The organism is Paragemmobacter amnigenus (assembly GCF_009908265.2).
GTDB classification, from domain to species: Bacteria; Pseudomonadota; Alphaproteobacteria; order Rhodobacterales; family Rhodobacteraceae; genus Paragemmobacter; species Paragemmobacter amnigenus.
Window position 1 is genome coordinate 57,446 of record NZ_JAAATX020000008.1, and the last position, 113,868, is coordinate 171,313.

Here is a 113,868-nt window from a genome sequence, read left to right on the forward strand (position 1 = left end):
ATCCCGACGGGTCGGAAGAGGCGACGGAATGGCCAAGGCTGATTTCCCCGGCCCAGCCCGTACGTGACATCGCCGGACTGTCGCATGTCGTGGACGGGGTGACGGTCGATATCCGGATGCGCGGCGAGGTCTTCGAGATGGAGGACCAGCGCAACTGGTCCGATGCGAGTTACAAGACCTATTGCCGACCGCTGGCATGGCCCCTGCCCTTTGCCCTTGGCCCTGCCGCGCCGGTGCGGCAGGAATTGGACATCACGCTGACCGGCGCGCCCGTGGCAGCGGTGACGGGGGATGCAGCGCATGACGGTTCCCTTCCGCATGTGGCTGTGGCGGTGGAGCCGGGCCTGACGGTCGCGCGGGTTCTGGCGGGGCTCGAGGCATTGCCGCGCCTGTTGCGGGTGCGGGCGGATGCGGCGGTGGAGGTTCTTGCGGGATTTGCGACAGGGGGGCCTGTGACGCTGGAGGTGATCCTGCCGGACGACGACGATCCTGCGGCGTCTCTGGCAGCGCTGGCCCTGCGTTGCGCGGCGGCGGGGCTGCGTCCCCTACGCGTGGTGGCCCTGCGCGAGAGTTATATGAAAAGCCACCAGCCGGACGGGGTCTGGCCAAAGGGGCCGCGCCCGATGGACCTGATCGCGGGGGTCCGTTCGGCCTTTCCGCAGGCGGCGGCAGGGGGTGGCATGTTCACCAATTTCACCGAGTTCAACCGCTGCCGCCCCGATCCGGCGCAGATCGACTTTGTCACCTGGGGTGGGACGGCCATCGTCCACGCCGCCGATGACCTGAGCGTGATGGAAACACTTGAGGCGCTGCCGCAGATCTTCGCTTCGGGTCGGGCGATCGCGAGGGGGCGGCCATTGCATCTGGGCATGTTTTCCATCGGAATGCGGTCGAACCCCTATGCTACGGACTGCCTGCCCAATCCGGCGATGGAGAGGCTGGCCATGGTGCGCGACGATCCGCGGCAGGCGACGGGCTTTGCCGCGGCCTTTGCGGCGGGGGTACTGGCGGGGGCGGCGGCCGGAGGGGTGGCGTCGCTGGCGCTGTCGATGACGGACGGGCCGCTGGGTGCGGAGGGGCGGCCCCTGGCCCAAGTGGTGGCCTGGGCCGCGGCGCGGGCCGGCATGGCCTGTCGGGTCCGGGGGGGCGATGTGGTCCGCATCGACACGGCCAAGGGGGCGCTGCTGGCCAATATAGGGGGCGAGGCGGTGGCCCTGCCGGATGGCGCGCGCGGGCGGCTGTTGGGCGAAAGCGGGCCGCGCGATCTGGGCGGGGTGAGCTTGGTGCCCTGCGGGGTGGCTTTTCTGGAAGGGGGCGGGGCATGACCCATCGCGGGGTGCTGATCGGTTGCGGGTTCTTTGCGCGCAACCACATGGCGGCATGGGCCGAGCTGGAGGGGGTGGAGATCGTGGCGGTCTGCGACACGGACGCCGCCAAGGCCGCCGCCTATGCGCGCGACTTCGGGATCGCGCGCTGGGGAACGGATGCGGCGGCACTGCTGGCCGAGATTCGGCCCGATTTCGTGGACATCGCCACCACCGTGGGGTCGCACCGCGCGCTGGTGGAACTGGCCGCAGGGCATGCGCGGCTGGTGATCTGCCAGAAACCCTTTGCCGAGACGGTGGAGGATGCGGCAGCCATGGTGGCGGCCTGTGCGGAGACGGGCGCGATGCTGGCCGTGCACGAGAACTTCCGCTGGCAGCGGCCCATCCGCGAGGTGAAGGCGCTGGTCCGGGCGGGGGCGATCGGGGTGCCGCGCTGGCTGCGGCTGTCGTTCCGGCATGGCTATGACATCTATGCCAACCAGCCCTATCTGGCCGGGGTGCGCGATCTTGCACTGACGGATATCGGGCTGCATCTGTTCGACATGGTGCGCGACCTGATGGGGGATATCGACCGGCTGTCCTGCGAGGTGCAGCGGCGCAATCCGCGGGTGGCGGGGTTCGACGCGTTTCAGGCGCTGCTGCGGCACCATTCGGGCGCGGTGAGCACGGTGGAATGTTCCTTCCATTCGGTGCTGTCGCCCGATCCCTTTCCGCAAAGCCTGTTGCAGATCGAGGGAGATGGCGGGTCGATCGAGGTGACGGCGGGGTTCCGGCTGCGCCTACACCGCGCGGAGGGGGTGGAGGAGCGGGATGTGGAACCGCCCTGCCCCGTCTGGGGCGAAAGGCCGTGGCATCTGATCCAGGATTCGGTGCTGGCCTTCCAGCGGCAGGCCGTGGCGGCGCTGGACGGGTGCGGGACGGTGGAGCCGAGCGGGGCGCATAACCTTGGCACGCTGGCCGCCGTTCTGGCCGCGATCAGGGCGGCGGAGCGGGGGACGGTGGAACGGGTCTGACCAGTTCCCAGCCCTGCGGCCCGCGCGCCCAGTCATGCGCGAGATCGGGTTCGAAACGGCCTGACGGCGTTGCGCGGTAATGGGTGAGGCGCGCGCCCGTGCCGGTCAGGTCGATGCAGGTGAAGGCGTTGCCGTCGCCCCGGGTGCGGTCGGACAGGCAGGTGCCTGCCTGCACCGACAGGATCGCGGGGGCCGCCGCCAGCGGGGCGATATGGGTGAAATGCAGGTGGCCCGACAGGACCATCTCCACCCCGAGATCGCGGAAGGCCGCAAGGGCGGCGGGCGCACCATGCAGCGAGGGCGGCTCGCCCCGCGCGGGTTCGGGCGGGTGGTGGAGCGCCACGATGCGGTGGCGGGCGCGGCATGTCGCAAAGCTGCGGGACAGGGTGTCAAGCTGGGCCGTCGTGATCGTGCCATCCTTCCAGCGGCGCGGATCGGCGGTGTTCAGTGCGACGATGGCTGTATCGGCGGCGGTCAGCGTGGCCTGCAGCGGCTGGCCCAGATGACGCTGCCAGTGTCCCCATGGCTGCAGCAGCCGCCGGAGCGGGTTCCACAGGGGCGTGTCGTGATTGCCGGGGATGGCCAGCACGGGCGCGGGACAGGCGGCGAGGAAGGCACGGGCGGCGCGGAACTGGGCGGGGCGCGCGCGCTGGGTCAGATCGCCCGAGACGACGGTGATATCGGGCGAGAGCCCGCGCAGGCAGTCGGCCAGCGCATCGGCCAGACCGTCCGGCACGGTGCCGAAATGCGGGTCGGACAGGTGGAGGATCCGCGTCACGTCCGCACCTTGTCCATCTCGTCGGGGATTATGATCGACAGGGCATCGGTCCGGATTTCCAGCTTTAGCGGCGCAAGCAGGCGACGCTTTTCGCCGTCGATCGCCACGCGGGGGCGGCGGCGCGGTGTGCGGATGGTCAGGCTATGCGCGGCGAAGAGGTCGACATCGTCACCCGGCACGAGGCGGCGGAAGGCAAGGTGCAGCGCCAGTTTCAGCAGATGCCACCGCGATCCGCTGCGGGCGACGAAGACGGCGAAGCGGTCGTCGCTGATGATGTCGCCCGCCGAGAGGCCGAACCGTTCCAGCTGATAGGCCGAGCGGGCAATGAAGACGAGCGGGGTGCGGATGTCGCGGATGCCTTCCTCGGTCTCGATCCGCAGGTGGCGCAGGCGTTGGGCGCGGATCAGGGTGGCGAGGACGGTCCAATAGGCAAGAAAGCGGAAGCGGCCGAAGCGGGCATAGGCGGCCTCGCGTTCGGCAAGGATGCGGGGGTAGAGGCCGAGGCTGAGATTGTTCAGGAAGAGCCGCCCGTTCACGGTGCCCACCGAGATGCGGTGCGGGTGGCCTGCAAGGATGGCGCGGGCGGCGGCGGCGGGGTCTTCGGGCAGGCCCAGCCCGCGCGAGACGAAGTTGAAGGTGCCCAGCGGCAGGATGCCGAGGCTGGCCCCGCTGCCCAGCATCGCCTGCGCCACGGCGGCGACGGTGCCGTCGCCCCCCGCCGCCACGATGGTGGTGAAGCCGTCGGCAAGGGCCGCGCGCACCGCATCCTCGAAGCTTTGCCCGTCGGACAGGCGGCGCAGGGGAACGGTCGGGCCGAAGGCCGCCATGGCAGCCGCAAGGGCCGTGGCGTCACGGCTTGCCAGCCCCGCAGAGGGGTTGGCAAGGACGCAGATGGTGGCGGCATCGACGGGCATCCCTTGCAGATAGGCGTTCCGCCGCCGGTTGTAAGGGTCAGCCCTGCGCCAGATCCTCGAAGAGCCGTGCCACGCCCTCGGCCCCGGGGTCGTTGAACCCCGCCAGCTTGTCCGCCGACAGATAGGACGCCCGCCCCGCCTTGGCGCGCGTCATGCCTGCCGTGGCATCGGCCCCCTTGCGTGCGGCGGCGGCGGCGGCGGCCACGCCCTGCGGCAGGGCGGCGAGTGCGGGGGCCAGCGCATCGATCATCGTGCGGTGTCCGGGTTCCGCCCCGCCTACCTGCATCACGCGGTCGAGCCCCGCCGCAAGCGCGCCGATCCAGTCCTTGCCACCGGCCGAGGCATCGCCCGCCGCGGCGAAGAAGATGGCCAAGAGCACGCCGGACGATCCGCCCATGGTCTGCGAGAGTTCCATCCCGATGGCGCGGTAAAGCTGCGTCGGGTCCGCCAGCGGCAGCCGGTCCAGCGCGGCAAGCAGCGCGCGGGCGGCACCGGCAAGGGTCGATCCGGTATCGCCGTCGCCCGACTTGGCATCCAGCGCGTTCAGGTCCTTCTCGCAGGCGATCAGCGCGGTGCAGCAACGCTCCAGCAGCGCGCGGCGGGCGGGATGGGCGGAAGGCACCGGCTGCACGGGGGCAAGCCCGTCAGGCAGGGGCCGCGTCGCCACGGGGGCAAGGGTGGCCAGCGCCGGCCATGCCTGCGGGGCGGCGGGGGCGGCAAGATGCGCAACCTCATCCGCCGTCACGGGCAGGAGCGACACCGAAAAGCCGTGCATGTCGAGCGAGGTCATCAGGGGCGCGGGGCCGATCATCCATTTCACGCGCGCGCCAAGGGCCGAACGGGCCAGTTCCTCGGCCAGCACCGACATCTCGAGCGGCGTGGTGGAGCCGAGGTTGTTCAGCAGCGCGACATGGTCCCCCTGCCCCAGATGCGGCGTCAGGCGGTCCACCACCATGGCCATGGCGGCGCGGGCACCGGAGAAATCGACCTGTTCCACCCCCGCCTCGCCATGGATGCCGAGGCCAAGCTCGGCCTTGCCGCCGCCGATGCGGTCCTCCTTGGGCGAGCCGGGGACGGTGCAGGTGTCCAGCGACATGCCGATAGAGATGGCCCCGCCGATCACGCGGCGGGCGGCGGCGGTGATGCTGTCGAGGTCGGCCCCCGACTCGGCCATGGCGCCCGCGATCTTGTGGACGAAGAGCGTTCCGGCCACGCCCCGCGCCTGCGGCAGGTCGGGAAGGGCCACGTCGTCATCGACGATCACCATCGACACCTTCAGCCCGAAGGCCCGCGCCCGTTCGGCGGCAAGGCCGAAATTCAGCCGGTCGCCCGTGTAGTTCTTGACGATCAGCAGGCAACCCGCCTTGCCCGTCACCGCCAGTATCCCCGCCAGCACGGCATCGACGGAAGGGCTGGCAAAGACATCGCCGCAGACGGCGGCGGTCAGCATCCCCTGCCCCACGAAGCCCGCATGGGACGGTTCATGCCCCGACCCGCCGCCCGAGACGAGCGCGACCTTCGACCGGTCCCAATCGGTGCGGACCACGACCTTGATATGCGGATAGCCGTCCAGCCGCGCCAGCCTGCCGTTCGAGGTGCGGATCAGGCCGTCCAGCGCCTCGGTCACCAGCGTTTCCTTGGAGTTCATGAACTGCTTCATCGCGGGCTCCTGTCAGATGCGGTTGCCGCTGGCGTCGAACCAGAGCGGATTTTCGGGGCAGATGGAAAGGGCATCGCCGGGGCAAAGGGGGGTGTGCGGGTCGGCAAGGGTGACGATGTCATGCCCGCCCATGGTCAGGTGCAGGCGGGTCTGGTCGCCCAGATGTTCGACGCGGCGGACGGTGGCGGGCTGGCCCTCTCCGATCCGCACATGTTCGGGGCGCAGGCCGATCTGCGCAGCACCCGCCTTGGCCGTGCCGAAGGCATCGGCGGGCAACAGGTTGATGCGCGGCTGACCCAGACGGCTGGCGACATAGGCCGAGACGGGGTTTTCGTAGATCTCTCGAGGACTGCCGAACTGGACAAGGCGACCGCTGTCCAGCACGCCCACATGGGTGGCCATGGTCATCGCCTCGATCTGGTCATGCGTGACGTAGAGGAAGGTCGCGCCAAGGTCGGAATGGATGCGCTTCAGCTCGATCCGCAGATCGGCGCGCAGCTTGGCGTCCAGCGAGGACAGCGGTTCGTCCATCAGGTAGATGCGCGGATTGCGGACCAGCGCGCGCCCGATCGAGACGCGCTGCATCTCGCCCCCCGAAAGCTGGGTCGCCTTGTTGTCGAGCTTGTGGGCGATCCGCAGCACCTCGGCCACCTCGGCCACTTTCCGCGCGATCTCGGCCTCGGGCCAGTTCAGGACGGGCGAACGCAGCGGGAAGGCAAGGTTGTCGCGAACGGTCAGGTGGGGGTAGAGCGAATATTGCTGGAACACCATCGCCACATCCCGCTGTGCGGGCGTGTCGGTCAGGACCGAGCGGCCCGCGATGGCGATGTCGCCTGCATCGGGCCGGTCCAGACCCGCGATCAGGCGCAGCGTCGTCGTCTTGCCCGCGCCCGTAGGGCCAAGGAGGACGACGAAGGCGCCGTCGGGGATGGTCATTCTGACCCCCTCCAGCGCGCGGGTCGCGCCGAAGGATTTGGTCAGGCCGGACAGCGTCACCTCAGCCATGGTTCACTCCCGCATTGGCCGCCGTGCGGAAGGCGCGGCCCGTGCCTGCATCAAAGACGGACAGGGTGCGTGCGTCGAAGTCCAGCCCCACCGTCTCGCCCACCCGCGCCACATGGCCCGAAGGGATGCGCGCCTTGACCGACCCGTGCGCGGTGGACAACGTGACGATCTGCGTCGTGCCCAGATATTCCGCAGCCTCGACCCGCCCGCGATAGGCGCCGGCATCGCTCAGCGCCACATGCTCGGGGCGTACGCCAAGGACAAGCTGCCGCCCCGCCGCCTCTTCGTGCAATTCCGGCGTCGCGATCCGCACCCCGCCCAGCGTCACCGCAGTTTCCCCCGGACGGAAGCCACCCTCGAAGCGCAGGAAATTCATCGCGGGCGATCCGATGAAATCGGCCACGAACATGGTGGCGGGATGGTCGTAGATCTCTTGCGGGGTGCCGAACTGTTCGACCACGCCGTGGTTCATCACGACGATCTTGTCGCCCATCTGCATCGCCTCCAACTGGTCATGGGTGACATAGACGGTGGTCGCCCCCATCCGGTCATGCAGCGCGCGCAGCTCTTCGGCCATATGTTCGCGGAATTCGGCATCCAGCGCGCCCAAGGGTTCATCCATCATGAAGGCTTTGGGATTGCGCACGATGGCGCGGCCCAGCGCCACCCGCTGCCTGTCCCCGCCCGAGAGGCCGCCCACGGGCTTGTCGAGAATGTTCTCGATCCCCAGGATCCGCGCCACCTCGGCCACCTTGGCCGCGACCTGCGCCTTCGGCACGCCTTGGCTGACCAGCGGATAGCTGATGTTCTTTCGCACGTTCATATGCGGGTAGAGCGCGAACATCTGGAAGACCATGGCGATGTCGCGCTGGCTGGCGGGGCGCTGGCTCACATCCTCGCCGTCGATGAGTATCTCGCCCGAAGTGGGCAGTTCCAGCCCCGCGATCATGCGCAGCGTCGTGGTCTTGCCGCAGCCCGACGGGCCCAGCAGCATGAAGAACTCCCCGTCCCCGATGGTGAAGGACGATCCCTTCACCGCGGTGAAGGACCCGAATTCCTTGCGCAGGTTGCGGATGACGATTTCGGCCATGGCTATTCCGGAAAATGCGAGACGATGATGAACATCACCGTCCCCGCAAGGGTGACGAGGAAGCTCCAGGTATAGAGCGCCAGCGCGAAGGGCTGCATCAGCATGAACACCCCCAGCGCGATGAGGAAGGTGGCAAGCATCTCCCACGGGCCGCGGCGCAGGCGCAGAAGGCCTTTCACGAAACCGGACATGACATCCTCCCGCAGGGCCGGTTCTTCTGCAAAGAACCGGATGGCGATCTTTCTGCGAAAGACCGGACAGTCGCGCGACGCCGTGATCCTTCGCAGAAGGATCGTCCCCGCAATTTTTCGCAGAAAAATTGCGCCCCCGTCATTTCCGCACCGCGCCGAAGGTGATCCCGCGCAACAGGTGCTTGCGGAGCAGGATGGTGAAGATCATCACCGGAAGGAGGAAGATCGTGGCCCCCGCCGCGACGGCGGGCCAGTCCTGCCCGCCCACGCCGATGATCGTGGGGATGAAGGGCGGCGCGGTCTGGGCCGTGCCGGAGGTGAGCAGCACCGCGAAGGCATATTCATTCCAGGCGAAGATCAGGCAGAAGATCGCGGTCGAGGCGATGCCGGTCGCCGCCTGCGGCAGCACCACCTTGCGGAAGGCCTGAAACCGCGTGTAGCCGTCGATCAGCGCGGCCTCTTCATACTCGCGCGGGATCTCGTCGATGAACCCTTTGAGCAGCCAGACGGCCAGAGAGATGTTCACCGCCGTGTAGAGCAGGATCATCCCCAGATGCGTGTCCGACAGGCCCAGTTCGCGATACATCAGGTATATGGGAATGGCGACGGCGATGGGCGGCATCATCCGCGTCGACAGGATGAAGAACAGCAGATCATCCTTGAGCGGCACCTTGAAGCGCGAGAAGGCATAGGCCGCCAGCGTGCCGAGGAAGATCGAAAGGAACGTCGACCCGAAGCCGATGATGACCGAATTCAGGAAGCGTTCGCCAAAGCGCGAGGGGCCTGCGATGACCATGCCCTGATCGCGGACGATTTCGTCATACCATGTCTCGGGCGGGGGAAGGTTCTGGAACTCTTCCGCCGCGACGCGGGTGCGGGTGGTGAAAAGGTTGACGTAGCCTTCGAGCGACGGCTCGAACAGCACCTTGGGCGGATAGCTGATGGAATCCGGCCCCGACTTGAAGCCGGTGGAGATGATCCAGACCAGCGGCAGCAGCGTCACGATGGTATAGAGCGTGACCAGCAGTCCCGCGACGAGTTTGGAGCGGCCCGAGGGTTCGGTGATGGAATAGGCGGTCATCTTTCCTTAACCTTGTTCAGGGCCTTCACGTAGATGGAAGCAAGGCCGAAGACCGTGACGAAAAGGATGATCGCATAGGCCGAGGAATAGCCCGTGCGCCATTTCTCGAAGGCCTCGCGTTTCAGGTCGATGGAGGCGAGCAGCGTCTCGTTCCCGGGACCGCCGCCCGTCAGCAGGACGACCATGTCGAACATCTTGAAATTCTCGATGCCGCGGAACAGCACGGCGAGCATGAGGAAGGGCAGCACCATCGGCACGGTGAGCGTCCAGAACTGCCGCCATTTGCTGGCGCGGTCGATCTCGGCCGCCTCGTAGATGTAGTCGGGGATCGACCGCAGGCCGGCAAGGCAGATCAGCATGACGAAGGGGGTCCACATCCACGTGTCCACGATGATGATGGACCATGGCGCATAGCCGCCCGGGCCGAGCATTGAGAAGGACGAGGCAGGCGTGCCGGTCAGCAGCTCGACCATATAGTTCACCAGCCCGATCTGCGGCTGGTAGAGGAAGGTCCAGAAATTCCCCACCACGGCAGGCGAGAGCATCATGGGCAGCACGATCAGCGTCGTCAGCAGGTCGTTGCCCTTGAACTTGCGGTTGATGAGCCAGGCGAGGGTGAAGCCGATCAGCACCTGGAAGAACAGGGTCCAGAACAGGAAATGCGCCGTCGTCTGCATGTTGGCCCAGATGCCGTCATCGGTCAGGATTCGGATGTAATTCCGCAGGCCCACGAACTCGACCTCTTCATTGGGCCGGTTGGCGCGGTAGTTGGTGAAGGACAGGCGCACCGTCCAGATCAGCGGGAAGATGTTGATCGCCAGCAGAAGGAAGATGGTTGGCGCCACGAAAAGCCATGCGATTGTCCGGTCCGACAGGCCCCTGATACGGCGGGCGAGCGGGTCTGGCGTGGCGCGGGCGGCGGCGTCGATCGGGTTCGGCATGGGCGGGCGCTTTCGGGTGCGTGATCCTTACGGTCGGGCGAGTCGGGCGGGTGCCCTTCCCTGCCCTGCCCCCAAGGCGGGGACGGGTGCGGCGCTGCGGGTAAGGGTGCCCCGCCCGACGGACGGGCGGGGCGGGTGGCGGTCAGAGCTTGCCTTCGTCCTCGAAGACTTCGGTCCAGTCCGCGATCAGGCCATCCAGCGCCTCTTGCGCGGTGCCCTGATCGGCCACGATGTAGTTGTGCAGCCGTTCCTGCATGGCCAGCAGAAGCTGGGCATAGGCCGGTTCCTGCCAGAAGTCCTGTACGCCGCCCATGGCCTGCAGGAAGTCACCCGCGAAGGGCGCGGTGTTGACGAAGTTCGGGTCGTCCAGCACCGCCTTGTGGCAGGAGTAGCCGCCCATCGACCACCATTTCTTCTGCACATCCGGATTGGCGAACCATTTGATATAGGCCAGCGCGCCATCCATGTTGTCGGTATTCGCCACGACCGAGATGCCCTGCCCGCCAAGGGTAGAGGCCGCGACGTTCTGCGGCGGATTCACGAAGAAATCGATCTTGTCGCCCCCGGTGTTCGGATCGGCGTAAAGGCCGGGGAAGAAGGCGAACCAGTTCATCGCCATCGCCACCTGACCGGATTTGAAGGCATCCAGCGACTGTTCCATATAGGCGTTGTCATAGCCGGGCGGGGTGCCGGTCTTGTAGAGTTCCTTGTAGAATTCCAGCGCCTCGACCGCTTCGGGGCTGTTGACCGCGCCTTGCATGTCATAGCTGCCGGGGCTGTTCTCGTACTTGAAGCCCCAGGCATAGAGCGCGCCGGTCGCGCCCATCGTGATGCCTTCCGACCCGCGTTCGGTGAAGATGGAGGCGCCGTAGACGGTCTTGCCGTCGATCTCGCGGCCCTGGAAGAATTGCGCGATCTCGAGCAGCTCCTTCTGCGAGGTCGGCTCGGCCAGATCGCGACCATACTTGGCCTTGAACTCTTCCTGGATCTCGGGGCGGGCGAACCAGTCCTTGCGGTAGAACCAGCCGTTGGCGTCGCCCATGGCGGGCAGCGCATAATAGTTGGGCGTGCCCTTTGGCCATGTGGAATAGGCATAGACGGTCGCCGGGGCGAAGTCGTCCATGCTGATCCCTTCCTTGTCGAAGAAATCGTTGAGCTTCACGTACCAGCCGTTTTCTGCCGCGCCGCCCATCCACTGGCTGTCGCCGATCAGGAGGTCGCAGAGCTGGCCGCCGGAGTTCAGTTCGTTCAGCATCCGGTCGGCGAAGTTGGGCCACGGCACGAATTCGAAATTCATCTTGATGCCGGACTGCGTCTCGAAGTCCTTGGACAGTTCGACGAGCGCGTTGGCGGGGTCCCATGCCGCCCAGCAGAGGGTCAGTTCACTGGATTGTGCGGACGCCATGCCCGCAACGGAAATCGCCGCCGCCGAGCAGGCGGCAAGAAGTCTGGCCTTCATCGTATTCCTCCCGGTTCATGTCTTTTGATGTGCAGCGTGCCCGTTCGGATAGAACCCCCACCCCCGGGCCTTCTCTGACATGACGATAGGCGCGGGGTGGCGAGTCTGTAAAGGAATTTTTGAGGTACGTTCCTCATTTTCAAACGCGCGCAAGGAACGGTCGGAAAATCCCTTTGAAATCAGGGGTCAGGCCGCGTCGGCGCGTCGGGTTTCGGCGGGGTCGGCGGGCAGGTTCTCGCGGATCACCACCTCGATCCGCAGCTGTTCCTGACCTTCGTCGATCGGCGCGCGGTCGGCCTTGGCGCGCAGGACGCGCAGGGCAGAGCGGGCCAGATGCCCCGGATTCTGCGCGATGACCGCATCGAGATGCCCCGCCAGAAGGGCGGCGCGGCTGTGCGGGGTCAGTTCGTGGCCGATGACGGTGAAGCGGCCCAGAAGGCCCCTGTCGCGCAGTAACCCGGCCAGCGCGCGGTGACCCGAGGCGAGAAGGTAGATGCCCGCAAGATCCGGCGTGGCCGCGATCCGCTCTCCGACCACGGCGCGCAGCATATCCGGGGCGCCGTGGGTTTCGACGGTGGGCAGCACCTCGAGCGCGGGGAAATCGGCCAGCATCACCTCGTCAAAGCCGCGGCGGCGTTCGATGCTGTCGCGCAGGAGCATGGAATCCGCGATGACGAGGACGCGCCCCGTCAGACCGCGGCAGAAGCGGCCCATGAGCACACCGGCCGTTCGCCCTGCGGCATGGCTGTCGATGCCGACGAAATGGTCTCGCCCCGCATTTGGCAGGTCGGAGCCCAGCGCCACAACCGGCACGCCGCGAAGGCGCAGGGCACGGACGGCATCGCGCACCACCGGCGTTTCGGGCGCCATCAATGCGACACCCGCCACGGCGTCAGGCTGCAGCCCGGCCAGATGGGCGGCGAGGACATGCATATCCTCGGGCGGGTAGCGGCGCAGGTCCATCTCGGTCCGGCTGGCGGCGGCAAGGGCTGCGGCCTCTTGCAGAGCGGCAGCGAGGGTGTGGACGAACTGGCTGTCGCTGTCGGGCAGAAGCACGACCATGCGATAGGACCGGCTGCGCGCAAGATTGGCGGCAGCAAGGTCGCGCACATAGCCCAGACGCGCGATGGCGTCATTCACCGCCAAGATGGTCTTGGCCCGCACACCGGGGCGCGCGTTCAGGACGCGGTCCACCGTGGCAAGACTGACGCCCGCCTCGCGCGCGATGTCGTTGACGGTCGGTCTGCTCATCCGTTCCTCCTGCGTCCGCAGTATCACGGTAAAGGATGAGGTGCGTCAATCACGCGCAAAAAGAGACCCGACCACCGGGACTGAGTCGGTGGCCGGGTCCAAGATGTCGGCACGCGGTCAGGCGTGAGCGCGATAAGCGCCGTGTCCGACGAGGCAGACGATGCTTTCTATTCCGGTGGCGGAAATCGGTTTGGGCAGAAACCCGTTCATGCCCGCGTCGAAACAGTCGCGGCGCGTGTCGGGATCGGTCAGTCGGGTCAGCGCCACGATGGGCACGGTCGCGCCACGCGGCGACTGGCGCAGGGCGCGGGTGGCGGTCAGACCGTCGACCCCCGGCATGGACAGGTCCATCAGGATGAGGCCGAAGGCATCGGGGCTGGCGGCGAAGAGTTCCAGCGCCTCTTGCCCGTCTTCGGCCTCAGCCACGCTGTAGCCGCGCGCCTCGATCAGGACACGCGCGACGAGCCGGTTGATCGCGTCGTCATCGACGACGAGGATCTGCGGCCGGTCGCCAGCGGTCGAGGGTTGGTATGCGGTCACGGACGGTTCCTGACGATCTGGATTTTACGTAAATCGGGGATGGCGATCACGAAGGCCCCCTCCAAGAAACTGTCGTCGCAACCGCCATGAAGGAAGGGTGGCGGCATGACGGTGAGTCGTGCAATTCCCCCGAAAGGTAGGCGCGGCTCCTTTGTCCTGTGCGTTTACGTGGATAAACTTTGGTTTATGCAAAGCTGCGAGCCCCTCGCAAAGCGGCGGCGCGGCAGTCGGAACAATTCATGGCATGGCCTGCAATCCGTTTCCGCAAAGGCAACGGGCGCGGGTCCGGGCGGTCAGCGGGCGACTGGGGCCCAGATCACATCGTCGATCCGCGGGGCGGCGGTGGCCAGCATCACCAGACGGTCGAAGCCCAGCGCGATGCCCGAGGCATCGGGCATATGGCCCAATGCGGCAAGAAAATCCTCGTCCAGCGGATAGCGTTCGCCATAGACGCGGTGCTTTTCGTCCATCTCCAGCCCGAAGCGGCGGCGCTGCTCGGCGGGGTTGGTCAATTCGCCAAAGCCGTTGGCGAGTTCGACGCCACAGGCATAGACCTCGAACCGCTCCGCCTCGCGCGGGTCGTCGGCACAGGCGCGGGCAAGTGCGGCCTCGGCGGCGGGGTAACGGTCCAGAACGGTGATGCGGCCCAGTCCGAGATGCGGCTCGACCCGCGTGACAAGAACCTTAGCCAGAAGGTCGGACCATGTGTCATCGCCCGAGACGGCCATCCCCTGCCCCGCCATCTGCGCGGCCAGCCCGTCGCGATCGGTCGCGCCGTCGGGGCGGATCGTGGCAAGAAGGTCAAGCCCCGCATGGCGGGCGAAGGCTTCGGCCACGGAAAGGCGTTCATAGGGAAGGAAGGGATCGCAGGTCCGGTCGCGATAGCGCAGCAGGGGCGTGCCCGCCGCCTGCGCGGCAAGGCGCAGGAAGGCGGCGGTATCCTCCATGAGCACGGAATAGTCCTCGGCCACGCGGTACCATTCCAGCATGGTGAATTCCGGGCTGTGCAGCGCCCCCCGCTCGCGGTTGCGCCAGACATGGGCAAAGGCCGCGATCCGCGTCTCGCCCGCCGCGAGCAGCTTTTTCATCGCGAATTCGGGCGAGGTGTGCAGATACATCCGCCGCGCCGTGCCGTCATGGGCAAGGGCATCGGTGGCGAAGGCGTGCAGATGCGCCTCGTTCCCCGGGCTGACCTGCAGGGCGACGGGGTCCACCTCGGTGAAGCCCTCGGCGGCGAACCAGCCGCGCAGGGCCTGCTGGATGCGGTTGCGCGCCAGCAGCAGCGGGCGGCGGTCGGCATGGCGCGAGGGGTGCCAGAAGGGGGTGTCGGTGGCGTCGGTCACGGCTGCGCTTTCGGTTTGAGATTTGGCGGAATATGCGCTAGGTGCAGCGCCAATCGCCCGCATACCGCCGCAAGGCTTACGCGGGACCATCCGAAACCGCAAGGAAACGACCCGTGAAAGTCATCGCTTCTTCCCTTCGCAAGGGCAATGTCGTCGAAATGGACGGAAAGCTCTATGCCGTGCTCAAGGCCGAGAATTTCCACCCCGGCAAGGGCACGCCCACGACATCGGTCGACATGCGCCGCATCTCGGACGGGGTGAAGGTGTCGGAACGCTGGCGCACGACCGAGATGGTGGAAAAGGCCACCGTGGACGAGCGGGAATACGACTATCTCTACTCGGACGGCGAAGGCTACCATTTCATGGAGCCCAACACCTATGAGCAGCTGACCGCGACCGAGGATGTGGTGGGCGAGGATGCCGTGTTCCTGACCGAAGGCATCAAGGTCTATCTGCGGACCTTCGAGGGCGTGCCGATCGCCTTGGAACTGCCGCAGAAGGTGGTGGTGGAGATCACCGAGACCGAGCCGGTGGTGAAGGGGCAGACGGCGTCGTCCTCCTACAAGCCTGCGATCTGTTCGAACGGGCTGCGCGTGATGGTGCCGCCGCATATCGGCGCGGGCACGCGGATCGTGATCAACACGGATGACCATTCCTATGTGGAACGCGCGAAAGACTGAACCTTCGGCCATGTGGCACGGGAACGGGGCGCCTTGCGGCGCCCTTTTTCATTGCAGCGCCGACAGTATGGCTGCGGCGATGCGGTCGGGGTCCTCCTCGATCCCCATCGTCAGCGCCTCCTCCGCCGTGGGCGGTTCCAGCGTGGCGAACTGGCTGTCCAGCAGCGCGGGCGGCATGTAGTGGCCCTTGCGCGCGGCCATGCGCGCGGCGATCAGGGTGCGGTCGCCCGACAGGTGGATAAAGGTGACAGGGCCGCCCGCGCCCGCGCGGAGACGGTCGCGATAGGCGCGGCGCAGGGCCGAGCAGGCGACCACCACGGGGGCATCCGCCTGCAACCGCGCCGCCACGCGGTCAAGCCACGGGGCGCGGTCCGCGTCGGTCAGCGGAACGCCAGCGCGCATCTTTTCCACATTGGCGGGCGGGTGCAGGTCGTCGGCATCCACGAAGGCCGCGCCCAGCCGCGCGGCCAGCGCCTGCCCGACCGAGGTCTTGCCGCAGCCCGACACGCCCATGATGACGATCCGCCTCATAGCGTCGCCGTGATCCCGCCATCGACATAAAGGACATGGCCGTTCACGAAGGACGCGGCGTCCGAGGCAAGGAAGATCGCCGCGCCCTGCAATTCCTCCACCCTTCCCCAGCGGCCTGCGGGGGTGCGTTTTTCAAGCCATGCCGAAAACCCGGGGTCCGCCACCAGCGCGGCGTTCAGCGGCGTGTCGAAATAGCCCGGCGCGATGGCGTTGCAGGTCAGCCCGTGCCGTGCCCAGTCGGTGGCCATGCCCTTGGTCAGGTTGGCCACTGCCCCCTTCGTCGCCGTATAGGGCGCGATGGAGGGGCGGGCGAGTGCGGCCTGAACGCTCGCGATATTGATGATCCGACCCCGCCCCCGCGCGATCATGTGGCGCGCCACCACCTGCGCCACGGTGAAGACGGCGGTGACATTGACCGACATCAGGCGGTCGAATGCCTCGGGCGGGAAATCCTGCAAGGGGGCGCGGTGCTGGATGCCCGCATTGTTGACAAGGATGTCGATGGGGCCCACCGCCGCCTCGAACCCGTCGATGGCCGCCGTCACCCCCGCACGGTCCGTCACGTCGAAGGGCAGCGTGCGGGCACCCGCAATGCCTGCGGCGGCAGCGGAAAGGCGGCCCGCATCCCGCGCGTTCAGCACCACCTCGGCACCTGCGGCGGCCAGACCCGTGGCCAGCGCCAGCCCGATCCCCTGCGAGGCCCCCGTGACCAGCGCGCGCCTGCCCGTCAGGTCGAAAGCCGCCAGCCCCGCCGCGCTCATCTCTCGCCCCGGCGGTAGGGCTGCATCAGCGCCTCGGGCACCCGCGCGCGGCGGGCGACGAGGATCAAGGCAAGGATGGACAGAAGATAGGGCGCCATCAGGAACAACTGGTAGGGCACGCCTTCCACCACCGTCTGCAACCGCAACTGGAAGGCATCGAACAGCGCGAACAGGATCGCCCCCAGCAGCGCCTTTCCCGGCCGCCACGAGGCAAAGACGACCAGCGCGATGCAGATCCAGCCCCGCCCCTGCACCATGGTCGGGAAAAAGCTGTTGAACGCCCCCGTCGTGAGGAAGGCTCCGCCCAGCGCCATCAGCCCCGACCCCGCCATCACCGCCCAGATGCGGATGCGGTTGGGGTTCAGCCCCTGCGCCTCGACCGCATGGGGGTTCTCGCCGGTCATCCGCAGGGCAAGGCCAACGGGCGTGTGGTTCAGCGCCCAAGCCAGCAGCACGACCAGCAGCATCGCCAGATAGGTGGGCGGCATCTGGGTAAAGACCGCCTCGCCCAGAAAGGGGATCGCGGACAGGCCCGGCACGGCCCAGGGCTGGAAAGGCTCGATCGTGGGGGGAAGGTCGCCCACCTGCACCCAAAGCCGGTAAAGGTAATAGGCAAGGGCAGAGGCGAAGAGCGTGATCCCCAGCCCCGAGACATGCTGCGACAGGCCCAGCGGCACGGTCAGCATGGCATGGAGCCAGCCCATCATCATCCCCGCCAGCACCGCCACGGCCAGCCCCGTCCACAGATCGGCCCCCCAATAGACCGTGAGCCACCCCACCATGGCGCCCAGGGTCATGATCCCCTCGATACCAAGGTTCAGCACCCCCGCCCTCTCGCAGACCAGCGCACCGAGGACGCCGAAGATCAGCGGCGTGGCAATCCGCAGGACCGCCGCCCAGAGGCTGGCATTGGTCAGAATTTCAAGGGCTTCCATCATCGCCGCACCCGATAGGTTGTGAACAGCAGCGCCGCCAGCATGGCCAGAAGCGCCACCGACATGATGACATCCGCGATGAAGGACGGCACACCCGTCGCGCGGCTCATGGCATCGGCGCCCACGAAGATGGTGGCCACAAAGACCGAGGCCGCAACGACGCCCAGGGGATGCAGCGCGGCCAGCATGGCGACCACGATCCCCGCATAGCCGAAGCCGGGCGACATGGTGGTGGTGACATATCCCACCGGACCCAGCACCTCGATCACCCCCGCCAGCCCCGCCAGCCCCCCCGACAGCGCCGCCACCTTCACGAGCGTCGCCGTCAGCGGCACCCCCGCAAAGGCAGCCGCGCGCGGGTTCAGCCCCGCCGCACGGGTTTCGGCGCCAAAGACGGTGCGCGACTGCACCAGCCAGACCACCAGCACCACCACGACCGCCAGCACGATCCCCACATGCAGGCGCGAGCGCGGCACCAGATCGGGCAGCCGCAGCCCCGCCGCCACCGGCACCGATTGCGGCCAGCCAAAGGCCATCGGGTCTTTCAGCACGCCCTCGACCATCAGCCCCACGAAAAGCAGCACCACGAAATTCAGAAGAAGCGTCGTCACCACCTCGTCCACGCCAAAGCGCAGCCGCAGGATCGCGGGCACCAGCAGCAGCAGCGCCCCCGCGGCCATCCCCGCCCCCGCCAGCACCGCCCAGGCCAGCGGCAGCGGCAGCGCCGTGACCGTTGCATGGCCCAGCGCGGCGGCGGCCAGCGCGCCCATGTAGAACTGCCCCTCGCCACCGATATTCCACAGCCGCGCGCGGAAGGCGACCGCGGCGGCCAGTCCGGTCAGGATCAGGGGCGAGGCGCGGGTGAAGGTCTCGGTGATCGCCAGCCGCGACCCGAAGGCGCCCTTGAGCATCTCGGCATAGGCCACCCACGGGCTGACCCCCGCCATGGCGATCAGCCCCGCACAAAGAAGCAGTGCCGCCGCCACGGCGGCAAAGGGCGCGACCAGAAGCGCGGTCAGCGACACATCCTCGCGCCGTTCAAACCGCATGGGACACCCCCTGCGGCGCGGCCCAGACACCCGCCATCATCAGCCCAAGCTTGCGGGCGTCGGCCTCTTCGGCGGGGATCGGCTCGGACAGCCGCCCCTTCACGATGGCCTGCAACCGGTCGGACAGCCCCACCGCCTCGTCCAGATCCTCGGAGATCAGCAGGATCGCCGCCCCCTCGGCGCGGGCCTGCAACAGTTCGGAATGGACGGCGGCGATCGCGCCCTCGTCCAGACCCCGTGTCGGCTGGTTGGCCAAAAGGAAGCGCGGCCCCGCCGCAAGGTTGCGGCCAAGGATCAGCTTCTGCATGTTCCCCCCCGACAGAAGCCGTGTCCGCGTCTCGGGCCCCGCGCCGCGGATGTCGAAGCGCCGGATCAGCGCCGCCGCCCGCTCCTTCGCCGCCGCGCGGCGGACGAAGCCCCAGCGCGACACCTCGTCCAGCCGTTCAAGCACCGCGTTTTCCCAGACCGCCAGATCGCCCACCACACCTTCGGCATGGCGGTCCTCGGGGATGCGGCCGATCCCCATGCGGACGGCCTGACGCGGGGTGAGGCGACCGATGTCGCGGCCCTGAAAGGTGATCGTGCCGCCAACGGGGCGGGCAAGGCCCGACAGGACGCGGCCCAGCATCGCCTGCCCGTTGCCCGAGACCCCGACGATGCCCAGTATCTCGCCCTCGCGCACATCGAAATCCACATGGTCCAGCGCCATGCCACCGCCATGGCTGACCGACAGGCCGCGCGCCACGACGACGGGGGGGCCCGCCTCATGCGCCTGCCGTTTCGGGCGGGCGACGGCGCGGCCGACCATCAGCTCGGCCAGCTCGGCGGGGTTCGTCTCGGCGGTCCTGCGTTCTGCCACGACCTTGCCGCCGCGCAGGACCACCACACGGTCGGATGCGCCCATCACCTCGTGCAGCTTGTGGCTGATGAAGATGATCGACAGCCCCCCCTGCGCCATGCCGCGCAGGATGCGGAAAAGCTGTTCCGCCTCGGGTCGCGCAAGGACGGCGGTGGGTTCGTCGAGGATCAGGATGCGCGCGTCGCGGTAAAGCGCCTTGAGGATCTCGACCCGCTGGCGTTCGCCCACCGACAGGTCGCCCACGCGGGCATCAGGGTCCACGGGCAGGCCGAAGGTGGCCGACAGGTCGCGGATGCGGGCGGCGGCGGCGTCGCGGTTCAGGCTGGTGGACCAGAGCGGCTGTGCACCGATGACGATGTTTTCCAGCACGGTCAGGTTTCCGGCCAACGTGAAATGCTGGTGCACCATGCCGACGCCCGCCGCGATGGCCGCGCGCGGGGTGCCTGCGGGAAGCGGCTTGCCCGCCACCCGCACCTCACCCGCATCCGCCGCGTAATGGCCGAAGAGGATGTTCATGAGCGTCGTCTTGCCCGCGCCGTTTTCGCCCAACAGCGCCAGCACCTCGCCCTTCTGCAGGGAGAGCGAGACGTCGTCATTGGCGGTCAGCGCGCCGAAGCGTTTGGTGATGCCGTCAAGTTCGAGGACGGGAAGCGGGTCGGTCATGGATGGCCTGCAATCGCAAAGGGATAGGGGACGGGGGGCAGCTTTGCCGCGATCCGCGCGCCAAGCGCCAGAAGGGCGCGGTCGGTCCCGTGGCGGGCGGCGATCTGCACGCCCGTGGGACGGCGACCTGCCATGAGCGGCAGGACCAGCGCGGGAAAGCCTGCGGCATTGGCCAGCGCCGCGTGGGGGGCGGTCGCCTCCATCCGCGCGAAATGGGCGGCGGGATCGGTGGCGGTCATATCGAAGCTGCCCGGGGCGGGGGCGCCCTGCGACAGGACGGGGGACATCACGGCGTCGGCGTCGGCCAACCACGCCTCCCACGACGCGGTCAGGATGGCCAGCTCGCGCGAGGCGGCGAAGAGGGTAGTGGCGGGCATCGCCTGCCCTTCGGCCATGACGGCGGCGGCAAGCGGGGACAGGGCGTCGGGCGGGATCGACATCGCGCCCATCCATTCGGCCAGCGAGGCCGACAGGATCAGCCGCGCAAGGGATGCGGCACGGGCGGCGAGCCTGTCGGGCGGGGCGCGTTCGGTGACGGTGGCACCCGTGGCGCGGGCGGCATCGGCGACTCGGCGGGCGGCATCGGCCTGCCCGGGGGCGGTTCCGTCGGGAATGACGAGGGCAAGGCGCGGGGGCGTGGCAATGTCGCGCCGCGCCGTCCACGGGTCGGTCACGGCGTCAAAGGCGGTCGCCACGTCGCGGACAGAGCGCGCAAGCACCAGTTCGGCGGCCAGTCCCATCAGCCAGTTGCCATGATCCGGCCCCTGCGGCACCACCCCGCGCGAGGGTTTCAGGCCCACCAGACCGCAACAGGCGGCGGGCACGCGGATCGACCCCGCCGCGTCGGTGGCATGGGCGATGGCAACGATCCCGCCTGCCACCGCCGCCGCCGCCCCGCCCGACGACCCGCCGGGCGAGAGGGTTTCGTCCCAGGGATTGGTCGCGGGGTCCGAGGTCAGGGCCAGCCCGAATTCCGGCACGGTGGTCAGCCCGAAGGGCACCAGCCCCGCCGCGCGGAAGCGGGCGAAGAGGTCGCTGTCGCGTCTCTTGTCACTCCCGCTCTCCAGTGCGGCGGACCCTGCCTGCGGCGTCAATCCGGCTGCACCGGACCCGAGATCCTTTCCCAGAAAAGGCACGCCGCCGAAGGGGCCCGTCGGCCGCAGTTCCGCGTCCCTACGGCCCATGGCGGGGTCAAGCCGCGCGATGGCACCGAAGGGGCGCGTGGCCGCCGCCGCCAGCGCAGCCTCCATCACCGCGGAGGCGGTGGTGGCACCTGCGGCGATGGCGGCGGCGAGGGACGTCGCGTCCTGCAAGATCAGGCAGGCTCGTTCGCGTCGATCGGCACCTCGAAGGTTCCCGCGGCGATGGCGGCCTTCTTCTCCTCCATCGCGGGGACGGCGTCGGCGGGGACTTCCCCGGCCACGTAGATCAGCTCGTTCCCGCCGTATTTCATGAAGGAATATTCGGTGTAGTCGCGCCCGACCGGCTTGCCTGCCACCACATCGGCCACGATCGCCTCGATCGTCGGGCGATAGTTCCAGATGGCATTGGCGAAGACCGTCCCCGGATAGCGCGGCGTGTAGTCGATCAGCGACCCGATGGCCTTGGCCCCCCGCTCTGCCGCGCCGTCCGCCGTGCCGATGCGTTCGCCGAATAGGATATCCGCGCCGCCGTCGATCTGGGCGACCGCGGCCTCTTTCGCCTTGGCCGGATCGAACCACGCGCCGATGAAGCCGTTGAGGAACTTCGCCTCGGGGTTCACTTCCTTGACCCCCATGCGGAAGGCGTTGATCAGCAGGTTCACCTCGGGGATCGGATAGCCGCCGACCGACCCGAAGGTTCCGGTCTTGGACATCTTGCCCGCCAGCATGCCGGCCAGATAGGCGGCCTCGTGGTTGCGCGTGCCGAAGACGCCGAAATTGTCACCCTCGGGCCCGCCCGACGAACCCATGAGGAAAGCCGTCTCGGGGTAATCGGCTGCCACCGCCCGCGCCTCGGCCTCGACGGCATAGCTTTCGCCCCAGACCAGCTTCGCGCCACCTTCTGCATATTCCCGCATCGCGCGGGGGTAGTCGGTCGCGGCGACACCTTCCGAGAATTCGTATTCGATCAGCCCGTCGGCGGCAGCAGCCTGCATCGCGGCATGGATGCGCGAGTTCCACGCGTTTTCCACCGGCGAGGCATGGACGCCCGCCACCTTGATCGCGGTCTGGGCATTCACGCGGCGGATATAGGCGGGCAGCGCCAGCGTGGCGGCGGCCCCCATCAGAAGCGTACGGCGTGTGGTCGAGAAGGTCATGGCAGCTTTCCCTGTTGGTTGGTCTTTTGGTTCAGTCTTCGGCAATCGGGGCGTAATCGGCGGGATCGACCGTGTCAGGCCGCCCCGCCAGCGACAACCGCGCCATGCGCGGCGCGGTTTCCGACAGGACGCGGCCCTCGCGGATCACGGCAAGACGCGTGGCCTTCATCCGCACCGCCTCGATCGGGTCGCGGGCCTGAAGGACCACCATCGAGGCAGGCCCGCCCTCGCGCAGCGTCGGGTCGGGCAGGCCCATGGCCAGATGCCCGTTCACGGTGACCGAGGTGAAGGCCCAGGCCATCGCCTCTCGCGAGGTCATGGGGGCGGCATGGATGCCCATATGCGCCACCTCCAGCATGTCGGCGGAACCCAAGGGATACCACGGGTCCATCGTGCAATCCTGCCCGAAGGCGACATTCACCCCCGCCGCCCGCAGTTCCGGCACCCGCGTCATGCCGCGCCGTTTGGGATAGGTGTCGGACCGGCCCTGAAGCGTGATGTTGATCAGCGGGTTGGGGACGATATGCACCTGCGCCTCGGCGATCAGCGGGATCAGCTTCGAGGCATAGTAATTGTCCATCGAATGCATCGACGTGCAATGCGACCCAACCACCCTGCCCTGCAGCCCCAGCCGCACGGTTTCCGCCGCCAGCGTCTCGATATGGCGGCTCATCGGATCGTCGCTCTCGTCGCAATGCAGATCGACGGGCAGGCCCCGCTCTGCCGCGATCTCGCAGAGCGCGCGCACGCTCTCGGCCCCTGCCTGCATCGTGCGTTCGAAATGCGGGATGCCGCCCACCACATCCACGCCCATATCCAGCGCGCGGATCAGGTTCCGGTGCGCGGTCGGGTCGCGGTAAAGCCCGTCCTGCGGGAAGGCCACGAGTTGCAGGTCGATATAACCCGCTACCCGCTTCCTCACCTCCAGAAGCGCCTCCACCGCCGTCAGACGGTCGTCGCAGACATCGACATGGGTCCGGATCGACAAAAGCCCCTGCGCCACCGCCAGATCGCAATAGCGCAGCGCCCGCTCCATCACCGCCTCGGGCGTGAGCAGGGGCTTCAATTCTCCCCACAGCGCGATTCCCTCCAGCAGCGTGCCGGACCGGTTCAGGCGCGGCAGGCCGAGCGACAGGGTGGCATCCATGTGGAAATGCGGGTCCGCAAAGGGCGGCGCGACCAGACGCCCGCCCGCCTCGATCACCCGCGCGGCGGGTTCGTCGATGCGCGGTGCGATGCGCGCGATCCGGCCGTCCCTGACCGCAATGTCGACGGGGGTCTTGCCCGCAGGCAGACGCCCCGCCCTGACCAGCAGATCGAGCATGTTTCTCCCCGTATGTCCCGCCGCTTGCGACCCTAGGGGGAAGCGCGGCTTTTGTGACCGGAACAAGGGTTATCAGCATTTACCCTTCGGTCAAAAAAGATTCTTCTGCGAAATTTCTGTGCAGGGCAAAGGGCTTCGTGCCGAAAGCGGCAGCAGGGCGCGGGCGGTGGGACCGAATCTGGCACCGCTGCCGTCATGCGCCCCCTGCCGAGGGGGCGGGGCGGGGAACCGCGGGGCCGGTGGCGCGGTTTTCGGGGGCGGTTCCAGCCGTGCCCACACAGGAAAGGCCCCATGATGCAGCATGATGAAGACGACCTCCGCCGCCGCGCCTATGCGATCTGGGAACGCGAGGGTCGCCCCGCAGGGCGCGAGGCGGATCACTGGGAACGGGCGCGCCGTGAGAGCGCGGCATCGGCACGACCGGAGCGCGGGGGCAGAGCGGAAACGGCGCCAACTCAGCAGGGATCGGGGGGCGATGCAGGATCAGACGCGCAGGGCGCACCGCGCGCAGGCCGCGGCAAGGGGCGGCGCGGCGAATCATCTGGCAGCGGGGAGAAGGGTTAACCGCCCCGCTCGTTGCGGCTTTACCGTTTCCGGCAACCGGTCAGAGGCCGGAACACCACCGGCTTTGGCGGGCATTGTCGCGCAAAGGAACAACAATCCCCCCTTGGTTGTGGGCCATGCGGGATTGTTGTGATTGCGCGCATATTTATGCTAACCTTCGGCAATGCGGTCCGGCCCGGACTGCGTCGGGGGAAACCCCGCACTCTGCGCGTCAAAGGTGGGGGCCTTTTGCGCTGCGGGGCGGGCCAAGACAGAAACGACCTAGCTGCCGGTGACTGTTATGGTGTTTACGAGTGTCGGCCCCGCCCGTTCCGGCGGCCTTATTGCGGATATGTCCGCCTGCCCCCTTGCCCGTGGCGCATGGACCGGAGGTCGCGCATGGGCTTTCTGACCCCGCCTGACCGTCTGGCCACCGCCCCCTCTGCCGAGGTGCAGGCGCTGGAAATCGTCATGCTGTCGCAGGGGCTGCGCCTGCAGATCGGTCCGCATCCCGACGATCTGTGCCGGATCGAGGACCTGTCGATCGGCGAGGCGGTCTGGGACATCGCCGCGCAGCGGCTGGTCGATATCGACGCGATGGCCTGCGCGACGCTGGACGGCGAACAGCTTGCCGATCTGGGCCTGCGGCCGATGCCGGTTCCGGCCCCGCACGGGCTGGGCTTCCTTGCGCTCGCCTCGACCCGTCTGGTGCAGCGCGACAGCCACCCCGCCCCTGCCACAGGCGGGGCGCAGGTGTTCTTCCGGCTCTGGCCCGTAAGCCGCCTTGTCGCCGAGATCGAGGGACGCCCTGTCCTGATCCGCAGCGCCTGACCGCTTGCCCCGCCTGCGGCTTTGCGGGCAGGATGGAGGGGCGCACAGACAGGGAACGGACAGGGCATGGATATCCGCTGGCTCGAGGATTTCGTGGCCCTTGCCGCCTTGCGGAATTTCACCCGCGCGGCCGAATTCCGGAACCTGTCGCAGGCGGCCTTTTCGCGCCGCATCCAGTCGCTGGAGCATTGGGTGGGTACGGGGCTGGTGGTCAAGGGATCGCAACCCGTGCGGCTGACCGAGGCGGGGGTGCAGTTTCTGGAGGAGGCGCGCACCTCGGTCGACCGGTTGCTCGAGGCGCGCGCGGCCATCCGCTCGGGCCAGTTCGAGGTGATGAGCCAGATCCGGCTGGCGATGCCCAATGTTCTGGCGCGGTCGGATTTCCGGCAGGTGCTGGGGCGGATCGGGCGGGGCAAGCAGTCCTTTTCGGTGCTCGTGGGCACGACGGCCGAGGTGACGGCGCGCTATCTGGCGGGCGATGCGGATATCCTGCTGGTCCATACCTGCCCTGCCCTTCCCCTTCCCGAAGGCCTGGCGGCGCAGGACAGGCTGGTACTGCGGGCCGACCGCTTTCTGCCCTATACGGCGCGGGCGGCGGGGGATTTCGGCTTTCCGGGAACGCCGAAGGCGCCCTTTCCGCTGATCGCCTATGCACGGCGGGCCTATTTCGCAGAGCTGTTCGAACATGTCCTGTCGCGCGCGGGCCAGCCCGCCGCCTATCGCATGGCCGTGCAATGCGACATGTCCGATGTGCTGAAAGAGGTGATCGTGGCGGGCCATGGCGTGGGCTGGCTGCCCGAAAGCGCGGTGGACCCTGCCAGTGCCGCACTCATCGCGCCGGTGGGCGGGCCTGCATGGGAAGTGCCGCTGGAAATCTGTGCCTTTCGTCCGCCGCGCGGGACGGGGCCGCAGGTCGATGCCCTGTGGCGTGCGCTGCAGGGCGGGGGGTGATCCCTGCGCGCCTTGCATCGGCCATGCAGCCTTTGCATTGGACCTGCGGCGCGCAGAGGCGCACCCATCGGGCAGACACTGCCGGAAGGGACAGTCCATGCATCACGACCTGCGCCGCGAGGAAGACAGCCTTGGCCAGATGAGCCTGCCCCGCACCTGCCTGTGGGGGATCCATACCGAACGTGCCATCGCGAATTTCCCGATCTCGGGCCTGCCGCTGTCGCATTTTCCCGAATTCATCCGGGCGCTGGGCTGGGTGAAGAAGGCCGCCGCGCGGGCCAATCTGCGGCTGGGCGTGCTGGATGCCGGAAAGGCGCGGGTGATCGAGGAGGTCTGCGACGACATCATCGCGGGCCGCTGGCACGAGGCATTCCGCGTCGACATGATACAGGGCGGGGCCGGTACCTCGACCAATATGAATGCCAACGAGGTGATCGCCAATCTGGCCCTGCTCAAGATGGGGCACAGCCCGGGCGATTATGGCCGGATGCATCCGAACGATGACGTGAACCGGTCGCAATCGACCAATGACGTCTATCCCACCGCCATGCGCCTTGCCATCGTGGCGCAATGCGAGGGGTTCGGCGCGGCGCAGCGGCGGCTGGCCGATACCTTTGCGGAACGGGCGGCGGCCTTTGCCCATGTCCGCAAGATCGGCCGGACGCAGTTGCAGGATGCGGTGCCCATGACGCTGGGACAGGAATTCGCAGGCTTCGCCACCACGATCCGCGAGGATGTGGAGATCATCGCGCGGCTCTCGGGGTTGCTGCTGGAGGTGAACCTGGGCGGCACGGCCATCGGCACGCGGGTGAACACGCCCGACGGCTATGCCGAGGCGGCGGTCGAAGAACTGGCGCGCGTGTCGGGTCTGCCCGTGAAGCTTGCGACGGACCTGATCGAGGCGTCGTCGGATTGCGGGGCCTATGTCACCTTTTCCGGCGTCCTGAAGCGCATCGCGGTGAAGCTGTCCAAGATCTGCAACGACCTGCGGCTGCTGTCCTCGGGGCCGCGCTCGGGGTTCAACGAGATCCGTCTGCCTGCGGTGCAGGCGGGGTCGTCGATCATGCCGGGCAAGGTCAATCCCGTGATCCCCGAGGTGGTCAATCAGGTGGCCTTCCAGGTGATCGGAAACGACCTGACGGTGACGATGGCGGCCGAGGCGGGGCAGTTGCAGCTCAATGCGTTCGAGCCGGTGATCGTGCTGAACCTGCTGCAATCCATGCGGATCCTGATGCAGGCGATGGACACGCTGGCCAAACGCTGCGTCAGGGGGATCGAGGCCAATGTGGCACAATGCGAGGGCGCGCTGGAGAACAGTCTGGTGATGGCGACGATGCTGGTGCCCCATATCGGCTATGCCCGCGCGGCCAGCGTGGCAAAGACGGCCCTGTCGGAAGGGTCCACCGTGGCCGAGACGGCCGTGCGTCTGGGCTATGCCACAGCCGACGAGGTTGCGGCAATGCTGGCGGGATAGCGGCGGCGGGCCTGCCCCGCCGCGCGCGGGGGTCAGGCCGTGATGAAGTCGCGCACGAAGGACGTGGCGGGGCGGGCGCGGATGTCGGCGGGGCGGCCCACCTGTTCGATCCGGCCCATGGACATGACCACGACCAGATCGGCCAGTTCCATCGCCTCTTCCTGATCATGGGTCACGAAGACCGTGGTCAGGCCGGTCTCGTCATGGATGTCGCGAAGCCCCTGACGCAATTCCTTGCGTACCATGGCATCCAGCGCGCCGAAGGGTTCGTCCAGCAGCAGCATCCGCGGCTCGATGGCCAGCGCACGGGCCAGCGCCACGCGCTGGCGCTGCCCGCCCGACAGTTGGGACGGATAGCGCGCGCCGATGTCGGGAAGCTGGATCAGGTCAAGAAGTTTCGTCACGCGGCGGGCGATCTCGGCCTTGGCGGGTCGGGTCGCGCGCGGGCGGGCGTTCAGGCCATAGGCGATGTTGTTGAACACGGTCATGTGCCGGAACAGCGCGTAGGACTGGAACACGACACCGGCGCGGCGGTCCTGCACGCTCAGCCCTGTGGCGTCCTGCCCGTCGAAGAGCACGCGCCCCGCCGTCGGAAATTCCAGCCCGCCAAGAATCCGCAGGAGCGTCGTCTTGCCCGAGCCGGAAGGGCCGAGCAGCGCCACCAGCGCGCCCGAAGGGATGGAGAGCGACACCGGATGCAGCGCCGCCGTGGACGCGAAGTGTTTGGAGATTCCGTCGATTTCGATATGCATGGCGACCCCTTCAGTGGCGGTGCGTTGCGGCAAGCTGGTCTGCGTGACGCAGTTCCAGCACGGTTTTGAAAAGCAGGGTGACAAGGGCAAGCACGCTCAGCACCGCTGCCAGCGAGAAGGCCGCGACCGAGAGGTATTCGTTGTAAAGCATCTCGATCGTGATCGGCATTGTGGCGGTCTGGCCGCGGATCTTGCCCGACACGACGGCGACCGCCCCGAATTCGCCCATCGCGCGGGCATTGCACAGAAGGACACCGTAAAGGAGCGCCCAGCGGATGTTGGGGAGGGTCACCGTCCAGAAGGTGCGCCAGCCCGAGGCACCCAGCGTCAGCGCCGCCTCTTCCTCGGCGCGGCCCTGTTCCACCATCACGGGGATGAGTTCGCGGGCAACGAAGGGGAAGGTGACGAACATCGTGGCCAGAACGATCCCCGGCAGGGCGAAGACGACGGGATAGCCCTGCGCCACCAGCCAGCCGCCCAGCGCCGAATTGGCGCCGAACATCAGCACGATGCATAGCCCCGCCACGACCGGAGAGACGGAGAAGGGCAGGTCGATCAGCGTGATCAGCACCGCCTTGCCGCGGAAGTCGAACTTGGTGATGAACCACGCGGCGGCGATGCCGAAGGCCGCGTTCAGCGGCACCGCGATGGCGGCGATGGCCAGCGTCAGGCGGATCGCGGCCTGCGCGTCGGGATTGCCAAGACTGGCCAGCGCCGCGGTCACACCGTCGCGCAACGCCTCGGCAAAGACGGCGACGAGCGGGGCAAACACCAGAAGTCCCATCGCCAGAACGGCAAAGCCCACCAGCAGCCATCGCGTCAGGGGGTGTTCGGTGGTGGCGGGGCGGAACCCCGCCGGATGCGTGATGTCAGACATGGCCGATCCTCCTGCGGCTCCAGACCTGGATCAAGTTGATCAGCAGGAGCATGGCGAAACTGACAAGCAGCATTGCGATACCGATGGCGGCGGCGGCGTCATAGTCGAATTCCTCCAGCCGGATGACGATCAGCAGGGGCGCGATTTCAGTGATCAGCGGGATGTTTCCCGCGATGAAGATGACCGATCCGTATTCGCCCACGGCCCGCGCCAGCGACAGGGCGAAGCCCGTCATGGCGGCGGGGGCCAGCATCGGCAGGATCACCCGCCGGATGGTATGGCCGCGCGAAGCCCCCAGCGTGGCCGAGGCTTCCTCCACCTCGCGCTCGATCTCCTCGACCACGGGCTGGACGGTGCGGGTGACGAAGGGCAGGCCCACAAAGACAAGGGCAAGGAAGATGCCCCATTGGGTATAGGCGATCTGCCAGCCGATGGTCGCGGCAAGCGATCCGAAGGCACCGTTGGGCGCATAGAGCGCGGTCAGCGCGATGCCCGCCACGGCCGTGGGCAGGGCAAAGGGCAGGTCCACGGCCGCATCCAGCAGCCGCCGCCCCGGAAAGCGGTAGCGCACCAGCACCCAGGCCAGCACCACGCCCAGCACGAGGTTGAACCCTGCCGCGAAGAGCGACAGCCGGAAGGACAGGAAAAGCGCGGCCCAGACACGCTCGCGGTTCACGACATCCCACATATTGGCGAAACCGAAGGTGGCGCCCTTTGTCAGAAGGGCACCGATCGGCAACAGGACGACAAGACACAGCATCGTCAGCGTGATCCCCATGCTCAGGCCCAGCCCGGGCATGGGGGATCGGTGGATCAGGGGTCTGCCCATCCTGCGCGCTCCTTATTTCGCCACGTAGATCTGGTCGAAGATGCCGCCGTCGCCGAAATGTTCGGGCTGCACCTTGGCCCATCCGCCGAAGGCGTCGATGCCGACCAGTTCCAGTTTCGGAAAGCGCGCGACATCGGCGGGATCGGCCTTGGACGTGTCCCAGCCGCGATAGTAGTGCTTCCAGACGATGGCCTGCCCTTCGGGGGAATACAGAAAGTCCAGATAGGCCGTCGCCAATTCGCGCTGCGCGTCCGAGGTGATGTTGCCCTCGACCAGCGCCACCGGCGGTTCGGCCAGAACCGAGACGGAGGGGACGACGATGTCGAAGCGGTCCTCGCCCAGTTCCTTCAGCGCCAGATAGGCCTCGTTCTCCCATGCCAGCAGAACGTCGCCGATGCCGCGCTGGGCAAAGGTCGTGGTCGATCCGCGCGCGCCGCTGTCGAGGACGGGCACATTCCGGTAAAGCGCGCCCACGAATTCCCTCGGGTCACTGCCGTTCTTCTCGGCCCAGGCCCAGGCGGCCAGATAGTTCCACCGCGCCCCGCCCGAAGTCTTGGGGTTGGGGGTGATGACCTGCACGCCGTCCGCCACCAGATCGCCCCAGTCGGTGATCCCCTTGGGGTTGCCCTCACGGACGAGGAAGACGATCGTCGAGGTATAGGGCGAGGAATTGTGCGGCAGTTTCGACTGCCAGTCCGCGGGGATCCTGCCCGTCCCGGCGATCTTGTCGATATCCGAGGCCAGCGCCAGCGTCACCACCTGCGCCCCGAGCCCGTCGATCACGGCCCGCGCCTGCGCGCCAGAGCCGCCATGGCTGGTTTCGATCCCGGGGGCGTCCTTGCCGTCGGCCAGCCATTTCGCGGTGAAGGCTTCGTTGATCTCGCGGTAAAGCTCGCGCGTCGGGTCGTAGCTGACGTTGAGCAGGGTCTCGGCCTGCGCGGCCTGCGGGGCCGCGCCAAGGCCCGTCAAGGCAAGGGCGACCGCGGTCAGCGCCGCGCGAAAGGCGCGGGGCAGCGGCCAGCCGCTGAGGCGTTCGCGCCCCGTCTCGATGGTGACGCTGCCGTCAAGGTGTTCGGCAACGCGCAGCCCGCGGGCCGTGAGGTTGCCGCCGATGCGGATGGTGGTGGGCATGGATGTCTCCTGTCGGATGTCCGGGCGGGGGTGCCATGCCTTAAATAACGACAGAGTTGATCGGGTATTTCAAAGGAAAATTCACGCTAAAGTTTGTCGTGAATACGGAAGGATTTTCTCCGACTGGCCCGCCCGCCGCAGGGGCTGCCCCACCCTGCCCGCTGCGCGCACCCGCAAGACAAGAAACAGGGTGCCGGGTCGGAGGGGAGGCAGCATGCGGCCCGATGGCCCCTGCCCCGCGAATGGGATTCGATCCGCTTGCCCAGACCGCCCGTCAGATAAACGACAAAACCGGTAGACATTTTGTTGTTTCTCTGCATCCTTGGCACCGAAGCGACCCTTATGCCAGTGGAAGGCGGGACCAGATGATCGAACTCGACCTGATCGACCGGAAGATCGTGACCGAACTGATGCGCGACGCGACACTGCCCATCGCGCAGATCGCGGACAGGGCCGGTCTGTCGCAAACCCCTTGCTGGAAGCGTATCCAGAAGCTGGAAGCCTCGGGCGTCCTGACCGGACGCGTCGCGCTTGCCGATCCCGCCAAGCTTGGCTTCGGGCTGACGGTCTTTGTGGGGATCGAGGCGCCGGACCATTCCGCCGACTGGCGCGAAGCCTTTTCGGCAGCGGTGGAGGCCATCCCCGAGATCATGGAAGTCCACCGAATGGCAGGCGAAATGGATTACCTGCTGCGCGTGGCGGTGCGCGACATGGCGGCCTTCGACGCGCTTTACAAACGGCTGACCGATGCGGTGCCGATCAAGAACGTCACCAGCCATTTCGCGATGGAGCGGATGAAGTTCACCACCGCCTATCCGGTCGACAGCCGCAACCGGTAGGCGCGCTCAGTGCCCGCCGCCCCCCGCCGCCACCTCGGTTTGCAGGGTGATTTCGGGGATGCGCCCTGCCGGGGGCGTGTTGCGGCTGCGATGGCTGCGGACCACGCCGTCGATCACCGTCATGCCGACGCCGGGCAGGTTGCCAAGCTGGATCGACTGGAGGATCGTCTTGCCCGGTGCGTGCTGCGCCTGGTCCATCAGCACGAAATCGGCGCATTTGCCCGCCTCGATCATCCCAGTGTCCAGATCGCGCTGGCGCGCCGTGTTGCCGGTGGCAAAGCAGAGCGCGACTTCCGCCGGAACATTGCCAAGGCTCGACAGCATCGCAACCATCCGCAGGATGCCCAGAGGCTGCACGCCCGAACCGGCAGGGCCGTCGGTGCCAAGGATGATCTGGTCCAGTTTGCCCAGCTCGCGCGCGGTGTTCAGCGTCAGCAGCGCCGCGCGTTCATTGCCGTTATGGACGATCTCCAGCCCCGCCTTGCAGCTTTCGCACAGGCAGATGATCTGGTCGTCGGGCAGGGCGGAATGGCCGCCGTTGATATGGCCCACGACATCGGTGCCGGTTTCCAGTACCATGTCCGCGTCGATCAGCCCCGATCCAGGGATGGACGGGCCGCCGGTGTGGATCGTGCTCTGGATGCCGTATTTGCGCGCCCAGTCGACCATCTGCCGCGCGGTCTTGCCGTCCTTCACGGTGCCCAGACCGACCTCGCCCAGCAGTTTCACGCCTGCCGCGGCAAGTTCGCGGAAATCCTCCTCGACCATCCCGTGTTCGATGATCGGCGCACCCGCCATCACCTTGACGCCCGAGGGGCGGAAATTCTCGTACCAGCGCTGCGCCGCGATCGCCATCGCCTTCAGACCCACGATGTCGCGCGGACGGCCGGGCATATGCACCTCGCCCGCCGAGATGAGCGTGGTGACACCACCATGCAGGGTGCTGTCGATCCAGTGAAGCTGCTGCTGGCGCGGGGTGTAGTCGCCCACGACGGGGTGGACATGGCTGTCGATCAGGCCCGGGGCCAGCGTGCAGCCATGCGCGTCGATCACCGTCGTGGCACCTTCGGTGTCCATGTCTGCCTCGCGGCCCCATGATTCGATCTTGCCGTCCACGGCGATCAGGCAATCGGCGTCCAGCACCGGCGCCTCCATCCGCCCCGACAGCATCAGCCCCACGTTCCGGATCACAAGTCTTGCCATGGCACCCTCCGCGAATTGTTTGAAGGCTAACGAATAACGGGCAAAGGCCAAAGCCTTTTTCGCGCGCCCTGCCCGCCCCTGCCCCGACGGCGCCAGTTGGTCACGCCGCCCCTTTTGTTGCGCGGCCAAGCGGCTAGAGTGGGGATAAGACATGCAATCCGCATCGCCGCCGCAGGGGAGAGACAGCGTGCCAGAGGTCCGCATCCGCAAGATCGCCACCGCCCTCGAGGAGATCCGCCACGAGGGCGGCCCGCCCGCCGTGCAGCCCCTGCTGCGCGCGGCCGCGATGGCCGTGATCGAGAACCCATTTGCCGGGCGCTATGTCGCCGACATCCAGCCCTTCATGGAGGATCTCAAGCCGCTCGGCCTTGACCTCGCGCGGCGGCTGGTGGCGGTTCTGGGCGGCGATCCCGCGCGGGTCGAAGGCTATGGCAAGGGCGCGCTGGTGGGTTCGGGTGGGGAATTGGAGCATGGCGCGCTCTGGCACGCCCCCGGCGGTTATGCCATGCGCGAGGTGCTGGGCGGGGCCATGGCCATCGTGCCGTCGTCGAAAAAGGTGGCGGGCGTGGGGGCGCGGCTGGATGTGCCGGTCACGCATGTGAATGCCTCCTACGTCCGCAGCCATTTCGATTCGATGGAAGTGGGGCTGAACGATGCCCCGCGCGCCGACGAGATGATGGTGGTCCTTGTCATGACCACCGGCCCGCGTGTGCATAACCGCGCGGGCGGGCTGGCGGCAGACCAGATCACGGGAAAGGACGGGCTGAGATGAAGGCAGAAATCCGCAAGATCGCCGTCTGGGTCGAGGAGACCCACCGCGAGATGGGGCGCGAGATCAGCCCCCCCACCCGCAAGGCCGTGGCAGTCGCCGTGATCGCCAATCCCTTTGCAGGCCGATATGTCGAGGACCTGACGCCCCTGATGGATATCGGCGCAGAGCTTGGCGGCCTTCTGGGCGCGCGCTGCGTCTCTGCCCTCGGCATCACGCCCGCGCAGGCGCAAAGCTATGGCAAGGCCGCGATGGTGGGCGAGGCGGGCGAGCTGGAACATGCCGCGGCCATCCTGCATCCGAAACTGGGCGCGCCCCTGCGTGTGGCGGTGGAAAAGGGCGCGGCACTCGTCCCTTCGTCCAAGAAGATGGGGTCCATGGGGCAGGTGCTGGACGTGCCGCTGGGCCACAAGGACGCCGCCTATGTCCGCAGCCATTTCGACGGGGTCGAGGTGCAGTTGAACGATGCCCCGCGCGCGGCCGAGATCATGGTGGCCGTCGCCGTCACCGACAGCGGCCGCCCGCTGGCGCGCGTGGGCGGGTTGACCCATGATCAGGCCGAGGGCAAGGACGGCCTGCGCTAGTCGGGGCAACCATCCGCGCCTGCGGGTGGACGCGGTCAGTCCAGCAGCGGGCCGAGAAAGGCACGGCACGCCGCGCGCGCATCCTCTTCGGTCAGGAGCGAGGGTTCCACGCAACGCTGCACGCCAAAGCCGTCGATCAGGCAGATGAAGGCCGCGGCGACGCGCGGCGCGTCGATGCTGCGCCCGTGGCGGGCAGCAGCCTCGGTCAGGGCAAGTTCGATCGTGGCGCGGTAATCGGAATAGAGCGAGCGATGCGCCTCGCGCAGGACGGGGTTGTTCGCGATCTCGCCCCACAGGGTCAGCCAGACATTCAGGACATCACGACTGAAAAGTTCGGGCGATACGAGCGCCTCGATGATGGCCTCGAGCCGTGACAGGCCGGGACGGGGGGCCTCGATCACCTCGATCCACTCGCGATACATGCGCGCATAGACCGCCACGAGCAGCCCGTCCATCGAGCCGAAATGATGGGTGATCAGGCCACGGGATACGCCTGCCTCGGCCACGATGCGGTCGACGGTGAATTCGCGGATGCCGCCACGGGCCATGCAGGCGCGTGCGGCATCCTCGAGCAGCGCCCGACGGTCCGCGGGGGACAGTCGGGCCTTGCGTTTCGCGGCTTCGGCCAAGCGGACGGCTCCTTCCTCAGGTCAGGCGGAAGGATACGGGGTCGGGATGGCCGTCCGCAAGGATGACCGGCACAAGGGTCGCGTCGTGCAGGGCAAGGTAGGGTTCGAAGCAGATGAAGATGAAGGCGCCCGACTCCTCCATCAGGTCCTCCATCCGGTTGAACATGGCGCGGCGCTTGTCGCTGTCCTGTTCGGTCATCGAGGCCTGATAGAGCGACTCGTATTCGGCATTGTCGAAGAATGACCAGTTGTAGACGCCGATCTGGTCGGGACGGAACCAGACGAGGTTCTCGGTCGGGTCGATGCCGCCCGCGAAGTTCATCAGGACCAGTTCGATGGACTTGTACCCCTCGCCCGCCGTCTTGTCGCCCAGCGCCCAGTAGGCGGCATCCTCGGTCGGCTGGATGTTCACGGTGATGCCCGCCTCGGCAAGGCTGGCCTGCACGATCTGGGCGATGGTCTGGCTGGTGCCGTCTGTCAGGGCATAGAGGTTCAGCTCGATCCCCTCGGCCCCCGCCTCGGCCAGCAGGGCGCGGGCCTTTTCGACGTCGCGGGTGGCGATGAGGTTCGCGGCGCGGGCATAGCCCGACGAGGGCGGGACCACGCCGGTAGAGCGCTGGACCAGACCGTCATAGGCACCCGCCAGAACGGCCTCGCCGTCATAGGCGTACTGGATGGCCTGCCGGACGCGGATATCCTTCAGCGGTTCGGCATTCATGTTGATGGTCAGCCATGCGTAGCGGGTCGAGGCGGCCTCGATCAGCGCGGCCCCTTCGGGCATCGCGCCCTTGAACTGTGCGGCCGCGCCGACATTGACGCGGGTGAAGTCGAAGGCGTCGGCCTCGAAGGCCAGTTGGGCGGCCTGATCGTCGGTGACGATGTAGAATTCGACGCGGGCAAAGGAGGGTTTCTCGCCCGTCCAGTCGGGATTGGCGACAAGCGTGACCTTCTGGTTCTGCTCCCATGCCTCCATCAGGTAGGGGCCGCATTGAGCGGGGATGTCCGTAGTGTAGCTGCCGCCCGCAGCCTCGACCGCCTTCTGGCAGACGATGTGGCCGCCGTAATAGGGCAAGGCGATGACGGTAAAGGGGGCGAAGGGCTCGGTCAGGTGGATGATGCCGTTGCGGTCATCGATCACCTCGACCTCTTTCAGCTTCTCGAACTGGTAGGCCCATGCGCTGTCGGAGCCTGCGATGCGTTCGAAAGAGAATTTGACGTCCGCCGCGGTGACCGGTCCGTAGTCACCGGTCCAGTTAAGCCCCTCGCGCAGGGTGAAGGCAAGGCGGGTGCCGTCGATCCATTCCAGTGTCTCGGCCGCCCAGTTCCGCAGCGGGTTGCCCTCGCGCATGTCGCCCAGACGGACGAGCGTGACATTGGTGCAGCGCGGGATGATATCGTCGAGCTCGCCGATGATCCCGAAGGGATCGAGCACCTGGAAATCGGCAGTCACCCGCAGGCGGAGCGTGTCGCCCTCGGCAGTCCAGGCAAAGCGCGGCAACGCGGCGGCGGCGGCAAAACCGGCCCCTGCTGCCGTGAGGAAACCGCGTCTATCGGTGGTCCACTGCATGTCTTTCTCCCTGTTTGTCTTGGCGTTGGTCGGCAAAATGGCATCGCGCCTGCCGACCGTCCCCCACGGGCACAAGGTCCGGGGGGGTCGAACGGCAGAGATCCCTGACAAGGGGGCACCGGGTATGGAATTCGCAGCCCGCGGGGCGGCGCAGGACCGACGGCACCTCGCCCCGGATCGCAAGATCGGCACGGCGGCGGCGGGGGTCGGGCTTCGGCTCGGCCGCGATGAGGCTGGCGGTATAGGGATGGGCCGGAGCGGCAAAGATGCGCGCGGTCGGCCCCTCTTCCACCACGCGGCCGAGGTAGAGGACGACCACGCGGTCGGCCACGTGCCGCACGAGGGCAAGGTTGTGGGTGATGACCAGATAGGCCAGCCCCATCCCCGCCCGCAGGTCGTGCATGAGGTTCAGAACCTCGGCCTGCACCGAGACGTCGAGTCCGGCAGTGGGTTCGTCGGCCACCACCAGCCGCGGGTCCAGCGCCAGCGCGCGGGCAACGCCGACGCGCCGTGCCTGCCCGCCGGAAAGTTCGTGCGGGTAGCGGCGCGCGATGGCGGGCGGCAGGCCGACCCGCGCCAGCAGATCGCGCGCGGTGGCGGCGGGGTCCGGCAGCGGCAGGCCGTGGATGCGGAAGGGTTCGGTGACCAGATAGCCCACCGTCAGCCGGGGCGAGAGCGAGGCCGTGGCATCCTGAAACATCATCGCGGCATTGCGGCGCAGGCGAGCAAGGTCGCCGTCCACGCGCTGCCCTTCGAAAAAGACGCTCCCACCCGAGATCGGGGTCAGCCCCATGACGGCCCGCGCCAGCGTGGTCTTGCCCGATCCGCTTTCCCCCACCAGCGCCACGCTTTCCCCGCGCCCCACCGACAGCGACACGTCGCACAGGATGGGCAGACGCGCGCGGGTCAGAAACCCGCCCAGCGGCAGGTCGACCGACAGCGCGCGCAGGTCCAGAACGGCGGTCATGGGGCCACCTGCGTCGCTGCGCGGTGGCACAGGACCGACCGGCCCTGCCCCGCCACGCGCGGCGGGCTGGTCCGGCACAGGGCATCGGCCAGCGGGCAGCGCGCGGCAAAGGCGCATCCGGCCGGCAGCACCGAGAGATCGGGGACACGCCCGCCGATCGTGGGCAGATGGCCCGTGCCCGGGATCACCACGGCAGGATCGCAGGCCAGCAGGGCGCGGGAATAGGGATGGCGGGGGTCGTGGAACAGGTCGTCTACGGCAGCCTCTTCCACCACCTCGCCTGCATACATCACCGCCACGCGGTCGCAGAGTTCGGCGATCACACCCAGATGGTGGGTGACGATGACGATGGCCCCGTCAAAGTCGGCCCGCAAGGCGCGCAGCAGGTGGATGATCTGCGCCTCCATCGTGACGTCGAGCGCGGTGGTCGGCTCATCTGCGATCAGGACATCGGGCCGCATCAGAAGCGCCGCCGCGATGGCGACCCGCTGGCGCATCCCGCCCGAGAGTTCGTGCGGATAACGCCCCAGACAGCGCGCGGGGTCGGGGATGCCCACGCGCTCCAGCATGGCGGCGATCTCGGCTTGCGGCAGGCGCTGGCCATGCGCGCCGGTGAAATCCGCCACTTGGCGCCCGATGGTCAGGACGGGATTGAAGGCCGTCATCGGGTCCTGAAAGACCATGGCGACAGACCGGCCGCGGATGCCCCGCTGCCGGTCGGGCGACAGGTGCCGCATGTCCTCGCCCTCCAACCGGATCGCGCCGCCCTCCACGGTCGCCCCCTGCGGCAGCAGGCCGATCATGGCTGCGGCCAGTGTGGACTTGCCGCAGCCGCTTTCGCCCACGATGCCCAGAACCTCGCCCCGCCGGACCGAAAGCGTCACATCCCGCAGCGCGCGCAGCCGCCCGCCCGGGATGCGGTAGCTGACCGACAGGTTCTCGACCGACAGAAGCGCGCTCATCCCCACCGCCTTCCCGCCCCGCGCGGGTCGAGCACGTCGCGCAGCCCTTCACCCAGAAAGGTGAAGCCGAGCGTGGCCAGCACCAGCGGAATGCCTGCCACAACCACCACATGCGGGGCCTGCCGCAGCGCGTTATACCCTTCGGACAGCATGTTGCCCCATGAGGGCGCAGGCGGTTTCACCCCGAGGTTCAGGTAGCTCAGCCCCGCCTCCAGCATGATGACGACGGGAATGTCCATGCACAGTAGGATGACCAGCGGTCCGGTGACATTGGGCAGCAGATGCCGCAGCAGGATGCGCGCCGTCCCCGCCCCCATCACCCGTTCCGCAAGGATGAAATCCGCCCCCGCCAGCGCCAGTGTCTGGGTGCGGATCAGTCGCGCATAGGCGGGGAAAGAGACAAGGACGATGACAAGGATCAGCGTCGCCGTGCCGGGGCCGAGGACGGTGATGACCGCAAGGGCGAAGAAGATCATGGGCAGCGACGACATGCTATCGAAAACCAGCACCAGCAGGCCATCCAGCCAGCGCGGCCCGTAGCCCGCCACCAGCCCGAGGATCAGCCCCAGCCCCCCCGCGATCCCGACCGAGGTGATGGCGATCCCCAGCGCCAGCCGCGCCCCCCAGATGATGCGCGACAGAAGATCCCGCCCCAGATGGTCGGTCCCCGCCCAATGCGCGGCCGAGGGTGTCTGGAACTTCGCCTTCACGTCCAGCGCGATCGGATCATAGGGCGCGATCCAAGGCGCAAAGACGGCCATGGAAAGGAAGAGAACCACGATCACCAGCCCCGCCAGACCCATGGGATCGGCCAGCAGCGCGCGCCCGATGCCGCGCCGCGCGCCAAGCGATGTCTCATCCGCGCAGGACATCGCGCACCCTTGGATCAAGCCGCGCGATCAGCAGATCGGCAGCGGTGACGACGGCCAGATAGAAGGCGGTCATGAACAGCACCGTTCCCATCACCACCGGATAGTTCCGCTTTTCCACCGCGCCGGTGATGAGCGTGCCGATCCCCGGGCGGGAAAAGACGCTTTCGACGAAGACCGCGCTGGACAGGATGGAGCCGAAGCCCACGGCAAGGATGGAGATGGTGGGGACGATGGCCACGCGCAGGGCATGGCGCAGCACGATGTCGCGCTCGCGCATCCCGAAGGCGCGGGCGGTGCGGATATGGGGGGCCTCCATCACCTCGAGCATCGAGGCGCGGACGAGGCGGGCCAGATAGCCCACCCAGCCGATGCCCACGGCAAAGGCGGGCAGGATCAGGGCGCGCAGCTGGCTGGCGGGATCGCCCGTCTCGCCCGCGCCGATGGCCGGAAGCCAGTTCAGCCAGACGGCAAAGACGATAAGCCCGTAGATCGCGACCACGAAAGAGGGGACCGAGATCACGCTGACCGACAGCACGCCAAGCAGCCGGTCCACCCATGTGTCGCGCCAGACCACGGCGGCGCAGCCCAGAAGGATGCCCGTGACCAGCGCCCAGCCAAGGGCGACGACGCCGAGCAGCAGGGTGTTGGGAAAGACCTCGAGTATCTGCTCCAGCACGGGGCGCTTGGACCAGACATCCACCCCCAGATCGCCTTGCAGGACGTTCGCGAAGAAATAGGCGATCTGCGTCAGGATCGGCTGGTCAAGACCCATCCGCTCGCGCAGCGCCTCTTTCAGTTCGGGCGTGGCGCGCGGGCCCAGCGCCAGCGAGGCCGGATCGCCCGGCACGAGGAAGACCATGCCGTACATGGCCGTCATGACCACGATCAGGATCAGGAGCGACAGCCCCACGCGCCGGATCGCATAGTCCAGCATCAGCCCGCCTCCTCTGCGCTACATGTGGTCACGCGGTATCCTTTCGTGCCAGTCGCGGGCAAAGACGGGCTGTCCGTTCTCGGTGATCCGCAGGCGCATCTCGACGATGAAATGCGTGGCGTCGCAGGAGAGCGCGCCTTCGCTTTCGTGGCGGATGGTGGTGTCGGCGCGCTCGATCTGGACGGTGTAGCGCGTCTCGCAACGGGCCGAGAGCGGGTCGCCATCGGTGATGCGGTAGCGGGCAAGGCCGGTGCCGCGATGGGTCTGGCCGATGGCGGGCATCTCGCTGGCATAGGTCCAGCGGGGGAAGTCCACCACCATCTCGCCTGTCAGGAGGTCGCGGTGGACCGCCCGGCGCGTCACCGGCAGGGCGGGATCGGGCGGCAGGTCGTGCTGCGGGTCGGCCTCGGCCCGTTCGGCGGGCAGGAAGGGGCGCAGCGCGGCATCGCCGGGGTGCGGCGGGCGGACGGGCAGGACCAGCGCGCTCTCGCCCAGATGGACGCTAAGGGTGGCAAGCTCGGGCGAGGGCCAGGCGATGGGCCAATAGGCGGTGGAGACCGAAACGGCGATGCGGTGGCCCGCAGGGAAGCGGTGGGCAATGTCGTCCAGATCGACGGTGGCGGTCGTCACCTGATCCGGCACCAGCATCTGTGGCCGGTCATGGCCGAAGCGGTGGCAAAGGTTCAGATGTCCTATCGCCACGCGGGTAGAGGCGCCGGAGGGAGCCACGTCATTGACGCGGACCGAGACGAGCGCGCGGGGCCGGTCGGAGGAGAAGGTCAGGTGCAGTTGCGGCGCGCCGAGGATTTCCAGCGGTTCGGCCAGCGGTCCGGTGACAAAGACCAGCGAGCCGCCGTCATCCTCGCGCTGGTCGGTCGCCCATTCGGCGTCATCGCCGTAGCGGCCCACCTCGCCCGCGGCAAGCCCGACCCAGAGCGGCGAGCAGATGGAGGCCACCCACGTACCCGCCGCACCCGTCCCCTCCGCGCCCAGCCTGCCCGACGGGCCAAGCGGAAGGCGGCGCTGTTCGATGCGGGGCGAGGGCCACCGATCCTCGGCCACCCAGCGGCCGGGGCGTTCGGCATAGCAGGTGCTTGGCGGGACGCTGTCCTGCATCCAGACGCGCAGCAGGGGTTCGTCCATGATCCCCGTCTCGCGCCCCTTCAGCCAGTGGTCGCACCAGCGCAGCACCTCTTGCAGCCAGCCGATGGCGGGCTCGACCGTGACGTCATGCGGATAGGAATGCGCCCATGGCCCGATCAACCCGCGGCGCGGGCAGGACAGGCCCGCAATCAGGCGGGGGACGGCTTCGGAGTAATTGTCCGCCCAGCCCGAGACGGCATAGACAGGGATGGTGATGCGCGAGAAATCCTCGCAGACAGAGCCTTGCCGCCAATAGGCGTCGCGCGACTGGTGGCGCAGCCATGTCAGGATCCACGGCACGTTGGCCTGCATCCGCGCCTGCCACATCGCGCGCCAGCCCTCGCCTGCGATGGCGGGATCGGGGGGCAGGTCCTGATGGGCGAACATGGTCGAGGACCAGTCGAAATTGTCCTTGGACAGGCAGCCGCCGACCCAGTGGATGTCGGTGGCATAGCGGTCGTCGGTCGAACCCACGGTGATGACGGTCTTCAGCGCGGGCGGCTGGCGTGCGGCGATCTGCAAGCCGTTGAAGCCACCCCAGCTGATGCCGATCATGGCGACCTGACCGTCGCACCAGTCCTGCCGCGACAGCCAGTCGATGGCGGCGACACCGTCAAGCTGTTCCTGCACGCTGTATTCGTCGTCGATGGTGCCTTCGCTGTCGCCGGTGCCGCGGATGTCCAGCCGCAGGCAGGCATAGCCGTGGCGGGCGAGGTAGCGATGCATCTTCTCGTCCCGCGCGCGGGTTCCGTCGCGCTTGCGGTAGGGAAGGTATTCGAGGATCAGCGGCACGCGCCCCGCGCCCTTCGGCAGCCAGAGCCGCCCAGCAAGCCGCACGCCGTCGGACATCGTGATCCAGATGTTCTCGACCTCTGTCAGGTCGAAGGGATAGTCGCTGCGAACGGTTGCGCCCCTGCCCCGTGCCATCAGTTCATCGGTGCCCCGCCTTCGGCCTTGCGGCGGGCGACATAGGCGCAGAGCGCCTCGTCGATGCCCGCATCAAGGGGTGGATCGCCGGATTGCGCCAGCAGCTCTTTCCAGACCGTATTCGCGCGCCTGCGGGCGTCGATGCTGCCGCGTTGCAGCCAGTTGGGATAATTGTCCCAGTTCGACAGCATCGGCGCATGGAAGGCGTGTTCATAGCGCGCCATGGTATGGGCGGTGCCGAAGAAATGCCCGCCCGCGCCGGCCTCGAGGATGGCGTCCAGCGCGAAGTCCGCCTCGGTCGTGGGCAGCGGGTCGAACCATGCATCCATCATCTGGAGCATTTCGGCGTCGAGGATCAGCTTCTCGAAACTGGCGGTCAGCCCGCCATGCATCCAGCCCGCCGCATGTTCCAGAAGATGCGCCCCGCCCGTCAGCGCGCCCCAGAGCGACATCTGCGATTCATAGGCCGCCTGCGCGTCGACCTCGTTTGCCGCCGTGACGTTGGACGACCGGAAGGGCACGCCGATATGGCGGGCAAGCTGGCCGGATGCCTGCGCGGCCTTGGCATATTCGGGGGTTCCGAAGGCAGGCGCGCCCGAGCGCATGTCCACATTCGAGGTGAAGCCGCCATACATGACCGGCACGCCCGGCCGGACGATCTGGGTCAGCACGATGCCCGCCATCGCCTCGGCATGTTGCAGCACCAATGCACCGGCGAGGGTGACGGGGGCCATGGCACCGGCCAGCGTGAAGGGGGTGATGACATTCACCTGCCCGTGACCGGCCAGCGCGATCAGCCCTTCGGCCATCGGCACGTCCAGTTGCAGGGGCGAATTGGTGTTGATGATGCCCAGAAGGACGGGACGGTCGCGCAGGCCGTCGGGCGTGATGCCCAGCATGATCGCGGCCATCTCGATCCCGTCCATGGTGCGGGCATGGCCCAGCGTCTGCGTCTGCCAGCTCTTGTCAAGATGCCGGATCTGCGCGTGGTAGATGTCGAGGTGGCGGGTATTGGCGGGCAGGTCCAGCGGCTCGAACGGGCCGCCGCCTTCCTGATGGAGGACGTTGAGCGCCTGAACAAGGCGGAGATAGTCGCACATTTCGGCAAAGGTACCGTCGCGGCGCCCCCTGTCGTTGCACATGACATAGGCCGGACCGCCGACCGAGGCATAGACGCAATGCCCGCCGCCGACGCGCAGGGATTTGGCCGGATCGCGGGCTTCCAGGGTGAAGCTGGGCGGAGCGGTGGCGAGGCGTTCCATGACCAGCGCGGGGTCGAGGCGGACGGTGTCCCCCTCCACCTCCGCCCCTGCCGCGGAATAGAGCGCGCGGGCGGGCGCGTGCAGGACGCGCATCCCCTGTCTGGCCAGCACGCGCAGGGCGGCGTGATGGATCGCCTCCACCTGATCGTCCGACAACACGCGCATCCAGTCGATGCGCCGCTCCACCTGACCGAAGGGCCGCTGCGGCACCCCGCCCTGCGAGGGGCGGCCGGATTGCCGTCTGCGCCCCTCCACCCGTGTCATTCGGCCGCCTCCGGCAACTGGAAATCGCGGGGCGCAAAGGGGGCGTCGCGGCGGGGCCTGATCTGTGCTGCGGGCAGGCCCAGTTCGCGGGCGGTCTTGTGCCCCTGATAAATGGCATGGACGATGGCGCCCGGCGCATTGGCGTCACCGGTGAGGTGCAAGGTCGCGGGGCGCGCATCGGCGGCCAGCGCGTCGTAAAGCGCGCTCCCCCCCTGACGGTAGCCCACGATGACGAGCGACCGCACGGGGATGCGCCGTTCGTCGGCGGTGAAGATCTGCGACAGGCGAAGCTCCTCGCCGTCGAAGCCGGTGACGATTTCCAGCGTGCGGAGCGCGATTCCCTTGCGCGCGAAGGACTGGTGCACCAGCGGCTGTTCATTGGTCATGAAGCCCCAAGCGGCGGCGGCACCTGCGGTGGTGATATAGGTGACCCCCCGCCCCTGCCCCGCCAGATGCTCGGCAATGGCGCTGCCAAGGTAGTAGTTGTCATAGTCGAAGACCGCGACGGGGCCTTCGGGCAGGGTGCCCGCCGCGATGTCGTCCGGCGTGTAGACACGGGGCGCGTCGTGGGGCGCGCCAAGGGGAAGTTCGTTCGCCCCGCACAGATGCGGCAGCCAGCGCGCGCCAGTGGCGATCACCACATGATCCGCCCCGAAATCCCGCACGTCCTGCGCCGTCAGGTCGCTTGCGGGGTAAAGCGTCACGTTGGCCATCTTGCGCAACTGGCCCATACGGTAATCCACCACGCGATGCCACTGGCCCAGCCCCGGCAGGCGGCTTTCCCAGCGCAGGCGCCCCCCGAAATCGCGCGCGCGGTCGGCAAGCGCCACCTCATGCCCGCGCCGCGCCAGTGTCAGCGCCGCCTCGAGCCCCGCCGGACCGCCGCCCACCACCAGAACCTGCCCCGCGCCGTCGCGGCGGACCACCTCGGGGTGCCAGCCGCGCCGCCATTCCTCGCCCGCCGTGGGGTTCTGCGTGCAGCGCACCCAGGTTCCGTCATGCCAGCTCGAGATGCATAGATTGCAGCCGATGCATTCGCGGATATCCTCGACCCTGCCGTCCTCGATCTTCTTCGGCAGGAACGGGTCCGCGATCGAGGGGCGCGCACCGCCGATCAGGTCAAGCACGCCGCGTCTCACCATTCCCGCCATCGTATCGGGCGAGGTGAAGCGGCCGACACCCACCACCGGCTTGTCGGTGATGGATTTCAGGAAATCCACCACGGGTTCGTGGCTGCCCTCGGGCGTGTAGCGGCTGGCGGCGCAGTCGGTTGCGGAATAGTCCATCTTCACGTCGAACAGGTCGGGCGCGTCCTTCAGATGCCCGATCACCTCATGGGCCTCGCTGGGGGCCACCTCGGACGGGCGGGCGCGCAACTCCTGCATCGACATCCGCAGGGCCACGGCGCAGCGGCCATGCGTCGCCTCGCGCACGGCATCGATCAACTGCTCCACCAGCCGCACGCGGTTGCGGACCGATCCGCCATAGTCGTCGGCGCGGCGGTTATAGTCGGACAGCAGGAACTGGTAGGGCAGATAGCCCATGCCCGCATAGACATAGAGGATGTCGAACCCCGCCCGCTCGGCGCGCACCGCCGCCTCGGCGTGCCATCGGATCAGGTCGCGGATATCTTGCGCATCCATCACCCGCGGGCGGGCCGAGGACATGAATCCCACATGCGTCGCCATCCACGGCACACCCGAAGGCGAGAGTGGCGCATGGCGGGTCGTGCGGTTCACCGCCGCAGCCCCGCCATGCCAGAGCTCGATCGCGGCAAGCGCGCCATGGCGGTGGACCGCGTCCGTCATCAGCGCGTGCGAGCGCAGGTCGGCCTCGTCCCACAGCGTGGCGCAGGGAAAGGGACTGTCATCCGAGGAGGGATCGACCGAACAGGCCCCGGTCGAGACGACGGCCCAGCCCCCTTCGGCCTTCATTCCACGAAAGGCCGCGCGGACATGGGGCGCTGCATTGGTCATGCCCGAGGCATGGGGCACCTGGAAGAAACGGTTGCGCGCGACCTTGGGTCCGATCTTCACCGGCTCGAACAGGACGTCATAGCGGGGGTCGCGCGGCATCCTGCCCCTCCATCGCCAATCTATTGAACTACAGTATAGTAATTTCCCGTTTTCCGCAAACCAAAGATTGAAGCAGTCGGTCAGCCAGCGTCGGTGCGGCACTGCCAAGGCCGCCGTTATCCAAAGTGACAAGACAGCCCTCAGTATTTGGCGGCCCGCCGCTTGTCTGCTTCCAATTACCCGCACCCGCCCCGATTTTAACTATAATTAATTTGGAATGGCCGGTGAACTTGGTGACCTGGAATGCAAGCCGCGAGTTGAAGTTTGTCTCGGTGGCTCTGGCCATCACCATGGCCTCCTTGCTGATCGTCTTCCTGCTGAAGGTCCGCCTTCTGACGCAGGAGGCGACCACGTTGACGCGGCCGGACAAGGATCAGGCGGTCTGGACCGCCACGCAGATCCAGTACGAACTTGTGGCCTTCGAATCGCATCTGAAGGACGTCACGGACCGGCTGGATGCGGACACCGCGCTCCGGTTCGACATGCTCTATTCCCGCGTCGCACAGGCGCAAGAGACCAATGTCATCTCACTGCTCCCGCCCGATGCGGGCGACGTATCCCGCCAGATGATCGGCATCAGGGACGAAATGGCCGCCGTGATCGATGGCGATCCGGTCATCGATCCGCAAGACAGGGCGACCCTGTTCCGGCTGCTGGACGAAGCCCGGACGATCTGGGCCCCATCGCTCAACCATATCCTGCACGCCGCACGGCAGGAACGCATCGCCCTGCGGCTGCGGGCGGGGGACGTGATCGCCTCGGCGCGCAACTACTTCCTCGTCTCCCTCGCCCTCCTGATCGCTGCGGCGCTCTTCCTGTCCGTTTCCATCCTGTGGCGGTCCCGTGCCAGGAGGTTCCGGCGGATGGTGGAACATGATGCCCTGACAGGTTGCCTGTCCCGCTACGGACTGGATGCGGTCTTCGCGTCCGAGGTGTTCCGCGCGACCGAAACCAAGACAGCGGCCGTGGTCGATCTGAACGGGCTGAAGCAGATCAACGACACCTACGGGCATGCCGTGGGCGATCTGGCGATACAGGCTGCGGCGCGGACATTGAAGGACGCGGTGCGTGACAGCGATTACGTGGCCCGCATCGGCGGGGACGAATTCTGGCTGGTGCTGATGACCGACAGCGCGACGGCGCAGTCGGTGATGGAACGTGCCGCGCAGGCCTTCTCGCAGGTCCGGCTGCAGACCGACACCGTCACGATCCCCCTGTCGGTGTCCTTCGGCGTGTTCCCCATCGATCCGCGCTCGGACATCGCAGCCGCCTTCGATGCCGCCGACAAGGGCATGTATCGCCAGAAATCCGCCTTCTACCGCGCCGCACGAAACTGACATCATCTGCGCGGGTCCGGTGCGGAAAAGCCGGTCCGGTCCGCAGGCCGGGGTCCGTTGCAAGAAGGGCGGAGAAGGTGCAAGCCACCCTGCAACAGGCCCGAAGCGTGCCCCGCCAAACGACCTTTTGAACCGGACTGAAAAGGGGGTCTTTCTCTGGCCGCCATCACGGGCGGGTTGACGGCAGAAAATGCTGCGCGTTGGTCGGGAGCCGTGAAGAGGCTCTGCCGCCACTGGCACGATCGCGGAAGAAGGCAATCAACCAGACCTTGCGCCCGGCGACACAGCAGCCTCGTTCCAAGAAGTTTCCGCATCAAAAGACCGGCCCGCACAAGGCGGGCCGGAGGGACGGGATGCCGGCCGGGGAGCTCGGCCCCCGAAGTCAGAGATCTTCGCGTTCCGGCTGGCCGAAGGCTTTGTCACAATCGATGCGGGTGAACTGCCCACCTCCGGTATGGACCCAGTCCTTGCCAACAGAGGCTGCAAGGAAGGTGTCGCCATCCCGACCTGCAAGTTCCGCCTGCGGATGTTTCGGCAACACGACAGCCTTCATCAGAACGAGGTAGACCACGAAGCCCGCCGGAAAGCCGATGACGAAGGCGTATTGCGACCACCACGCCGCTATCCCGCCCGCCACGATCCAGGCCAGCATCCCCGCGATGTTTACGCCGCCGGTATAGCGGTACTGTCCCTGCGGATTGAACAACTCAGGCACGTTCACCTTGCGGCCACGGATCACGTAGTAATCCGCCACCATGATTCCGCCGATGGCCGACAGGAACGCCCCGTAATAGCCGAGGAAGACGAACAGGTTGTTCAGGATTTCCCAGGGGAAGCACAGCGTGCCCACGATGCCCGCCAGCACCACGCCGGTCTTGTAGCCGATGGCGCGCGGGGCAAGGTTGATGAAGGTCAGCGCCGCGGGGATCAGGTTGGCCGAGTTGTTGGTGGACCACTGCGCCAGCACGACCAGCGCAAGCAGGACGACCAGAACAAGACCCTGCGCGTCACCCTGGATCACCTCGACCGGGTTCCAGTTGCCGGTCGCGATGAAGGACACCGCCCCGATGCCTGCAATCATCGCCTGCGTTGCAGGCAGGGCGATAAGCTGGGCCGCAAAGATGTTGCGGTTGCGGGCAATGAACCCACGCTGGCGGGTTTGCGTCCTGACAAAGCGGGTCAGGTTCGGGATGTCGATGGCCATGGTGGACCAGAATCCCATATTGGCGATGAACAGCACGAGAAGCGACATCTGTCCCTCGGCGCGGAAGTTCCAGATGTTGAGTCCCTTGGTCTGGGCGATCCCGTCCAGCGAGAAGTACATCCAGACCGAGATTGCGATGATCGCAGGCGCCGCGAGCGAGGCCAGCCGTTCCACCGACTTTATGCCCAGCATGGTATTGGCGACCTGCACCATACCGAACAGCAGATACCAGACAAACCAGTTCGAAAAGCCGAGGAAGTATTCCCCGATCCCGTTCAGCGCCAGCGCGCCCAGATAGGTCTGTATGCCGAACCACATCGCGGCAACCAGACCGCGCGACACGGCCGGAAGATGGGTGCCATGGATGCCGAATGGCGCGCGCAGATAGACGGCGAAGGAAAGCCCGTGTTCGGTCCCGATATCCGCCGTCAGGATCATGAAGGCCCCGATGGCAAGGTTGGCCGCGAAGATCGTCAGGATCACGGTCCAGAGTGAAAAGCCACCCGTGATGCCTGTCGCACCCAGCGAATAGGTCGCGATGATCACCGCGATGCCGACCCAGATCCAGGCATAGCCCAGCATGCCGATAGGCCGCTGGCTGGCACGGGTGGGCAGGATGCTTTCCTCGATGAGCGAGGTGCGCTCCGACGGACGCGCCCCCGCATTTTCAATCACTGTCATGGTTACGTTTCCCTGTTTTCAGAATGAACGTTATTGCCGTGCGTCCGCCACCGCGCCCGCCCGTGTCGTCCTTGGATGGAGAAAGGGGCCGCGCGCGGCGGCCCCTGTCGCTGTCAGTTGGTCTTCTGCATGGCCGCGCGGCGCTTTTCGGTCGCGGCCATGTCCACCGTCTCGGTCACGAGATCGACGACGACCCCGTAAACCTCGCGCGCGCGGTCGACGGTGCAGAACCCGTCGAGTACGTCTTCCAGCACCTTGACCGGCGGGCGGTTCAGCGGGTTGCCATAGCCGCCGCCATTCGGGCTGTAATAGGTCATCACGTCATCTGGCTGCACCGCCAGACCCGAGAATTTCGACGGCATGTCGCGCACCTCGCCGGGGCGGTTGGGGTTGGTGATGGTGCAGCGCCCCACCGTCCCGTCCTGCCCGCCGAAGATGCCCCATGGCGCATCGGTGTGGCGTTCGGATTCATGCGTGATGAAAGCCTGCGTCAGCACGCGCTGCGCCTTGACCACCCCGATCCCGCCCCGGTACTCGCCCGCGCCGGGGGGCAGGTCGTCGCGTAATTCGTAGCGGTCACAGATCATGGGGATATGCATCGCCAGATCTTCCAGCGGGTTGTTGCGCGTATTGGCCATCAGGTTGTCGATGCTGTCCGGCCCGTCCGACCGCGGCCGCCCGCCATAGGCGCCTTCGTTCACCTCCAGGAACACCCAGTAATCCCCCGAAGGCCGCACCCCCGAATAGGCCGCAAAGCTGATCGAGGCGGATGATCCCGCGATCACCTTCTCGGGCATCACGGGCGCCAGCGCGCGGATGATCAGGTCGATCATGCGGTTGCACTGGGTAAAGCGCGCCTCGGCGCTGGCGGGCGCGCGGGGGTTGAAGATCGATCCCAGCGGCGCGGTCACCTTGATCGGGCGGAACGACCCCTCGTTCGACGGCACGCGCACATCCGACGTGGCCGCATCCAGCAGCAGCTTGCGGAACCCCGCATAGGCGGCAACCTTGGTCGACCCTTCGAACGGCACGTTATAGGCGGTGGGCGTCTGGTCGGCTGACCCGGTCAGGTCAACCTCCACCTCATCCCCCCGCACACGCACCGTCACCTTCACCTTCAACTGCCTGTCACGGTTGCGCCCGTCATCGTCCAGCCAGCCCTCGGCGGTGTAATCGCCATCCGGGATTTCGCTGATCCGCGCCCGCGTCATGCGTTCGGCATAATCCATCAGCTGGTTCGCGGCGGCAAAGACCGTGGTCTCGCCATATTTGTCCAGAAGCTCCACGAACCGCTTCGCCCCCAGCCGGGCCGAGGCGACCTGCGCCTCGATATCCGCGACCAGTTGCTGCGCGGCACGGCTGTTCCTGCGGATGTAGTTCCACATCGCATTGTTGGGTTCGCCCTTGCGGTACAGCTTCGTTCCCGCAAACAGCATCCCTTCGGCATAGACATCCGGCACGTCGATGATCAGCCCGGGCGTCGCCGCGCCGATGTCGACATGGTGCGCGGTATTGCCCGCAAAGCCGACCAGCCGCCCCTGATAGAAAACCGGCACCACGATGTCGAGGTCGGGCGTATGGCTGGACCCGTGATAGGGGTGGTTATGGACGACGACATCGCCGTCATACCATTCCTCATCCTCCAGCGTCTCGGCGATGCCGCGCAGATAGCCGGGGATGGACCCGATATGCATCGGCGTCGATTCGGATTCGCACAGCGTGTTGAAATTCGCGTCGAACAGGCCCGCGCCAAGGTCCTGGCTTTCGCGGATGATGGAGGAGAAGGACATCCGGTACAGCACATGTCCCATCTCTTCCGCGATGGTTTCGAAACTGCCGCGGATGACCTGCAGCGTGATCGGATCGACGGTCAGGGCGTCAGGATTGGTCATGAGGTTCATGGATCTGTCTCCTTACGCGCCGATCGGGCGGATGCGGGTGTTGCCGTAATCCAGCGTCTCGGCCACATATCCGGGCGGGACGAGGGTGGTCGCATTGTGCTGGTGCAGCAGCGCAGGCCCGGGCACGCGGTCCCCCGCAAAAAGCTTCGTGCGGTCATAGCGCGGCGTTTCCAGCGTGCGGCCATCATCAAAGGTGGTGGCCCGCACGAACATAAGCGCCCGGTCGATGCTTGACCCGTCGGTGGCCGGGATTGTCGGGATCTCGATCCGGCGGACCGAGGCCGACCCGATGGCGCGCAGCGTGATCAGTTCCACCTCGGCCTTGCGGTAGCTGTAGCCGTAATCCTGCTGGTGCTGGTCGTGGAAGCTGTCCGCGATGACCTGCACGTTCTGCGCCGTGACCGGCCCGTCGGGCATGGCGGCGCGCAATTCGAACCCCTGCCCGTGATAGCGGCATTCCGCGATGACGGTGATCGTCTGCTGGTCGCGTGCGATGCCGTCATTGTCCAGTTCCGCCTGCACCTTGTCCCGCAGCGTGGCGACGGCGGCGTTGATGCGCGCAAACTGGCCCTCGCCCGCCTTCATCAATTCGACGATGACGGCTTCGGTGTGTTCATATTGCAGGTCGGTCTTCAGCAGCCCCACCGCCGCCGTGATGCCGGGCGCCACGGGAACGATGACGTCCTTGCAGGACATCGCCTCGGCCAGCGCCACGCCATGCAACGGCCCTGCCCCGCCGAAGGGCATGATGGAAAACTCGCGCGGATCGATGCCGCGCGCGACCGAATTGGACCGGATCGCCAGCGCCATGTTGTTGTTGATGATCCGGATGATGCCCAGCGCGGCCTCCTTGACGGTCATCCCCATCGGCTTGGCGATCTTTTCCTCGATCGCCTTGTAGGACAGGCCCGCATCCAGCTTCAGGTCGCCGCCCAGCGCCATATCGGGGTCCAGACGCCCCAGCACGATCTGCGCATCGGTCACCGTCGGCTCCGTGCCGCCACGGCCATAGCAGGCAGGCCCCGGCTCGGACCCGGCCGAACGCGGACCGACATGGAACGCCCCCGCCTCGTCGATATAGGCGACGGACCCGCCACCCGCGCCGATGGTGACAAGGTCGATCATCGGTGTCAGGACGGGATGACCCGACACATAGGTATCGCGCGGGTTCATGATCTTCACCTCGCCCGCCGGGATGGTCGAGATATCCGCCGACGTGCCGCCGATATCGACGGTGATGATGTTCGCCTCGCCCGCCATCGCCCCTTCGGACGCGCCGCCGATCACCCCGCCCGCAGGTCCGGACATCAGGATGCGGATCGGCCGCTTGGCACAGGCTTCCACCGTGGACACCCCGCCATTCGACTGCATGATCCGCAGCTTCGACGTCACCCCCGCCTCGCGCAGGCGGCTGTCGAGGTCGCGCAGATAGAAGGCTGTCTTCGGCCCGACATAGGAATTCATCGCCGCGGTCGAGAACCGTTCATATTCCCGCATCACCTTCGCCACTTCCGACGACAGGGTGACATAGGCCTCCGGCATCTCTTCCAGCACGATCTCCTTCGCCCGCACCTCATGCGCGTCGTTCAGGAAGGCAAACATGAAACCGATGACGACCGAATTGATCCCCCGCTTCCTGAACAGCGCGCAGGCGTCGCGGACGGCCCGTTCGTCCAGCGGGGTGACGATCTCGCCCGTGGGCGGAAGGATGCGCTCGGCCACCGAAATGCGGTTGCGGCGTTTCACAAGCGGCTGGCTCTGCCACGGCACGTCGAAATGGAGCGAGAAATTGTAGGGCCGCTTGTGCCGCCCGATATGCAGGATGTCGCGGAAACCCTCCGTCGTGATCATCCCGCATTCGGCACCGTTGTGCTCGATCGTGATGTTCGTGGCGGTGGTGGTACCATGCACGATGGTCTCCACCTCGGACGGGGCAATGCCTGCCTTGCGGCAGATGCCCTGCACGCCTTCGACCACGCCGATGGACTGGTTCTTCAGGGTCGTGGGAACCTTGTGATAGAAGACGCCCTTCGCGCATTCCAGCACGAGGTCCGTGTTCGTCCCGCCGACGTCGACGCCAATTCTGGCCATTTCATCTCTCCCGTCGTTCGTCCGCCTCTGTCGGGCGGATGGAAAATGCCGGGCCTTGCGGCCCGGCAGGACGATCACTCGGCGGCGATCTTCTGTGCGGCGAGGCCATTGATGTATGCCACGCATTCGTCAACGGTGTGGACGTCGCCGAACTTGGCGTCGATGTCGAACAGGTTCCACGCGACGGCACCCGGCACGCGGTCACCGATGGCTTCCTTGACCGCGATGGTGCGGAAGCCGTCCGCGATACCGTCGCAGATCGTCTGCCGCACGCAGGCGCAGGCGGTCACGCCGGTGACAAGGATCGTATCCACATTGTTCGCCCGCAGGATGCCGGCCAGTTCCGTGCCGTGGAAGGACGAGGCGCGCTTCTTGAGCAGCGTGTATTCCCCTTGGACCGGCGCGATGCGGCTGTCGATGGCCCAGAGTTCCTCGTTCTTGATATCCACCACATCGACCGGGATCTTGTTGTGCCACAGGCCCATGTCGGTGAAGTCGGCGTTGCGGTCGGTGATCTCGTAGGCGGTGGTCACATGCACGACCGGCAGATGCGCGGCGCGGAACGCCTTCAGCAGCTTCTGCATGCCGGGGATGATCTCGTTGTCCATCTTCTCCTGATCGCAGGTGAAGGGGTTGCCCGGACGGGTCCATGCATTGGCGAGGTCAACACTGACCAGCGCCGGGCGCTTGCCGAACCCGACGCGGCGCTGGAAGCCCCGCTGCTGATACAGCTTGCTGGCCGTATCGAATGCCTGCTGCAGCAGCCGGTCCAGTTCCTTTGCGTCAACGTCGCTCATTCTCGTTCTCCTGTCTCTCTCTGATGCCGGCCACGCCGCGGCGCAACTGGCTGTTTCGAGCTGCCGGTCCCCCTTGAGAGCAAAGGTTCGACGGGCTCTGAAGCAAAGGTGACAGGTGAATTGACCGCTGTGAAATGGCATGTCAGCATTTATTGATGCGCGAAATGCATCAGTCTGGAACGGCGCCACAGGGGGATTGCGGATCATGAAAACCTTGCCCGGCCTTGAAAACGTCCAGACATTTCTTGCACTTGCGCAGGATCTGAATTTCCGGCGCACGGCCGAGCGGTTGCATCTGGACCAATCGGCCCTGAGCCGCCGCATCCAGAAACTGGAACAGAGCCTCGGCTTCCGCCTTCTCGACAGGACGACTCGCGAGGTCTCGCTCACGCAGGCGGGCCAGCAGTTCTATCAGGACAACTCCGAACTGCTGCGCAGCTATGACGAAGCCATCCAGACCGCGCGGCGCGTGGCCGAGGGGAAGTCGGGACTGCTCAAGGTGGCCTACATGGCCTTTGCCGCAACCGAACTGATGCCGTCGGCCATACTCCGCTTCCGGCAGGCACACCCCTATATCGACGTCCGGCTCGAATACATCCGCACACAGGGCCAGAAGATTGCCCTCGCCAATGACGAGGTGGACATCGGCTACATGATCGGCCCTTTCGATCACCCGGATTTCCACTCGCTCCAGCTGTCCTCCGAACCGCTCTACGTCGTGACCCCGCGCAACCACCCCCTTCTGCTGCGTTCCAAGGTCATGCCTGCCGACCTTGCGGATCAACCCGTGATCCTTGGCAACATGCGGGAATGGGAAGAATACCGCTGGCGGCTGAACGACATGTTCTCGTCCGAAGGCATCGCCTTGAACGTGGCGCTCGAGGCTTCCAACACGCTTGCCCTGAACGGGTTGGTGGCGGCGGGGCTGGGTGTCACGATCTACCCCGAAAGCCTGATCGGATTCCTTGGCCGCAACGTCGAGGTGCGTCAGATCATGAGCCCGTCCTTCCGAAGCCGGACCGTGCTGGTCTGGAAACGGTCCAACAAGTCGCCACAGGTTCAGGCTTTCGTCCAGGTGGCCAAGCAGATCGGGATCGGGGCGACATGAAACCCGGATCTGGCCGGGATATTCGTCGTCTGGGACACGCCAGCCCTTGCTGCTGCCACCCGCCTTGCTGAACGCGGCGCAACGATGCCCATGGCAACCGTCGATCTCGGAGAGGCTGCAGCAATCGCCCTGGCACAAGGCGACTCCTTCTGCTGCATCGCAGCCCGACAACCTTTCCTGCAAGGGATCGCAGCCGCCCAGACCCTGATCCTGTGCCTTCTGGGTCGCCCCGTTGTCACACAGCCACCCCGAACATCCGCCCGACGCCCGCGGTGATGGCCATGGCCGCCGCGCCCCAGAACAGGACCCGCGCCGTCGCGCGCAGTTTCGGAGCGCCGCCTGCATGGGCGCCCAGCGCCCCCAGCCCGGCGAGGCTGACCAGCGTCGACACCACGACCGCCGGGATGATCTGCGCAGCGGGGGCCAGCGCCGCCGCCGCCATCGGCACGGCGGCCGCGACCGTGAAGGTCAGGCCAGAGGCAAAGGCCGCCTGTAACGGATTGGCCGCATGGACCTCGGACAGCCCCAGCTCGTCGCGCACATGCGCGGCAAGGGCATCCCGCGCGGTCAGTTCCCGCGCCACCAGCGCCGCCGTCTGCGGCGAAAGCCCGCGCGATTCATAGATCGAGGCCAGCTCCCGTTCCTCTGCCTCGGGCGTGTCGATCAGCGCCTGCCTCTCGCGCGCGATATCCGCCCGCTCCACATCCGATTGCGAACTGACCGAGACATATTCCCCCGCCGCCATCGACATCGCCCCTGCCGCCAGCCCCGCAGCCCCCGCGATCAGGATTGCGGCGCGGTCGGGGCCGGCCGCCGCGACTCCGACGATCAGCGACGAGACCGAGACGATCCCGTCATTCGCGCCAAGCACGGCGGCGCGCAGCCATCCCGCGCGGTCGAGATAATGCAGTTCCTCATGCGCGGACTGATAGGGAAGGGTCATGGTCTTGCATCCAATGCTGTCTGTGAAAAACCGCGCAGCGCGATGCTGGCGCGAAAGCCCTCTGTCCCGCCGGGGACGGGCGACTGGAGGGAAAGCCGCGAACCGATGCGGCCCGCGATGGTGTTGACGATGGCAAGGCCCAGCCCGCTGCCATCGCCGCCCCCGTCCCCCCGCACGAAACGGTCGGTGAGCGAGGCAAGCCGTGCTTCCGGTACCACCGGTCCGACATTGTCCACCGTCAGGGTTCCGGCGGCATCCAGCGTGACGCAAACCGCCCCGCCCGCGCCGTGGCGCAGGGCATTCTCGACCAGATTGCGCACCACGATGGCCACGGCATCGGGGTCGATATCCGACAGGACCGGCGCGTCGGGAAGGACCAGCGCCACCCGCTCCGCCCCGTCCGCATCCGCGAAATCGCGGATCACAAGGCGCAGAACATCACGGATATCGGCTTCGTGTCCGGACACCAGCCGCGCACCTTCGGCGCGGGCGAGTTGCATCAGCTTCTCGGACAGACGCGTGAGCCGCTTCAGCGTGGCCTCGATCCCTGCCGCCCGGCTGCGGACCTCGTCGTCCGCCGCCATTCTCTGTAACCGCTGCACCTGTGCAAGGGCGCCGGCCAGTGGCGTGCGCAGTTCGTGCGCGGCATTGGCGGCAAAGCTGCGCTCGGCGGCAAAGGCGCTTTCCAGCCGCATCAGCAGGCCGTTCACCGTATCCACGATGGGCCCCAATTCGCGCGGGACCCCCTCGGTCGCGACGGGCGACAGCCGCCTCGCCCCGCGCTGCGCCAGTTGCTCGCGCAGACGGTCCAGCGGCCGCAACCCGATGCCCAGCCCGTAGAAGATCGCCACCATACTCAGCGGCACCATGACCAGCAGCGGCAGCGCCAGGCCGAGCGTCATCTCCACCGCCACCTCGCGCCGGTGCGACAGGGGTTCCGCGATGGTCAGGATCACGGTGCCGCGCACCGCCGACTCCTGATAGAGGCGCAGCCCGCCCGCCTCGTGGAACCCCGCCACGGGAAAAAGCGGGAAATCCGCAGGATCGGCCCTGTGCGAGGTCAGCAGCAACGCCCCCTCGGCGTCGCGCACGACATAGGTGAAATGCTCCTCATGCTCGGCCAGACCCGTGACGCGGCGGGTGATCCCCTCCTCCTCGCGGTTCAGCACGTCGACCACGGCCAGTTGCAGGATCCTCTGCCCCGTTTCCTGAAGGGCCGAGTCGAACACCTCGTCCATCTCGGCCGACAGAAGCCGTGCCGTCAGACCCGCCGTCGCCAGCCAGAGCAGCGTCACGATCCCCGACAGGACCAGCGCCGAGCGCAGCCGGATCGACGCCCCCCTCATCGCGCGGCCAGACGGTAGCCGAGACCCCGCTCCGTCACGATGACCTCTGCCCCGAGCTTCTTGCGCAGGCGGCTGACATGCACCTCGATCGTGTTGCTCTCCACCTCGGCGTCGAAGGAGTAGAGCTTCTCCTCCAGCGCCGCCTTGGACAGCAATTGCCCGGGCTTCTGGAGGAAGGCTTCCAGCAGCACCCATTCCCGCGCGGTCAGGGCGACCGTCCGTCCCCCGCGGGTCAGGTGGCGCGCGGCGATGTCGACCGACAGGTCACCCAGAGCGATCCTCGGGTTCGGATTGCCCGCATAGCGCCGCGACACCGCCCCGATCCGCGCCGAAAGCTCGCTCAGGTCGAAGGGCTTGACCAGATAGTCGTCGGCTCCGGCATTCAGCCCCTCGATCCGGTCCGACACCTGGTCGAGGGCCGTCATGATGATGACCGGCGTCGCATCGCCCCTGGCACGCAACGCCCGGAGAAAGGGCAGCCCCCGCCCGTCGGGCAGCATCAGGTCAAGCAGGATCAGCCCGTAATGCGCCGTCGCCAGCGCGTCGTCCGCCGCGTCCAGCCTTGCGGCATGGTCCACCGAATGGCCCTCGCCCTCGGCCTGTTCGCGCACGGCGCCCGCGATGACGCGATCATCCTCGACCAGCAATATCCGCATCACAGCCTGTCCCTGCGGCCCGTTCCTGCGGCCTGCCCTATCGCGCGAACCTGACGCGGACCTGAAGCAGAAAGACGGTTCGCTTCAGGCTGGCGTCAGATTCGCGGCGCAGAAGGGGTGCATCGCAAGCCTGCCGGAGTGTCACGCATGATCCGCCTCTCAACAAGCCTCGTCATCGCGGGCCTTCTGGCCGCTACCCCCCTGCGCGCCGACGACGACTGCGCCGTCCCGATGGCCGACTGGCAACCCCGTGCCGCGGTCGAACGCTTCGCCGCTGCGCAGGGCTGGCACGTCACGCGGATCCGTCTGGACGACGGCTGTTACGAGGTGATCGGCACCGACGCCACCGGCAGGCACATCGAGGCAAAGCTCGACCCGTCGCGGCTGACGGTCATCGAGCTGGAATACGAAGACCACGGCGAAGGCGGCGGCAGCCATGACGGCACCGACGACTGACCCGCGGCCATCCCCCCCCCTGCACAAAGGAAAGACCCATGAAACAGGCACTCGCCCTCCTCCTTGCCGGCGGAACGCTCGGCCTTGGCACCCAGGCCGGCGCGGGCACCGCACCGGCCGCCGCGCATCCCGTCATACTCGAAGGACCGGCCCACTCCTCTGCCATCCGGCCGCTTCCCGTCGTCGATGACGGAGAGGACGGGGGCGGCTGGCTCTGGTCGAACGGGGACGGTTCGGATGACGGCAACGGCGGCGGCAGCGACAGCGACGACTGCAATCCGGACGATCCCGCCTGCGCGGCGGGCAATGCCGCCCCTGCGGGCACCGTCGCCCCGCCGAAGAACGGCCTGTTCACCGACGGCAGCGCACCCGTCGTGAAGTCGAACTGAGGGGGAGGCTATGATGAAACCGCTCCTTGCCGCCCTCGCGCTGACCACGGCCCTGATCGCGCCCGGCCTTGCGGCCGCGCGGCCCGTCACCCTGACCGCCAACCTGTCCGACTATGGCGGGCGCGGGGCCTATCTTGCCATCTACGTCACCGACCCGTCCGGCGCCTATGCGGGCAGCCTCTGGATGGCGGGGGGCAAGTCCAAATACTACCGCCACCTGTCGGACTGGACGCGATTCACCGGCGGCGATGTCGCGCAGGTGGACGGGATCACCGGTGCCAGCGTTGGCGCGGGGGGCAGTCTCGAGCTGACCATGGACCTTGCCGACGCGCTGTTCGACGCGGGCTACACGCTCCACATCGACGCCGCGGTCGAGGAAATGCGCGACAGCCCGGACGAGGTCGCCATTCCCCTGACCGGCGCAGGTGCGGGGCAGCCCGTGCAAGGCCGCCGCTACATCGCCGATTTCACCTACGCCTTCTGACGGGTCCGACCATGCTCCGCGCGTTCCACCGCTGGCCCGGCCTTCTGGCCGCGCTCCTCCTGCTTGTCCTCTCGCTCAGCGGGGCGGCCCTGTCGGTCTTTCCGGCGGTGGACCGTATGGGCACGGTCGCAGCCGCCCCCGGACAGACCGTCGCCGACCTTGCGGCGAAGGTCGCCGAAAGCCATCCCGCGATCGAACAGATCCGCCGCGCGCCCTCGGGGCGCATCACCGCCTACTGGTTCGACGGCGACACCCCCCGCGCTGCGGTGATCGACCCGGCCACGGGGCAGGACGCGGGCAGCGCCGACCCCTCGGCCTTGCGCGAATGGCTGACCGACCTCCACCGCGCCCTCTTGGCCGGGGATGCAGGCCGCTGGACAACCGCGGTCGCCGCGCTGGCGATGCTGGTGCTTGCCCTCTCCGGCGCGGTGCTGGTCGCGCGCCGGCAGGGCGGATGGCGCCGCATCCTCGGCCCGATGCGCGGCCCTGCCGCGAACCGCTGGCATGGCGAGATGGCCCGCCTTGCCGTGCTGGCGCTGGCCCTCTCGTCCGTCACCGCGCTGTGGATGACGGCCTCGACCTTCGACCTTCTGCCCGCGGACGACGCCAACCCCGCCTTCCCCGCCGAAGTCAGCGGCCGGACCGGCCTTTCCCCCGCGGGGATGCCCGCCCTGCAAGCCATCCCCCTTTCGGACCTGCGCGACCTGACCTTCCCCTATGCGGGCGATGCGGGCGACGTCCTCACGCTGACCACCGCCTCCGGCACCGGTTACGTGGATCAGGGCACGGGCGCGCTGCTGGTCTGGGCGACGCCCGGCGTCTGGACCCGCGCGGGAGAGTGGATCTACCTCCTCCACACCGGCGAGGGCGCCGCGCTCTGGGGCCTCCTCCTCGGCCTGCTGACCCTGTCTGTGCCGGTGCTCTGCGGAACCGGCACGCTCGTCTGGCTCCGCGCCCGCAAGGCGCGCCCCGCGCTGCGCGGCATGGCCCCCGCCGACCGGGCGGAAACCGTCATCCTCGCCGCCAGCGAGGGCGGCAGCACATGGGGCTTTGCACAGGCGCTCGGGCGCGCCCTGCAAGATGCGGGGCAAGGCGTCCATCTCGCCCCGCTGTCCGGTTTCGCCCCCGGCTCCTACGGCGCGGCGCGGCGCATCCTGATCCTTGCCGCCACATGGGGCGACGGCGACGCCCCCTCCACGGCGACCGGCGCGGTGGAGCGCATCGCCGGCACCCGCCCCCACCCGACCGCATCCCTCGCCGTCCTCGGCTTCGGCGACCGCAACTTTCCCGCCTTCTGCGCCTTTGCCGAATGGCTGGATGCCGCCGCGCGACAGGCCGGATGGCGGATGCTCTTGCCGCTCGACCGCATCGACAGGCAGTCGCCGCAGGCCTTCGCCCGCTGGACGCGCACGCTCGGCCAGACCATGGGCATCCCGCTCGACGTCACGCACCAGCCCGCGCTGCCGCGCAGCCTTCCCCTCACCCTCGCCACGCGCCGCGACCATGGCGGGGCGGCGCAGGCCCCCACCGCCATCCTCCGCTTCGCCCTGCCGCGCCGCGGGCTCCTCGACCGGCTGACGGGGCGTGGCCTGCCCGACTTCCGGCCCGGCGACCTGCTCGGCATCCTGCCCGAAGGCAGCCCCGTGCCGCGCTATTACTCGCTCGCCTCCGGACACGCCGACGGATTTGCCGAAATCGTGGTCCGCAAACATCCCGGCGGCCTCTGCTCGGGCCAGCTGACCGACCTCGCCCCGGGCGGGACCGTCCGCGCCTTCCTCCGGCCGAACCCCGCCTTCCACCCCGACCGCAGCATGGCACCCCTCCTTCTGATCGGGGCAGGCACCGGCATCGGTCCCCTCGCAGGCTTCATCCGCGCGAACCGCCACAGGCGGCCCATCCACCTCTGGTTCGGCGCGCGCCACCCGCAGGCCGATTTCCTGTATCAGGCCGATCTCGCCGACTGGACCGCGCAGGGACAGCTCGCCTCGACCGCGACCGCCTTCTCGCGCACTGGCAACCGCCAGCATGTGCAGGACCGCCTGCGCGCCGATGCCGGGCGCATCCGCGCGCTCGTGGCCGAAGGCGCGCGGATCATGGTCTGCGGCGGGCGCGACATGGCGCAGGGCGTGCACGAGGCGCTGGCCGACATCCTCGCCCCCATGAACCTTTCCCCCGATGGCCTGAAACAGCAGGGACGCTATGCGGAAGACAGCTACTGACACGCTCCTCTCGGGGCCGACGATGGGTACGACCTGGCAGGTCCGGCTGGACGATGCGCCTGCCGATCCCCTCCCCCTGCACGCCGCGCTGCAAGCCGCCGTGTCCGAGGTGGATGACCAGATGTCCACATGGAAGGCCGACAGCGCGCTGATGTGGTTCAACGCCGCCCCCTGCGGCGAGTGGCACCCCCTGCCCGCCCCCCTGCTGGCCGTTCTGGACGCGGGCCTTTCCATCAGCGCGCTGACCGGCAATGCTTTCGAGATGAACCTCGGCGACGCCGTGCGGGCCTGGGGCTTCGGCCCCGCGCGCATCGACCCAGACGCGATCCGCGCCGCCAGCAGCGCCCCGCCGGTCCCCGCCGCGCAGGCCCTGCAGATCGACCGGCCATCCGGACGCGCCCTGAAATCCGCGCCCCTCTCGCTCGACCTGTCGGGCATCGCCAAGGGCTACGGCGTCGACCGCCTTGCCGAGACGCTGCGCCGCCACGGCATCACCCGCGCCCTCTGCTCCATCGACGGCGAGGTGCGCGCCATCGGCAGCCGCGGCGACGCAACGGCCTGGTCGGTCGGGATCGACGCGCCCGACAGCCCGATGCGCGGCAGCCATTCCGTCCTGATGCTGGCCGACATGTCCGTCGCCACCTCCGGCGATTACCGCCACTTCGTCGAGATCCGCGGCACGCGCCTGTCGCATACGATGAACCCCGCCACCCGCGCCCCGCTCCTCGGCGCGCCGGCCTCGGTCACCGTGATGGCCGAAAGCTGCATGCAGGCCGACGCCATGGCGACGGCGCTGATGGTGCTCGGGATGGAGTCAGGGGAACGGTTGGCAAGAAGACATGGGATCAGCGCCCTCTATATCTCCCGGAACGGGGAAACCTTCCGGACAGGTCATTTTGCCATGTGACGGCGTGACCGCGCCCGACGGCCGAGCGACCGGGAGCGCATGCTCCACATCGCATGTACCAAACAGAACTGGACAACGGCCGCAGGCGTTAGTCCTTGGCGGAGAACGTATCGACCACGGCAAATTGCAGGCTCGTCGCGTTTCTCCGGTTGCATCCGACAATGCGAATGGCCCTGAGGCAATCCGCGGAACAAGGCCGAGATAGGCAGACCAGGTGCAGTGCGTACGATGCACACCATCAGACTGGCTATTCATGCTTTAGCCACAAGGCAGGAAAGCGCATGCCGCGGCCAAGGCAAGCGGATCGTGCTGCTGTCGGTTTCGTGGACGACAAGTGACGGAAGGCGCTGGAAGGTCCGAAGGCCACGATGTGTCAGGACCGCATCTGGCGAAAACGATGCCAAACGAACCCCTCGTCACAGCAGGCTTCAGAGCGGCCATCTAGGGATCTAAGTATCTTGCCGACCTTCAAGGGAATGGCGGACAGTGAGGGATTCGAACCCTCGAGACGGTTCCCCGCCTACACACTTTCCAGGCGTGCGCCTTCGACCACTCGGCCAACTGTCCTTGGCGCTCTCCTTAAGGCCAAGGCAAAGCGGGCGCAAGGGGGCGGCGGGTCAGTCTGCGAGGTCGAGTGTCACACGCCGGTTCTGGCGGCCCTTCTTCTCGATTTTGCCGATCTCGACCCGTCCGATCTCGGCGGTGCGGGCGACATGGGTGCCGCCGCAGGGCTGCAGGTCAACCTGCGCCAGTCCCGCGCCGATGCGGATCAGCCGGACACGCCCCTGCCCCGTGGGCGGGCGCACCGACATCGTCTTGACCAGCCCGGGATTGGCCGCGAGCTCGGCATCGGTGATCCAGTCCTCGCTGACCGGCAAATCCAGCCCGATCAGCGTGTTCAGCCGGTCCTGCAGCAGCCCCACATCCGAAGGCGGATCGGGCATGTCGAAATCCAGCCGCCCGCGTTCGGTCCCGATCTGGCCCCCCGTCACCGGCAACGGGATGACCACCGACAGCAGATGCAGCGCGGTATGCACCCGCATGTGGCGATAGCGGCGGTCCCAGTCGAGGCGCTGGGTCAGCACCGTGCCCACCGGCGGCATGGCCGCAGGCTCGGCCGGTACCAGCGCCACCTGCCCGCCTTCAGCCTTCACCGCCGTGGCCACGGGCAGCCGCCCGCCGTCCCACAGCAGCCAGCCGGAATCGCCGGGCTGGCCACCTCCCGTGGGATAGAACAGGCTGCGGTCGCAGATCACGCCGCCCTCGGCGGTGTGCCCGGTCACCACGGCCTCTGCCTCGCGCAGATAGGCGTCAGAGCGGAACAGGAGTTCGGTCATTTGTCCTCGCGCAGGGTGGGGTCGGTGGATTCGCGGCGGGCAGACGGCACCGCGGGGTCGGGACGCGCCACCGTGCCGGGCCGGGTAGCAGCGGGCCCGTCCCCCTCGACCACCGCCTCGCCCCCCGCCGCCGCGGCAGGCGCCTCTGGCTGCGGCGCGCCCGGCATCGCGATCGCCTCGGCGGCAAAGCGGCGGACGATGGCATGGTTGATCTCGCTGCGGACCTGCACGCTGAAATTCACGTCGCGCAGGATGATCCGCATCTCGAACAGCATCGCGTCGGCGGTAAAGCCCATGAAGGCGATCACGGGCGGCGGCGTCAGGATGGTCAGCGGCTGCGCCTCGGCGATCTCGCGCAGGATGCGCTCCACCTTGCGGGTATCGTTGCCATGGGACACCGATACCGGCACGACCAGACGGCCCGACAGGTTGAACCGCGTCCAGTTGGTCACCCGCTGCGTCACCAGATCGGCATTCGGGACGATCACATCCGACCGATCGAAAGTCTGGATGCGGGTGGAGCGGACGGAGATCGCCCGCACTGTGCCCGAGACATTGCCGACCTCGATCCAGTCCCCCTCGCTCACGGGCCGTTCGATCAGCAGGATGATGCCCGACACGAAATTCGACACGATGTTCTGCAGGCCGAAACCGATGCCGACCGACAGGGCACCGGCGACGATGGCCAGCCCCGACAGGTCGATGCCCGCCGAATTGATCGCCACCAGCGCGGCAAGGAACAGCCCCAGATAGCCCGTGCCCGAAATGATGGCATTCTGCCCGCCCTGATCCAGCGAGGTGCGCGGCAGGATCGTCCCCTTCAGCGCCCCCTGCACACCGCGCGTCAGCGCATAGCCGATGGCGAAGATCACGGCGAAGATCAGGAAATCGACGGGCGAGACCCGCGTCGCCCCGAGCTGGAACCCCGCAAGGAAGCGTTGCCAGAGTTCGGTGATATCCGCCCAGCGCGCCCCCCAGACCACGGCAAAGAGCGGAAGCGACCCCAGCGTCATGGCAAAGCCGATGAGGACGGGGATCAGCCCCTCCTGATCGGCCGCATCCGACCGCGTCACCAGCCCGTAGATATCCGCCACAAAGCGCTGCGCGACGAAGAGCATCGCCACGATCCCCAGCGAGATGACCGAAGGATAGACCAGCGCGGTGGCCGCCGCGATATAGCCCACCGCCCCGAGGAACAGGCCCGCCACCCCCGTCAGCATCACCCCCCGCGCCAGAAGCCCCAGCACGCGCGTGCCATAGGACATCCCCTCGTCGCTGCGGCTTTCCGCGGTGACGTGGCGGCGCAGAAGCTGGCCCATGCGGAAGGTCAGGACGGCCGTCGTGGCAAGGACGGGAAAGCCCAGCACGGCATTGGCCGCATCGCTTGCCCCCACGGCCAGCGCGATCTGGTCCTGCAGCGCCTGCAACCCCAGCAGCAGGCCCAGCGTGCGGGCAAGGAAACGCCCCTCGACCCGCCGCTCGGCTGCCAGCAGAAAGGCCGTGTCGCCCCCCCCGTCCTCGACCGGAAAGACCGCATTGCCCAGCCAGTTCGCCGCCACCAGACCGAAGACGATCACCGGCAGCGCATCCACCGCCGCACGTCCCACCGGCCCGACCAGCCCCGTCTTCTGCGCCGCGACGGCCAGAGCGGCCGCCCCCATCGTCGGCAGCACGATCTGCAGCAGCGACACCAGCAGGGCCTGCACGCGCCGCCCCCGTGCCGTGCGCGGGGCGGGCAGCCTTGCGCGCAGGGGGGCGATCATCCGCCAGCCCAGCGTGACCAGTGCCCCCCCCGCCACCACCAAGAGCGCGATCAGCGGCAGGTTGTCCAGCAGGGCCCGCCGCCCGTCGCCCCGCGTCCAGCGCGTCGCCGTCTCGGTCCACAGCCGCACGGTGATCTCGCCCAGCGCCACCACCGCCTCGGGCCAGTTCGCCGGATTGATCGGTGCGGGCCATAGCTGCAGCAACTGGCTCGCCTGACGTTCGCGCAACACGCGGTCCACCTCGCCCACCAGACCGTCCGCACGGCGATAGGCCTCTTCGGCCTTCAGCACGGGCGCCTGCTGGCGGACCAGTTGGTCGGCAAGCTGTTGGCGGCGCAGGGCGATTTCCTCGGCCTCGGTCTCGCCCTCGGGCGGGGCGGGGCCAAGAGCCGCGATCTGCTCGCGCAGCGTGGCGATACGGGCGGCATTGGTGTTCTGCGCGGCAAGGAAATCGGCCCGCCAGCCCACAAGCTGGACGCGCAGCGACTCCAGCACACGGTCCTCGGCGTCGAGATTGGCAATCACCGTCTCGGCCCGCTCGGCGGCGCGCTCCCATGCCTCGTAATCCAGCGCGGCGCTCTTGCCGCTGCCCTTGGAGACGACGACCGATGTCGCGGGCCGCACCGCTTCGGCGGCGGGGGTGGTCGTGGTCACGGCAACCGCGCCGCCCGCCCCCGACGGGCCCGCCGCAGGCGTCTGCGAAGGGTCACTTTGCGCCGGTTCACTCTGGGCCGGAGGCTGGGCAGGCACCGTCTGCCCCCCCGCTGCCTCCTGCGCCCCACCTTGCCCCGCCGGCCAGAGCAGCAGCAGCGCAAGGGCAAGCCCTGCGGCAACGAACCCGCGCGGCCGTGCCGTCAGGCCCGACCCCGGCTTGGTCATGCGTCCTCGAACACGGTCGGGATGGCCCGCGGCGCGCGGTCCAGCCATTCCGGAACCGGCAGCCCCTTTTCCTTCAGGAAGGTGGGGTTATAGAGTTTGGACTGATAGCGGTTGCCGTAGTCGCACAGGATCGTCACGATCGTATGTCCCGGCCCCATGTCGCGCGCCATGCGGATCGCGCCCGCGATGTTGATGCCCGACGACCCGCCCAGACAGATTCCCTCGTCCTGAAGCATGTCAAAGACCAGCGGCAGCGCCTCGGCATCGGGGATGCGATAGCTGTAATCGGGCCGGAACCCTTCGAGGTTGGCCGTGATCCGCCCCTGCCCGATCCCTTCGGTGATCGACGTGCCGGGCGCATCCAGCTTGCCTTCGGTATAGAAGGAATGCAGCGCCGCCCCCTCGGGATCGGCCAGCCCGATCTTCACGCCCTTGGGCTGCAGCGCCATGCCGACGCCCGCCAGCGTGCCCCCAGACCCGACCGCGCAGATGAACCCGTCCACCTTGCCGCCGGTCTGCTCCCAAATCTCCGGCCCCGTCCCCTCGATATGGGACTGACGGTTGGCGATGTTGTCGAACTGGTTGGCCCAGATCGCCCCGTTGGGCTCCGTCCGCGCAAGCGCCTCGGCCAGACGGCCGGAATAGCGCACATAGTTGTTGGGATTGCGATAGGGCGCGGCAGGCACCTGCACCAGCTCCGCCCCCGCCAGACGCAGCATGTCCTTCTTTTCCTGGCTCTGCGTCTCGGGGATCACGATTACGGTCTTGAACCCCATGCTCGCACCCACCAGCGCCAGCCCGATGCCCGTATTGCCCGCCGTCCCCTCGACGATCGTCCCGCCGGGCTTCAACGCGCCGCGCGCCACCGCATCGCGGATGATGTAAAGCGCCGCGCGGTCCTTGACCGACTGGCCCGGATTCATGAACTCGCATTTGCCAAGGATCGTGCAGCCGGTCATCTCGCTCGCCCGCTTCAACTTTAGAAGCGGCGTATTCCCGATGGTCTCGGCCAGATCGTCGAATGTGCGCATGTCGGGTTCCTTCGCCTTTTGCTAACGTCTAGGCTCGGGCGCGAGAAATCTCAAGCCATGGCAGGGAAACAGGCGGTTTGACCCTCAATCCTCCCTCCAAACAGTTTCAAAAATTTCCGAAGTCTGCCTTCGGCAAAACCGCTCTATGGTCCGGCCCCACCAAATGCGCGACTCGCTGCGGCGGTCTCAACCGCAGCCTGCGCGCCAATCCGGCGAAGACCGGCCACTAACCGGACCGCATCCCGAGGGGGGCTGCGGAGACGGCGCGAAGATAACCCCCCTCAGGGAAAGGAAACGCGAATGACCCAGTCGGTCCATCCGGTGGACGAAGTTCTGCCACCCCCGAAACTGTTTACCCTTGGCCTGCAGCATGTGCTGGTGATGTATGCGGGGGCCGTCGCCGTGCCGCTCATCGTCGGGCGGGCGCTGAAACTGGAACCGGCCGACGTGGCCTTCCTGATCTCGGCCGACCTCTTCGTCTGCGGCATCGTCACGCTGATCCAGTCGCTGGGCGCGACCCAGTGGTTCGGCATCCGCCTGCCCGTGATGATGGGCGTGACCTTCGCCGCCGTGGGCCCGATGGTGGCCATGGCCAATGCCAATGGCGGCCCCGCGGGCGCGCAGGCCATCTTCGGCGCGATCATGGCGGCGGGCGTCATCTCGATGCTCATAGCCCCCTTCATCAGCCGGATGCTCCGCTTCTTCCCGCCGGTCGTGACAGGGACCATCATCCTTGTCATCGGCGTCAGCCTGATGCGGATCGGGATCAACTGGATCTTCGGCAACCCCGTCGGCCCCACCGCGCCCCAGATCGTGGACCCCGCCCATGCCGACTGGCTGAAGGCCGTCACCGAAGGCGCCGCGGCAGGCAGCGTCACGGGCCTGCCCCCCATGCCCGAAGGGCTGGCACTGGCGGCCAAGATGAACAACCCCGCCTATGCGCCGCTGACCAACATCCTCGTCTCGGCCATCGTCCTTGTCTCGATCCTCGTCATTGCCCGCTACGCCCGCGGCTTCTTTGCCAATATCGCGGTTCTGCTTGGCATCATCATCGGCGCGGTGATCGCCATCGCCATGGGCACGATGACCTTTGCCAAGGTGGGCGAGGCGTCTTGGTTCGGCCTCATCACGCCCTTCCACTTCGGCATGCCGACCTTCGATCCGGTCATGATCGTCACCATGACGCTGGTGATGATCGTGGTGATGATCGAATCCACCGGCATGTTCCTCGCGCTGGGGGACATGACGGGCAAGAAGGTCGACCAGCCCATGCTGTCCGCCGGTCTGCGCACCGACGGTCTGGGCACGCTGATCGGCGGCATCTTCAACACCTTCCCCTACACCTCCTTCTCGCAGAACGTGGGCCTTGTCGGCGTGACCGGCGTGCGTTCGCGCTTCGTCTGCGTGGCGGGGGGGATCATCCTCATCGTCCTCGGCCTCGTGCCGAAGATGGGGGCGCTGGTGGAATCGGTGCCGACGATGGTGCTGGGTGGCGCGGGCCTCGTGATGTTCGGGATGGTCGCGGCCACCGGCATCCGCATCCTCGCGGGCGTCGACTTTGCCAAGAACCGCAACAACCTCTTCGTCGTCGCGGTCTCGCTCGGCTTCGGGATGATCCCGCTGATCGCCCCCAACTTCAAGATGTGGATGCCCCATGCCATCCACCCGCTGATCGAAAGCGGCATCCTGCTGGCCTCGGTCGCCGCCGTCCTCCTCAACGCCTTCTTCAACGGCGCCAAGGTGGACGAGGCCGCGATCAAGGCCGCCGCCGCCGCCGCCGACCACTGACCGGCGGGCAAAAGACAAAGGGCGGCGGTGCGAACCGCCGCCCTTTCGCATCGTTGGCGGGGCTCACTCCGCCTTGGCGACCAGCAACCCGTCCGCCTTCAGCCCGGCATAGCTTTCGTCCAGCGACTTCCGCGCCCGCTCGATCAGGATGTCGATCTCGGCCGGCGTGATCACCAGCGGCGGCGAGATGATCATCCGGTCCCCCACATGGCGCATGATCAGGTTGTTGGCAAAGCACCGCTCGCGCGTCCGCAAGCCCACCGTGCCCGCCTCGCTCGCGAACTTGGCCCGCTTGGCCTTGTCCGGCGTCAGCGCGATGGACCCCATCAGCCCCACCAGCTTCGCCTCGCCCACCAGCGGATGGTCGGTCAGCGCATCCCAGCGCTCCTTCAGGTAGGGATGCGCCACGTCGCGCACATGCTCGACGATCTTCTCTTCCTGCAGGATGCGCAGGTTCTCCAGCGCGACCGCCGCCGCCACCGGATGGCCGGAATAGGTATAGCCGTGGAAGAACTCGCCCCCCTCGGCCACCACCGCCGCCACCTCGTCACAGACGATGGATCCCCCGATGGGCTGATAGCCCGACGACAGCCCCTTCGCGATGGTCATGATATGCGGCTTGATGCCAAAGGTCTGGCTGCCGAACCAGTTGCCCGTCCGTCCAAAGCCCGTGATGACCTCGTCCGCGATCAGAAGGATGCCGTATTTGTCGCAGATGCGCTGGATTTCCGGCCAATAGGTGGCGGGCGGCACGATCACGCCCCCCGCGCCCTGGATGGGCTCTCCGATGAAGGCCGCGACCTTGTCCGCGCCCAGCTCCAGGATCTTGTCCTCCAACAGTTTGGCGCGGGCCAGACCGAACTCCGCCTCGGTCATCTCGCCGCCCTCGCCCCACCAGTAGGGCTGGTCGATATGCTCGATCCCGTCGATCTTGCCGCCATGGGCATGGATCGGGGCCATCCCGCCAAGGCTGCCCCCGCCCATGGTGGACCCGTGATAGCCGTTCTTGCGCGCGATGATGACGCGCCGCTCGGGCTGCCCCTTCACCTGCCAGTACCGGCGCACCAGACGGATGTTGGTGTCATTCGCTTCCGACCCCGACCCCGCGAAGAACACATGGTTCAGATCGCCCGGCGCCAGTTCCGCCAGCTTCGCCGCCAGCGCGATGGCCGGCACATGCGTCGTCTGGAAGAAGGTGTTGTAATAGGCCAGTTCCTCCATCTGCCGCGCGGCGACCTCGGCCAGCTCCTTGCGGCCATAGCCGATGTTCACGCACCACAGCCCCGCCATCCCGTCGATGATCTGGTTGCCCTCGCTGTCGGTCAGCCACACGCCCTTGCCCCGCGTGATCACCCGCGCGCCCTTGGCCGCCAGCCCGTTCGAGTCGGTGAAAGGATGCATGTGATGCGCGGCGTCCAGCGCCTGCAGCTCTGCCGTGGGCAGGTGGTTGGTGATCATGTTCATGGCAAGGCCCTCGCGGAATCAGCGGCCCGCCCCGAACGGCAGGCTTCGCCCGCCACCTTATGATCAAAGACCGCCGCCTTCAAGAAATTTGATCAAATTCCCGCAGGCCGCCCGGTCCCTTCATCCCGGCCCAAATACTCTGGGGGTCCGGGGGTGAAACCCCCGGCCATGCCCCCAGACCCCGCCCTCAGACCCCGCCCTCGGCCTGCGCCTGCCGGATCTGGTCGATGCCCTGCTGGATGTCGTTCTCTATCGCCCGCGCCAGCCCCGCCCGGTCCCCCGCCCGCATCGCGGCCAAGGCCTCCTCGTGCCGGTCCGGCAGGGCCGATGCCCCGTAGCGCGCGCAGACCACCCGCAGCGACGGGCCAAAGCGCAGCCACAGCCCCCGCGCGATATCGACCAGTATCGGCGCCTCGGACGCCTCGTACAGCGCGAAGTGGAATTCGTGGTTGGACGACAGGTAATCCGTCACCGACCCCGCGCGGATGGCGCGGTCGACGCGGTCGTCGATCGCCTCCAGCCGGTCGATCAGCGCGGGCGTCAGATGCGCCGCCGCCAGTTCCGCCAGCTTCGGCTCCACCGTCAGCCGGACAAAGGCCAACTGGTCCAGCAGCGCGGGCGTCAGGTTCGGCACCGCCACCCGCCGGTTCCCCTGCGGCAGCAGCGCCCCTTCCGCCGTCAGCCGCCGGATCGCCTCGCGCACCGGCGTCATCCCCGCCTCCAGATCGCGGATCAGCCCCTGGATCGTCACCGGCTGGCCGGGGGCCAGATGTCCGAACAGGATCATGTCGCGCAGACGGCCATAGGTGACCTCGTGCGAAGGTATCTTGCGCGCGTCTTCGTCCATCGTCCCGTCCAACGTTACCACCCGACAGGTAACCGTTGCGCGGGGATTTGATCAAGTTCCAATGCGCCCCCCGCGTCACGCGCCGGGGATATAATCAAAGCGCAGGAAATCCGCCCCCCAACCCCGCCCCGTCAGGTCATAGGCCACCATCCCGACGAAAGCGCCGGTAAAGGACGCATGTTCCCCCCGCCCCCCCTCGTCCGAGATGATCCGCGCATCCAGCACCGGACCCACGGCGCGCAGCGGCTCCGCCCCCGTCGCCACGTGGAACCGCTGCGCGGCCCCCTCCACCTGCACCTCGATCCGCACCACGCCCGCGCCCAGCGGCACCGTGCCGTGAAAGGTCAGCGCCTCCCCCGGCCAGTCGCCAAGGCAGGAGACCAGCGTCAGGCACCGCCCCACCCCCGCCTCGTGCGTCACCAGCGCCGCATGGAACTTGTGGCGGTTGTAATAGGTCACCAGCCCCGCCCCCTGCTGCCAGCCCGCGGGATCGCAGTCCACCACCGTCGCCGCCGCATAGGCGTGATGCTCCTGCCGCCGCGCCACCAGCGCCTGCTCGAACCACGATCCGATGCTTTCCCGCCCCGTGATCCGCAGCGCCTGCCCCGTCAGCCGGAACAGCCGGTCCGGATAGGGCGTCCGCAGCCACTGGAATTCCGGCGGCAGCTCCGCCCGCCCCTGAAAGGACCGGTGCACCGCCCCGTCCGGCCGCCGCCTCGCCGCCGCCCGCACGGCCACCGGCGGGGCCATCCCGCCCCCCTCCAGCCGCGGCCAGCCATCCGCGCCCCAGACCACCCGCGCCAGCCCCGTCTCGCGCCCCAGCGGGCAAAAGCCCCCCTCCAGCGGCCGCCCGCAAAGGAAGCTGTGCAGCCCCTCGCCCTCCGGCGTCTCGACATATTGCCCGTGACCCACGCGCTGCAACGGATGCCCCGCCGCCGCCCGCGCCGTCATCAGATGCACGTCGGGGTGCATCTCGTAAGGCCCCGTCACCGCCCGCGACCGCGCCATGGTGACGGCATGGTCATAGCCCGTGCCTCCCTCGGCCACGGTCAGGTAATACCACCCGTCCCGCCGGAACAGATGCGGCGCCTCGGTCAGACCCAGCCCCGATCCGGTGAAGATCGTGACGACCTCGCCCAGCAGCCCGCGTTCGGGATGCCATTCCTGCAGCTCGATCCCGTCGAAACTGTCATGCGCGGGGTTCAGCCCCGTCCCCCTGCCCCGATGGTTCCAGCGCATGTTCAAAAACCACTTCCGCCCGTCCGCATCATGAAACAGCGACGGATCGAAGCCCGAGGAATTGACATGGACAGGATCGGACCACTCCCCCTCCACCGTCTCGCAGGTGACGATGTAGTTATGCGCGTCCTTGAACGCCCCGTCGAAGCGTTTGACATCGGTATAGACCAGCCAGAACCGCCCGTCCGCATGGGACAGGCAGGGCGCCCAGACCCCGCAACTGTCGGGATTGCCCCGCATGTCCAGTTGCGATGCCCGCCGCAGGGGCCGCGCCGCAAGCTCCCAGTTCACAAGATCGGTGGACCGGTGGATCTGCACCCCGGGATACCATTCGAAGGTCGAGGTGGCGATGTAATAGACCTCCCCCACGCGGCAGATCGACGGATCGGGGTTGAACCCCCGCAGCACCGGATTCTCGATCATCGCCAGCCCCGGATCGTCCGCAAGGAACCGCCCCCCCTCATGCCAGCAGCGCCTCCGCCTCCCCGATGCCCAGCGCCTCGGGCCGCGTGCAGGTCGTCCGCATGGTGACGAAAGCGCCCTCCTCGCCCGATTTCAGGCAGGCCGTCATCACCTCCACCCCGTGCAGCGCGCGGTCGATGGAACAGCGCGCATCCCGCCCGTCGCGGATCGCGGCCACCATATCGGCCAGCCCCGCCATGCGGTAATTCGCATGATCCCCCACCGACGGGTGGTGCGAATTGAAGCGCCCGAAGGGATGGTCCCAGGCCGCCACCTCCTCCACCCTGCCATCCTTCCCCGCCACCTCGACACGGCCGGAAAAGATGTTGGGATCGGGCACGTAGATCGACCCCTCCGTGCCATAAAGCTCCATGTTCGTGCGCTTGTGGCTCCAGACGTCCCAGCTTGTGGACAAGGTCACCGTCGCCCCGCTGACGAAGTCCAGCAGCGCGTGGATATTGGTGGGCGTCCTGACGGGGATCACCTCGCCCCTGCGCGGCTCGGACGAGATCGTCCGCGTTTCGCTTGCCGAGGAGGTCAGCGCCGCCACCCGCCGCACCGGCCCGATCAGGTTGATCAGGTTCGCCACGTAATAGGGGCCAAGGTCCAGCATCGGCCCGCCCCCGGGCAGGAAGAAGAAATCGGGGTTCGGATGCCAATGCTCCATCCCGTGGCTCAGCACCGCGGCACCGCCCGCGGTGATCGTGCCGATCCGCCCCTCGTCGATGATCGCCCGCGCCATCTGGTGCGCCCCGCCAAGGAAGGTGTCCGGCGCGCATCCCACCGACAGCCCCTTGCCCCGCGCCAGATCGCGCAGCGCGAGCCCATCCTCCAGCGTCAGGGTCAGGGGCTTTTCCGAATAGACATGCTTGCCCGCCTGCAGGATCGCCTTGGACACCCCGAAATGCGCATCCGGCACGGTCAGGTTGATGACCACGTCGATCGCGGGATTGCCCAGCAGGTCCTCCACCGACTGCGCCTTCGTGCCGAACTCCGCCGCCCGCGCGCGGGCGGCGTCCATGTTCACGTCCGCCACCGCCCGCACCTCCAGCCCGCGGAAGGACGGCGCCAGCCGCAGATAGGCGGCCGAGATATTGCCGCAGCCGATGATCCCGATCCCCAGTTTCGCCATGTCTCAATACCCCTTCACCGATGCCAGCGACCGCCGCGCGAAGCGCGCGTGATCCGACGGGTTGTCATGTTCGATGATGAAATGCGCGACCCCCGCCCCCCGCAGCAGGCCCATCAGCCCGCGCCAGTCCACCGTGCCGTGGCCCACATCGGCCCAGCCGTCCTCGTCCGCGTTCTGCCCTGCGGGCGCGATGTCCTTCACATGCGCCGCCGTGATCCGCCCCCGCTCTGCCGCGATCCATGCCGCAGGGTCCGCGCCCCCCTTGACCACCCATGCCACGTCCATCTCCCACTCCAGCGACGGCCCGCCCTCCAGCAGCGCGGCCATGGGCACCGTCCCGTCGGGCAGGGGCAGGAATTCGAAATCATGGTTGTGCCAGCCGAACCCCAGCCCCGCCGCGCGGATCGCCGCCCCCGCCCGATCCAGCCGCGCCCCGAAATCGCGCCAGCCCTGCGCGGTGCTCGGGCGGTGGTCCGGATGCACCCACGGGCAATAAATCCGCCCGATCCCTAGCCGCCGCGCGATGTCCACGCATCCGACCGGATCGCCCTCCAGTTGGTCCAGCCCGAAATGCGCCGTAGGCATCCGCAACCCCGTCGCCGCCAGCCCCGCGGCCAGCGCCTCGACCGCCCCCGCATCGGAGTAGAGCGCGCCATACCCCTCCACCGCGCCATAGCCCGCCGCCGCCAGCATCGCCAGCGTGTCCCCCAGCGGCGGGAAATTGCGCGAGGAATAAAGCTGATAGGAAAACATCGGTCAGGCTCCCGCAGGCTCGGGCGACCCGTAGGTCGCGGAATGAAGGTCACGAAGGGTGAAACGCGGCACCACCCCCGCCTCGCGCGGGGTGAAAGTGATCGTCACCGGCAGGCAGGGGATCAGCGTCACGGCATTGTCCGAAAACCGCCCCGCCACATCCGCCTCGACCGCGACAAAGGGCGCCAGCGCCCGCGCGGTCAGCACGATCCGCCACTGCCCGCCCTCCTGCGTCACGGCCATCTCGATCCCGGCAGGCAGCAGGTCATAGGACTTCCACGGCAGCGGCGCATGGACATCCCGCCCCGCCCCCGCCGCGCTGTCCCAGACAAAGGACAGCACCTCGCCCGCCCCCAGATCGCCCGCCGCCACCCGCAGCATCCCCGCCGCGCGGTCCACCGGCACCGGCCCCGCCGCCTCGCCCAGCAGGCGCGCGCTTCCGTCCATCGCCACCGCCCATGCCTCCAGCCGCAACTCCACCGCCTCGCGCAGGTCATTCACCGCCGCCAGCAGGAACCCTTCGGCATCCGGCAGACAGACCACCGTCACCGGCGCATAGAACCGCCGCGCCATGTGGTGCAGCAGCTTCCACCCCCCGCCATGATCCAGCGACGACCACGAACAGACCGGCCATGTATCGTTGAGTTGCCAGTACAGCGTCCCCATGCAATGCGGCTTCAACCCGCGCCAGGCGGTCACGGCGGTGCGGATCGCCAGCCCCTGCTGGATCTGGCTCAGCCAGACGAAATTCGCGAAATCCACCGGAAAGCGGAAATACCGGAACATCGTCTCCGCGATCCGCGCATTGCCGCCCGCGTTCTTCTGGTGGCTCTCCATCACGGGGGCCGCGATGTTGAAATCCGCAGGACCGGCAAAGCGGCGGATCACCTCCAGCGACGGATAGGACTGGAACCCGAATTCCGAACAGAACCTCGGCCGCACGTCGCGGTAATGGTCGAAATCCCGCCCCTCGTGCCAGACGCTCCAGAAATGCATGTCGCCCGCGCTGTCGTCATGCCACGCATCGCCAAAGGCCATCACCCCGGGCGAGGGCGAGGATGGCCACCAGTTCGCCCCCGGCAGCACCGCGCGCAAGGCGGCCTCCACCGTGCGGTTCAACCGGTCGTAACTCACCAGATAGCGGTCGCGGTCCTTGCGCGAACAGTCGAACCAGCCCAGCGCCCCGATCAGCTCGTTATCCCCGCACCACAGCGCGAGGCAGGCATGGTGGTTCAGCCGCGCCACCACATCACGCACCTCGGCGTCGATTTCCGCAAGGAAATCAGGTGTTGACGGGTAAAGGTTGCAAGCGAACATGAAGTCCTGCCAGACCATCAGACCCATCTCGTCGCACAGGTCATAGAACCAGTCCGGTTCATACCGCCCGCCGCCCCAGACGCGGATCATGTTCATCCCCGCATCCACCGCCGATTGCAGCAGGTCGCGCACGCCCTCTTGCGTGATCCGCCCGTGCAGGGCATCCGCCGGAATCCAGTTCGCCCCGCGCGCAAAGATGTCCAGCCCGTTCACGCGGAACCCGAAGGACCGCCCCGCCGCATCCGGCGCCGACACCAGCGCGAGGTCGCGCAGGCCCACCCGCCGCACCGCCCGCGCCGCGCCCAGCGTCACCGTCAACTCGTGCAGCACCTGCGCGCCCCATCCCGCAGGCCACCACAGCGCCGCCCCCTCCACCCGCAGCACCAGCCGCGCCACGCCCCCGCGCAGGGGCGCGCTCGCCGTCACGCCGCACAGCGTCGCCGTCACCTCCACCTGACCGGGCGCCTCGCCCCGCACCTCGACGCCCACCTCCACCGCGCCGCCGCGATGGTCCTGCGTCACGATCACATCCGCGATCCGCGCCCCCTGCCGCTCCAGCCGGATGCCACCCCAGATGCCAAAGGGCGCCAGCGCGATGTTCCAGTCCCAGCCGAAATCGCATTGCGGCTTGCGGATCATGTTGCCGTTGGGGATCGGACAGTTCCCCTCGTGCCACGGCACGAAAAAGGGCTGCGCCGCCTGCAACCGCGCGCCCTCGGCCACCACCGACCGGAAGGTCACGGAAATCTCGTTCCGCCCCCGCCGGATCAGCCCCGCCGCATCCACCCGCCAGCGGCGGAATGCATTGGCCGCCGACAGGACGAGCACCCCGTTCAGCCGCACCTCGGCCAGGGTATCCAGCCCCTCGATCACCAGATCGCAGGGCGCGCCGTCATGGTCGAAGGCCCGCGTCGCAACCCAGTCGCGCCCTGCGATCCAGCGCAGCCCGTATTCATTGCGCCCGTGATAGGGGTCGGGGATCACCCCCGCCGCCTGCAACGCCGAAATCCCGTCGCCCGGCACGGCAAAGGGCACGGAATGCTCCCCCTGCACATCGGCAAGGCTCCAGATGCCGCCCAGATCCTGCATCGCCTAGACCCGCTGTTCCGTCACCGCATCGAAGAGCGACGCCTTGCCCACATCCAGCCGCAGATGCACCGCCGTCCCCGGCGCCAGCCGCCGCTCCACCGGCACCCTGACCGAAAGCTGCGCCCCCCCCGTGGTCAGCCAGACAAGCGAATCCGCCCCCATCGGCTCGTCCAGTTCCACCGTGGCGGGGATGGTCCGCCCCGACTCGGGTTCGTGGACGATGTCGATATGCTCGGGCCGCACGCCCAGAATGGCCTTGGCCATCTCAACCGGCCGCCCGCCGTCATAGCCCTCCAGCGCGATCACCGTCCCCGCGACCGAAAACCCGCGCCCGCCATCCACCACCGCGCCATGCAGGAAATTCATCGACGGGCTGCCGATGAACCCCGCCACGAACAGGTTGGCGGGCTTGTTGTAGATGGTCTGCGGCGCGTCCAGTTGCTGGATGATCCCGCCGCGCATCACCGCGATCCGGTCGGCCAGCGTCAGCGCCTCGATCTGGTCATGGGTCACGTAGACCATCGTGTTGCCCAGCCGCGCGTGCAGCCGCTTGATCTCCACCCTCAACTCGCTGCGCAGCTTGGCATCAAGGTTCGACAGCGGCTCGTCGAACAGGAACACATCCACATCCCGCACCAAGGCCCGCCCGATCGCCACCCGCTGCCGCTGCCCCCCCGACAGCGCACCGGGCTTGCGGTCCAGAAGCGGCCCGATCTGCAATATCTCCGCCGCCCGCGCCACGCGCCTGTCGATCTCGGCCTGCGGCATCCGCGCGTTCTTCAACCCGAAGGACAGGTTCCCCCGCACCGTCATCTGCGGATAAAGCGCGTAGGACTGGAACACCATCCCGATGCCCCGCTCGTTCGGCTCGGCCCATGTCACGTTCTGGCCCTTGATCCAGATCTGCCCGTCCGACAGGTCCAGAAGCCCCGCCAGACAGTTCAAGAGCGTCGACTTCCCGCATCCCGACGGGCCGAGAAGCACGATGAACTCCCCCTCCGCCACTTCCAGATTCAGGTTCTTCAGCACCGACACCGCGCCGAAATTCAGCGTCAGGTCACGGACCGAGATCGAGGATTTCATGCTCATCCCCCTCACCCCTTCACCGCGCCCGCGGCGATGCCGCGCACGAACAGCTTGCCGGACAGGAAATAGACGGTCAGCGGCACAAGGCCGGTCAGCATGGTGGCGGCCATGTTCAGATTGTATTCCTTCACGCCTTGGGTCGAATTGACGATGTTGTTCAGCTGCACGGTCATGGGCCAGTTCTGCGTGCCCGCGAACACCACCCCGAACAGGAAGTCGTTCCAGATGCCGGTGATCTGCAGGATGGTGGCAACGACGAAGATCGGCACCGACATCGGCACCAGCACCTTCAGGAAAATCCCCCAGAACCCCGCCCCGTCCACCCGCGCGGCCTTGAACAGCTCTTCCGGCAGGCTGGCGAAATAGTTGCGGAACAGCAGGGTCAGGATCGGCATCCCGAAGATCGTATGGATCAGGATGACCGCCGGCAGCGTGCCATAGATGCCCAGCTCGCGGCAGATCACCACAAGGGGGTAAAGCATCACCTGATAGGGGATGAAGGACCCGAAGATCAGGATGGTGAAGAACACCTCCGACCCGCGGAATTTCCAGAAGGACAGCGCATAGCCCGACACCGACGCCACCGCCATCGACACGATCACCGACGGCACGGTGATCTGCACCGAATTCCAGAACCCCGCCCGCAGCCCCTCGCATTTCAGCCCCGTGCAGGCCTCCGACCACGCCTTCACCCAGGGCTCGAAGGTGATCTCCACCGGCGGGGCAAAGATGTTGCCCAGCCGTATCTCCGGCATCCCCTTGAGCGAGGTCATCACCATCACCCACAGCGGCAGGATGTAATAGAGCACCGCCACCAGCAGCACGGCGTAAAGCATGATCCGCCGCGGCTCCATGATCCGCTTGGGCTTTCGGCCATGCGGGCTATAGGCATCGATCGGCACCGATGTCGGCATCATCTCAGCGCCCCTTCTTCCGTCCGAATTCAAGATATGCCCATGGGATCACGATGATCAGCACCGACAGCAGCATCATCGTCGACGCCGCCAGCCCCTGCCCGATATTGGCCCGCGCGAACATGTGGTCGAAGACGTATTTCGCAGGCACTTCCGACGCGAACCCCGGCCCCCCGTCGGTCAGCGCCACCACCAGATCGTAAAGCCGCACGATCCCCGACGCGACGATCACCAGCGAGGTGATCATCACCCCCCGCATCATCGGGATCACGATGAAGACATAGGTCTTCCACTTGGGAATCCCGTCCACCCGCGCGGCCTTCCAGATATCCTCGTCGATGCCGCGCAGCCCCGCCAGCATCAGCACCATCACGAACCCCGTCCCCTGCCACAGCCCCGCGATCAGCAGCGCATAGATCACCGTATCCTTGCTGCCGATCAGGTTCAGGCTGAACGTCTCCCATCCCAGCCCGCGCAATGTGGCCTGCAAGCCCAGACCGGGGTCGAGGATCCACTGCCACACCACCCCCGTGACGATGAAGGACAGCGCGAAAGGGTAAAGATAGATGGTCCGGAACGTATCCTCGAAACGGATCTTCTGATCCATCAGCGCGGCCAGCACGAAGCCGATCACGAAGGAGAAGACCAGCGCGAAGACGCCATAGAACAGCAGGTTCGTGACCGACTGCTCCCACCGAGCATTGGAAAACAGCCGCTCGTACTGGTCCAGTCCCACGAATTTCGACACGGGCAGCGCCCGCGACGCGGTAAAGGAATAGACCACCGTCCAGACCGAACAGCCGACAAAGACCACCAGCGCCGTCACGATCATCGGCAAGGTGGCGATCTTGGCCGTCAGGTTGCGGAACAGCGGGTTGGGGCGTCCAGCCTGCGCCATGCATCCTCGCAAGGTCGGGGAATGAAGGAAAAGGCGCGGCCCCGCCACGGGACCGCGCCCGCATCACCGGTCAGTCGGCCGACGACACGATCTCGACATAGCGCGCCTGCGCATCTTCCACCGTCATGTCCGGCGTGGTGAAGAACTCCACCCACAGGTCCTCGAACTGCCCCGTCGTGTCCGACGACCAGACCTGCTCGCCCGAGGGCAGCACGTTGTCGGGGTTGTTCAGGATCTCGATCCCCTTCTGCATGCAGGCATTCGCCGCATCGAGGTTCACATCCGCCCGGATCGGCAGAGACCCCTTCTTCAGGTTGAAGTCCACCTGCACCTCGGGCGACACCAGCAGCGAGGCCATCTTCAACTGCGCGTCGATAACCTCCTGATTGCCATCGGCAGGCTTGGGGAAGAAGAACGCGTCCCCCCCCGTGTCCAGCACGGGGTTGAAGCCCAGACCGGGCAGGCAGTCATATTCCTTGCCCGCCGTCTGCCCTGCGACCGAAAACTCGCCCTGCGCCCAGTCGCCCATGATCTGCGCGCCGGCCTTGCCGGTGATCACCATGTTGGTCGCGTCGTTCCACGCCCGCCCGACATAGCCCTCGTCCACCAGCCCGCGCGCGGCGGCCACGGCCTCGAACACCTTGGTCATCTCGGGCGAGGCGGCAGCCTCCGCCGACTTCTCGATGTTCAGCTTCTTGTAAAGGTCCAGCCCGCCCAGCGCGACGGTGAACACCCCCGCCATGCCGTTGATCTGCCAGGGCTCACCCCCGATCGCCAGCGGCGTTATCCCCTTTTCCTTCAGCGTCGCGGCCGAGGCCACGAATTCGTCCCAGTTGGTCGGCACGGCCAGACCGTTCGCCTCGTAGACCCCGCGGTTCAGCCACATCCACTGGAAGCTGTGGATGTTCACCGGAACGCAATAGATGCGCCCCTCATAGGTGCAGGCATCCAGCAATTTCGCGGGGCGGATGATGTCTTTCCAGCCTTCCGCCTCGGCCAGATCGGTCAGGTCCGTCATCAGCCCCGCCTTGATCAGGTCCTCCGCATCGCGTCCGGTGTTCAGCTGCGTCGCCCCCATCGGGTCGCCACCCGCGATCCGGCTGATGATGATCGGGCGCGCATTGTCGCCCCCTGCAATCGCACCATCAACCCAGGTGATCCCCGCCCCCGTCACAGCATCCGCCATGACCTTCACCGCCGCGGCCTCGCCGCCCGATGTCCACCAGTGCGTCACCTCCAGTTCCACGGCAAGCGCAGTCGACGGCAACACCACCGAGGCCAAAAGCCCGGCAGCCAGAGTAAAGCGTTTCATTGGTTCCTCCCGGTTTCTAAATCGTTATAGTGAATTTCTATAACGTTATAGTTTTCCCGATCAAGCAATCTTTGCGCTTGTGGCGCTGCTTGCCGCGGGGTCAAATGGGGGCGAATCGATCACCCTCCGGACACCGTCCCGCCATGGCCCCCGCCGCCGCCCGCGCAGCCCTGCACAGCCGCCAAAGTCTTGGAACTTCGGGCGAATTTGTCCGTTACGGTTGTGCGCCCGCGGTCCGGACTCCCCCCCGCCACGACGGCAGGACCGCCCCCTTCCCCACGGCAGGTTTCCGCGGCTCCGCAGCGCGGCGCGCCCCCGCCGCAACGCGGCGCAAAGGGCAGCGGCCATGACAGATTCGCCCCTCGCCCTGCCGCCCGAATACCGCCCCACGCTCAAGACCATCGCCGCCGCGACCGGCCTTGCCGTGGCCACTGTCAGCCGCGCCCTGAAAGACGCCCCCGACATCGGCGAGGAAACCAAGCGCCGCGTCCGCGAGACCGCCGAACGGCTGGGCTACCGCCCCAACCGCGCGGGCGTGCGCCTGCGGACGGGCAAGACCAATGTCATCGCCCTCGTCCTCTCGGCCGAGGCGGATGTGATGAACCACACCTCGCAACTCCTGTATTCCATCGCCCGCACGCTGAAAGGCACGGCCTACCACCTCGTGGTGATGCCCTTCTTCCCCGACGAAGACCCGATGACGCCCATCCGCTACATCGTCGAAACCGGATCGGCGGATGGCATCATCCTGAACCAGACCCGCCCCGACGATCCCCGCGTGCGCTACATGCAGGACCGCGGCTTTCCCTTCGCCACCCATGGCCGCACCGACATGGGGCTAGACCACCCCTATTTCGACTTCGACAACGAAGCCTATGCCCGTCAGGCCGTCCGCATCCTGCACCGGCGCGGCCGCCGCCGCCTGATGGTCATCGCGCCCCCCCGCGCCCACAGCTATGCCCGCCACATGCTGGCCGGGTTCGCGGACGAATCCGCGCATCTGGGCCTCGCCTTCGAGGTGGCCGAAACCGTCACCTCCGACAGCGCGGGCCACGACATCGAAACCGCGGTCGAGGCGCGTTTCCGCGCCCCCAACCCGCCTGACGGGCTCGTCCTCGGCTCCACCACCGCCACCATGGCCTCGGTCCATGGCGCAGAGCGGGCAGGCGCGACGCTTGCGCGCGATTTCGATGCCGTGGGCAAAGAGGCGATCCCCTTCCTGCACCGCTTCCGCTCCGACCTCATCGTCCTGCGCGAGGATGTGGGCCGCGCGGGCCACTTCCTTGCCAAGGCCATCATCGCCGCCATCGAACGCCGCGCCCCCGGGGCCGCGCAATTCCTCGATGCGCCCGACCCGAACGAAGGACTCTGAACGACACTCTGCTGGGAGGAGAGAGGATGAAGACGATCAAGGGCCCCGCGCTGTTCCTCGCGCAATTCGCGGGCGATACGGCGCCGTTCAATTCGTGGACGTCGATCACCCGCTGGGCCGCCGATTGCGGCTATGCGGGCGTGCAGGTGCCAAGCTGGGACGCGCGGCTGTTCGATCTGGAAAAGGCTGCCACGTCAAAGGATTACTGCGACACCTTCAAGGGACAGGCGGCCGAGGCGGGCATCGCCGTGACGGAACTTTCCACCCACCTGCAAGGCCAGCTCGTCGCCGTCCATCCCGCCTATGACGCGGCCTTCGACGGCTTTGCCGCCCCCGCCGTGCGCGGCAATCCCAAGGCGCGGGCCGAATGGGCGGTGGATCAGGTCAAGAAGGCGCTGACCGCCTCGCGCAACCTTGGCCTTACGGCCCACGCCACCTTCTCGGGCGCGCTGGCATGGCCCTATGTCTACCCTTGGCCCCAGCGCCCCGCGGGACTGGTCGAGGAAGCCTTCGACGAACTCGCCCGCCGCTGGCTGCCCATCCTGAACCACGCCGAAGAGATGGGGGTGGATGTCTGCTATGAAATCCACCCTGGCGAAGACCTGCATGACGGGATCAGCTACGAGATGTTCCTTGACCGCGTGCAGGGCCACGCGCGGGCCTGCATGCTCTACGACCCCAGCCACTACGTCCTGCAACACCTTGATTATCTGGAACATATCGACATCTACCACGACCGAATCCGCATGTTCCACGTCAAGGATGCCGAGTTGAACCCCACGGGGCGGCAGGGCGTCTATGGCGGCTTCCAGTCCTGGGTCAACCGCGCGGGCCGCTTCCGCAGCCCCGGCGACGGGCAGGTGGATTTCGTGGGCATCTTCTCGAAACTGACGCAGCACGGCTTCGACGGCTGGGCGGTGGTGGAATGGGAATGCTGTCTCAAACACCCCGAGGACGGCGCGCGCGAGGGGGCGGATTTCGTCCGCAACCACATCATCCGCGTCACGGAAAAGGCGTTCGACGATTTCGCGGATGCCGGCACCGACCGCGCCGCGAACCGCCGGATGCTGGGGCTGGATTGAACGGGCGGACCGGGGGTTTCACACCCCCGGACCCCCGTGGGATATTTGAAGAACAGATGAAGACAGGAGGGCAAGGAAATGGCCATTACAGGGGCACATGTGGCGCGGGCGCCGCGCATCCGCCTTGGCATGGTGGGGGGCGGACGCGATGCCTTCATCGGCGCCGTCCACCGCATCGCGGCGCGGATAGATGACCAATATGAACTGGTTGCGGGCTGCTTTTCATCCAGCCCCGAGAAGAGCGCGGCCTCGGGCGCCGACCTTGGAGTCGATCCGCGCCGCACCTATGCCAGCTTTGCCGAAATGGCCACGCGCGAGGCGCGCCGCAAGGACGGGATCGAGGCGGTGGCCATCGTCACCCCCAACCACATGCACGCCCCCGTCGCCCTGCAATTCCTGCGCCGCGGCATCCATGTCATCTGCGACAAGCCCCTGACCGCCACCCTGCCCGAGGCGAAACGTCTGGCCAAGGCCGCCGAGGCGTCAGGCGTGATCTTCGCGCTGACCCACAATTACACCGGCTATCCGATGATCCGGCAGGCCGCCGCGATGGTCAGGAACGGCGATCTGGGCGAGATCCGCGTGGTGCAGGTGGAATACGCGCAGGACTGGCTGGCCGAACCGATCGAGGCATCGGGCCAGAAACAGGCAGACTGGCGCACCGATCCCGCCCGCACCGGCGCGGGCGGGGCGACGGGCGACATCGGCACCCATGCCTTCAACCTTGCCGCCTTCGTCACGGGACTGGAACTCGACAGCCTCGCCGCCGATCTGCAAAGCTTCGTCCCCGGTCGCCGCGTCGATGACAACGGCCATGTCATGCTGCGCTACAAGGGTGGCGCGCGGGGGATGCTCTGGTGCTCGCAAGTGGCGGCAGGCTGCGAAAACGGCCTGCGCCTGCGCGTCTACGGCACCAAGGCGGGCATCGAATGGGCGCAGGAGGATCCGAACTACCTCTGGGTCGGCCCGCTGAACCAGCCGAAATACCGCATCACCCGCGGCGGTGCCGGATCGGGGCCAGAGGCGGGCCGCGTGACCCGCGTGCCCCCCGGCCATCCCGAAGGCTATCTGGAAGGCTTCGCCAACATCTATGCCGAAGCCGCCCGCGCCATCCTCGCCCGCCGCGACGGCGGAACGGTGGACCCCGCCGTCACCTTCCCCGGCCTGAAGGAAGGGGTCGAGGGCGTGGCTTTCGTCGATGCCTGCGTGCGCTCGTCGAAACGCAACGGGGCATGGGTCACGCTGGCGCTCTGACCTGCCCGCGCGGGCGGGCGGGGTCATCCCGCCCGCAGCCGCGCCCTTTCGCGCTGCAACCACAGCGCCGTCAGGATCAGCGGCGCATTGGCGATCTCGCCCGACGCCACCAGCTCCATCATCCGGTCGAACCCCACCAGATGCCCGCGGATATCCTCGGCCTCCGACGCCTCGCCGAAAACACCCGCCACGCCATCGGGCAGATCGGTCAGCGCGACATAGGAATAAAGGTATTCCGACACCGCCCCCGGGCTGGGGTAATAGCCCGCCACCGGCAACAGCGCGCCAAGCTCCAGCCCCGCCTCTTCCTTCGCCTCGCGCCGCGCCGCCTCCTCCGGCGTCTCGCCGGGGTCGATCCGCCCCGCCACGGCCTCCAACTGCCATGCCGCCGCATCGCCCCGCGCCATCGGTCCCGCGCGGAACTGCTCGACCAGCAGCACCCGGTCGCGCACCGGATCATAGGGCAGCACCGTCACCGCATCCGCCATGACAAAGATCGCCCGATCGACCGGCGCGCCCATGGTCCCGTCGAACTGGCGCCAGCCCACCGCCCATTCCTCGACCGCGAAGAAGCGCGCATAGGGCAGCCGCCGCTCTGCCACCACCAGATCGCCCGCCCCCGCCTGCCGGCGCAGCGTCGCTGGCGCATCCCCCTGCGCGCGCACATGGCTTGCCCCGCGCACCAGCATCGCGCCATAGCGCGCCGCGACCTCTTCCGCCGGAACCCGCCCCATCAGCGCCATGAAATCCGCCGCCGTCGCCACCGCCGCCGCGCCGTACCGCGCCACCCAATCCGGCAGCGACCACGCTGCCGCAGGTTGCCACCGCCCGGCCTGCGGGAAATAGACCCGCGCCATCACCGCGCGCCCGTCTGCCGCCCGCACCGCCACGTCCCGCGTGTCATAGCGGAACCCGCCTTCGTAATAATCCAGCCGCGCCGCCTCGTCCGGGGACAGGCCCTCGACCAGCATCCCCCCCGCCGCCCCGCCCGCCTCGGGCACGATCAGGGGGAAGGCCCCGCCCTCTGCCCAATAGACCGCATGCTCCGCCAGCGTCGCAGGCTGCATCGCGGGCAGACGGCCCATCACCTGCCGCAGCAGCGGCGCATGGCACAGCGTGCCGTAAAAGAAGAAAGCCGCCATGATCCCCCGGTTCCGCCCCTCAGCGCCAGCGCCGCCCTGCGGCCTCGGTCACCATCCCCGCCAGCATCCCCCCGAAGAACAGCATCCCCAGCACCGGAACCGCCAACAGCGCGCTGCCATAATCGACGAAGCGTTCGAAAACATCCAGAACCGCATCCATCGGCCCGCGATAGCGCCCCCTGAGCGATGCCTTGATCATCGCCCCCACGGCCAGCAGGACCAGCGCCGACAGCACCCCCACAGAGGTGGACCGCAACCCCGTCGCCGCCGCCTCGGCCAGCGATCCCCGCCGCGCCCGCCCCGAGATCATCCACCCCGACAGCGCCCCGCACAGGACCGCCGCCTCGAACATCCGCCCCACGCGCAGCGACTCGGGCATCACCTCGCGCAGGACCAGACAGGTCGCAAAGCCCAGCATGGCGAAAGCGAAGGCTGCGACCAGCTTGGCGGCTGTGGGCATGGAGGGGGCCTCACTTGGGGCGGGTGACGGTAATCTGTGTTACGTCGCAGTTTCCGCCCTCGAAGGCCCCCGCGCAAGAGGTCAGGTAAAAGTTCCACATCCGCCGGAACCGGTCGTCGAATCCCATACGCGCCACCTCGTCCCAGCGCGCGTTGAAGGTCTCGTGCCAGCGCCGCAGGGTCTGGCTGTAGCTCTGTCCGAACTCGATCGACCCCTTCACCCGCAGCCCCGCCTTCTCCACCTCGGCCCGCAGGACCGAGGGCGAGGGCAGCATCCCGCCCGGGAAGATGTATTTCTGGATGAAATCCACCCCGCGCCGATAGACCTCCCACCGCTTGTCCGCGATGGTGATGATCTGCAACGTCGCGTGCCGACCGGGTTTCAGCCGCTCCCGCAGCGTGTCGAAATAGACGGGCCAGTACCGCTCGCCCACCGCCTCGAACATCTCGATCGAGGCGATGCCGTCATAAAGCCCCGTCTCGTCGCGGTAATCCTGCAGCTTGATCTCCACGCGGTCCGACAGCCCCGCCTTGGCCATGCGCGCCACCGCATAGTCATATTGCGCGCGGCTGATCGTCAGCCCCGTAACGCGCAGCCCCCGCTCCTTCGCGGCATATTCCGCAAACCCGCCCCAGCCGCAGCCGATCTCCAGCACATGGTCGCCCGGATTGGCCCCCATCTGGTCGACCATCGACTTGTATTTCTCGGTCTGCGCCGCCTCCAGCCCCTCCTGCCCCGTGCGGAAGATCGCGCTGGAATAGGTCATCGTCTCGTCCAGCCACAGCCGGTAGAAATCATTGCCCAGATCGTAATGATAGCTGATGTTCTTGCGCGCCTGCTTCCTGCTGTTCGATTGCAGCCAGAAACGCATCCGCTCGTAGAACCGCACGAAGGTCATCCCGGGAAAGCCGTCATTGACGGGGTCGTTCTCGGGCAATTGCACCAGATCCATCAGCGCCTGCAGATCCGGCGTCGACCACCACCCTTCCAGATAGGCGTCGCAAAAGCCCAGATCCCCCTCGCGGACCAGCCGGGCAAAGGTATCGGCATTGTGGATCACGATCTCGCCCACCGGCCCCGCCTTGGGTGCGTCGATGCGGAACCTCCGCCCGTCGGGAAGAACGAAATCAAGCCGCCCGCGCCCCATCCCCTTCACCACCTCGAACGCACGGGCAAAATAGCGCGGCAGGCCGGATTGGCCCTTGATGCTTGTCAGAACGTCCATGGACTCCCCACGTTTCTTGTTTTTGGCGGCAACAGTCACAGATACGCGCGCCGCACTCAAGGGTTTCATACAGGCTTTCGCGGCAACCACCACCGCCTTTCCCCGACGTCAGCCGGCCACGCCGCCCCGCCCCGCATAGGCCGCCAGCGCCCGCGCCCGCCCCTCGGCCAGATCGACGATCCGCGCCGGATAGGGCCGCGCGGGGTCCAGCCGCCACGACAGCGGCACCGCCTCGAAGAAGGCCCGCGCCTCGGCCCCCGCCGCGCGCTGCCCCTCGGCGATGAAGCGGCGGCGATAGGCGCCTTTGGGATCGAACTTCTCCACCTGCGTGGCGGGGTTGAAGATGCGGAAATAGGGCGCCGCATCCGGCCCCGACCCCGCCGCCCATTGCCAGCCCATCGCATTGGCCGCAGGGTCCCAGTCGACCAGACAGTCGGCAAACCAGTCCAGCCCGATCTTCCAATGCGTCATCAGATGCTTGGTCAGGTAGGACGCGACGATCATCCGCCCGCGATTGTGCATCGTGCCCGTCACATACATCTCGCGCATCGCGGCATCGACGAAAGGCTCGCCCGTCATACCGCGCCGCCATGCCTCGGCCTGCGGCCCGTCACCCTGCCACGGAAAGGCGTCCCACTCCGGCTTCCAGTTTCGTTCCGCGATATGCGGGCTGTGATGCAGAAGGTGATACGCGAACTCGCGCCAGACCAACTCTTTCAGGAACGTCTCGGCCCCCGCCGCGCCGCGGTGGAACGCGGCCATCGCCGCATGCCAGACCCGCCGGATGCCGATCTCGCCATAGGTCAGGTTCTCGGACAGGCGCGAGGTGCCCGCGACCGCCGGCAGATCGCGCGCGCTGTCATAGCCCTCCACCGGACCTGACAGGAACTCGGCCAGCCGCACCCGCGCCGCCGCCTCGCCCACGCGCACATGCGCCGCCACCACCGCCGCGCCCCGCCGCATGGCGGCCCCCATCCGCCAATCCTCCAGCCGCTCCGACACGGGCCAGCGCGCGGGCGCGGGCAGCCGTTCGGGCGCGGGCACCGGGGCCGGAACATCCATCCCCCGCACCGTGCGCCAATAGGGGGTGTAGACACGGTAGAACCCGCCCTGCCCCGTCGCCACCGTCCATGGCTCGTGCAGCAGATGGCCCGCATGGCTTTCGCCCAGCAGCCCCCGCGCGCGCAGGGCCGATTTCACCCCCGTATCCCGCGCCTTGGCCGCCGGATCGTAAAGCCGCGACCACATCACCCCTGCAGCCCCCGTCTCCTCGACCAGCGCCAGCAGGACCGCCGCCGCCGCACCCCGCCGCAGCACCAGCCGCGACCCCGCCGCCTCCAGCCGCCGCGCAAACTCGGCCACGCCCAGCCCCAGCCGCCATTTCGCCGCCGCGCCCAGCGCCTCCGTCTCGGGGTCCAGCACGAAAACAGGGATCAGCGGCCGCCCCGTGGCAAGGGCGGCGCTCAGCATGGGCAGGTCGTCCAGCCGCAGGTCGCGGCGGAACCACAGGATCAGGGGAGGGGTCGTCATGTCATCCGTTCCGCTTCGCGGCACTACCTATGCCGCAGACGGCGGTTTCAAGGGCAAAAGCCAAGGGCGCGGGAAAAACCCGCGCCCCCTGTTCCGCATCACACCTGTCCGGCGGCCCGATCAGGCCCCCGACCCGTCAGTCGAAGGCGCCTCTCCACCGGACGAGGGGTCACCGCCCGAAGAGGGGTCACCGCCCGAAGAGGGGTCACCGCCCGAAGAGGGGTCCCCGCCCGAAGAGGGGTCACCGCCCGCCGGTTCGCTCGATGCTGTCGCACTGCTCCGCGCGGCACCGTCATCGGCAGGACCGGTCGTCTGGGTCTGGTCCTCCTGCTTGTCCTCCAGCTTGCCTTCTTTAACCAGTTCCTCGGCCAGCACCTGCAGGTCTCCCTTGGCCTCCTCGTAGTCTGTGATGGCCTGCTCACCGTCCCCGATCGTCTGCTCGGCGTCCTCGACTACCTCATTGGCCCCCGTCGCCTCGCTTCCCTTCGTATCCGGGTCGTCCGCCTCGCCGACCGCATCGGTCAGACCTGCGACCTCATTGCCTTTCTCGTCGACCGTGCCATTCAGCAATTTCTCGACTTCCTCGTCCGTCTCGGCCGCGGCCTGCACGTCCTCGTCGTTGATCAGTTCGTTGGCCTGCTCGATGCGCGATTTCAGGCCATCGTCGTTGCGCAGCGGTTTCCCGTCTTCGCCAAGGATCGGCTCGCCCTCCTCGTCCGTCTTGATCGTGCCGTTGATCGCCTGATCAAGCTCTGCCAGCGCCTCCTCGAGTTTCGTCTTCGCCTGCTCCGCGTCCTCATTCATCCACGCCGCATCGACCAGCGCGATGGCATCCTCGACCTTCTGGCGATAGTATCCGATGTTCTGGATGCCCTCTTTCGTCAGGTCGAGGTCGAGGTTGGCATCAAGGGCAGCGATGTAGCCATCGGCACCGCCCAATTTCCCGACAGCCTCGTCATAGACCGAGATCAGCCCTTCAAGCCTCTCCTTGTCATAGATAGCCTGAAGTGTCGGGTTATCGCGGTCGAACGTGTCCAGCGCTTGACGTGCCGCAATTGCGGCATTGAGCTGGTTAATCTTCGTCTGGTTGGGCCGCTGCTTGCTCTGCTCTTGCTGAAGCTGTGTCGTAAGCGACTGGAGGCTCCGGCTGTCCCCGCTGCCACCTGGGGTGTTGGCTTCCAGCACCCTCTCGATGTCTGCGCGCGTCAGACCGTTGTTGTCCGTGTCATAGGTTAACTTCAGAGTGGCAAACGTGTCCTTGATCGTCTGGATGTTCACCCCGTTCAACTGGTTTGTCAGGTTGGTCAGGGTGTTACCCCAAGCCGTCCTGTCGGTACCGAACCGCGTGGGGATCGCATTGATCGCATCCGTGACGGCAGTCCCCAACGCGTCATAGCCCAGCGTGCCCTTCAACTCGGTCACCGCCGTCTGCAAATTGCCCTCGGCCGTCTCCAGATTTCCGGCTGCCGTGGTGTAGGCGCTGATCGCGTCCCGGATCTGCTGCGTGTAGACCGGCAGCGCCTCGATCTTCTTGACCTCGTCTTCAAGGGCGGCCTCGTCCCCCTCTTCCATCGCAGTCATCAGACGGGCCTTCACATCCGCCTGCAGCGTTAGCCGCCGGACCACGCCCAGCGCATCATTGACATCCGACTGCGCCTCCACGACCGCGCCCGCGGCATTCTGGACGTTGGTCAACGCCGCTTGCAGCGCATCGATCATGGCCTTGTTGTCGATACCGGGACCACCGCCCCCGCCCAATGTCAGCCCACCCCCGCCGCCGCCCGCCGTCACGCCGGGGATCGACCCCGTCGGCAGGTCCAGCACCTCCAGCAGGATTTCAGGACAGGCATCCGCCATCGCAGCCGCAGCGGCATCCAGATCGGCCCGCACGCGGAAGGCCACCGGATCGGCCGAGGCCTCGGCGCAGAGAACCGCAGCATCGGGAAGAGCCGCCATCGCAACCTAGGGTGCCGCTGTCATAAGCAGCATGCCCAACACACATCTTGCACCACCAAAGGTACGCATATCCACACCACACTAAAAAACGCCCCAGCCAGACGTATATCATATGGTCAAAAGTATGGAAATACGCAATCTCGACAACCGAAAGACGAAATCAGGACACAATCGCAGGGCACTCGCCACGGAATCGCCACAATAGGCCATCCCCGGCGCGGGGGGCAGCACGCCCCCCGCCGCCTGCCCTCACAGCACCTCGTCCAGCGCCGCGATCAGCCGCGCCACGTCGTCGGCACCGGTGTAATGCACCGCGCTCATCCGCAGCACGCCCTTCTCCAGATCGACCCCCATCGCCGTCAGGGGCCGCACCGCGTAGAAATCCCCCGCCCAGCAGGCGATCCCGCGCCTGCCCAGTTCCACAGACACGGGCTCTGCCGCGCGGCCCAGATCGACCGCCACGGTCGGCGCCCGCTGCGCCGCGTCGCGCGGCCCGATCAGCCGCAGGTCGTTGCGCGCGGCCAGATAGTCCAGCAGCGGCGCGATCACTGCCACCTCCTGCGCCCGCATCAGGTCATGCACGCCCCTGTTGCGCGCCGCCGCATCGCCCCCGATCCCGTGCCGCGCGGCCAGCGCATCGACGTAATCCGCCATGCCCGCACAGGCGGCAATCTGGGCATGGTCCGGCCCCGCAGGCGTGAACCGCTTGTAGAGCGTGGCATTGTTGAAATAATGCCCCTGCCCCGGCAACTCCATCCCGAAGGACTCGCGGATCACCATGATCCCCTGATGCGGCCCATAGGTCTTGTAGGCCGAGAACAGGTAGACATCGCAGCCCAGCGCGGGAATGTCGGGGAAACCGTGGGGGGCATAGCTCACCCCGTCCACCACCGTCCGCGCCCCCGCCGCGCGGGCGACCGCGCAGATCGCCGCCACATCGTTCAGTTCGGCCACCACGTTGGAACAATGCGGGAAACAGACCAGCCGCACCTTGCCATCCGCGACCAGTGCCTCCAGCGCCTCGATCCGCAGCGATCCGGTCTGCGGGTCGATCTTCCATTCCCGCACCTCGACGCCCTCATCCGCCAGCCGCCGCCAGACGCCGGAATTCGCCTCGTGGTCCTGATCGGTCACCACGATGGCCTGCCCCGTCCCCGCCAGCCACTTCCGCACCGCCTGCGCCAGCACATAGGTATTGGCGCTGGTGGACGGGCCGAAGGACACTTCCTCGCGCTTCACCGCCATCATCGCCGCCAGCCGCGTGCGGGCCTCGTCCATCTCGGCCCCGCCCGCCTGCGCGCCGGGATAGGGGGCATAGGGCTGCACCTTGCGGTCGGTGTAAAAGCGGTGCAGCCGCTCCACCACCTGCACACAGGGGTAGGACCCGCCCGCATTCTCGAAAAACGCATGGCTGGACAGCACCGGCGAGGCGAAGGCCGGAAATTGCGAACGGACGAAGTCGAGGTCGAGGGCGGTCATCGGGCGGTATCCTTTCCAAACGGTCCTGCCGGACCCGGACACGCCCGCACGGGCGGGCAAGTCCCGGTCCGTGGCAGGTCTTCCAGCCAGCCTGCGGCATGTCTCCCCCGCAGGCAGGGGGGCGTCTGCCCCCCGCCATGATTGCTAGCGCGGCGCGGCGGGCGGCTCAAGTCCTGTCGAGTGGCGACGCGCAACGCAAGGGTGGCGGTCGCCCCGGGGGGGCGGGGCGGCCGCTACCCGGGCCATTGGGCCCGGGTGAGTCCCGACCGTTGCGCAACGGAGAAAAACCGGACCTTACCCCTACCGCCGCACATCCACCACGACGCGCCCCTGCACGCCGCCCTTCAGGATCGCCCGCCCCAGCTCCGGCAGGTCGCCCAGCCCGCACTCCTGCACCATCGCCTCCAGCTTGCCCATCGGCAGCTCCGCCGCGATCCGCTCCCACGCCTCCACCCGCTTGGCATAGGGCACCATCACCGAATTGATCCCCAGAAGGTTCACCCCCCGCAGGATGAAGGGCGTCACCTTCGCGGGCAGGTCCGCCCCCCCCGCCAGCCCGACCGACGCGACCGAACAATCCGCCTTCATCTGCCCCAGCACGCGCGCCAGCATCGGCCCGCCCACATTGTCGATGCAGCCTGCCCAGACCTCGGATTCCAGCGGCTTCGCCACCGTCTCGGCCAGATCGGCGCGCGGCACGATCCGCGACGCGCCAAGGCCGCGCAGATAGGCCTCCGTCTCGGGCCGCCCCGTCACGGCGGCAACCTGATAGCCCCGCCCGGCCAGCAGCGCCACCGCGACCGACCCCACGCCGCCCGCCGCCCCCGTCACCAGCACCTCGCCCAGCTCCGGCACCAATCCATGCGCCTCCAGCGCCATGACCGACAGCATCGCCGTGAACCCTGCCGTCCCCACCGCCATCGCCTGACGCGTCGTCAGCCCGTCAGGCAGCGGCACCAGCCAATCCGCCTTGACCCGCGCCTTCTCGGCAAAGCCGCCCCACCAGCTTTCGCCCACGCGCCAGCCCGTCAGCACCACGCGGTCGCCCGCCCGATAGCGCGGATCGTCCGACGCCTCGACCGTTCCGGCAAAGTCGATTCCCGGCACATGCGGCCAGACCCGCACCATGCCGCCGCCCGACCCCATGCACAGCCCGTCCTTGTAGTTCAGCGTCGACCACTCGACCGCCACCGTCACATCGCCCCCCGCGGGCAGCCGCGAATCGTCCAGCTCCTGCACCCCGGCCCGCGTCTTTCCCTCCGCGTCCTTCTCGACCACCAACGCCCTGAACATGCCCGCTTCCTTCCCTTGCGCTTCCCGACCTGCCCCGCTTCGACGCGCTGCGGCCGCCTTTGCCTCGTATTTGGGCAATTTTTTGCAAAATTCCCCTGCGTCAAGCGGCAGAACACCTTGCTTCCCGCCGCATCAGTCGCATCTTGCAGCATGCGCTTGTGGTGGTGCCAGTGCGAAACAAACGTCACCCGCGTCTTTCGGCCCGATCCCGACCGGACAAGGCCGTTCCCCATAACAGGAGAGGAGCCCCGATGAACCGTCCCGCCAGCCTGCTTGCGACCGCCGCAACACTCGTCGCCCTGACAGGAACCGCCCATGCCGCCGACCCCAAGATGGTCGTCTTCGACTGGGCCGGATGGGAGATCGACGGCATCCTGACCGACTACGTCGCCAAGCACGGCGAGAAGCCCACCTATTCCTTCTTCGCCGACGATGACGAGGCGTTCCAGAAGGTTTCCTCCGGCTTCAAGTCCGACGTGACCCACCCCTGCGTCGCCAGCCTGCCGCGCTACCGCGATGCCGGGCTGATCGAACCGTGGGACACCTCGAAAATCCCGGAATTCGCCAACCTGAACCCCACCCTCCTCTCCTCCTCTGTGGTCAAGGATGACGGCGGCGTCTGGTTCATCCCGACCGACTACGCCTACACCGCCATCGCCTACAACACGACCGAGGTGCCCGAGGCCGACGTTTCGACCCTCCAGGTCTTCACCGACCCGAAATACGCAGGCCGCATCTCGCTGCCCGACAGCTCGGACGACGTCTGGTCGCTCGCCTTCCTCGCCACCGGCGTGACAAGCTGGGACAACGTCACCGACGAACAGTTCCAGGCCGCCGCCGACTGGCTGCGCCAGGTCCACCCCAATGTCCGCGCCTACTGGGCCGACCCCGCCGAACTCTCGCAGCTCATGGCCACGGGCGAGGTGCTGGTGTCCTGGTCGTGGAACGACGGCGTGGCCCTGCTCAAGGCCGAGGAATTCCCCGTCGGCTTCAACCGCACGCCCAAGGAAGGCTCCACCACCTGGTTCTGCGGCTTCGTCAACATGAAGGACGGCCCGGGCGAGGAAGAGCGCGCCTATGACTTCATCAACTCGGTCCTGTCGCACGCCTCGGCCAACTACTTCCTCGAGGAACTGGGCTATGCCCATTCCAACTCGGCCGCCATGGCCGAAATCCCCGCCGAAACCCTGAAGGCCGCCTATGTCGACGAGGTGCAGGGCACGCTCCTGCCGCAGACCCCCGTCACCGCCGAATTCCGCGAGAAAATGATTCAGGAGTTCGAGAACATCAAGGCGGGCTTCTGATCCCGACCCCAACGCCAACCGGACAGGGCGCCCCGCAACGGGCGCCCTTTTCCACTCGCCCCGCTTGCGCCCGCCCGACCCGCCCCCTATATTCCCACCTGTCAGGGGCAACCCTGACTATGGCGATAAACGCACCTGTAATAGACGGCTCGGACCCGGGGGCGGTACCCGGCGGCTCCACCAAACATCCCGGTCATTGCGGGGGTAAGGGGCCGAAACAGGATCGACGAACGTTCAAAGAGGCCAGCTTTCGCTCGGTGAGGTACCACCGTTATCGGTCCAAGATCACAGTTGCCAATGACAACCGTGCTCCGGTGGCGCTGGCTGCGTAAGCAGCTCGCAATACCAAATCTAAGTCCTTGCGCTTAGCCGCGTAAGGCGGGGTTCGCAGGTACCTGGCAACAGAAACCTGCACTTTCCCCCCTCATGCGCAAAAGCGTTTTCCGACGCAGAAAACGCACCGGAATTTGGCGCAAATTCCGTGTCCCCACCCTCACCTCCGTTTTCTGCGCCAGAAAACGGCGCGGAATTTGCGTCAAATTCCGCCCTACCGCAGCCCTACCGCAGCACCGCCCCCGGGTTCATGATCCCCAGCGGGTCCAGCGCCGCCTTCACCGCCCGCATCGCGGCCAGCTTGCCCGCATCGCCATAGCGTTCCAGATCGCCCACCTTCAGCCGCCCCACCCCGTGCTCGGCGCTGACCGATCCGCCCATGGCATCCACCAGATCATGCACGCAGGCCATCACGGCCGCCGCGTCATATCCCGCCTTGTCGCGCCCCTCGGCGGGAAAGACGTTGTAATGCAGGTTCCCGTCGCCCAGATGGCCAAAACAGTTCACACGGACCGCCCCCATCCCCGCCAGCGCCGCATCGGCCCGCGCGATGAATTCCGGCACCGCCGACAGGGGCAGCGAGATGTCATGCGACGACACCGCCCCCACCAGACGGTTCGCCTCGGGGATCGACTCGCGTATCCGCCACAGCCCCTGCCGCTGCGCCTCGGAGGCGGCGATCACCCCGTCCTGCACCAGCCCCGCCTCGTCCGCCTCGGCATAAAGCCCCGCCATCACCTCTTCCGCGTCAAAGACCGACGGCAGGCCCAGTTCCAGCAAGACGCACCAATCCGGCGCCACAGGGAAGGGACAGCCCACCTCGGGCATCTTTGCCGCCAGAAACTCGAACCCCGTCCGCTTGATCAGTTCGAAGGCCGACACCATCCCCGGCACCCGCCCCTGGCACATCGTCAGCAGCCGCAGCGCCGCCGCCGGGCTTTCCACCACCAGCATCGCCGTCACATTCACCGCCGGTCGCGGCACCATCCGCAGCGTGGCCGCCGTGATGATGCCAAGGCTCCCCTCGGCCCCGATCAGCAAATTCCGCAGGTCATACCCCGTATTGTCCTTGCGCAGCCGCTTCAGCCCCCCGATCACCGACCCGTCGGCCAGCACCGCCTCGACCCCCAGACACAGGTCGCGCGCATTGCCATAGCGCAGCACGCCGATCCCCCCCGCATTGGTGGCCAGCACCCCCCCAATCCGCGCCGTCCCCTCGGATGCCAGCGACAGCGGAAACAGCCGCCCCGCCCCCGCCGCCGCCTCCTGCACCGCGGCCAGCGTCGCGCCCGCCTCGACCTCCAGCGCGTTCTCCCCGGGCCAGACATGGCGCACCGCCGCCATCCGCTCCAGCGACAGGATCACCGGCGCGGGGCCATCGGGCAGGACCTGCCCGCCCACCAGCCCCGTCCCGCCGCCCCATGGCACGATCCCCACCCGCGCCTCTGCACAGGCCCGCACCACCGCCTGCACCTCGGCCACCGACCGCGGCAGGACCAGCACGCCCCCCTGCCCCCGCCACCGCCCGCGCGGCTCTTCCAGATAGCGCGGCTCGGGCGCGCGCACCGCCCCCCCGGGCAGCAGCGCGGCAAGCGTGGCGGCAAAGGCGGCATCGGCAGGGTTCAGCATCGGCAGGCACTCCTTCCCCGCCGTCCTACCCCAGCGCCCATGGTTTCAAAAGTCCCTCAGGGGATATATTCCGGCTCCAGCACCATGATCGTCGGGCTTCCGGGCAGATCCTGCTGCGACAGCATCAGATCCGGCCCGCCCACCTCGACTACCTGAAACGTCCCCTCCATCTCGGCAAGGAACGTCTCCAGCGAGGCCCCCGAAAACCAGTGCATCGGAATGACGACCGAGGCGCGCAGGCGGCTCACCACCTCGCCCATCGCCGCGGTGCTCATCGTATAGCCGCCATCGACGGGCACCATCACCACATCCAGCCGCCCGATCGCGGCATATTGGGCATCGTCGGGGATCTGGTGCAGATGCCCCAGATGCCCGATGCACAGCCCCCCCGCCTCGAAGACAAAGATCGAATTGCCATCCGCCCGCGCCCCCTCGCCGAACGGCCCGCGCGTGTCGGTGGTCACGTTCCTGACCAGCATCGCCCCCAGATCCAGCTCGTGAAAGGCCGGCGCGCCATTCTCGGGCCAGCCGGCAAGGACATGCGGGATGCGCGGGTCGGGGTTCGACGTCCAATGCGTGGAATGGGCGTTGTTCATCGTCACCACATCCGGCACCACATCCGGATTGCCGATGAAGCCCGTGTAATCCGTCACCGCCAGCGTGCCCCCCTGCGCCTCGATGGCGAAACTGGCATGGGCCAGATAGCGGATGCGGACATGCGCCTCGTCCAGCGGCTCCCCGATCGCGGCGTGCCAGACCCGCTCCGCCCCGCCCTGCGCCAGCGCAAAGCAGTTCGACGCGATCCGCTCCTGCGCAGCGGCGGGCATCGGTCCGGATGCCCAGACCATGAGTCCGGCGACAACCGCCCCCGCCGCGACCAGACGTGAAGGCTTCGTTCCGGCGCCGCGCGTATGTACAGTTTGCGGCACAACCATCGGCACAGGTTCCGGCATCATCGCTGTCTCCCTTCCGGCATCTTGGGAAAAGATGCAGCAGCCTGCCACGCGGCAAGGCCCGCGCCGCTTCACGCTTTCGTCAACGATGGGGAAAATGGGCGCTCAGCCCACATCCGTCCGGCCGCGCCGGTCGGTCCTAAGTGCCGCATAAAGCACATGATTCCGCCAGCGCCCCGCGATCTGCAGATAGCTTTGCGCGACGCCCTCGTACTTGAACCCGCACTTCTCCAGCACGCCCCGCGATGCCGCATTCTCGGGCAGACAGGCCGCCTCGATCCGGCTCAGGTCCATCACGGCAAAGGCATGGTGGACAACCGCCAGAATCGCCTCGCGCATATAGCCGCGGCGCGAAAATCTCTCGCCAATCCAATAGCCTAGCGTGCCCGACTGCGAAGGCCCCCGCCGGATGTTGTCCAGCGTGATCGCCCCCAGCAACGCCTGATCCTCCCGCCGGATCAGCAGCAAAGGCAAAGCCGTCCCCTGCGCCTCGGCCCGCGATGCCCAGTAGACGCGATTGGTAAAAGCCCGCCGCGTCAGGTGGTCACCGGCCCAGACCGGCTCCCAAGGTACCAGAAAATCGGCACTTTCCTCGCGCAGCGCGGCCCATGCCTTCCAGTCGCCATGCTGCGGCAGGCGCAGCGACATCCGCTCGGTCTCGATCCGAACCTTGCGGCGCAGCGTCAGCATCAGGCCGCCAGCCTTGCCTTGACCGCCTCCAGATCGGGGGCATCGCCCACCGGCCCATACAGCGCCATCGCCGCCTTCGCGCCGACCAGCCCCTCGGCATAAGTCCTTACATCACCTACGGAAACCGCGTCGATCTTCGCCACCGTCTCCTCGACCCCCGGCACGCGATCCCAGATCGCCAGCAGCCGCGCATTGCGCTCGGCCCGGCTTGACGGGCTCTCCAGCCCCATCAGAAGCCCCGCCTTCAACTGCGCGCGGGCGCGGTTCACCTCGGCCTCGGTCATATCCTCGGCGGCGCGCTTCAACTCGTCCATGGTCAGCCCGACCAGATCGCCGATCTCCTCCTCGGACGTTCCGGCATAGACGGTGATCTGCCCCGTATCCTCATAGGCCCCGCTCTGCGCGAAGATGGAATAGCACAGCCCCCGCTCTTCGCGGACCTTCTGGAACAGGCGCGAGGACATGCCGCCCCCCATCGCCGTCGCATAGACCTGCGCGGCATAGACATCCGGCGCGCGATAGCCCGGCCCCTCGAAGGCCAGCGCGAAATGCACCTGCTCCAGGTCCTTGACTTCACGGCGTTCTCCGCCCGCGAAACGGGCCGGTTGCAACGTCGGGTTCCCCACCGGTTTCAGATGACCGAAGATGCCCTCGGCCTGCGCGACGATGGCGTCATGGTCCACCCCGCCCGCCGCGGCAAGGATCATCTGGTCCGGCCCGTAATGCTCGCCCACAAAGCGGCGCAGGTCGTCGCGACCGAAGGAGGACACCCGCTCGGCGGGCCCAAGGATCGTGCGGCCGAAGGGCTGGTCGGGATAGCTGACTTCCTGCAACCAGTCGAAGATGATGTCATCGGGCGTATCCAGCGCCTGCCCGATTTCCTGCAGGATCACATGGCGCTCCGTCTCGATCTCTTTCGGATCAAAGACGGGGTTCAGCACGATGTCCGAGATCACGTCCAGCGCCAGCGCCACATCGGGCGACAGGATGCGGGCGTAATAGGCCGTCATCTCGCGGCTGGTATAGGCGTTGATATAGCCCCCCACATCCTCGATCTCTTCCGCGATCCGCAGGGCACTGCGCTTCTCGGTCCCCTTGAAGGCCATGTGTTCAAGGAAATGGGCAATCCCGTTCTGCTCGGCCCGCTCATGCCGCCCGCCCGCCGTAACCCAGATGCCCGCCGAGGCCGACAGAAGCCCCGGCATGTGCTCCGTCACGATGCGGAAACCGTTGGAAAGCGTGGTGATCTTCAGGCTCAACGCGCGATCCTTTCGCGGACGATGGCCTGCAGGGCGGCCAGATCATTGGCAACGCGGGTCATGCGTTCGGGCCGGTCAAAGAGGTCCGCCATGCGGGCGGGCAGCGCAGGCCGCGTGCCCATCGCCCCTTCCACCGCATCGGGGAATTTCGCCGGATGCGCCGTGGCCAGCGTCACCATGGGCGCCACGCCAAGGTTTTCTTCGGCCACCTTCACGCCCACGGCGGAATGGGGACACAGCACCTCGCCCGTCGCGGCGTGGGTGGCACGGATCGTGGCGACCGTCTCTTCCTCGGAACAGCGGCCCGAGGCGAAGGTGGCGCGCAGCATCTCAAGCGCGCCTTGCGAGATGGCAAATCCGCCCGCCTTCAGCTCTGCCATCAACTGCGCCACGGCGGCCCCGTCGCGGCCATAGGCATCGAACAGCGCGCGCTCGAAATTGGACGACACCTGAATGTCCATCGACGGGCTGATCGACGGACGCACGCCATCGGTCCTGTAGGCCCCCGACTTCATCGCCCGATCCAGAATGTCGTTCTGGTTGGTGGCGATCACCAGCTTCTCGATCGGCAAACCCATCCGCCGCGCGATATACCCCGCGAAGATGTCACCAAAATTGCCCGTGGGCACGGTGAAGCTGACCGCGCGATGCGGCGCGCCAAGGCTGACGGCGGCCGAGAAGTAATAGACCACCTGCGCCAGAACCCGCGCCCAGTTGATCGAATTCACGCCCGCCAGCCGCACGCCGTCGCGGAAAGCAAAGTCGTTGAACATGTCCTTCACGCGGGCCTGACAATCGTCGAAATCGCCGTCGACGGCGAGGGCGTGCACATTCGCCTCGGAGGGCGTGGTCATCTGGCGGCGCTGCACCTCGGACACGCGGCCATGCGGGAACAGGATGAACACATCCACATTCGCGAGCCCGCGGAACGCCTCCATCGCGGCCGATCCGGTGTCACCGCTGGTGGCCCCCACGATGGTGATCCGCTCGCCCGATTTCACCAGCGCCGCCTGCATCATCTGCCCGATGAGCTGCATGGCAAAGTCCTTGAAGGCCAGCGTCGGCCCGTGGAACAGCTCCAGCAAGAAGTGGTTGGGGCCCAGTTGCACCAAGGGCGCGCGGGCGGCATGGCCGAAACCGGCATAGGCCTTGGCGATCAGACCCCGGAATTCGTCATCGGTGAAGGTGCCGCCCAGATAGGGACGCATCACGCGGAAGGCGATCTCCTCGTAAGACTGCCCCGCCAGAGCGGCGATCTCGTCCTTGCCCATCACCGGCACGGCCTCGGGGACGTAAAGCCCGCCGTCACGGGCAAGGCCCGTCATCATCGCCTCGCCAAAGCTCAGAACGGGGGCCGCGCCACGGGTGGAGATATAGTTCATGCTCATGCCTTCAAACCGTCCGCTGCCTGATACGCCACAGAAGATACGCTGTCATCCCCAGCCAGACGGCGGCCAGCGAAAACCACGTGATGGCGTAGTTCATATGGTCATTCGGAATACCCGATGTATCCACCGGCATCGGCTCGATCGCGCCACCGGTTGGCTTGCGGGCGACAATAAATGTCGCCTCCGTCTCCAGCGCGGCCGACAGGGCCGCAACATCGCGGGCGAACCACAGCCCCGTCTTGGGATCGGGCGGCGGGGTGAAACCGTCTGTCTCTTCGGGCCAATGCAGGTTGCCCTCCACCGTCGCCGGTCCCGACTCGCGCGGCTTGGCGCGGTCGTCATCGGTCAGGAACCCGCGATCCACCAGCACGCGGCGGCCATCCGCCGTCTCGAAGACCTCGACCACGCGCACACCCGCGCCGATCTGCTTGCGGCTGACCAGAATATCCGCATGTTCCCCCGTGAACCGCCCCGTCGCCGTCACCGGCATATAGCGGTCGGCCACAGGATCCACCGTCGCAGGCAAAGCCACCGGCGCATCCGCGATGCGCGCCGCGATCTCGGCCAGCACGCCCTCTTTCCACGCCAGACGCTGCATCTGCCAGACCCCGAGCGAGATCAGGATCGCCCCGCCCAAGAGGCCGACCAGCAGCGGAAAGATCATGCGACGCGTCATTCTCGTCCTCCGGTCAAAAGGAAAGGCGCGCACCCGAAGGGGTCCGCGCCTTCCCGCAAGGTTCAGGGGGGCGGGGCGCCGCCCCCCTCTCTCCGATCAGCGCAGGGGTCAGCGACCCCAGACGTAGATCGAAGCAAAGAGGAACAGCCAGACCACGTCGACAAAGTGCCAGTACCAGGCGGCGGCCTCGAACCCGATATGCTTCTCGGGGGTGAAATGGCCTTTCAGCGCGCGGATCAGGCAGACGGTCAGGAAGATCGTCCCGATGATGACGTGGAAGCCATGGAAGCCCGTCGCCATGAAGAAGTTGGCGCCGTAGATGTTGCCCGCGAAACCGAAGGCGGCATGGCTGTATTCATAGGCCTGGAAGCCGGTGAAGATCACCCCGAGGACGATGGCAAGGATCAGCCCGTTCACCAGATCCTTGCGGTTGTTCTCGTGCACCAGCGCATGGTGTGCCCAGGTGGCGGCGGCGCCCGAGCAGAGCAGGATCAGCGTGTTGATGAGCGGCAGGTGCCAGGGATCGAAGGTCTCGATCCCGGCCGGCGGCCAGACGCCGTCGATCGCGGGGCTGTCGGGGCCCATCGGATAGAGCGCATGCTTGAAGAAGGACCAGAACCACGCCGCGAAGAACATCACTTCAGACATGATGAACATGATGAAGCCATAGCGCAGGCCGATGCGGACCACCGGCGTGTGGTCGCCCACCTGGCTTTCCTTCACCACATCCGCCCACCAGCCGAACATGACATAAAGCACGCCGACAAGGCCGATCAGACCCAGCCACGGGCCGTTGCCATGCATCCACAGCACGGCACCGAACAGCATGACAAAGGCAGTCACCGCCCCCAGAAAGGGCCAGATCGACGGCGGCAGGATGTGGTAATCGTGGTTCTTGGCGTGTGCCATTCCGGTTCCCTCGCGTTTCTTGTCAGTTTACCGCCTCGCCCGCAGGCACGGCAAGCGCGGCCTGTTCCTCGGGAAGGGGTTGTTCGTAAAAGGTGTAGGAGAGCGTGATCTCCTTCACGAATTTGCCTTCGGGGTCGGTGACGATGGCAGGGTCCACGAAGAAGGACACCGGCATCTCGACCCGCTCGCCGGGTTGCAGCACCTGCTCGGTAAAGCAGAAACAGGCGATCTTGGCGAAATAGCCGCCAGCCGCATCGGGCGCGACGTTATAGCTCGCCGTGCCCGCCACCGGCTTGTCGGTCGGGTTATAGGCCTCGTAGAAGGCGATGGCATTCTCGCCGATCCGCACCGTCATCTCGCGCTGCACGGGGCGGAATTCCCACGGCATCCCCCGCTCGGTCGAGGCGTCGAACTTCACCACCACGGTCTGGTCAAGGATGGTATCGGGCGCAACCTCGGCCACGCCAGTCGTGCCGCCAAAGCCCGTGACGCGGCAGAACCAGTCGTAGAAGGGCACGGCGGCAAAGGACAGCGACGCCATGGTCACGACGACACCCACCAGATAGACGGCAGTCTTGTTCTGCGATTTCATTGCCCCTCCTCCGGTTCGGCCATCTCGGGACGGACGCTGTGGTCGAAGGCCTGCATCGGCTCGCCGCGCGTGACCTTCACCACGGTCAGCGCGAAGACCAGCAGGATGAACAGGCCCAGCGTCACCGCCACGCCGACATTGCGCCCGAGGCGGCGCTTGTGGATTTCATGCTCGGGCGGGAAGGCCATCACCACCCCCCCATGCCATAGGGCTTCAGCGCGGCTTCCGCGAGGAAGGCCCCGAAATGCAGGAAAAGATAGTAAAGCGAGAAGCGGAAGACCGATTTCTCGACCGCGTAATTGTCCGCCTCGGCCGCATCCTCGTGGCGCTTCCAGATGCGCCACGCCCCCACAAGGAACCACGCGTTCAGCGCGACGGCAGCCGCCAGATAGATCGGCCCGCCGATCGAGGTGAAGGCCGCGCCCACGGCCACGGGGGCCAGCAGGATCGTGTAGACGAGGATGTGGTTGCGGGTGGACCGGCGCCCGTGCGTGACGGTCAGCATCGGCACGCCCGCATTGGAATAGTCATCCTTCATGAACAGCGCCAGCGCCCAGAAATGCGGCGGCGTCCACATGAAGATCAGCGCGAACATCAGCACGCTCTCGATCGACACGGTGCCCGTCGCGCAGGCCCAGCCGATCATGGGCGGGAAAGCCCCCGCCGCGCCGCCGATCACGATGTTCTGCGGCGTCGACCGCTTCAGCCACATCGAATAGACCACGGCATAGAAGAAGATGGTGAATGCCAGCAGCCCCGCCGACAGCCAGTTCGCCGCCAGACCCAGCATCACCACCGCGATGCCCGACAGGCCAAGGCCCACCGCCAGCGCCTCGCCCGCCGTGACCTTGCCCGCGGGCACGGGGCGGCCCTTGGTCCGGCGCATCACAGCGTCGATATCGGCATCCCACCACATGTTCAGCGCGCCCGACGCCCCCGCGCCCAGCGCGACGAACAGGATCGAGGCAAAGGCGATGACCGGATGCACGCCGACGGGCGCCACCAGCAGACCCACCAGCGCGGTAAAGACGACCAGCGACATCACGCGCGGCTTCAGAAGCTGCACGTAATCGCCGAAACCCGCCTCTCCCGGCTGCTCGTAGGCGCGGATATCGCTCATGACCTTGTCCATCCTTCCGGTGGGGAAAAGGCCCCGGTCCACCGGGGCCATCCCTGCCACGCCGCCCCCGGACGGGGCGCGGCGATCAGTTCGAGGCCAGCGTCACCGGCGCCGCCAGATCGGCATCCGACAGCATGACATCGCCCGCTTCCGCCTTGGCAACCCATGCCGCATAGACCTCTTCGGACACGACCTTCACGGTGATCGGCATATAGGCGTGGTCCTTGCCGCAAAGTTCCGAGCACTGGCCGAAATAGATGCCCTCGCGCTCGGCCTTGAACCACAGATGGGCGATGCGGCCCGGCACGCCGTCCTGCATCACGCCGAAGGCCGGAATCTTCCACGAATGGATCACGTCCGCCGCCGTCACGTTCATCACGATGGTCTTGCCAACGGGCACAACCACGGCGGTATCGGTGGCCAGCAGGTACTGGCTTTCGTCGTAGCCATGCGCGGCCAGTTCTTCCTTGGGCAGCATGAAGCTGTCAAAGGCGATGGGCGCGGCATCGGCGGCTTCGGTCACGCCGTTATCGGTGTATTCATAGGACCAGTACCACTGGTTGCCCGTCACCTTGATGGTGACATCCGCCACCGGAATCTCCTGCTGCTTGAACAGCACCGGCAGCGAGAAGGCACCGATGAACACAAGGATCAGGATCGGGACGACCGTCCATGCCACTTCCAGCGGCGAGTTATGGGTGAAGGTCGCCGGCGTCTTGTTGGCGCGCTGGTTGTAGCGGATCATCACCCAGATGAGCAGGGCGGTGACGAAGATCGTGATCACCGTGATGATGATCAGGATCATGTGGTCCAGCCCCTGAAGGTCGCGCGCCAGTTCCGTGGCGGCCGGCTGGAAACCCATTTCCTTGGGCAGCGGCTGCCCCACGACTTCCAGCCCCTGCGCGAAGGCCGCGCCGGACGAAACCATGCCGACGCCAGCCGCGGCCACAGCGTTGAAAGAGCTCAGAAAACGCATGTTCTATTCCCGTTCGAGTGCGCGGCCTTGGGCCGCTGCTTTTTCTTCCACGTCTCGCCCGCAACCGGCAGCCACGCAGAATCCCGTTGTTTCCCGACCGCTTGAAACCATATTAGGGGCTGCGCGGCAAGCCAAACCGTTGCGGCAAAAGCGCGCCATTTGACACAGATCAAGGACACCCCCCATGACCGAGGCACCCTTCCGTCCCTTCGAGACGGCGCTGGACGAGGCATCCGCGCTCGCCATCCTGCGCGCGGCGACGGCGGGGGCGGATGACGGCGAACTCTTCCTCGAACGCCGCCGGTCCGAGGCGATCGTTCTGGATGACGGGCGCATCAAGACAGCCTCCTACGATGCTTCCGAAGGCTTTGGCCTGCGCGCCGTGCGGGGCGAGGTGGCGGGCTATGCCCATTCCACCGAAATCTCGGAACGCGCCCTGCGCCGGGCCTCGGAAACCGCGCGTCTGGCGGTGGGCGACGGCGGCGGGGTGATGGCCCCCGCGCCGCTGGGCACCAACCGCCGCCTCTATGGCGATGCCGACCCGATGGCCGACGCCGCCTTCCCCGTGAAGATCGACCTCCTGCGCGAGATCGACGCCTATGCCCGCGGCCTCGACCCCCGCGTGGTGCAGGTGTCGGCCACCCTCTCGGCCGGCCTGCAAGAGGTGGAAATCCTCCGCCCCGAAGGCCTGCGCCTGTCCGACATCCGCCCGATGGCGCGGCTGAACGTGTCGGTGATCGTCGAACAGGACGGCCGGCGCGAAAGCGGCGGCATGGGTGGCGGCGGCCGCTTCGGCCTTGCCCGCCTGATGGCGCGCGACCACTGGCAGCCCATGGTGGCCGAGGCACTGCGGATCGCACTCGTCAATCTCGACGCAGAACCCGCACCGGCGGGCGTGATGGACGTGGTCCTCGGCCCCGGCTGGCCCGGCATCCTGCTGCACGAGGCGATCGGCCACGGGCTGGAGGGTGACTTCAACCGCAAGGAAACCTCGGCCTTCGCGGGGCTCATGGGCCAGCGCATCGCGGCGCCGGGCGTCACCGTGCTGGATGACGGCACGATCCCCGACCGGCGCGGCTCGATCAGCGTGGATGACGAGGGCACGCCCTCGGGGAAGAACGTGCTGATCGAGGACGGCATCCTCGTGGGCTACATGCAGGACCGCCAGAACGCCCGCCTGATGGGCGTGGCCCCCACGGGCAACGGTCGGCGCGAGAGTTTCGCGCATATCCCGATGCCGCGGATGACCAACACCTACATGCTGGCGGGCAAGGACGATCCGGCGGCGATCCTTGCCGACCTGAAGGACGGCATCTATGCCGTGGGCTTCGGCGGCGGTCAGGTGGACATCACCAACGGCAAGTTCGTCTTTTCCTGCACCGAGGCCTACCGCGTCCGGAACGGCAAGATCGGCGCGCCGGTCAAGGGTGCCACGCTGATCGGCGACGGGGCGACCGCGCTCAAGGGCATCCGCGCCATCGGCAACGACCTGAAGCTCGACCCTGGCATCGGCAATTGCGGCAAGGCGGGGCAATGGGTGCCCGTGGGTGTGGGCCAGCCCACGCTGCTGATCGGCGGGCTCACCGTGGGTGGCTCGGCCACCTGAACCGTCGCGCCGAAGGGGGGCCTTCTGCCCCCCTTGGCGCAGGGCGCCTCACCCCCCGAGGATATTTCCGCAGAGAAGAGGGGGCATCTGCCCTGCTCCGGCTTTCTTCTCTGCCCGATATCCTGCGGGGGGGTGCAAAGCCCCCCTGCCCCGCCCGCCACCCGCGCCGTCAGCGGTTGAACTTCCCCTTCAGCGCATCGGCAAAGGCATTCCCCCCGCCCCCCGCCTTCGGGGCCGAGGACATCGGCCCGCGCGGCGGCTGGCCCTTCGGTGCGGACGGCCCACGTTCGCGCGCCTGTTCGCGCGCCTGACCGGAGTCGGACCGCATCGTCAGACCGATCCGCTTCCTTGCCGCGTCCACCTCGACCACGCGCACCTTCACCACATCGCCCGCCTTTACCACCTCATGCGGGTCCTTGACGAAACGGTCGGCCAACTGGCTGACATGGACCAGCCCGTCCTGATGCACCCCGATATCGACAAAGGCCCCGAAGGCCGCGACGTTGGTCACGGTGCCTTCCAGCATCATGCCGGGCTTCAGGTCCGAAATCTCGTTCACACCCTCGGTGAATGTCGCGGTCCGGAAGGACGGGCGCGGGTCGCGGCCGGGCTTTTCCAGTTCGGCCAGAATGTCCTTCACCGTGGGCAGACCGAAACGCGCATCGACAAAGGCACGCGGGTCCACCTGCTTCAGCGCCGCCGCATCCCCCATCAGGCTCCGGATATCCCGCCCGCAGGCCGCCACGATCCGGCGCGCCACGTCATAGGCCTCGGGGTGGACGGAAGAGGCATCCAGCGGCTCTGCCCCGTCCGGAATCCGCAGGAACCCCGCCGCCTGTTCAAAGGCCTTTGGCCCCAGCCGCGCCACCTTCAGCAGGTCGCGCCGCGTGCGGAAGGGCCCGTTCTGGTCGCGATGCGCGACAATGGCATCGGCCAGCGACGGCCCCACCCCCGACACCCGCGCCAAGAGCGGGGCCGAGGCGGTGTTCAGATCCACCCCCACCGCGTTCACCGCATCTTCCACCACCGCTTCCAGCGACCGGCCCAGACGGTGCTGGTCCACGTCATGCTGGTATTGCCCCACGCCGATCGACTTCGGCTCGATCTTCACAAGCTCTGCCAGCGGGTCCTGCAACCGCCGCGCGATGCTGACCGCGCCGCGCAGGGACACGTCCAGATCGGGGAACTCCCGCGCGGCAAGCTCCGAGGCCGAATAGACCGACGCGCCCGCCTCGCTCACGATCACCTTCACGGGCTTCTCGGTCCCCGGCAGGACGGCCAGCAGGTCCGCCACCATCTTCTCCGTCTCGCGGCTGGCGGTGCCGTTGCCGATGGCGATGAGCTGCACCTTGTGCTTCCCGATCAGCTGCGCCAGCGCCACCTGCGCGCCGCGCAGGTCGTTCTTGGGCTGGAAGGGATAGACCGTATCGGTCGCCAGAACCTTGCCCGTGGCATCGACCACCGCCACCTTCACCCCCGTCCGGATGCCGGGGTCCAGCCCCATCGTGGCCTTTCCCCCCGCAGGCGCGGCCAGCAGCAGGTCCTTCAGGTTCCGCGCAAAGACGCGGATCGCCTCTTCCTCGGCCCGCTCGCGCATCTCGCCCATCAGGTCCAGCGTCAGCGAGGTGCGGATCTTCACCCGCCACGCCCAGGCCGCCGCCTCGCGCAGCCAGCGGTCGCCCGGCCCTTGCGTCGCCGTGCCCAGCGCCGCCCCGCAGGCGCGCTCGGCCGGACTGTCGCCCTTGGGCGCATCGGCGTCGATCTCCAGATCCAGCGTCAGCACCCCCTCGTTCCGCCCGCGCAGCATGGCCAGCACGCGGTGCGAGGGTGCCGTGGCCCAAGCCTCGGAATGGTCGAAATAGTCCGAAAACTTCGCCCCCTCCTGCGCCTTGCCATCCACGACCTTCGCGACCAGCTTCGCCACCTGCTTCATATGCGACCGGAGCCGCCCCAGCAGATCGGCATTCTCGGCCAGCCCCTCGGCCACGATGTCGCGCACGCCCTCCAGCGCGGATTTCACATCCGGCACGGCCTCGGTCACATAGGCCGCCGCCAGAACCGCCGGATCGGCCACGCGGTCGGCCAGAATCGCCTCGGCCAGCGGTCCCAGCCCGTTTTCCCGCGCGATCATCGCGCGGGTGCGCCGCTTGGGCTTGTAGGGCAGGTAGATATCCTCGAGCTCCGCCTTCGTCGCGGCTTTCAGGAGAGAGGCGCGCAGCACATCCGTCATCTTCCCCTGTTCCTCGATCGAGGACAGGATCGCCGCCCGACGCGTCTCCATCTCGCGCAGATAGGCCAGACGATCCGCCAGCGTGCGAAGCTGGGTGTCATCCAGCCCCCCCGTCGCCTCCTTGCGGTAGCGCGCGACGAAGGGCACCGTCGCGCCCTCGTCCAGCAGGTCGACGGCCGCGCCCACCTGCGCGGGGGTGGCTCCGATCTCGGCGGCGATCACCGAGGCGATCATCTGGGGGATTCGGCGGGCGCTATCGTCTTGCATGGGTATCCTTGGCTTCGGCACTGCTGTGGAAAGCGGACCATAACCGCCCCTCCCGCCCGTTCCAAGCCCGCCACGGATCGCACACCCGTCCCGCGCGGGGGAACCCGCACGGATGCGGCGGGTTGGTCGCGTATCGCCCGCTGGACAGGAGAAATGCCGCAATGCGCCGAGCCGTCCTGTTCTGGTGCCTCTTGGCGGGGGTCGCGCTCGGCGGGCTGTTCGACGGCATCGCCCTGCACCGGCTGCTGCAATGGCACCATCTTCTCTCCCGTCCCGCAGCCGCGGCGGCCGAGACGCAGCATCTGCGCTGGGACGCGCTTCTCGATGCGCTGATGTGGCTGGCACTCGTGGCCGCGCTGGGTGGACTGGTCCGCCACCGCCCCGCGCTTCTGGTGATGACCGCCCGCGTCCAGATCGGTGCGGCCCTGGCAGGCTTCGGCCTGTGGCATGTCGCGGACGCAGCCGTGGCCCATTGGGCGCTGGGGCTGCACCGGATCCGGCCCGGCGCACCCGACCCGCTCTTCTGGGATCTGCTGTGGCTTGCGCTCTTCGGCCTTGCCCCCGCGCTGGCGGGGCTGGTGCTCCTGCGCCGCCAGACCACCGCCCCCCTTGCCGCAGCCGACGGAACATCCCCGACCGCGCGGCGTTTGCATGTGACCCGCCGCGACAGGAAAGGCCCGCCCCATGTCCCCCCGCGCTCCGGCAGCCTCTCGTGACCGCCACGCCCCCCGCGACCGCATCCGTGACGCCTCGCCCGACGGGGCCGATGCCCGCATAAGGCGCGACACGCTGGAACGCCTTGCGCGGGCCGGTGCCCAGCCTGCCACCATCCCCGCCGAGCTGGACCGCAACGCCCGCGAATGGGACGTGGAACGCGCGCTGATGGCCAATGCCGCAACCCTCGCCCTGTCGGGGGCGCTGCTTGCCCTGACCGCCGACCGCCGCTTTGCCCTCGTGCCCGCCGTGGTGGGGGGATTTCTCCTCCAGCACGCGGTGCAGGGGTGGTGCCCGCCCCTGCCCGTCCTGCGCGCCCTGGGCTTCCGCTCGCCGCAGGAGATTGCCGCGGAACGCACCGCCCTGCGCCTGCTTGCCGGGGAACTGGCCCCGCCCGATCCCGCCAGCCGCCCCCGCGACCGCGCCGCCCGCGCGCTGCAGATGGCCGAGGGGACGGCGCCGTGACCCTGTCCTCCGACCCCTGTCAGGCGGGTGCGGACGACGGCCCGCGCCCCTTCACCGGCGATCCGGCCGATCCCCTTGCCGTCGCCCGTTGGCGGCGCGACGAACGGAAACGCCTGCGCGCGGGACGGATGCGGCTGTCCACCGCGGCCCGTGACAGGATCACCGCCGCGATTGCCGGGCATCTGGCAAGCCTGCTGTCCGGCACCGACCTGTCGGGGCGGATCGTCGGGGGGTACTGGCCCATCCGGGGCGAACCCGACCTGCGGACCTTCCTCTCCGGCCTGCGGGCACGCGGCGCGGTCCTGTCCCTGCCGGTCTGCGAAACACCCGTCCAGCCCATGCGCTTCCGCCGCTGGCAACCCGAACAGGACATGGTGCGCGGACATTGGGGCATCCCCGTCCCGCCCGTCGCGGCGGGCGAGGTCCGGCCCGAACTGATTATCGTCCCGCTTCTGGGCTGGGACATGGACCGCTACCGTCTGGGCTTCGGCGCGGGATATTTCGACCGCACGCTGGCCGCACTCCACCCGCGCCCCTTCTGCATCGGCACCGGCCTGCAGGCCGCGCATCTGCCCACGATCGCGCCCCAGCCGCATGACGTGCCCATGGATGCGATCGTCACCGAACTCGGCCTGCAGGCCGGCACGATTCCCGAAGGCGGGGCTTTGCCTTCCGCCCGCAAGACGGACTAGGATGCAGGGCAGCGCGCCAACCCCGCGCTGGAGGGTCCCCACCGGACAGGACATGCCCGCAACCGCCAGCTTCACCATCGCCACGTGGAACATCCACAAAGGGATCGGCACCGACCGCCGCCGCGATCTGGGCCGCACGGCGGCCGTCATCGCGGAAATCGCCCCCGACATCATCACCTTGCAAGAGGCCGACCTGCGTTTTGGCACCCGCGCGGGCCTGCTCGACCTTGACCGCCTGCGGATCGAGACCGGCCTCGCCCCCGTCCGGCTGGACCGGCCCGGCCCCTCGCATGGCTGGCACGGCAACCTGATCCTTGCCCGCGATGCGCGTGTCCTCGACCTTCTGCCCGTCCGCCTGCCGGGACTGGAACCGCGCGGCGCGGTGATCGCGGAACTGGAAATGGCGGGGCTGACCCTGCGCGTCATCGCCGCGCATCTGGGCCTTCTGCCCCGCTCCCGCCGCCAGCAGGCCGAGGCGATCCGCGACGCGCTGGACAGCCGCGCCGCGATGCCGACCTTGCTGATGGGCGATCTGAACGAATGGCGCTTCGGCCCGCGCTCGCCCCTTGCGGCGCTGGAACACCATGTCACGCCCGCCCCGCCCGTCCGCAGCTTTCCCGCCCGCCTGCCGCTCCTGCCGCTCGACCGCATCATGACCGGCCCCGAAGGCCGCATCGACGCCCTCGCCCCGCATGACAGCCCGCTCGCCCGCCGCGCCTCCGACCACCTGCCGGTGAAGGCCCGCCTCACCCTTCCCGCCCCGCAGCGCAGCCGGAACGACCCGCGCAACCACCCCGACCCTGCCCCGCCGGACAGGGGGAACAGCCCGTGATCGGCACGCTGATCTTCTGGCTCTCGCTGGCGGGGATTCTGGCCTTCGTGGCCTCGGCGGTGCTCCTGCGCTCTTACACCCGCTTTGCCCGCCGCGCCCGCGGCGCGCCCAGCCACTGCCTGCCGCGCGGCGCGCAGGCGACGCCGCTGGACCGTCTGGTCGACGCTGCCCTCGCCGCCCATGCCGGGGGCGAAGGCCGCTCCGGCCTGCGCTGCCTGCTCGACCCCAAGGACGCCTTCGCCGCCCGCAGCCTATCGGCGGTAGAGGCGGGGCGCAGTCTCGATCTCATCTACTACATCTGGAAAACCGACACCTCGGGCTGGCTGCTGATGGCCGATCTTCTGGCCGCAGCCGACCGTGGCGTCCGCGTCCGCCTGCTGCTCGATGACATCAACGTGCAGGGCTTCGATCTGGCCTTCCTCGGCCTGAACCAGCACCCCAACATCGAGGTGCGCCTGTTCAACCCCCTGCGGAACCGCGGCCACTGGATCCGGCGCGGCACCGAATTCGCGCTTGGCCTGTCGCGCTTCAAC

General features: G+C 67.5%; 101 protein-coding genes, 1 tRNA gene and 1 other RNA gene (2 of these 103 only partly in view). 29 read left to right on the forward strand and 74 right to left on the reverse strand.

The genetic code is table 11. The features are described 5' to 3' along the window. Together GU927_RS12260 and GU927_RS12265 are read left to right on the forward strand one after the other, a co-directional pair. Positions 1–1,325, forward strand: the 3' portion of a protein-coding gene (locus tag GU927_RS12260) for a hypothetical protein (protein WP_161762742.1). Its footprint begins 379 nt before the window's first position; the window shows 1,325 of its 1,704 coding nt (coding positions 380–1,704); its start codon lies off the left edge, out of view; the stop codon is at positions 1,323–1,325. Beyond that, complete coding sequence (locus GU927_RS12265; RefSeq protein WP_161762743.1) at positions 1,322–2,338, forward strand: Gfo/Idh/MocA family protein; 1,017 nt, start codon at positions 1,322–1,324, stop codon at positions 2,336–2,338. Before GU927_RS12260 ends, GU927_RS12265 begins: the two co-directional genes overlap by 4 nt. Here the strand turns inward: GU927_RS12265 and GU927_RS12270 are convergent. The 12 genes from GU927_RS12270 to epmA form a co-directional block, all read right to left on the reverse strand. Then, a complete protein-coding gene (locus tag GU927_RS12270) occupies positions 2,301–3,116 on the reverse strand; it encodes a metallophosphoesterase family protein (RefSeq protein ID WP_161762744.1) in 816 nt (271 codons plus the stop codon). The genes GU927_RS12265 and GU927_RS12270 overlap by 38 nt on opposite strands. After that, complete coding sequence (locus GU927_RS12275) at positions 3,113–4,030, reverse strand: diacylglycerol/lipid kinase family protein (protein ID WP_161762745.1); 918 nt, start codon at positions 4,028–4,030, stop codon at positions 3,113–3,115. Before GU927_RS12275 ends, GU927_RS12270 begins: the two co-directional genes overlap by 4 nt. Before the next feature lie 37 nt (positions 4,031–4,067). Then, on the reverse strand, positions 4,068–5,690 hold the full coding sequence (locus tag GU927_RS12280; protein ID WP_161762746.1) for a dihydroxyacetone kinase subunit DhaK: 1,623 nt from the start codon (positions 5,688–5,690) through the stop codon (positions 4,068–4,070). Positions 5,691–5,702: 12 nt separating this feature from the next. Continuing rightward, positions 5,703–6,695, reverse strand: a complete 993-nt coding sequence (locus tag GU927_RS12285) for an ABC transporter ATP-binding protein (protein ID WP_161762747.1) — start codon at positions 6,693–6,695, stop codon at positions 5,703–5,705. Further along, positions 6,688–7,785: an ABC transporter ATP-binding protein gene (locus GU927_RS12290; protein ID WP_161762748.1), complete on the reverse strand. Its 1,098-nt coding sequence runs from the start codon at positions 7,783–7,785 to the stop codon at positions 6,688–6,690. Before GU927_RS12290 ends, GU927_RS12285 begins: the two co-directional genes overlap by 8 nt. Positions 7,786–7,787: 2 nt before the next feature. Next, positions 7,788–7,976, reverse strand: a complete 189-nt coding sequence (locus GU927_RS12295; RefSeq protein WP_161762749.1) for a hypothetical protein — start codon at positions 7,974–7,976, stop codon at positions 7,788–7,790. Between the two features lie 139 nt (positions 7,977–8,115). Continuing rightward, positions 8,116–9,057: a carbohydrate ABC transporter permease gene (locus tag GU927_RS12300; protein ID WP_161762750.1), complete on the reverse strand. Its 942-nt coding sequence runs from the start codon at positions 9,055–9,057 to the stop codon at positions 8,116–8,118. Continuing rightward, entirely contained in the window at positions 9,054–9,998 is a 945-nt protein-coding gene (locus GU927_RS12305) for a carbohydrate ABC transporter permease (protein ID WP_161762751.1), read from the reverse strand. The genes GU927_RS12300 and GU927_RS12305 overlap by 4 nt, the downstream gene beginning before the upstream one ends. A gap of 142 nt (positions 9,999–10,140) precedes the next feature. Continuing rightward, positions 10,141–11,457, reverse strand: a complete 1,317-nt coding sequence (locus GU927_RS12310; RefSeq protein WP_161762752.1) for an ABC transporter substrate-binding protein — start codon at positions 11,455–11,457, stop codon at positions 10,141–10,143. Positions 11,458–11,643: 186 nt separating this feature from the next. Next, positions 11,644–12,708 carry a LacI family DNA-binding transcriptional regulator gene (locus tag GU927_RS12315; RefSeq protein ID WP_161762753.1) on the reverse strand — a complete coding sequence of 355 codons (1,065 nt, stop codon included), beginning with the start codon at positions 12,706–12,708 and terminating at the stop codon, positions 11,644–11,646. Positions 12,709–12,825: 117 nt separating this feature from the next. Next, positions 12,826–13,248 carry a response regulator gene (locus GU927_RS12320; protein WP_232489208.1) on the reverse strand — a complete coding sequence of 141 codons (423 nt, stop codon included), beginning with the start codon at positions 13,246–13,248 and terminating at the stop codon, positions 12,826–12,828. A gap of 293 nt (positions 13,249–13,541) precedes the next feature. Then, entirely contained in the window at positions 13,542–14,591 is a 1,050-nt protein-coding gene (epmA, locus tag GU927_RS12325; RefSeq protein WP_232489209.1) for an EF-P lysine aminoacylase EpmA, read from the reverse strand. 113 nt (positions 14,592–14,704) lie between these two features. On the opposite strand from epmA, the gene efp reads away from it, so the two are divergent. After that, on the forward strand, positions 14,705–15,271 hold the full coding sequence (efp, locus tag GU927_RS12330) for an elongation factor P (RefSeq protein WP_161762755.1): 567 nt from the start codon (positions 14,705–14,707) through the stop codon (positions 15,269–15,271). A 48-nt stretch (positions 15,272–15,319) separates the two neighbouring features. Here efp and GU927_RS12335 read toward each other — a convergent pair whose 3' ends face one another. From GU927_RS12335 to GU927_RS12370, 8 genes are read right to left on the reverse strand one after another with little or no spacing between them, the layout of a single operon-like run. Next, complete coding sequence (locus GU927_RS12335; protein WP_217765620.1) at positions 15,320–15,802, reverse strand: gluconokinase; 483 nt, start codon at positions 15,800–15,802, stop codon at positions 15,320–15,322. Then, on the reverse strand, positions 15,799–16,563 hold the full coding sequence (locus tag GU927_RS12340) for an SDR family oxidoreductase (protein ID WP_161762756.1): 765 nt from the start codon (positions 16,561–16,563) through the stop codon (positions 15,799–15,801). Before GU927_RS12340 ends, GU927_RS12335 begins: the two co-directional genes overlap by 4 nt. Further along, entirely contained in the window at positions 16,560–17,501 is a 942-nt protein-coding gene (locus tag GU927_RS12345) for an ABC transporter permease (RefSeq protein ID WP_161762757.1), read from the reverse strand. Before GU927_RS12345 ends, GU927_RS12340 begins: the two co-directional genes overlap by 4 nt. Continuing rightward, positions 17,498–18,547, reverse strand: a complete 1,050-nt coding sequence (locus GU927_RS12350; RefSeq protein WP_161762758.1) for an ABC transporter permease — start codon at positions 18,545–18,547, stop codon at positions 17,498–17,500. The genes GU927_RS12345 and GU927_RS12350 overlap by 4 nt, the downstream gene beginning before the upstream one ends. After that, the gene (locus GU927_RS12355; RefSeq protein WP_161762759.1) at positions 18,537–20,069 is read right to left on the reverse strand and encodes an ABC transporter ATP-binding protein; all 1,533 of its coding nucleotides are present in this window, start codon (positions 20,067–20,069) and stop codon (positions 18,537–18,539) included. The genes GU927_RS12350 and GU927_RS12355 overlap by 11 nt, the downstream gene beginning before the upstream one ends. After that, positions 20,066–21,382 (reverse strand): amidase family protein, encoded by a 1,317-nt coding sequence (locus GU927_RS12360; RefSeq protein ID WP_217765622.1) that lies wholly within the window; start codon positions 21,380–21,382, stop codon positions 20,066–20,068. The genes GU927_RS12355 and GU927_RS12360 overlap by 4 nt, the downstream gene beginning before the upstream one ends. Positions 21,383–21,384: 2 nt before the next feature. After that, complete coding sequence (locus tag GU927_RS12365; RefSeq protein ID WP_161762760.1) at positions 21,385–22,368, reverse strand: BMP family protein; 984 nt, start codon at positions 22,366–22,368, stop codon at positions 21,385–21,387. 31 nt (positions 22,369–22,399) lie between these two features. Beyond that, positions 22,400–23,692: an amidohydrolase family protein gene (locus GU927_RS12370; protein ID WP_161762761.1), complete on the reverse strand. Its 1,293-nt coding sequence runs from the start codon at positions 23,690–23,692 to the stop codon at positions 22,400–22,402. Positions 23,693–23,986: 294 nt separating this feature from the next. Between GU927_RS12370 and GU927_RS20690 the strand changes: the two genes are divergently transcribed. The 4 genes from GU927_RS20690 (at position 23,987) to GU927_RS12390 (ending at position 27,491) form a co-directional block, all read left to right on the forward strand. After that, positions 23,987–24,256: a DUF2934 domain-containing protein gene (locus tag GU927_RS20690; protein ID WP_217765628.1), complete on the forward strand. Its 270-nt coding sequence runs from the start codon at positions 23,987–23,989 to the stop codon at positions 24,254–24,256. A gap of 378 nt (positions 24,257–24,634) precedes the next feature. Then, on the forward strand, positions 24,635–25,066 hold the full coding sequence (locus GU927_RS12380; RefSeq protein WP_161762763.1) for a hypothetical protein: 432 nt from the start codon (positions 24,635–24,637) through the stop codon (positions 25,064–25,066). Between the two features lie 66 nt (positions 25,067–25,132). Then, positions 25,133–26,017 (forward strand): LysR family transcriptional regulator, encoded by an 885-nt coding sequence (locus GU927_RS12385; RefSeq protein WP_161762764.1) that lies wholly within the window; start codon positions 25,133–25,135, stop codon positions 26,015–26,017. A gap of 97 nt (positions 26,018–26,114) precedes the next feature. Then, on the forward strand, positions 26,115–27,491 hold the full coding sequence (locus tag GU927_RS12390) for an aspartate ammonia-lyase (RefSeq protein ID WP_161762765.1): 1,377 nt from the start codon (positions 26,115–26,117) through the stop codon (positions 27,489–27,491). A gap of 32 nt (positions 27,492–27,523) precedes the next feature. Here the strand turns inward: GU927_RS12390 and GU927_RS12395 are convergent, their stop codons facing one another. From GU927_RS12395 to GU927_RS12410, 4 genes are read right to left on the reverse strand one after another with little or no spacing between them, the layout of a single operon-like run. Continuing rightward, positions 27,524–28,243, reverse strand: a complete 720-nt coding sequence (locus GU927_RS12395; protein ID WP_161762766.1) for a sulfate/molybdate ABC transporter ATP-binding protein — start codon at positions 28,241–28,243, stop codon at positions 27,524–27,526. A 10-nt stretch (positions 28,244–28,253) separates the two neighbouring features. Continuing rightward, positions 28,254–29,120, reverse strand: a complete 867-nt coding sequence (gene cysW / locus GU927_RS12400; protein WP_161762767.1) for a sulfate ABC transporter permease subunit CysW — start codon at positions 29,118–29,120, stop codon at positions 28,254–28,256. After that, a complete protein-coding gene (cysT, locus tag GU927_RS12405) occupies positions 29,113–29,949 on the reverse strand; it encodes a sulfate ABC transporter permease subunit CysT (RefSeq protein WP_161762768.1) in 837 nt (278 codons plus the stop codon). Before cysT ends, cysW begins: the two co-directional genes overlap by 8 nt. A gap of 12 nt (positions 29,950–29,961) precedes the next feature. Further along, positions 29,962–31,080, reverse strand: coding sequence for a sulfate ABC transporter substrate-binding protein (locus GU927_RS12410; RefSeq protein ID WP_161762769.1), 1,119 nt, complete (start codon positions 31,078–31,080; stop codon positions 29,962–29,964). A gap of 365 nt (positions 31,081–31,445) precedes the next feature. Here GU927_RS12410 and GU927_RS12415 point away from each other — a divergent pair, with 365 nt between their 5' ends. Beyond that, positions 31,446–31,919: an Lrp/AsnC family transcriptional regulator gene (locus GU927_RS12415; protein ID WP_161762770.1), complete on the forward strand. Its 474-nt coding sequence runs from the start codon at positions 31,446–31,448 to the stop codon at positions 31,917–31,919. A gap of 6 nt (positions 31,920–31,925) precedes the next feature. On the opposite strand, the gene GU927_RS12420 is transcribed toward GU927_RS12415, so the two are convergent. Then, positions 31,926–33,122 (reverse strand): amidohydrolase family protein, encoded by a 1,197-nt coding sequence (locus tag GU927_RS12420; RefSeq protein WP_161762771.1) that lies wholly within the window; start codon positions 33,120–33,122, stop codon positions 31,926–31,928. A 187-nt stretch (positions 33,123–33,309) separates the two neighbouring features. On the opposite strand from GU927_RS12420, the gene GU927_RS12425 reads away from it, so the two are divergent. Together GU927_RS12425 and GU927_RS12430 are read left to right on the forward strand one after the other, a co-directional pair. Beyond that, positions 33,310–33,894 (forward strand): amino acid synthesis family protein, encoded by a 585-nt coding sequence (locus GU927_RS12425; RefSeq protein WP_161762772.1) that lies wholly within the window; start codon positions 33,310–33,312, stop codon positions 33,892–33,894. Beyond that, a complete protein-coding gene (locus tag GU927_RS12430) occupies positions 33,891–34,475 on the forward strand; it encodes an amino acid synthesis family protein (protein ID WP_161762773.1) in 585 nt (194 codons plus the stop codon). The genes GU927_RS12425 and GU927_RS12430 overlap by 4 nt, the downstream gene beginning before the upstream one ends. 35 nt (positions 34,476–34,510) lie before the next feature. Here the strand turns inward: GU927_RS12430 and GU927_RS12435 are convergent, their stop codons facing one another. From GU927_RS12435 to GU927_RS12475, 9 genes are read right to left on the reverse strand one after another with little or no spacing between them, the layout of a single operon-like run. Then, a complete protein-coding gene (locus tag GU927_RS12435) occupies positions 34,511–35,104 on the reverse strand; it encodes a TetR/AcrR family transcriptional regulator (RefSeq protein WP_161762774.1) in 594 nt (197 codons plus the stop codon). A 16-nt stretch (positions 35,105–35,120) separates the two neighbouring features. Next, on the reverse strand, positions 35,121–36,671 hold the full coding sequence (locus tag GU927_RS12440; protein ID WP_161762775.1) for an ABC transporter substrate-binding protein: 1,551 nt from the start codon (positions 36,669–36,671) through the stop codon (positions 35,121–35,123). Further along, the gene (locus GU927_RS12445; RefSeq protein ID WP_161762776.1) at positions 36,652–37,638 is read right to left on the reverse strand and encodes an oligopeptide/dipeptide ABC transporter ATP-binding protein; all 987 of its coding nucleotides are present in this window, start codon (positions 37,636–37,638) and stop codon (positions 36,652–36,654) included. The genes GU927_RS12440 and GU927_RS12445 overlap by 20 nt, the downstream gene beginning before the upstream one ends. Further along, complete coding sequence (locus GU927_RS12450) at positions 37,635–38,600, reverse strand: ABC transporter ATP-binding protein (RefSeq protein WP_161762777.1); 966 nt, start codon at positions 38,598–38,600, stop codon at positions 37,635–37,637. Before GU927_RS12450 ends, GU927_RS12445 begins: the two co-directional genes overlap by 4 nt. Next, complete coding sequence (locus GU927_RS12455; protein WP_161762778.1) at positions 38,597–39,472, reverse strand: ABC transporter permease; 876 nt, start codon at positions 39,470–39,472, stop codon at positions 38,597–38,599. Before GU927_RS12455 ends, GU927_RS12450 begins: the two co-directional genes overlap by 4 nt. Then, on the reverse strand, positions 39,456–40,406 hold the full coding sequence (locus GU927_RS12460) for an ABC transporter permease (protein WP_161762779.1): 951 nt from the start codon (positions 40,404–40,406) through the stop codon (positions 39,456–39,458). Before GU927_RS12460 ends, GU927_RS12455 begins: the two co-directional genes overlap by 17 nt. Positions 40,407–40,424: 18 nt before the next feature. Beyond that, positions 40,425–42,476, reverse strand: a complete 2,052-nt coding sequence (locus GU927_RS12465; RefSeq protein ID WP_161762780.1) for a CocE/NonD family hydrolase — start codon at positions 42,474–42,476, stop codon at positions 40,425–40,427. Further along, positions 42,476–44,002: a trimethylamine methyltransferase family protein gene (locus tag GU927_RS12470; protein WP_161762781.1), complete on the reverse strand. Its 1,527-nt coding sequence runs from the start codon at positions 44,000–44,002 to the stop codon at positions 42,476–42,478. Before GU927_RS12470 ends, GU927_RS12465 begins: the two co-directional genes overlap by 1 nt. After that, positions 43,999–46,077 carry an oxidoreductase gene (locus tag GU927_RS12475; protein ID WP_161762782.1) on the reverse strand — a complete coding sequence of 693 codons (2,079 nt, stop codon included), beginning with the start codon at positions 46,075–46,077 and terminating at the stop codon, positions 43,999–44,001. The genes GU927_RS12470 and GU927_RS12475 overlap by 4 nt, the downstream gene beginning before the upstream one ends. A 233-nt stretch (positions 46,078–46,310) precedes the next feature. Here GU927_RS12475 and GU927_RS20640 point away from each other — a divergent pair, with 233 nt between their 5' ends. Then, the gene (locus GU927_RS20640) at positions 46,311–47,414 is read left to right on the forward strand and encodes a GGDEF domain-containing protein (RefSeq protein ID WP_217765623.1); all 1,104 of its coding nucleotides are present in this window, start codon (positions 46,311–46,313) and stop codon (positions 47,412–47,414) included. A gap of 382 nt (positions 47,415–47,796) precedes the next feature. Here GU927_RS20640 and GU927_RS12485 read toward each other — a convergent pair whose 3' ends face one another. The 4 genes from GU927_RS12485 to GU927_RS12500 form a co-directional block, all read right to left on the reverse strand. After that, complete coding sequence (locus tag GU927_RS12485; RefSeq protein WP_161762784.1) at positions 47,797–49,299, reverse strand: NCS1 family transporter; 1,503 nt, start codon at positions 49,297–49,299, stop codon at positions 47,797–47,799. A 113-nt stretch (positions 49,300–49,412) separates the two neighbouring features. Next, entirely contained in the window at positions 49,413–51,200 is a 1,788-nt protein-coding gene (locus GU927_RS12490; RefSeq protein ID WP_217765624.1) for a hydantoinase B/oxoprolinase family protein, read from the reverse strand. 12 nt (positions 51,201–51,212) lie between these two features. Then, complete coding sequence (locus GU927_RS12495; RefSeq protein ID WP_161762785.1) at positions 51,213–53,291, reverse strand: hydantoinase/oxoprolinase family protein; 2,079 nt, start codon at positions 53,289–53,291, stop codon at positions 51,213–51,215. Between the two features lie 74 nt (positions 53,292–53,365). Further along, positions 53,366–54,088, reverse strand: a complete 723-nt coding sequence (locus tag GU927_RS12500; RefSeq protein ID WP_161762786.1) for an isochorismatase family protein — start codon at positions 54,086–54,088, stop codon at positions 53,366–53,368. A 205-nt stretch (positions 54,089–54,293) separates the two neighbouring features. Here GU927_RS12500 and GU927_RS12505 point away from each other — a divergent pair, with 205 nt between their 5' ends. Then, positions 54,294–55,196 carry a LysR family transcriptional regulator gene (locus GU927_RS12505; RefSeq protein ID WP_161762787.1) on the forward strand — a complete coding sequence of 301 codons (903 nt, stop codon included), beginning with the start codon at positions 54,294–54,296 and terminating at the stop codon, positions 55,194–55,196. 235 nt (positions 55,197–55,431) lie between these two features. Here GU927_RS12505 and GU927_RS12510 read toward each other — a convergent pair whose 3' ends face one another. The 3 genes from GU927_RS12510 to GU927_RS12520 are packed head-to-tail and all read right to left on the reverse strand — an operon-like array spanning position 55,432 to position 58,141. Beyond that, positions 55,432–56,139: a VIT1/CCC1 transporter family protein gene (locus GU927_RS12510; RefSeq protein ID WP_161762788.1), complete on the reverse strand. Its 708-nt coding sequence runs from the start codon at positions 56,137–56,139 to the stop codon at positions 55,432–55,434. Beyond that, on the reverse strand, positions 56,136–57,485 hold the full coding sequence (locus GU927_RS12515) for an ATP-binding protein (RefSeq protein WP_161762789.1): 1,350 nt from the start codon (positions 57,483–57,485) through the stop codon (positions 56,136–56,138). The genes GU927_RS12510 and GU927_RS12515 overlap by 4 nt, the downstream gene beginning before the upstream one ends. After that, positions 57,482–58,141: a response regulator transcription factor gene (locus GU927_RS12520; protein ID WP_161762790.1), complete on the reverse strand. Its 660-nt coding sequence runs from the start codon at positions 58,139–58,141 to the stop codon at positions 57,482–57,484. Before GU927_RS12520 ends, GU927_RS12515 begins: the two co-directional genes overlap by 4 nt. Positions 58,142–58,288: 147 nt before the next feature. On the opposite strand from GU927_RS12520, the gene GU927_RS12525 reads away from it, so the two are divergent. From GU927_RS12525 to GU927_RS12545, 5 genes are read left to right on the forward strand one after another with little or no spacing between them, the layout of a single operon-like run. Continuing rightward, on the forward strand, positions 58,289–58,597 hold the full coding sequence (locus GU927_RS12525) for a PepSY domain-containing protein (RefSeq protein WP_161762791.1): 309 nt from the start codon (positions 58,289–58,291) through the stop codon (positions 58,595–58,597). Positions 58,598–58,635: 38 nt separating this feature from the next. Further along, complete coding sequence (locus GU927_RS12530) at positions 58,636–58,986, forward strand: hypothetical protein (RefSeq protein ID WP_161762792.1); 351 nt, start codon at positions 58,636–58,638, stop codon at positions 58,984–58,986. Positions 58,987–58,999: 13 nt separating this feature from the next. Continuing rightward, a complete protein-coding gene (locus tag GU927_RS12535; RefSeq protein WP_161762884.1) occupies positions 59,000–59,470 on the forward strand; it encodes a DUF2271 domain-containing protein in 471 nt (156 codons plus the stop codon). 11 nt (positions 59,471–59,481) lie between these two features. Beyond that, positions 59,482–61,689, forward strand: a complete 2,208-nt coding sequence (locus tag GU927_RS12540; protein WP_161762793.1) for a PepSY domain-containing protein — start codon at positions 59,482–59,484, stop codon at positions 61,687–61,689. After that, positions 61,670–62,596 (forward strand): FAD:protein FMN transferase, encoded by a 927-nt coding sequence (locus tag GU927_RS12545; protein WP_161762794.1) that lies wholly within the window; start codon positions 61,670–61,672, stop codon positions 62,594–62,596. The genes GU927_RS12540 and GU927_RS12545 overlap by 20 nt, the downstream gene beginning before the upstream one ends. A 477-nt stretch (positions 62,597–63,073) precedes the next feature. Here GU927_RS12545 and GU927_RS12550 read toward each other — a convergent pair. From GU927_RS12550 to GU927_RS12565, 4 genes are all read right to left on the reverse strand, one after another. After that, a tRNA-Ser gene (locus GU927_RS12550) sits at positions 63,074–63,163 on the reverse strand. A gap of 50 nt (positions 63,164–63,213) precedes the next feature. Further along, the gene (locus GU927_RS12555; RefSeq protein ID WP_161762795.1) at positions 63,214–63,933 is read right to left on the reverse strand and encodes an alanyl-tRNA editing protein; all 720 of its coding nucleotides are present in this window, start codon (positions 63,931–63,933) and stop codon (positions 63,214–63,216) included. Beyond that, entirely contained in the window at positions 63,930–66,623 is a 2,694-nt protein-coding gene (locus GU927_RS12560; protein ID WP_161762796.1) for a DUF3772 domain-containing protein, read from the reverse strand. The genes GU927_RS12555 and GU927_RS12560 overlap by 4 nt, the downstream gene beginning before the upstream one ends. After that, positions 66,572–67,606: a cysteine synthase A gene (locus GU927_RS12565; RefSeq protein WP_161762797.1), complete on the reverse strand. Its 1,035-nt coding sequence runs from the start codon at positions 67,604–67,606 to the stop codon at positions 66,572–66,574. The genes GU927_RS12560 and GU927_RS12565 overlap by 52 nt, the downstream gene beginning before the upstream one ends. Positions 67,607–67,906: 300 nt before the next feature. On the opposite strand from GU927_RS12565, the gene GU927_RS12570 reads away from it, so the two are divergent. Continuing rightward, positions 67,907–69,394 carry a nucleobase:cation symporter-2 family protein gene (locus GU927_RS12570; RefSeq protein ID WP_161762798.1) on the forward strand — a complete coding sequence of 496 codons (1,488 nt, stop codon included), beginning with the start codon at positions 67,907–67,909 and terminating at the stop codon, positions 69,392–69,394. Between the two features lie 63 nt (positions 69,395–69,457). Here the strand turns inward: GU927_RS12570 and GU927_RS12575 are convergent, their stop codons facing one another. The 10 genes from GU927_RS12575 to GU927_RS12620 form a co-directional block, all read right to left on the reverse strand. Further along, positions 69,458–70,858 (reverse strand): aspartate aminotransferase family protein, encoded by a 1,401-nt coding sequence (locus tag GU927_RS12575; RefSeq protein ID WP_161762799.1) that lies wholly within the window; start codon positions 70,856–70,858, stop codon positions 69,458–69,460. Between the two features lie 187 nt (positions 70,859–71,045). After that, positions 71,046–71,705 (reverse strand): GntR family transcriptional regulator, encoded by a 660-nt coding sequence (locus GU927_RS12580; RefSeq protein ID WP_161762800.1) that lies wholly within the window; start codon positions 71,703–71,705, stop codon positions 71,046–71,048. A 75-nt stretch (positions 71,706–71,780) separates the two neighbouring features. Continuing rightward, positions 71,781–73,367 (reverse strand): glycoside hydrolase family 43 protein, encoded by a 1,587-nt coding sequence (locus tag GU927_RS12585; protein WP_161762801.1) that lies wholly within the window; start codon positions 73,365–73,367, stop codon positions 71,781–71,783. A gap of 37 nt (positions 73,368–73,404) precedes the next feature. After that, the gene (locus tag GU927_RS12590) at positions 73,405–74,538 is read right to left on the reverse strand and encodes a Gfo/Idh/MocA family protein (protein ID WP_161762802.1); all 1,134 of its coding nucleotides are present in this window, start codon (positions 74,536–74,538) and stop codon (positions 73,405–73,407) included. 3 nt (positions 74,539–74,541) lie between these two features. Beyond that, positions 74,542–75,291, reverse strand: a complete 750-nt coding sequence (locus GU927_RS12595) for a sugar phosphate isomerase/epimerase family protein (protein WP_161762803.1) — start codon at positions 75,289–75,291, stop codon at positions 74,542–74,544. A gap of 3 nt (positions 75,292–75,294) precedes the next feature. Continuing rightward, positions 75,295–77,697: a beta-mannosidase gene (locus GU927_RS12600; protein ID WP_161762804.1), complete on the reverse strand. Its 2,403-nt coding sequence runs from the start codon at positions 77,695–77,697 to the stop codon at positions 75,295–75,297. A 3-nt stretch (positions 77,698–77,700) separates the two neighbouring features. Next, positions 77,701–78,780: an ABC transporter ATP-binding protein gene (locus GU927_RS12605; protein ID WP_161762885.1), complete on the reverse strand. Its 1,080-nt coding sequence runs from the start codon at positions 78,778–78,780 to the stop codon at positions 77,701–77,703. 11 nt (positions 78,781–78,791) lie between these two features. Further along, positions 78,792–79,700: a carbohydrate ABC transporter permease gene (locus GU927_RS12610; RefSeq protein ID WP_161762805.1), complete on the reverse strand. Its 909-nt coding sequence runs from the start codon at positions 79,698–79,700 to the stop codon at positions 78,792–78,794. A gap of 1 nt (position 79,701) precedes the next feature. Beyond that, entirely contained in the window at positions 79,702–80,595 is an 894-nt protein-coding gene (locus GU927_RS12615) for a carbohydrate ABC transporter permease (protein WP_161762806.1), read from the reverse strand. Positions 80,596–80,665: 70 nt separating this feature from the next. Then, positions 80,666–81,907: an ABC transporter substrate-binding protein gene (locus GU927_RS12620; RefSeq protein WP_161762807.1), complete on the reverse strand. Its 1,242-nt coding sequence runs from the start codon at positions 81,905–81,907 to the stop codon at positions 80,666–80,668. A gap of 346 nt (positions 81,908–82,253) precedes the next feature. Here GU927_RS12620 and GU927_RS12625 point away from each other — a divergent pair, with 346 nt between their 5' ends. The 3 genes from GU927_RS12625 (at position 82,254) to GU927_RS12635 (ending at position 85,615) form a co-directional block, all read left to right on the forward strand. Further along, positions 82,254–83,279 carry a LacI family DNA-binding transcriptional regulator gene (locus tag GU927_RS12625; protein WP_161762808.1) on the forward strand — a complete coding sequence of 342 codons (1,026 nt, stop codon included), beginning with the start codon at positions 82,254–82,256 and terminating at the stop codon, positions 83,277–83,279. A 26-nt stretch (positions 83,280–83,305) separates the two neighbouring features. Next, positions 83,306–84,361, forward strand: coding sequence for a sugar phosphate isomerase/epimerase family protein (locus tag GU927_RS12630; RefSeq protein WP_161762809.1), 1,056 nt, complete (start codon positions 83,306–83,308; stop codon positions 84,359–84,361). A gap of 78 nt (positions 84,362–84,439) precedes the next feature. Next, positions 84,440–85,615, forward strand: coding sequence for a Gfo/Idh/MocA family protein (locus GU927_RS12635; RefSeq protein WP_161762810.1), 1,176 nt, complete (start codon positions 84,440–84,442; stop codon positions 85,613–85,615). A 23-nt stretch (positions 85,616–85,638) separates the two neighbouring features. On the opposite strand, the gene GU927_RS12640 is transcribed toward GU927_RS12635, so the two are convergent. From GU927_RS12640 to GU927_RS12670, 7 genes are all read right to left on the reverse strand, one after another. Further along, on the reverse strand, positions 85,639–86,757 hold the full coding sequence (locus GU927_RS12640; RefSeq protein WP_161762811.1) for an NUDIX domain-containing protein: 1,119 nt from the start codon (positions 86,755–86,757) through the stop codon (positions 85,639–85,641). A 19-nt stretch (positions 86,758–86,776) separates the two neighbouring features. Beyond that, entirely contained in the window at positions 86,777–87,217 is a 441-nt protein-coding gene (locus GU927_RS12645; protein WP_161762812.1) for a TrgA family protein, read from the reverse strand. Between the two features lie 10 nt (positions 87,218–87,227). After that, positions 87,228–88,442, reverse strand: a complete 1,215-nt coding sequence (locus tag GU927_RS12650) for an SAM-dependent methyltransferase (protein ID WP_161762813.1) — start codon at positions 88,440–88,442, stop codon at positions 87,228–87,230. Between the two features lie 108 nt (positions 88,443–88,550). Further along, positions 88,551–89,972, reverse strand: a complete 1,422-nt coding sequence (locus GU927_RS12655) for a cryptochrome/photolyase family protein (RefSeq protein WP_161762814.1) — start codon at positions 89,970–89,972, stop codon at positions 88,551–88,553. Positions 89,973–90,092: 120 nt separating this feature from the next. Further along, positions 90,093–91,928, reverse strand: coding sequence for a hypothetical protein (locus GU927_RS12660; protein ID WP_161762815.1), 1,836 nt, complete (start codon positions 91,926–91,928; stop codon positions 90,093–90,095). A 249-nt stretch (positions 91,929–92,177) separates the two neighbouring features. Beyond that, complete coding sequence (locus GU927_RS12665) at positions 92,178–93,407, reverse strand: aminotransferase class V-fold PLP-dependent enzyme (protein WP_161762816.1); 1,230 nt, start codon at positions 93,405–93,407, stop codon at positions 92,178–92,180. Between the two features lie 300 nt (positions 93,408–93,707). Then, positions 93,708–94,700 (reverse strand): MDR family oxidoreductase, encoded by a 993-nt coding sequence (locus GU927_RS12670; protein ID WP_161762817.1) that lies wholly within the window; start codon positions 94,698–94,700, stop codon positions 93,708–93,710. A gap of 251 nt (positions 94,701–94,951) precedes the next feature. Here GU927_RS12670 and GU927_RS12675 point away from each other — a divergent pair, with 251 nt between their 5' ends. After that, positions 94,952–96,004, forward strand: a complete 1,053-nt coding sequence (locus GU927_RS12675; protein ID WP_161762818.1) for an ABC transporter substrate-binding protein — start codon at positions 94,952–94,954, stop codon at positions 96,002–96,004. Positions 96,005–96,064: 60 nt separating this feature from the next. Beyond that, positions 96,065–96,420, forward strand: a transfer-messenger RNA (tmRNA) gene (gene ssrA, locus GU927_RS12680). Positions 96,421–96,562: 142 nt separating this feature from the next. Here the strand turns inward: ssrA and GU927_RS12685 are convergent. From GU927_RS12685 to coxB, 11 genes are all read right to left on the reverse strand, one after another. After that, complete coding sequence (locus tag GU927_RS12685; protein WP_161762819.1) at positions 96,563–97,966, reverse strand: FAD-binding oxidoreductase; 1,404 nt, start codon at positions 97,964–97,966, stop codon at positions 96,563–96,565. A 56-nt stretch (positions 97,967–98,022) separates the two neighbouring features. Then, positions 98,023–98,814: an MBL fold metallo-hydrolase gene (locus tag GU927_RS12690; RefSeq protein ID WP_161762886.1), complete on the reverse strand. Its 792-nt coding sequence runs from the start codon at positions 98,812–98,814 to the stop codon at positions 98,023–98,025. A 210-nt stretch (positions 98,815–99,024) separates the two neighbouring features. Next, a complete protein-coding gene (locus tag GU927_RS12695) occupies positions 99,025–99,609 on the reverse strand; it encodes a GNAT family N-acetyltransferase (protein WP_161762820.1) in 585 nt (194 codons plus the stop codon). Beyond that, positions 99,609–100,868: a M16 family metallopeptidase gene (locus GU927_RS12700; protein ID WP_161762821.1), complete on the reverse strand. Its 1,260-nt coding sequence runs from the start codon at positions 100,866–100,868 to the stop codon at positions 99,609–99,611. The genes GU927_RS12695 and GU927_RS12700 overlap by 1 nt, the downstream gene beginning before the upstream one ends. Further along, a complete protein-coding gene (thrC, locus tag GU927_RS12705; RefSeq protein ID WP_161762887.1) occupies positions 100,865–102,250 on the reverse strand; it encodes a threonine synthase in 1,386 nt (461 codons plus the stop codon). Before thrC ends, GU927_RS12700 begins: the two co-directional genes overlap by 4 nt. Positions 102,251–102,260: 10 nt before the next feature. After that, positions 102,261–102,932: an SURF1 family protein gene (locus tag GU927_RS12710; protein WP_161762822.1), complete on the reverse strand. Its 672-nt coding sequence runs from the start codon at positions 102,930–102,932 to the stop codon at positions 102,261–102,263. 108 nt (positions 102,933–103,040) lie between these two features. Next, positions 103,041–103,841: a cytochrome c oxidase subunit 3 gene (locus GU927_RS12715; RefSeq protein WP_161762823.1), complete on the reverse strand. Its 801-nt coding sequence runs from the start codon at positions 103,839–103,841 to the stop codon at positions 103,041–103,043. Between the two features lie 22 nt (positions 103,842–103,863). After that, positions 103,864–104,433, reverse strand: coding sequence for a cytochrome c oxidase assembly protein (locus GU927_RS12720; protein WP_161762824.1), 570 nt, complete (start codon positions 104,431–104,433; stop codon positions 103,864–103,866). Further along, complete coding sequence (locus GU927_RS12725) at positions 104,430–104,621, reverse strand: hypothetical protein (protein WP_161762825.1); 192 nt, start codon at positions 104,619–104,621, stop codon at positions 104,430–104,432. The genes GU927_RS12720 and GU927_RS12725 overlap by 4 nt, the downstream gene beginning before the upstream one ends. Next, entirely contained in the window at positions 104,621–105,553 is a 933-nt protein-coding gene (cyoE, locus tag GU927_RS12730) for a heme o synthase (protein ID WP_161762826.1), read from the reverse strand. The genes GU927_RS12725 and cyoE overlap by 1 nt, the downstream gene beginning before the upstream one ends. Before the next feature lie 85 nt (positions 105,554–105,638). Beyond that, positions 105,639–106,529, reverse strand: a complete 891-nt coding sequence (gene coxB, locus GU927_RS12735; protein ID WP_394357673.1) for a cytochrome c oxidase subunit II — start codon at positions 106,527–106,529, stop codon at positions 105,639–105,641. A gap of 184 nt (positions 106,530–106,713) precedes the next feature. Here coxB and tldD point away from each other — a divergent pair, with 184 nt between their 5' ends. After that, positions 106,714–108,135 carry a metalloprotease TldD gene (gene tldD / locus GU927_RS12740; protein WP_161762827.1) on the forward strand — a complete coding sequence of 474 codons (1,422 nt, stop codon included), beginning with the start codon at positions 106,714–106,716 and terminating at the stop codon, positions 108,133–108,135. Positions 108,136–108,304: 169 nt separating this feature from the next. Here tldD and GU927_RS12745 read toward each other — a convergent pair whose 3' ends face one another. After that, complete coding sequence (locus tag GU927_RS12745) at positions 108,305–110,632, reverse strand: Tex family protein (RefSeq protein WP_161762828.1); 2,328 nt, start codon at positions 110,630–110,632, stop codon at positions 108,305–108,307. A gap of 161 nt (positions 110,633–110,793) precedes the next feature. Between GU927_RS12745 and GU927_RS12750 the strand changes: the two genes are divergently transcribed. The 5 genes in view from GU927_RS12750 to GU927_RS12770 are tightly spaced (at most 52 nt apart) and all read left to right on the forward strand, a layout consistent with a single transcriptional unit that may run on beyond the window. Next, positions 110,794–111,348: a DUF2243 domain-containing protein gene (locus tag GU927_RS12750; RefSeq protein WP_161762829.1), complete on the forward strand. Its 555-nt coding sequence runs from the start codon at positions 110,794–110,796 to the stop codon at positions 111,346–111,348. Then, on the forward strand, positions 111,317–111,811 hold the full coding sequence (locus tag GU927_RS12755) for a YgaP-like transmembrane domain (RefSeq protein ID WP_161762830.1): 495 nt from the start codon (positions 111,317–111,319) through the stop codon (positions 111,809–111,811). Before GU927_RS12750 ends, GU927_RS12755 begins: the two co-directional genes overlap by 32 nt. Further along, positions 111,808–112,503: a 5-formyltetrahydrofolate cyclo-ligase gene (locus GU927_RS12760; protein ID WP_161762831.1), complete on the forward strand. Its 696-nt coding sequence runs from the start codon at positions 111,808–111,810 to the stop codon at positions 112,501–112,503. The genes GU927_RS12755 and GU927_RS12760 overlap by 4 nt, the downstream gene beginning before the upstream one ends. 52 nt (positions 112,504–112,555) lie before the next feature. Then, positions 112,556–113,335: an endonuclease/exonuclease/phosphatase family protein gene (locus GU927_RS12765; RefSeq protein WP_161762832.1), complete on the forward strand. Its 780-nt coding sequence runs from the start codon at positions 112,556–112,558 to the stop codon at positions 113,333–113,335. Then, positions 113,332–113,868: the beginning of a phospholipase D family protein gene (locus GU927_RS12770; RefSeq protein ID WP_161762833.1), read on the forward strand. It continues 1,011 nt past the right edge of the window; only the first 537 of its 1,548 coding nucleotides appear in the window; it begins with the start codon at positions 113,332–113,334; the stop codon falls past the right edge of the window. The genes GU927_RS12765 and GU927_RS12770 overlap by 4 nt, the downstream gene beginning before the upstream one ends.

What these genes read in the sequence shown, in the direction of transcription:
- GU927_RS12470 (WP_161762781.1), bottom strand. Translation starts at nt 44,002, where the DNA reads ATGACACGGGTGGAGGGGCGCAGACGGCAATCCGGCCGCCCCTCGCAG.
- GU927_RS12755 (WP_161762830.1), top strand. Translation starts at nt 111,317, where the DNA reads ATGTCCCCCCGCGCTCCGGCAGCCTCTCGTGACCGCCACGCCCCCCGC.
- GU927_RS12545 (WP_161762794.1), top strand. Translation starts at nt 61,670, where the DNA reads ATGCGGAAGACAGCTACTGACACGCTCCTCTCGGGGCCGACGATGGGT.
- GU927_RS12295 (WP_161762749.1), bottom strand. Translation starts at nt 7,976, where the DNA reads ATGTCCGGTTTCGTGAAAGGCCTTCTGCGCCTGCGCCGCGGCCCGTGG.
- GU927_RS12280 (WP_161762746.1), bottom strand. Translation starts at nt 5,690, where the DNA reads ATGAAGCAGTTCATGAACTCCAAGGAAACGCTGGTGACCGAGGCGCTG.
- GU927_RS12445 (WP_161762776.1), bottom strand. Translation starts at nt 37,638, where the DNA reads ATGACCGCCGTTCTGGACCTGCGCGCGCTGTCGGTCGACCTGCCGCTG.
- GU927_RS12465 (WP_161762780.1), bottom strand. Translation starts at nt 42,476, where the DNA reads ATGGCACGGGGCAGGGGCGCAACCGTTCGCAGCGACTATCCCTTCGAC.
- GU927_RS12410 (WP_161762769.1), bottom strand. Translation starts at nt 31,080, where the DNA reads ATGCCCACCACCATCCGCATCGGCGGCAACCTCACGGCCCGCGGGCTG.
- GU927_RS12450 (WP_161762777.1), bottom strand. Translation starts at nt 38,600, where the DNA reads ATGAGCGCGCTTCTGTCGGTCGAGAACCTGTCGGTCAGCTACCGCATC.
- GU927_RS12750 (WP_161762829.1), top strand. Translation starts at nt 110,794, where the DNA reads ATGCGCCGAGCCGTCCTGTTCTGGTGCCTCTTGGCGGGGGTCGCGCTC.
- GU927_RS12580 (WP_161762800.1), bottom strand. Translation starts at nt 71,705, where the DNA reads ATGGACGAAGACGCGCGCAAGATACCTTCGCACGAGGTCACCTATGGC.
- GU927_RS12540 (WP_161762793.1), top strand. Translation starts at nt 59,482, where the DNA reads ATGCTCCGCGCGTTCCACCGCTGGCCCGGCCTTCTGGCCGCGCTCCTC.
- GU927_RS12690 (WP_161762886.1), bottom strand. Translation starts at nt 98,814, where the DNA reads ATGGTCTGGGCATCCGGACCGATGCCCGCCGCTGCGCAGGAGCGGATC.
- cysT (WP_161762768.1), bottom strand. Translation starts at nt 29,949, where the DNA reads ATGGGCAGACCCCTGATCCACCGATCCCCCATGCCCGGGCTGGGCCTG.
- GU927_RS12560 (WP_161762796.1), bottom strand. Translation starts at nt 66,623, where the DNA reads ATGGCTGGACCGCGCGCCGCGGGCCATCCCGACCGTGTTCGAGGACGC.
- GU927_RS12385 (WP_161762764.1), top strand. Translation starts at nt 25,133, where the DNA reads ATGGATATCCGCTGGCTCGAGGATTTCGTGGCCCTTGCCGCCTTGCGG.
- GU927_RS12630 (WP_161762809.1), top strand. Translation starts at nt 83,306, where the DNA reads ATGAAGACGATCAAGGGCCCCGCGCTGTTCCTCGCGCAATTCGCGGGC.
- GU927_RS12745 (WP_161762828.1), bottom strand. Translation starts at nt 110,632, where the DNA reads ATGCAAGACGATAGCGCCCGCCGAATCCCCCAGATGATCGCCTCGGTG.
- GU927_RS12565 (WP_161762797.1), bottom strand. Translation starts at nt 67,606, where the DNA reads ATGCGCACATTCGACGATCTGGCCGAGACCATCGGGAATACGCCGCTT.
- GU927_RS12585 (WP_161762801.1), bottom strand. Translation starts at nt 73,367, where the DNA reads ATGATCGAGAATCCGGTGCTGCGGGGGTTCAACCCCGATCCGTCGATC.
- GU927_RS12595 (WP_161762803.1), bottom strand. Translation starts at nt 75,291, where the DNA reads ATGTTTTCCTATCAGCTTTATTCCTCGCGCAATTTCCCGCCGCTGGGG.
- GU927_RS12640 (WP_161762811.1), bottom strand. Translation starts at nt 86,757, where the DNA reads ATGGCGGCTTTCTTCTTTTACGGCACGCTGTGCCATGCGCCGCTGCTG.
- GU927_RS12310 (WP_161762752.1), bottom strand. Translation starts at nt 11,457, where the DNA reads ATGAAGGCCAGACTTCTTGCCGCCTGCTCGGCGGCGGCGATTTCCGTT.
- GU927_RS12620 (WP_161762807.1), bottom strand. Translation starts at nt 81,907, where the DNA reads ATGAAACGCTTTACTCTGGCTGCCGGGCTTTTGGCCTCGGTGGTGTTG.
- cyoE (WP_161762826.1), bottom strand. Translation starts at nt 105,553, where the DNA reads ATGAGCGATATCCGCGCCTACGAGCAGCCGGGAGAGGCGGGTTTCGGC.
- GU927_RS12475 (WP_161762782.1), bottom strand. Translation starts at nt 46,077, where the DNA reads ATGCCGCGCGACCCCCGCTATGACGTCCTGTTCGAGCCGGTGAAGATC.
- GU927_RS12440 (WP_161762775.1), bottom strand. Translation starts at nt 36,671, where the DNA reads ATGCAGTGGACCACCGATAGACGCGGTTTCCTCACGGCAGCAGGGGCC.
- GU927_RS12725 (WP_161762825.1), bottom strand. Translation starts at nt 104,621, where the DNA reads ATGGCCTTCCCGCCCGAGCATGAAATCCACAAGCGCCGCCTCGGGCGC.
- GU927_RS12315 (WP_161762753.1), bottom strand. Translation starts at nt 12,708, where the DNA reads ATGAGCAGACCGACCGTCAACGACATCGCGCGCGAGGCGGGCGTCAGT.
- GU927_RS12535 (WP_161762884.1), top strand. Translation starts at nt 59,000, where the DNA reads ATGAAACCGCTCCTTGCCGCCCTCGCGCTGACCACGGCCCTGATCGCG.
- GU927_RS12645 (WP_161762812.1), bottom strand. Translation starts at nt 87,217, where the DNA reads ATGCCCACAGCCGCCAAGCTGGTCGCAGCCTTCGCTTTCGCCATGCTG.
- GU927_RS12430 (WP_161762773.1), top strand. Translation starts at nt 33,891, where the DNA reads ATGAAGGCAGAAATCCGCAAGATCGCCGTCTGGGTCGAGGAGACCCAC.
- GU927_RS12490 (WP_217765624.1), bottom strand. Translation starts at nt 51,200, where the DNA reads ATGAACCTCATGACCAATCCTGACGCCCTGACCGTCGATCCGATCACG.
- GU927_RS12505 (WP_161762787.1), top strand. Translation starts at nt 54,294, where the DNA reads ATGAAAACCTTGCCCGGCCTTGAAAACGTCCAGACATTTCTTGCACTT.
- GU927_RS12380 (WP_161762763.1), top strand. Translation starts at nt 24,635, where the DNA reads ATGGGCTTTCTGACCCCGCCTGACCGTCTGGCCACCGCCCCCTCTGCC.
- GU927_RS12510 (WP_161762788.1), bottom strand. Translation starts at nt 56,139, where the DNA reads ATGACCCTTCCCTATCAGTCCGCGCATGAGGAACTGCATTATCTCGAC.
- GU927_RS12555 (WP_161762795.1), bottom strand. Translation starts at nt 63,933, where the DNA reads ATGACCGAACTCCTGTTCCGCTCTGACGCCTATCTGCGCGAGGCAGAG.
- GU927_RS12710 (WP_161762822.1), bottom strand. Translation starts at nt 102,932, where the DNA reads ATGACGCGTCGCATGATCTTTCCGCTGCTGGTCGGCCTCTTGGGCGGG.
- GU927_RS12655 (WP_161762814.1), bottom strand. Translation starts at nt 89,972, where the DNA reads ATGACGACCCCTCCCCTGATCCTGTGGTTCCGCCGCGACCTGCGGCTG.
- GU927_RS12605 (WP_161762885.1), bottom strand. Translation starts at nt 78,780, where the DNA reads ATGAAATCCTCGATCTCGGTCCGTGACCTGACGCTGAATTTCGGCGCG.
- GU927_RS12720 (WP_161762824.1), bottom strand. Translation starts at nt 104,433, where the DNA reads ATGAAATCGCAGAACAAGACTGCCGTCTATCTGGTGGGTGTCGTCGTG.
- GU927_RS12275 (WP_161762745.1), bottom strand. Translation starts at nt 4,030, where the DNA reads ATGCCCGTCGATGCCGCCACCATCTGCGTCCTTGCCAACCCCTCTGCG.
- GU927_RS12460 (WP_161762779.1), bottom strand. Translation starts at nt 40,406, where the DNA reads ATGCTGGACTATGCGATCCGGCGCGTGGGGCTGTCGCTCCTGATCCTG.
- GU927_RS12290 (WP_161762748.1), bottom strand. Translation starts at nt 7,785, where the DNA reads ATGGCCGAAATCGTCATCCGCAACCTGCGCAAGGAATTCGGGTCCTTC.
- thrC (WP_161762887.1), bottom strand. Translation starts at nt 102,250, where the DNA reads ATGAACTATATCTCCACCCGTGGCGCGGCCCCCGTTCTGAGCTTTGGC.
- GU927_RS12515 (WP_161762789.1), bottom strand. Translation starts at nt 57,485, where the DNA reads ATGAGGGGGGCGTCGATCCGGCTGCGCTCGGCGCTGGTCCTGTCGGGG.
- GU927_RS12625 (WP_161762808.1), top strand. Translation starts at nt 82,254, where the DNA reads ATGACAGATTCGCCCCTCGCCCTGCCGCCCGAATACCGCCCCACGCTC.
- GU927_RS12265 (WP_161762743.1), top strand. Translation starts at nt 1,322, where the DNA reads ATGACCCATCGCGGGGTGCTGATCGGTTGCGGGTTCTTTGCGCGCAAC.
- GU927_RS12765 (WP_161762832.1), top strand. Translation starts at nt 112,556, where the DNA reads ATGCCCGCAACCGCCAGCTTCACCATCGCCACGTGGAACATCCACAAA.
- GU927_RS12530 (WP_161762792.1), top strand. Translation starts at nt 58,636, where the DNA reads ATGAAACAGGCACTCGCCCTCCTCCTTGCCGGCGGAACGCTCGGCCTT.
- GU927_RS20690 (WP_217765628.1), top strand. Translation starts at nt 23,987, where the DNA reads ATGCAGCATGATGAAGACGACCTCCGCCGCCGCGCCTATGCGATCTGG.
- GU927_RS12370 (WP_161762761.1), bottom strand. Translation starts at nt 23,692, where the DNA reads ATGCTCGATCTGCTGGTCAGGGCGGGGCGTCTGCCTGCGGGCAAGACC.
- GU927_RS12415 (WP_161762770.1), top strand. Translation starts at nt 31,446, where the DNA reads ATGATCGAACTCGACCTGATCGACCGGAAGATCGTGACCGAACTGATG.
- GU927_RS12685 (WP_161762819.1), bottom strand. Translation starts at nt 97,966, where the DNA reads ATGCTGAACCCTGCCGATGCCGCCTTTGCCGCCACGCTTGCCGCGCTG.
- GU927_RS12455 (WP_161762778.1), bottom strand. Translation starts at nt 39,472, where the DNA reads ATGTCCTGCGCGGATGAGACATCGCTTGGCGCGCGGCGCGGCATCGGG.
- GU927_RS12335 (WP_217765620.1), bottom strand. Translation starts at nt 15,802, where the DNA reads ATGAGGCGGATCGTCATCATGGGCGTGTCGGGCTGCGGCAAGACCTCG.
- cysW (WP_161762767.1), bottom strand. Translation starts at nt 29,120, where the DNA reads ATGTCTGACATCACGCATCCGGCGGGGTTCCGCCCCGCCACCACCGAA.
- GU927_RS12600 (WP_161762804.1), bottom strand. Translation starts at nt 77,697, where the DNA reads ATGCAGGATCTGGGCGGCATCTGGAGCCTTGCCGATGTGCAGGGGGAG.
- GU927_RS12660 (WP_161762815.1), bottom strand. Translation starts at nt 91,928, where the DNA reads ATGGCGGCTCTTCCCGATGCTGCGGTTCTCTGCGCCGAGGCCTCGGCC.
- GU927_RS12300 (WP_161762750.1), bottom strand. Translation starts at nt 9,057, where the DNA reads ATGACCGCCTATTCCATCACCGAACCCTCGGGCCGCTCCAAACTCGTC.
- GU927_RS12365 (WP_161762760.1), bottom strand. Translation starts at nt 22,368, where the DNA reads ATGACCTTCTCGACCACACGCCGTACGCTTCTGATGGGGGCCGCCGCC.
- GU927_RS12665 (WP_161762816.1), bottom strand. Translation starts at nt 93,407, where the DNA reads ATGACCGCCCTCGACCTCGACTTCGTCCGTTCGCAATTTCCGGCCTTC.
- GU927_RS12350 (WP_161762758.1), bottom strand. Translation starts at nt 18,547, where the DNA reads ATGCGGTTTGAACGGCGCGAGGATGTGTCGCTGACCGCGCTTCTGGTC.
- GU927_RS12340 (WP_161762756.1), bottom strand. Translation starts at nt 16,563, where the DNA reads ATGAGCGCGGCGGGGCTGGCGGCTTTCGACCTGACGGGCAGGCGCGCG.
- GU927_RS12590 (WP_161762802.1), bottom strand. Translation starts at nt 74,538, where the DNA reads ATGGCGAAACTGGGGATCGGGATCATCGGCTGCGGCAATATCTCGGCC.
- GU927_RS12390 (WP_161762765.1), top strand. Translation starts at nt 26,115, where the DNA reads ATGCATCACGACCTGCGCCGCGAGGAAGACAGCCTTGGCCAGATGAGC.
- GU927_RS12610 (WP_161762805.1), bottom strand. Translation starts at nt 79,700, where the DNA reads ATGATGCCGACATCGGTGCCGATCGATGCCTATAGCCCGCATGGCCGA.
- GU927_RS12420 (WP_161762771.1), bottom strand. Translation starts at nt 33,122, where the DNA reads ATGGCAAGACTTGTGATCCGGAACGTGGGGCTGATGCTGTCGGGGCGG.
- coxB (WP_394357673.1), bottom strand. Translation starts at nt 106,529, where the DNA reads ATGCGTTTTCTGAGCTCTTTCAACGCTGTGGCCGCGGCTGGCGTCGGC.
- GU927_RS12695 (WP_161762820.1), bottom strand. Translation starts at nt 99,609, where the DNA reads ATGCTGACGCTGCGCCGCAAGGTTCGGATCGAGACCGAGCGGATGTCG.
- tldD (WP_161762827.1), top strand. Translation starts at nt 106,714, where the DNA reads ATGACCGAGGCACCCTTCCGTCCCTTCGAGACGGCGCTGGACGAGGCA.
- GU927_RS12345 (WP_161762757.1), bottom strand. Translation starts at nt 17,501, where the DNA reads ATGATGGAAGCCCTTGAAATTCTGACCAATGCCAGCCTCTGGGCGGCG.
- GU927_RS12520 (WP_161762790.1), bottom strand. Translation starts at nt 58,141, where the DNA reads ATGCGGATATTGCTGGTCGAGGATGATCGCGTCATCGCGGGCGCCGTG.
- GU927_RS12285 (WP_161762747.1), bottom strand. Translation starts at nt 6,695, where the DNA reads ATGGCTGAGGTGACGCTGTCCGGCCTGACCAAATCCTTCGGCGCGACC.
- GU927_RS12615 (WP_161762806.1), bottom strand. Translation starts at nt 80,595, where the DNA reads ATGGCGCAGGCTGGACGCCCCAACCCGCTGTTCCGCAACCTGACGGCC.
- GU927_RS12635 (WP_161762810.1), top strand. Translation starts at nt 84,440, where the DNA reads ATGGCCATTACAGGGGCACATGTGGCGCGGGCGCCGCGCATCCGCCTT.
- GU927_RS12495 (WP_161762785.1), bottom strand. Translation starts at nt 53,291, where the DNA reads ATGGCCAGAATTGGCGTCGACGTCGGCGGGACGAACACGGACCTCGTG.
- GU927_RS12650 (WP_161762813.1), bottom strand. Translation starts at nt 88,442, where the DNA reads ATGGACGTTCTGACAAGCATCAAGGGCCAATCCGGCCTGCCGCGCTAT.
- GU927_RS12670 (WP_161762817.1), bottom strand. Translation starts at nt 94,700, where the DNA reads ATGTTCAGGGCGTTGGTGGTCGAGAAGGACGCGGAGGGAAAGACGCGG.
- GU927_RS12395 (WP_161762766.1), bottom strand. Translation starts at nt 28,243, where the DNA reads ATGCATATCGAAATCGACGGAATCTCCAAACACTTCGCGTCCACGGCG.
- GU927_RS12485 (WP_161762784.1), bottom strand. Translation starts at nt 49,299, where the DNA reads ATGACAGTGATTGAAAATGCGGGGGCGCGTCCGTCGGAGCGCACCTCG.
- GU927_RS12570 (WP_161762798.1), top strand. Translation starts at nt 67,907, where the DNA reads ATGACCCAGTCGGTCCATCCGGTGGACGAAGTTCTGCCACCCCCGAAA.
- GU927_RS12500 (WP_161762786.1), bottom strand. Translation starts at nt 54,088, where the DNA reads ATGAGCGACGTTGACGCAAAGGAACTGGACCGGCTGCTGCAGCAGGCA.
- GU927_RS12575 (WP_161762799.1), bottom strand. Translation starts at nt 70,858, where the DNA reads ATGAACATGATCACCAACCACCTGCCCACGGCAGAGCTGCAGGCGCTG.
- GU927_RS12355 (WP_161762759.1), bottom strand. Translation starts at nt 20,069, where the DNA reads ATGACCGACCCGCTTCCCGTCCTCGAACTTGACGGCATCACCAAACGC.
- GU927_RS12715 (WP_161762823.1), bottom strand. Translation starts at nt 103,841, where the DNA reads ATGGCACACGCCAAGAACCACGATTACCACATCCTGCCGCCGTCGATC.
- GU927_RS12305 (WP_161762751.1), bottom strand. Translation starts at nt 9,998, where the DNA reads ATGCCGAACCCGATCGACGCCGCCGCCCGCGCCACGCCAGACCCGCTC.
- GU927_RS12675 (WP_161762818.1), top strand. Translation starts at nt 94,952, where the DNA reads ATGAACCGTCCCGCCAGCCTGCTTGCGACCGCCGCAACACTCGTCGCC.
- GU927_RS12525 (WP_161762791.1), top strand. Translation starts at nt 58,289, where the DNA reads ATGATCCGCCTCTCAACAAGCCTCGTCATCGCGGGCCTTCTGGCCGCT.